72 protein-coding genes and 7 tRNA genes (2 of these 79 cut by a window edge) are annotated in these 115,343 nt (G+C 40.8%); 23 read left to right on the top strand and 56 right to left on the bottom strand.

The features are described 5' to 3' along the window. From ACFEL9_RS01675 to ACFEL9_RS01745, 15 genes are all read right to left on the bottom strand, one after another. Positions 1–244: the start of a beta-L-arabinofuranosidase domain-containing protein gene (locus tag ACFEL9_RS01675; RefSeq protein WP_385885555.1), read on the bottom strand. It extends 2,102 nt beyond the left edge of the window; the window shows 244 of its 2,346 coding nt (coding positions 1–244); it begins with the start codon at positions 242–244; its stop codon lies beyond the left edge, outside the window. A gap of 102 nt (positions 245–346) precedes the next feature. Then, the gene (locus ACFEL9_RS01680; protein WP_385885557.1) at positions 347–1,774 is read right to left on the bottom strand and encodes a family 43 glycosylhydrolase; all 1,428 of its coding nucleotides are present in this window, start codon (positions 1,772–1,774) and stop codon (positions 347–349) included. 73 nt (positions 1,775–1,847) lie between these two features. Beyond that, complete coding sequence (locus tag ACFEL9_RS01685; RefSeq protein ID WP_385885559.1) at positions 1,848–3,854, bottom strand: alginate lyase family protein; 2,007 nt, start codon at positions 3,852–3,854, stop codon at positions 1,848–1,850. After that, on the bottom strand, positions 3,838–4,776 hold the full coding sequence (locus ACFEL9_RS01690) for an ROK family protein (RefSeq protein WP_385885561.1): 939 nt from the start codon (positions 4,774–4,776) through the stop codon (positions 3,838–3,840). The genes ACFEL9_RS01685 and ACFEL9_RS01690 overlap by 17 nt, the downstream gene beginning before the upstream one ends. 89 nt (positions 4,777–4,865) lie before the next feature. Next, complete coding sequence (locus ACFEL9_RS01695; protein WP_385885563.1) at positions 4,866–6,527, bottom strand: alpha-L-fucosidase; 1,662 nt, start codon at positions 6,525–6,527, stop codon at positions 4,866–4,868. 225 nt (positions 6,528–6,752) lie between these two features. Continuing rightward, positions 6,753–11,951, bottom strand: coding sequence for a LamG-like jellyroll fold domain-containing protein (locus tag ACFEL9_RS01700; protein WP_385885565.1), 5,199 nt, complete (start codon positions 11,949–11,951; stop codon positions 6,753–6,755). 106 nt (positions 11,952–12,057) lie between these two features. Next, positions 12,058–13,989, bottom strand: coding sequence for an alginate lyase family protein (locus tag ACFEL9_RS01705; protein WP_385885567.1), 1,932 nt, complete (start codon positions 13,987–13,989; stop codon positions 12,058–12,060). A 171-nt stretch (positions 13,990–14,160) separates the two neighbouring features. Next, positions 14,161–15,603, bottom strand: a complete 1,443-nt coding sequence (locus ACFEL9_RS01710) for a glycosyl hydrolase family 28 protein (RefSeq protein ID WP_385885569.1) — start codon at positions 15,601–15,603, stop codon at positions 14,161–14,163. Positions 15,604–15,816: 213 nt separating this feature from the next. After that, on the bottom strand, positions 15,817–17,007 hold the full coding sequence (locus ACFEL9_RS01715) for a DUF4998 domain-containing protein (RefSeq protein ID WP_385885571.1): 1,191 nt from the start codon (positions 17,005–17,007) through the stop codon (positions 15,817–15,819). A gap of 48 nt (positions 17,008–17,055) precedes the next feature. Further along, on the bottom strand, positions 17,056–18,261 hold the full coding sequence (locus tag ACFEL9_RS01720) for a DUF5000 domain-containing lipoprotein (RefSeq protein WP_385885572.1): 1,206 nt from the start codon (positions 18,259–18,261) through the stop codon (positions 17,056–17,058). A gap of 29 nt (positions 18,262–18,290) precedes the next feature. Continuing rightward, positions 18,291–20,297 carry a RagB/SusD family nutrient uptake outer membrane protein gene (locus ACFEL9_RS01725; RefSeq protein WP_385885574.1) on the bottom strand — a complete coding sequence of 669 codons (2,007 nt, stop codon included), beginning with the start codon at positions 20,295–20,297 and terminating at the stop codon, positions 18,291–18,293. 38 nt (positions 20,298–20,335) lie between these two features. Continuing rightward, positions 20,336–23,566 carry a SusC/RagA family TonB-linked outer membrane protein gene (locus ACFEL9_RS01730; RefSeq protein ID WP_385885576.1) on the bottom strand — a complete coding sequence of 1,077 codons (3,231 nt, stop codon included), beginning with the start codon at positions 23,564–23,566 and terminating at the stop codon, positions 20,336–20,338. A gap of 249 nt (positions 23,567–23,815) precedes the next feature. Next, positions 23,816–24,892 (bottom strand): LacI family DNA-binding transcriptional regulator, encoded by a 1,077-nt coding sequence (locus ACFEL9_RS01735; protein WP_385885578.1) that lies wholly within the window; start codon positions 24,890–24,892, stop codon positions 23,816–23,818. 353 nt (positions 24,893–25,245) lie between these two features. After that, positions 25,246–29,463 (bottom strand): hybrid sensor histidine kinase/response regulator, encoded by a 4,218-nt coding sequence (locus ACFEL9_RS01740; RefSeq protein WP_385885580.1) that lies wholly within the window; start codon positions 29,461–29,463, stop codon positions 25,246–25,248. Positions 29,464–29,899: 436 nt separating this feature from the next. Then, positions 29,900–30,121, bottom strand: coding sequence for a hypothetical protein (locus ACFEL9_RS01745; RefSeq protein WP_385885581.1), 222 nt, complete (start codon positions 30,119–30,121; stop codon positions 29,900–29,902). Positions 30,122–31,166: 1,045 nt separating this feature from the next. Between ACFEL9_RS01745 and ACFEL9_RS01750 the strand changes: the two genes are divergently transcribed. Together ACFEL9_RS01750 and ACFEL9_RS01755 are read left to right on the top strand one after the other, a co-directional pair. After that, positions 31,167–32,474: a site-specific integrase gene (locus ACFEL9_RS01750; RefSeq protein ID WP_385885583.1), complete on the top strand. Its 1,308-nt coding sequence runs from the start codon at positions 31,167–31,169 to the stop codon at positions 32,472–32,474. 466 nt (positions 32,475–32,940) lie between these two features. Beyond that, positions 32,941–34,428 carry a Fic family protein gene (locus tag ACFEL9_RS01755; RefSeq protein ID WP_385885585.1) on the top strand — a complete coding sequence of 496 codons (1,488 nt, stop codon included), beginning with the start codon at positions 32,941–32,943 and terminating at the stop codon, positions 34,426–34,428. A gap of 77 nt (positions 34,429–34,505) precedes the next feature. On the opposite strand, the gene ACFEL9_RS01760 is transcribed toward ACFEL9_RS01755, so the two are convergent. Next, on the bottom strand, positions 34,506–37,865 hold the full coding sequence (locus ACFEL9_RS01760; protein ID WP_385885587.1) for a TOTE conflict system archaeo-eukaryotic primase domain-containing protein: 3,360 nt from the start codon (positions 37,863–37,865) through the stop codon (positions 34,506–34,508). Positions 37,866–38,088: 223 nt separating this feature from the next. Further along, positions 38,089–39,642, bottom strand: a complete 1,554-nt coding sequence (locus ACFEL9_RS01765; RefSeq protein ID WP_385885589.1) for an IS630 family transposase — start codon at positions 39,640–39,642, stop codon at positions 38,089–38,091. Between the two features lie 288 nt (positions 39,643–39,930). Between ACFEL9_RS01765 and ACFEL9_RS01770 the strand changes: the two genes are divergently transcribed. The 5 genes from ACFEL9_RS01770 (at position 39,931) to ACFEL9_RS01790 (ending at position 43,169) form a co-directional block, all read left to right on the top strand. Beyond that, positions 39,931–40,269 (top strand): helix-turn-helix domain-containing protein, encoded by a 339-nt coding sequence (locus ACFEL9_RS01770; RefSeq protein ID WP_385885591.1) that lies wholly within the window; start codon positions 39,931–39,933, stop codon positions 40,267–40,269. Positions 40,270–40,358: 89 nt separating this feature from the next. Continuing rightward, positions 40,359–41,306 carry a DUF8464 domain-containing protein gene (locus ACFEL9_RS01775; protein WP_385885593.1) on the top strand — a complete coding sequence of 316 codons (948 nt, stop codon included), beginning with the start codon at positions 40,359–40,361 and terminating at the stop codon, positions 41,304–41,306. A 108-nt stretch (positions 41,307–41,414) separates the two neighbouring features. Then, positions 41,415–41,795, top strand: a complete 381-nt coding sequence (locus ACFEL9_RS01780) for a plasmid mobilization protein (protein WP_385885595.1) — start codon at positions 41,415–41,417, stop codon at positions 41,793–41,795. Then, complete coding sequence (locus ACFEL9_RS01785) at positions 41,792–42,760, top strand: relaxase/mobilization nuclease domain-containing protein (RefSeq protein ID WP_385885597.1); 969 nt, start codon at positions 41,792–41,794, stop codon at positions 42,758–42,760. Before ACFEL9_RS01780 ends, ACFEL9_RS01785 begins: the two co-directional genes overlap by 4 nt. A 40-nt stretch (positions 42,761–42,800) precedes the next feature. Next, complete coding sequence (locus ACFEL9_RS01790) at positions 42,801–43,169, top strand: hypothetical protein (RefSeq protein WP_385885599.1); 369 nt, start codon at positions 42,801–42,803, stop codon at positions 43,167–43,169. Between the two features lie 77 nt (positions 43,170–43,246). Here ACFEL9_RS01790 and ACFEL9_RS01795 read toward each other — a convergent pair whose 3' ends face one another. From ACFEL9_RS01795 to ACFEL9_RS01805, 3 genes are all read right to left on the bottom strand, one after another. Next, positions 43,247–44,653 carry a cyclodeaminase/cyclohydrolase family protein gene (locus ACFEL9_RS01795; protein ID WP_385885601.1) on the bottom strand — a complete coding sequence of 469 codons (1,407 nt, stop codon included), beginning with the start codon at positions 44,651–44,653 and terminating at the stop codon, positions 43,247–43,249. Positions 44,654–44,801: 148 nt separating this feature from the next. Further along, positions 44,802–45,734, bottom strand: coding sequence for a hypothetical protein (locus tag ACFEL9_RS01800; RefSeq protein ID WP_385885603.1), 933 nt, complete (start codon positions 45,732–45,734; stop codon positions 44,802–44,804). A 140-nt stretch (positions 45,735–45,874) separates the two neighbouring features. Beyond that, positions 45,875–45,948: transfer RNA gene (locus tag ACFEL9_RS01805), tRNA-Asp, on the bottom strand. Between the two features lie 172 nt (positions 45,949–46,120). Here ACFEL9_RS01805 and ACFEL9_RS01810 point away from each other — a divergent pair. The 4 genes from ACFEL9_RS01810 to ACFEL9_RS01825 all read left to right on the top strand — a co-directional run bounded on the left by ACFEL9_RS01810 (position 46,121) and on the right by ACFEL9_RS01825 (position 52,504). Further along, positions 46,121–47,098: a Gfo/Idh/MocA family oxidoreductase gene (locus ACFEL9_RS01810; protein WP_385885605.1), complete on the top strand. Its 978-nt coding sequence runs from the start codon at positions 46,121–46,123 to the stop codon at positions 47,096–47,098. Next, a complete protein-coding gene (locus ACFEL9_RS01815) occupies positions 47,095–48,504 on the top strand; it encodes a sugar transferase (protein WP_385885607.1) in 1,410 nt (469 codons plus the stop codon). The genes ACFEL9_RS01810 and ACFEL9_RS01815 overlap by 4 nt, the downstream gene beginning before the upstream one ends. Positions 48,505–48,680: 176 nt before the next feature. After that, on the top strand, positions 48,681–51,581 hold the full coding sequence (locus ACFEL9_RS01820; protein ID WP_385885609.1) for a M1 family metallopeptidase: 2,901 nt from the start codon (positions 48,681–48,683) through the stop codon (positions 51,579–51,581). Further along, positions 51,581–52,504 carry a GNAT family N-acetyltransferase gene (locus ACFEL9_RS01825; protein WP_385885611.1) on the top strand — a complete coding sequence of 308 codons (924 nt, stop codon included), beginning with the start codon at positions 51,581–51,583 and terminating at the stop codon, positions 52,502–52,504. Before ACFEL9_RS01820 ends, ACFEL9_RS01825 begins: the two co-directional genes overlap by 1 nt. 74 nt (positions 52,505–52,578) lie before the next feature. Here the strand turns inward: ACFEL9_RS01825 and ACFEL9_RS01830 are convergent, their stop codons facing one another. Next, entirely contained in the window at positions 52,579–53,265 is a 687-nt protein-coding gene (locus ACFEL9_RS01830) for a 2-C-methyl-D-erythritol 4-phosphate cytidylyltransferase (RefSeq protein WP_385885613.1), read from the bottom strand. A gap of 85 nt (positions 53,266–53,350) precedes the next feature. Between ACFEL9_RS01830 and ACFEL9_RS01835 the strand changes: the two genes are divergently transcribed. Both ACFEL9_RS01835 and ACFEL9_RS01840 read left to right on the top strand, forming a co-directional pair. Continuing rightward, positions 53,351–53,977: a DUF4136 domain-containing protein gene (locus tag ACFEL9_RS01835; RefSeq protein ID WP_385885615.1), complete on the top strand. Its 627-nt coding sequence runs from the start codon at positions 53,351–53,353 to the stop codon at positions 53,975–53,977. 50 nt (positions 53,978–54,027) lie between these two features. Next, a complete protein-coding gene (locus ACFEL9_RS01840; RefSeq protein ID WP_385885617.1) occupies positions 54,028–54,648 on the top strand; it encodes an outer membrane beta-barrel protein in 621 nt (206 codons plus the stop codon). A 125-nt stretch (positions 54,649–54,773) separates the two neighbouring features. Here ACFEL9_RS01840 and ACFEL9_RS01845 read toward each other — a convergent pair whose 3' ends face one another. The 5 genes from ACFEL9_RS01845 to rpoB form a co-directional block, all read right to left on the bottom strand. Continuing rightward, complete coding sequence (locus ACFEL9_RS01845) at positions 54,774–55,721, bottom strand: isoaspartyl peptidase/L-asparaginase family protein (RefSeq protein ID WP_385885619.1); 948 nt, start codon at positions 55,719–55,721, stop codon at positions 54,774–54,776. Positions 55,722–55,901: 180 nt separating this feature from the next. Then, positions 55,902–57,350 (bottom strand): APC family permease, encoded by a 1,449-nt coding sequence (locus tag ACFEL9_RS01850; protein ID WP_385885621.1) that lies wholly within the window; start codon positions 57,348–57,350, stop codon positions 55,902–55,904. A gap of 111 nt (positions 57,351–57,461) precedes the next feature. Beyond that, on the bottom strand, positions 57,462–58,067 hold the full coding sequence (locus ACFEL9_RS01855) for an OmpH/Skp family outer membrane protein (protein ID WP_385885623.1): 606 nt from the start codon (positions 58,065–58,067) through the stop codon (positions 57,462–57,464). 189 nt (positions 58,068–58,256) lie between these two features. Continuing rightward, on the bottom strand, positions 58,257–62,549 hold the full coding sequence (gene rpoC, locus ACFEL9_RS01860) for a DNA-directed RNA polymerase subunit beta' (protein WP_385885625.1): 4,293 nt from the start codon (positions 62,547–62,549) through the stop codon (positions 58,257–58,259). Positions 62,550–62,742: 193 nt separating this feature from the next. Next, complete coding sequence (gene rpoB / locus ACFEL9_RS01865; protein ID WP_385885627.1) at positions 62,743–66,546, bottom strand: DNA-directed RNA polymerase subunit beta; 3,804 nt, start codon at positions 66,544–66,546, stop codon at positions 62,743–62,745. A 266-nt stretch (positions 66,547–66,812) separates the two neighbouring features. Between rpoB and ACFEL9_RS01870 the strand changes: the two genes are divergently transcribed. Beyond that, a complete protein-coding gene (locus tag ACFEL9_RS01870; protein ID WP_385885629.1) occupies positions 66,813–67,772 on the top strand; it encodes a ComEA family DNA-binding protein in 960 nt (319 codons plus the stop codon). Between the two features lie 57 nt (positions 67,773–67,829). Here ACFEL9_RS01870 and ACFEL9_RS01875 read toward each other — a convergent pair whose 3' ends face one another. The 18 genes from ACFEL9_RS01875 to rpsU form a co-directional block, all read right to left on the bottom strand. Further along, positions 67,830–69,389, bottom strand: a complete 1,560-nt coding sequence (locus ACFEL9_RS01875; RefSeq protein WP_385885631.1) for a RagB/SusD family nutrient uptake outer membrane protein — start codon at positions 69,387–69,389, stop codon at positions 67,830–67,832. Positions 69,390–69,417: 28 nt separating this feature from the next. Then, complete coding sequence (locus ACFEL9_RS01880; protein WP_385885633.1) at positions 69,418–72,564, bottom strand: SusC/RagA family TonB-linked outer membrane protein; 3,147 nt, start codon at positions 72,562–72,564, stop codon at positions 69,418–69,420. A gap of 342 nt (positions 72,565–72,906) precedes the next feature. Beyond that, positions 72,907–73,281 carry a 50S ribosomal protein L7/L12 gene (gene rplL, locus ACFEL9_RS01885; RefSeq protein WP_385885635.1) on the bottom strand — a complete coding sequence of 125 codons (375 nt, stop codon included), beginning with the start codon at positions 73,279–73,281 and terminating at the stop codon, positions 72,907–72,909. 116 nt (positions 73,282–73,397) lie between these two features. Next, the gene (rplJ, locus tag ACFEL9_RS01890; protein WP_385885637.1) at positions 73,398–73,919 is read right to left on the bottom strand and encodes a 50S ribosomal protein L10; all 522 of its coding nucleotides are present in this window, start codon (positions 73,917–73,919) and stop codon (positions 73,398–73,400) included. A 28-nt stretch (positions 73,920–73,947) separates the two neighbouring features. Further along, positions 73,948–74,643, bottom strand: a complete 696-nt coding sequence (gene rplA, locus ACFEL9_RS01895; protein WP_385885639.1) for a 50S ribosomal protein L1 — start codon at positions 74,641–74,643, stop codon at positions 73,948–73,950. Between the two features lie 25 nt (positions 74,644–74,668). Then, on the bottom strand, positions 74,669–75,112 hold the full coding sequence (rplK, locus tag ACFEL9_RS01900; RefSeq protein WP_385885641.1) for a 50S ribosomal protein L11: 444 nt from the start codon (positions 75,110–75,112) through the stop codon (positions 74,669–74,671). A gap of 229 nt (positions 75,113–75,341) precedes the next feature. Beyond that, positions 75,342–77,105 (bottom strand): LTA synthase family protein, encoded by a 1,764-nt coding sequence (locus ACFEL9_RS01905; RefSeq protein ID WP_385885643.1) that lies wholly within the window; start codon positions 77,103–77,105, stop codon positions 75,342–75,344. Positions 77,106–77,247: 142 nt separating this feature from the next. Then, a complete protein-coding gene (nusG, locus tag ACFEL9_RS01910) occupies positions 77,248–77,829 on the bottom strand; it encodes a transcription termination/antitermination protein NusG (protein ID WP_276500649.1) in 582 nt (193 codons plus the stop codon). Continuing rightward, a complete protein-coding gene (gene secE / locus ACFEL9_RS01915; RefSeq protein ID WP_385885645.1) occupies positions 77,829–78,026 on the bottom strand; it encodes a preprotein translocase subunit SecE in 198 nt (65 codons plus the stop codon). Before secE ends, nusG begins: the two co-directional genes overlap by 1 nt. A 99-nt stretch (positions 78,027–78,125) precedes the next feature. Beyond that, positions 78,126–78,196 (bottom strand) — tRNA-Trp (locus tag ACFEL9_RS01920). Between the two features lie 122 nt (positions 78,197–78,318). Beyond that, positions 78,319–79,506: an elongation factor Tu gene (gene tuf / locus ACFEL9_RS01925; RefSeq protein ID WP_385885647.1), complete on the bottom strand. Its 1,188-nt coding sequence runs from the start codon at positions 79,504–79,506 to the stop codon at positions 78,319–78,321. A 176-nt stretch (positions 79,507–79,682) separates the two neighbouring features. Next, positions 79,683–79,754: transfer RNA gene (locus ACFEL9_RS01930), tRNA-Thr, on the bottom strand. A 78-nt stretch (positions 79,755–79,832) separates the two neighbouring features. Then, a tRNA-Gly gene (locus ACFEL9_RS01935) sits at positions 79,833–79,905 on the bottom strand. A gap of 66 nt (positions 79,906–79,971) precedes the next feature. After that, positions 79,972–80,054 (bottom strand) — tRNA-Tyr (locus ACFEL9_RS01940). Between the two features lie 109 nt (positions 80,055–80,163). Continuing rightward, positions 80,164–80,236, bottom strand: a tRNA-Thr gene (locus tag ACFEL9_RS01945). A 319-nt stretch (positions 80,237–80,555) separates the two neighbouring features. Further along, a complete protein-coding gene (locus tag ACFEL9_RS01950; protein ID WP_276500646.1) occupies positions 80,556–80,855 on the bottom strand; it encodes an HPF/RaiA family ribosome-associated protein in 300 nt (99 codons plus the stop codon). 159 nt (positions 80,856–81,014) lie between these two features. Next, complete coding sequence (locus ACFEL9_RS01955) at positions 81,015–81,914, bottom strand: tyrosine-type recombinase/integrase (protein WP_385885649.1); 900 nt, start codon at positions 81,912–81,914, stop codon at positions 81,015–81,017. 88 nt (positions 81,915–82,002) lie between these two features. Next, entirely contained in the window at positions 82,003–82,200 is a 198-nt protein-coding gene (gene rpsU, locus ACFEL9_RS01960; protein ID WP_276500644.1) for a 30S ribosomal protein S21, read from the bottom strand. Between the two features lie 181 nt (positions 82,201–82,381). On the opposite strand from rpsU, the gene ACFEL9_RS01965 reads away from it, so the two are divergent. The 4 genes from ACFEL9_RS01965 (at position 82,382) to ACFEL9_RS01980 (ending at position 86,384) form a co-directional block, all read left to right on the top strand. After that, complete coding sequence (locus tag ACFEL9_RS01965) at positions 82,382–82,975, top strand: riboflavin synthase (RefSeq protein ID WP_385885651.1); 594 nt, start codon at positions 82,382–82,384, stop codon at positions 82,973–82,975. Positions 82,976–82,986: 11 nt separating this feature from the next. Continuing rightward, positions 82,987–84,141, top strand: a complete 1,155-nt coding sequence (locus ACFEL9_RS01970; protein ID WP_385885653.1) for a glycosyltransferase family 39 protein — start codon at positions 82,987–82,989, stop codon at positions 84,139–84,141. Continuing rightward, positions 84,128–84,640: a class I SAM-dependent methyltransferase gene (locus tag ACFEL9_RS01975; RefSeq protein ID WP_385885655.1), complete on the top strand. Its 513-nt coding sequence runs from the start codon at positions 84,128–84,130 to the stop codon at positions 84,638–84,640. Before ACFEL9_RS01970 ends, ACFEL9_RS01975 begins: the two co-directional genes overlap by 14 nt. Before the next feature lie 559 nt (positions 84,641–85,199). Next, a complete protein-coding gene (locus ACFEL9_RS01980) occupies positions 85,200–86,384 on the top strand; it encodes a sulfatase-like hydrolase/transferase (RefSeq protein ID WP_385885657.1) in 1,185 nt (394 codons plus the stop codon). A gap of 257 nt (positions 86,385–86,641) precedes the next feature. Here ACFEL9_RS01980 and porU2 read toward each other — a convergent pair whose 3' ends face one another. Together porU2 and ACFEL9_RS01990 are read right to left on the bottom strand one after the other, a co-directional pair. Next, the gene (gene porU2, locus ACFEL9_RS01985; protein ID WP_385885659.1) at positions 86,642–91,693 is read right to left on the bottom strand and encodes a putative type IX secretion system sortase PorU2; all 5,052 of its coding nucleotides are present in this window, start codon (positions 91,691–91,693) and stop codon (positions 86,642–86,644) included. Between the two features lie 31 nt (positions 91,694–91,724). Continuing rightward, positions 91,725–92,849 carry a putative type IX sorting system protein PorV2 gene (locus ACFEL9_RS01990; RefSeq protein WP_385885661.1) on the bottom strand — a complete coding sequence of 375 codons (1,125 nt, stop codon included), beginning with the start codon at positions 92,847–92,849 and terminating at the stop codon, positions 91,725–91,727. Between the two features lie 206 nt (positions 92,850–93,055). Here ACFEL9_RS01990 and tyrS point away from each other — a divergent pair, with 206 nt between their 5' ends. Both tyrS and ACFEL9_RS02000 read left to right on the top strand, forming a co-directional pair. Further along, positions 93,056–94,333 (top strand): tyrosine--tRNA ligase, encoded by a 1,278-nt coding sequence (gene tyrS, locus ACFEL9_RS01995; RefSeq protein WP_385885663.1) that lies wholly within the window; start codon positions 93,056–93,058, stop codon positions 94,331–94,333. Positions 94,334–94,346: 13 nt separating this feature from the next. After that, positions 94,347–94,988 carry an alpha/beta hydrolase gene (locus tag ACFEL9_RS02000; RefSeq protein WP_385885665.1) on the top strand — a complete coding sequence of 214 codons (642 nt, stop codon included), beginning with the start codon at positions 94,347–94,349 and terminating at the stop codon, positions 94,986–94,988. 6 nt (positions 94,989–94,994) lie between these two features. Here ACFEL9_RS02000 and ACFEL9_RS02005 read toward each other — a convergent pair whose 3' ends face one another. Together ACFEL9_RS02005 and ACFEL9_RS02010 are read right to left on the bottom strand one after the other, a co-directional pair. Next, positions 94,995–95,891, bottom strand: a complete 897-nt coding sequence (locus ACFEL9_RS02005; protein WP_385885667.1) for a cyanophycinase — start codon at positions 95,889–95,891, stop codon at positions 94,995–94,997. 134 nt (positions 95,892–96,025) lie between these two features. Continuing rightward, complete coding sequence (locus ACFEL9_RS02010; RefSeq protein WP_385885669.1) at positions 96,026–97,321, bottom strand: aminotransferase class V-fold PLP-dependent enzyme; 1,296 nt, start codon at positions 97,319–97,321, stop codon at positions 96,026–96,028. Between the two features lie 249 nt (positions 97,322–97,570). On the opposite strand from ACFEL9_RS02010, the gene cphA reads away from it, so the two are divergent. After that, positions 97,571–100,219: a cyanophycin synthetase gene (gene cphA, locus ACFEL9_RS02015; RefSeq protein ID WP_385885671.1), complete on the top strand. Its 2,649-nt coding sequence runs from the start codon at positions 97,571–97,573 to the stop codon at positions 100,217–100,219. Between the two features lie 96 nt (positions 100,220–100,315). Further along, positions 100,316–100,386 (top strand) — tRNA-Gln (locus ACFEL9_RS02020). A 104-nt stretch (positions 100,387–100,490) separates the two neighbouring features. Here ACFEL9_RS02020 and ACFEL9_RS02025 read toward each other — a convergent pair. The 7 genes from ACFEL9_RS02025 to ACFEL9_RS02055 all read right to left on the bottom strand — a co-directional run bounded on the left by ACFEL9_RS02025 (position 100,491) and on the right by ACFEL9_RS02055 (position 112,570). Continuing rightward, positions 100,491–101,879 (bottom strand): FGGY-family carbohydrate kinase, encoded by a 1,389-nt coding sequence (locus ACFEL9_RS02025; protein ID WP_385885673.1) that lies wholly within the window; start codon positions 101,877–101,879, stop codon positions 100,491–100,493. Then, positions 101,879–103,153 (bottom strand): sugar isomerase, encoded by a 1,275-nt coding sequence (locus ACFEL9_RS02030; RefSeq protein WP_385885675.1) that lies wholly within the window; start codon positions 103,151–103,153, stop codon positions 101,879–101,881. Before ACFEL9_RS02030 ends, ACFEL9_RS02025 begins: the two co-directional genes overlap by 1 nt. A 9-nt stretch (positions 103,154–103,162) precedes the next feature. Then, on the bottom strand, positions 103,163–103,477 hold the full coding sequence (gene rhaM / locus ACFEL9_RS02035) for an L-rhamnose mutarotase (RefSeq protein WP_385885677.1): 315 nt from the start codon (positions 103,475–103,477) through the stop codon (positions 103,163–103,165). A gap of 300 nt (positions 103,478–103,777) precedes the next feature. Further along, positions 103,778–105,898 (bottom strand): bifunctional aldolase/short-chain dehydrogenase, encoded by a 2,121-nt coding sequence (locus ACFEL9_RS02040; protein ID WP_385885679.1) that lies wholly within the window; start codon positions 105,896–105,898, stop codon positions 103,778–103,780. Further along, positions 105,873–107,015, bottom strand: coding sequence for an L-rhamnose/proton symporter RhaT (gene rhaT, locus ACFEL9_RS02045; RefSeq protein ID WP_385885681.1), 1,143 nt, complete (start codon positions 107,013–107,015; stop codon positions 105,873–105,875). The genes ACFEL9_RS02040 and rhaT overlap by 26 nt, the downstream gene beginning before the upstream one ends. Positions 107,016–107,125: 110 nt before the next feature. Then, positions 107,126–109,522, bottom strand: a complete 2,397-nt coding sequence (locus ACFEL9_RS02050; protein ID WP_385885683.1) for an alpha-L-rhamnosidase-related protein — start codon at positions 109,520–109,522, stop codon at positions 107,126–107,128. Between the two features lie 72 nt (positions 109,523–109,594). After that, the gene (locus ACFEL9_RS02055; RefSeq protein ID WP_385885685.1) at positions 109,595–112,570 is read right to left on the bottom strand and encodes a family 78 glycoside hydrolase catalytic domain; all 2,976 of its coding nucleotides are present in this window, start codon (positions 112,568–112,570) and stop codon (positions 109,595–109,597) included. A gap of 231 nt (positions 112,571–112,801) precedes the next feature. Between ACFEL9_RS02055 and ACFEL9_RS02060 the strand changes: the two genes are divergently transcribed. Next, positions 112,802–114,892: a TonB-dependent receptor gene (locus ACFEL9_RS02060; protein ID WP_385885687.1), complete on the top strand. Its 2,091-nt coding sequence runs from the start codon at positions 112,802–112,804 to the stop codon at positions 114,890–114,892. Between the two features lies 1 nt (position 114,893). Here the strand turns inward: ACFEL9_RS02060 and rfbD are convergent, their stop codons facing one another. Continuing rightward, positions 114,894–115,343: the 3' portion of a dTDP-4-dehydrorhamnose reductase gene (rfbD, locus tag ACFEL9_RS02065; RefSeq protein WP_385885689.1), read on the bottom strand. Its footprint extends 438 nt past the window's final position; the window shows 450 of its 888 coding nt (coding positions 439–888); the start codon falls outside the window, past its right edge; its stop codon occupies positions 114,894–114,896.

The following is a 115,343-nucleotide window of genomic DNA, read 5'->3' on the forward strand; positions in this document are numbered from 1 at the left end:
ATCCCGAGCTCTCCCAGTTGCCATATTTTTCTTTTTTTGGTTGTATACCGGCCTCTTTAAGAAATGGTGCAAGCAAACGGTCAGGATCGAGTTGCAGCATGTATTGCAGATCTGCATCCTGGGCTTTCCTGAACGGACTGTTTAAAAGTTGGACAGATGATAAAGGGAAGGCAGATAATTTGTTTTGAGAAAAGCATGTAATGGAAAGAAAAGATGAAACAACAAATGCAATAACGATTTTCATTTTGGTCGATTGTAAATATTTCCGGCAATTTATTTTATTTTAAGTAATCAAACACAAAAGCAATATGAAATGGATCATCTGAAAAACAATTCCATTTATCTTTTAATAAATATGCCACTCCCAAATTCCGTTGATACCGTTCAAAATTTTTACTCTTAAATAGCGGGCTTTTATATTCAACTTGTCTATATGTGGCGATTGAACAATAACCTCACTATGCCCGCCACACGGTTTCCATGTTTTGCCGTCGATGGAATACTCTAACACATAAGCATGTCCCGCAGTGGGGCGAACAAAATACACTACACTGCGTTTGATATTTTGTGACTTTCCCAAATCTGCAATGATCCACGATGTTGAATCTTCAGGAGCAGCCATCCATCTCGAGCCATTTGCATCATCAAAAGCAAACTGCGAAGAAAAGGATTCTGTTCTTTTAAACAAAGAATCCTGGTTTGGTTTAATGATCAAACCGGAGCGAACACTTGATGCTTTTGAGTTGACAACCTTGGTTGTTTTTTCTTTTGGTACAGCATGAAGAGCGCCTACTCCATTTAGTGTTAGATCAACAGGTCGAATGGTTCCATCTTCATTAAACTCGAGCTTATTCACATAAGTTTGCCGGTTAGTGCTTCTGCGGCCAAATTCCAAATAAGCAAAATAGTAATTATCAGTGCCGGGCACATTAAATACACAACCATGACCCGGACCAAAAATCTGCCGTTCATGATTGGTAGTGGTTATGATATCATCTTTAGGAAATTCGAATGGTCCCAGTGGTGATGTCTTACTCATTCCATAAGCATATTGGTATTTTTCATCACCACCCAATGTGTACAGGTAGTAATAAATTCCTTTTCGTTTAAAAAAGATGGGGCCTTCAGAATAACCTTCTCGTTTTGTTGAAATTTGAATGGTGGAGAAAGTATCTACAGAAACCATATCCCGGTTCAGTTTAGCTGCAAACCTGCGTTGCCAAAAAACATAAGCCTGCCCATCATCGTCAATAAAAACTTCTGCATCGATACCGTCAGGAGCTTTGCCATTTTTGGATTGTAATAGCGTTGCCGAAGTAAACCTTTTAGAAAACGTATCAACGCCTTTTGCCAGCTTAAAAGGTCCATTGGGAGAGTCTGCCACAGCCGGATACATAAAACCATTTACCGTTGGATAGATATAGTATTTGCCGTTGGCTGCAATAGCCTTGCTGGGAGCCCAGTATTTTTGTCCCACTGCAGAAGGAAAATAAAAACCTGAAAAACTCCAGTGAACAAAGTCTTTCGATTTCCATACTACCGGCGGGCCGGATGTTTTCAGTCCCTGATCGTATCCATCTGTGGTTGCATAACAATAAAACGTTCCATTGATTTCCTGGATGCTGGCATCAGCAATCATATCAGGAACCAGCGCATGGCCAAAAGGATTTTTATTTTGAGCTTTTACTGAAAAAAGAACAAACAATAGAAAGCAGCTCAATAATGCTTTTAGTATAACAGAAGAAAATTTAGGAGGAGGCAGTACATTAATCATTAGGTCATTTTTAATTTAACATTAATTCCTGCTGATGCTGGCCACAACAACACTAATACCTGTGTAGTCTTTATCATTTACTTTTTTGAATTAAAACATGATCAAAAAAAACTGTTGTTGAATTGGGCATGCCTGATGAGGCAAATAACCCCACAAAAACATTTTTATTGAGAGGAAGGACTTCGGTCTGCAATTGCTGCCACTTTTTTCCATCGTATGATAATGAACAAATAAAATTGTTTCCATTCCGTTGAAGCCGAAGCCAAACATAACCAGTCAGCCTTCCCCATGTAACGGCGGGTTCTGAAAGAGAAAGTGCATTAATACTTGTATCAACTTTTGCTGCCGTAACATTTCGTGCAATCATTTTCACACGCCAGTCAGGCAATTCAATATCTGCTTTTTTTGCCGGATAAATCATCAATGAAACAAAAGACGGATTATTTTCTGATTCTTCACGCATCATCAAACCCATTTGCGAAAACTGTGAACTTGGCTGCGGAACAAATCGTGCAATCATTTCTCCATTGCCTGATATTGGTTGATAAGTAAAATGCAATTCATCGTTTGTGTTATCTGAATTTTTTCCAAACGATTCTATTGTAAATATTTTTCCATCAAAAGAAGTTGTACCCCTCGCATTGCCAATATCTTTTTGTTTCCATGCAGAAGGCAATCCTGCTGCACTTGCAGTTTCATAAGAATTTGCACTTTCTCCTTTTTCATTTAATGCCGTGATCGTATAATAATAAGTTGCGCCCGGCTTCACCTGCTTATCAACATAAGTAGATTGCTTAACATTCCTTGCTATTATTGAATAAGATCCCCCGGCTTTTGTTGCCCTTTTAATGGTGTAAGCAGTTGCTCCAACCGATTCAATCCACTTTAATTTAATTTCTTTGCCAGAACCATCTGCAATAACAGCGCCTGGCGCAACAGGACGGGTATCGATAAAAGTTTTTTTCTTTGATGCAAAATATAATGTTCCATATCCCGGATGATCGGCGCCTGGTTTGCCCGGACCTTCGGGGCGAAGTTTTTCTGCTGCTTGTTGAACAAAAGGTGCAGTCAGTCCCATTTGAATAACGTAGTGATTATACACTTGTTCATACACAGCACGAAGTTCACCACGGGCTTTCTGTGATATTTGTGTGTGATGATATTTTCCTGTTCTGTCTAACCATTCTGTAAAAGGCACATCGTCGTTTCCTGAATTAAATTTTGCTGTGTATTCAAATCCTTTCAATAAACGGTTGTTGTCATAAGCATATAAATCTAACCCCTGGTTCCATGCAATGGCACAACATTCGGCAAGCATTCCAATTCCCAGTTGAGTATGCGCCTGGTCTCTTCCACTTTCCTGCACCTGTCCATCTTCATTAATGATGTAATGATTTAAACTTCCATTGCCGTGTCCCTTTGCATAATAATGCAAAGCTCTTTCGAACATTGATCTGTCATTGCAGAACACTGAAATTCCCATCATTGTTTTTATGGCTGCAGCGTCCCAATTTCCATTGGCAAACGGTGCAAAATCTTTAAGCACAGGATAGATAACTTTTTTGAAATGCTTTTCTGTTTGCCGGATGTCCGTTTCTTTCCATCCTGAACTGGTGTATCGAAGGATCTCTGCAGCATTGATCATTTTGAAAGGGCCAAGTCCCGCCATGAGTACAGCATCCTTTCCTGTTATTAATTTTAATGTTGAAGACCATGCATTCACAATTTCAATTGCTTTGTCGGCATAACGCTTATCGCCTGTAATGGCCCACATCACTGCATTTTGATGTGCAGCGTTGGCATCGTTATCATAGGCTGAAGCTCCAACAGTCGGATTTCTTCCCACCATTGCCAGCGGGCCTTGCATCTTATAAGTGTATTGTGATGCAGAATTTTGAATGAAGAGTTGATAGCCTGAATAAATTGGTTCCTGTTTATTGGCAACAGCCTTTTTCATTCGCTGCAGATCATCGTTGCTATGCAGGATGCCAGGGTGAACAAATGCCTGAGCACTGATAACTGTGTCAACAAAAAACAAGGCCACGCAAAAAAAGATGATGCCCTTAAACTGCTTTTGCATAAGAAAATTCATTGGGTTCGTTCCATAGCAACGCTGCTCCAAACACTCCGGCACTATCGCCTAAAACAGGTTTACAAATTGCTGTTGTCAACTTCCTGTTGTTGAACACATATTTTTTGATGCGTTCATAACCTTCAGTATAAAGCAGATCAATATTACCAACACCGCCACCGATAACAATTAAATTGGGGTCTATAACATTAATGAGAGTAGAAATTGCTTTGCCATAATACTCAAGCAAGCGTTCAATAGTTGCAGCAGCACATTTATCATTGCCTTCTTTATGTCTTGCCACAATCTCTTTCAGCTTCAAATTATTTTGGCTAAGTGCCGCATAATATTTTTCCAGTGCAGTTCCTGATATCACTTGTTCAACACATCCACTCTTTCCGCAATAACAATTGTATCCGTATTCGTCGAGAATGTTATGTCCCCACTCACCACCAAGACTATGATGACCATTGATTACTTTTCCATGTACCACCAATCCTCCACCCACTCCGGTACCCATGATCACCCCAAACACCACTTCAGCTGCCGGATAACTCTTTCCTGCGCCCATCAGCGCTTCTGCCAATGCAAAACTATTAGCATCATTGGCAATTTTCACTTCCGCCTGTAACAGTTTTTCAAGATCCGCTTTCATTGGTTGCCCATTCATACAAACGGTATTGCAATTCTTCATTAATTGCGTATCAGGCTCCAAAGCTCCGGGAGTAGCAAAACCAATTTTTACCGGGAGCAATCCTGTTTCACTTGTTACTTCATCAACCAATTTTTTTATTTGAGAGAGAATGTGATGATAGCCTTTCGGTGCTTCTGTGTCGATGCGCTTGCGAATGATCGGCTTGAAATTATTTTTTTTTTCGAGTACTGCACATTCAATTTTCGTACCTCCAAGATCAATTCCCCATAGTTTCATGTAAACGGTTTAATGTTAGGCGCATTCAATTTATTTTACCAATAAAACGATGCATGTTTTTTTACTTTATATAAGCGATAGCCAAATTCTCATGAAAGAACTTTTATCACATTTGCGTACGTCACTTCATCGGATTTTTTTTCAGGCAAAGAAACGATCAAACCAGTTTCATTTCTTTCAAAACTTAATGATTGCTTTGTGGGCAGCCATTCTATTTTTTGAATTTCTTTTGCAAAATGCTCACTGTTCTTTTTAAGACTTTTTATAACCAGTTTTCCATTTTCAGGCCAGCCCATAGCAGTGGCATACAGCACATCGCCTTTTGTAGCAAAGCGAATGTCTTCATGAGTGAATGGCTTTCCTTTTCCTTCATTAAAACCTTGAGCATTCAGTGCAGCAGCGGCTTGCTGTGCAGGCCCTTCACCAAATATCTTCCATGGCCGGGTGCCATAAATGCTTTCACTGTTTACTTTCATCCATGCTCCTATTTCTTCAACGATCTTCCTTTCTTTTTCATCAATGGTGCCATCCCCACGAACCGGAATGTTCAACATGAGATTACCATTCTTGCTTACAATATCAACTAAAGTCTGGATGACAGTCTTTGCTGTTTTATAACTATTTCGTTCGTATATCCCACGCTCATAGTGCCAACCTCCGATGCAGGTATCGGTTTGCCAGGGCAGCGGTTGTATCTCGTTGGCCTGTCCTCTTTCAATATCCCACACCATGGCTTTGCGTTGGTTCTCATCCAACACTTTTCCATTGATCACTGCACGAAGCTCTCCATGTTCTTTAATACTTTTATTATACATGTGAGCTGCAATACGCAAACCGGCGTCGTTAATGGGCCACAATGGAAATTGTGAGTCATCGAAATAAAGGACCTCAGGATTGTATTTGTTGATCAGATCTATAGTGCGGTTATAAAATTTTTCAATGTATGCTTTGTCTGGCGGATACACGCCGCTGCCCCAGTTCCATTGTTTGTGAACAGAGCCATTGTCTAAACTTTTTTCACTCAAAGGATGATTTTGTGCATACAGTTCCTGCGGGTCTAACCCTTCCCACCATTTACCTTTTCCATCTGCTTTTGTTAATTTTCCATCATAAGGAATACCTGCATACGCACCGGCTTTATCGGAACGTTGCGCCGATTCATACCAGCGCCATGCATGCGATGCATGCACACTTATACCAAATGGAAGAGCGTTATTTCTTGCTGCTTTCGCCCAACCAGCGATGATATCTTTTTTAGGGCCTATCTTAACAGAGTTCCAGTGCCTTTGATACTTGCTATTGTACAAATCAAAATTGTCGTGATGGTTGGCCATCGCCATAAAATATTGCGCACCTGCATTTCTGTATAAGCTCACCAATTCTTCAGGATCCCAGTTCTCTGCTTTCCATTCATTGATCACATCTTTAAATCCAAACTTAGAAGGATGCCCATACTTCTGAAGATGAATTTTATATTTAGCCGAACCTTCCTGGTACATTTCTCTTGCATACCAATCTCCTGATTCGGGCTGGCATTGCGGCCCCCAGTGTGCCCACATACCAAACTTGGCATCGCGAAACCAATCAGGCGTTTTATAATTCTGCAATGACTCCCACGTAGGTTTGAATGGACCTTTTGCAATGGGTTCACTTAAATATTCTGCTTGTAAAAAATCATTGCCCAATGTACGGGACAACCACAGTGAAGGCAAAGTGGCTGCCATTCCTTTGATCAGTGTTCTGCGTTTCATTTATAAAAAGTTCTGCGTTTAAGAGGTTAATAATATCAAGTTGTTTTTGATTAACAAAAGCAAAAACAGAAAAACTATAAAAGAATTTTCTGTTAGTTGCTTAGTAACCGGTGTTTCCCCATGCTTTCATGTTCTTGAAAATTTTCCAGGTACAAGGACAGTAGCAAGAATACTACTGTCTGTACTGGATTGCTTGACTGCTGCTTGAGAAAAAACCTTATTAACTTATTGTTTCATTACTTTTTTATTTACAAGTTGTGCTCCGTTTCTAACCTGTACATAGTAAAGGCCAGCGGCCAACCCTTTAAGAGAAATGCTTTGTGTATTATTAGTAAGGCGTTGACGGATTACCAGTGCACCATTTGCATTAAATATTTGCACAGTAGAACCAACTTCCAGCTTATCTAATTTTATATTTACTACTTCGCCAACCGGGTTGGGATACACCAATACAATGTTGCCTGGCAATTCTGCCACATCCGTAGTTATTCTCGCAGTTGTTCTCGCAGCAGTTACTGCGCAATCTCCTAAATAGTCTCCATGATTCAAATGATCCTGCACATCTTCAGAAGAAATACAGATCGTTTTGTTGTTATGACAGATCATTACTTTATTGCTGTTGTTGCCGCAGCGTACATCAGAAGTCTTGATTATAATGGATGCTGTAGCAGTGCAACCCTTATCATCTGTAATAGTTGCAGTATAAGTTCCTGCTTCATTTACACTGGTGGACTGAGTAATTTGACCACTGCTCCACTGATAAGAGTAAGGCTCGGAACCACCGGAAGCATTAGCAGTTATGGTAAGAGATGTTGGACCATAGCCAATGTAAATGGTATTCTTTGCATCCACTGCTGGATTCATGGCATATACATCAGGAATGGTTGCAGTCATCGCTGCATTCACTGTTACTATAGTTGTTGCTGTACTTACATTTCCATGAATGTCTGTTACTACCCAAGTGATTGTTGATTCACCTGCATTGAATGAACCACTTGCATTTGCTCCATTTCCATTTCTTGAAGTAGCTCCGCTTACACTGTAACTGATCGAAGCAATGCCACAATTGTCAGAGGCAGTCAATGAAGGAACGCTGTAAGAGCCTGATTGGTCGTAACAGAAGAACTGATTGGCGGGTGCGGAAACTATTGGTTTTTTATCATCAACAACAATTACCTGTGCTGTGCCACTACTTGATTGCCCATGCTCATCTGTTGCAGTGAGTGTTACAGTCACTGGCGAACCAACATCAGAGCAGGTGAAATCAGTTCTATCCAAACTCAATGTCAATGCACCCCAATAGCTCACCGAACCATTATCCACCTGTTGTGGAGTGATAGATGCGTTTCCATTTGTATCAACTGCAATTTCTATATTCTTTGTTTTTATAATTGGAGGCATAGCAATCTCCGCATCGCTTAATGCTCTCCTGTAAATTTTAAATTCGTCAATTGAACCGTTGAAGATCGGATCATTAAATTGAGATTTACCAATGTAGTTTAAGTTGGTGCCGGTAGTAGTGCCCGAAGGTGTAAGTTGCCAAGGCTTGATACTAATCGCTGTATTACTTGATTTCAAAACTCCGTTTATATACAGGCGGGCTGTATTTCCTGATTGGGTAACAGCCAGGTGCACCCATGTATTTAACGGGAAGGCATAAGGAGAACTTACATTCAACTCTGATCCTCCGTTTTTAATGGCATAACGAACTATAGATGACGATACGCCATTTACAATAGTAGTTCCTGCCTGAACGGTGAGGAACATATATTGTGTGGTATTGTTTCCAAAATCAAATACCCGCATCCAGTTTCCTATCGCATCCATTTTCACCCAGGCTGAAACAGTAAAATCTGATAAAGTATTTACTAGCCCGGCCGGCAGGGTAGCATAGGCATTAGCCGTACCATTCAGTTTCAGTGAATTTCCGAATTTACCTGCATTCCGTGTTGCTGCAACTGCTAATGTACCGTGAGTAGCTCCCCAACTGTCAATAGCCCGCGGCCCGCTTGTTTCATCAAATTTCAGGTAGGTCATTTGGCCAACATTCGGTGCTGCTGCCACCTCGGGACTGGAAGCAGCACTATCTGCCGAAACAACCATGTAGTAATAAGTCGTTCCATTACTCACTGTGCTGTCGATGTACTTAGTGGTACTTTGGTTTGCAATAGTAGTATAAGGTCCGCCCGGTATAGTGGAACGTTTAATGTTGTAAGTAAAATTCAGGATCGGGTCCCATTCCAAAATGTTTTTAGCATCGCCTGCTGCAACTTTCAGGTTTACCGGAACAATGCCCACAGGCACAAAACGGAAAGGAAAGTTGTATGGAATCGAATCATTATCACTCCCAACTACATGGTGTATTTGATTACCGTTTATAAACCAGTAACCGTTACCAGCATTTTGCGCTCGCTGAACCGCATACGAGGTGCCGTCAAAGTAAATATTCATTGAATTCCAAACATCCGTATAGGGAGTGACACTACGGCCAAATACTGCGCTCTCATTGATATAGTTGCTAAAGGATGGAGGTGCGCTGAGGCACATGATTTTATACCTGCCGTTCCCCTGCTTTGTAACATTCCAAACCTGGAGTAAGGGATCGGAATTCACTCCATCAAATAAAGGTGTGTTGGTAGTATTTCTGGTCCATAATGAATCGTTGGTAAGAGGCTTAATATAGTAATTGCCATCGGCCAGCGTATTCCTTCCATAATACATGGACGCTTTATAACGTTTGATGGCATTTTCCAGTATAGTAACATAACTACAAACCTCAATAACTGAAGATTCTGAATTATACAATGACTGGACATAAATGATGCTATCATTTAACTGAGCTTTTGCCTCTACCGGAAATTTACCCAGCTCATTTGTTGTACTCGTCTCTGTGGTATCGCGTAATTTGATAGCCTCAGCCAGCTTTTTCAGGTAAGCAGAGTCCATTTCTGGTGCTGTAACAAGTTCTATCCTGAAAATTTGATTTGGATTATCAAGCCACCTGTTAATGTTCATTGTCACGCCATCGGCGGTATTGGAACCCGGAACATCAAGCGCTTTCTGACTTTGTTTTCCTACAATATTGAAAGTTCCATTTTCCCTGTCTTTAATAAACCAAACCTGGTGCTGATCTGTATCGGAGTATGCACGTTGTTCAATTACTGCACCATTTGTTATTGCATTACCTACTACATCCATTGCCTTTCCGCTGCGCAGATTAATGATCTTATAATCCGTACCCGATAGCGGGCTTATGATCCAATGCTGATTGCTTGAAAAAGAATAAGTGTTTTGTGCCACTAATGCACCATCATCTGTTGAAGCATTTTTAACTTCAACTGCTTTATTGCTATGCGTTGCTATTATGCGGTACACACCATCAAGAGGTTTTGATACATACGGATCTCTGGGCATGCCTCCATCGGCAGGAGAATCAGCACTTGTGCCTACAGCATTTATAGCGCAAACTTTATAATAATAGGTCTGCCCATTCATCACATTATTATCGAGGAAGCTGTTACCGGTAAGGTTGGACGCAATGGTCGTGTAAGGTCCGCCTTCGGAGCTTGACCGTTTCAGTGTATAGCTCTCTGCCCCGAAAGAAGAAAGCCACCGAACCTGCACCTGGTTATCTCCGGCAAAAGCATATACAGAATGTGGAGCTTCGGGTGCGATAACCATTCCTCCTTCTCCTCCTGTAACACTTACATTGCTAAACGTAGAGGTCATTGGAGTGCCGTCAGCATTGGAGCAAACAGCTAAACCAATATAGGCCGTGCCGGTAAAACCCGCATACCGTCCCTGGCATTCTGCAGCCCAGCTTACGCCATCTGGCGAGTAGTATGTTGCGATCACATCTCCAACCCTGTCAATCTTAACCCAATAAGAATCCTCGGGGATTGTCCTTTCAGGTTTCTCCCAGTTGGAGCCGCCCCTCATCTCCGTCCATCCATGCATAAAACTTTGTGCCCTTCTACCGGATTTAATAGCGATCCATGCTCGTTGCGCTGATGTAGCTGTCAAATCTGAACGAATCATTAGTCCCGCTCTTGCATTAAGGGCAGTTCCGCCAACCGACTCCACTTTTGCGATGATAGAAAAGTTTCCGGTCACTTCCTTGTAAACGAAATGAAAACCATCGGCTGCATGTGTCAATATTTCGGTTCCGCCTCCGGTTACTGTCCATACATTATTGTTATAGGAACTGCTGCCCGCAGGTGATGTGGTTCCAACATCCAGATCAGTTAAGCCACCTGTACCCACTTTTCCGGGCTCAGGAAGAATTTGGGTTTGCGCCGGAACAACAGCTGTAGAATTGTCCTCGGACTTATAAAACCAGGTATATACTGGATCAAATCGTCTTGGTATCTCTGTTAGACGCCTGGATATGTAAGGGGTATTTAACTTTTGACGTACATTATAGGCCCCATGTACCAAGGTTAAGCCCCATCTTCCTCCATCCCAGGTTCCGGGCGGGTCGGTTAAATAATACCAATCAGTAGTACCATAAGGGATGAACCCAATGGATCCCTCTGAGTTTCTTCTGGCAAAATATTCTCCTAAGGCAAGAAGTCGATTATCCAGTTCAGAATACATGTCCAGGCCTTGCTTCCACAGCACTTCTGCGGCAAAAGCGATGGAGCTCCACATACCATGAGAATGGCCCTGGTCTCTACCACTTTCACCATGTTCACCACTGGGCAATGTATTTTTAAATCCGGTAGAACCTATGTATCTCATCAGCTCAATCACATGTGCCACTTTTGCCGGATCATCGGAAAATGCAGCGACTGCTGCTCCTCCTGCTATACTCAATGTGCCTTTATTAGCGGGCCCTAAAGCATAACCGGCGCAACCTGACGCCTTCCAGTAAACGTTATTAAAAAGTTTTTTTACGTCTGCGGTGTTGGCGGCTGTCCAACCACTCCATGTTCCCCGAAGAATGGAAGCAGCACCGCCCCAGGCATAGGCATAATCACCAAGGTCCAGGTTTGCTTCCTGCCCCCCAAATCCAGTCTGCTTATTTGCCCACGCCACTAAAATATCTCTTGACTTTACAGCGTAGGCTTCATTACCTGTAAAATACCACATCATAGACAGGTTGAATGAAGCGACCATATCGTTTCTCCACTGGTTAAGGTTATAATTGATATTACGGGCAACCGAGTCAAAAGGCCCTTGCATAGTGTAGGTCAATTGAGACTTACCATCTGCTGCCAGGATATCGTAAGCCTGTTTCCAGGGATAATCACCAGCCTGCACATGTGCCTTCAATGTACTCAGGTCCGAACCCGAAAGAGGAATACCCGGATGCGTAAAAGTTTGGGCTCCTGCATTTGCAGAAAGCAAAAACATAAAGATGATTGCCCAAAGGCAGTTGAGCATTCTGGTCTTTGGTAAAATACCATGCGTAAAAAGTTTCATCGTAGTGCTTATTTAATCAGGTTTGAAAAACTAGTACCGTCTGTTGGTTCTAAAAGATCTTTTATGCTTGCAAGCTTTTCATTCGTTTGCCCGCAGAAATGTTGATTTATTTTTTAGTGATTTTTTTGATTTTTGTAATTGGCCTACTCGTTACCGTTATATTATCGAATGTCGCTGTGTTCAAATTCCTGCTGTTTGATGAAACAGCCAATCCAACATAGTATGTGCTGGCCATTGATACCCTAACCGGAGCACCTACAGCAAACCATGTTTTACCGTCTGTTGACTGATAAGCAGTAACTGTATTACCTATTCTTTTTAAGCGAAACCAGGTAGGAGCACGTGTATAGGCATTACCTGTTTGAAAACTCATAGCGCTTCCTGCAGAAGTTCGGCTTCCATATCTTGCTTCACGAACACCACCATCTCCTGATGTCATACTAAAAGCAACGGCATTGGAAGAAAGCGATTCACGGATCATGATGCCTGTTTTTTGTGAACCACCACCATTCCATGTATTTGCTGTAACACGTACAGTGATCGTTGCATCACCAGTTACAGTTTTATACACATAACTCAAACCATCTGCAGTTCCACCAATGCCTGCACCGGATCCACTCACTACAAAAGTTCCACTGCTGACATTAGCATAACCTACGCTGCCTGCAGTCGCGACTGTTCCAATATCCTCTTGTTTCCAACCAGAAGGCAATGCACCGGTAGCCATTGGTGTGGCATTTACCTGTGATGAATTACTACTCGTTCCGGCCTGATTGATCGCAGAAACAACATAGTAATACTTAGTGCCATTGGTTACACTCGCATCTTCATATAAAGGATGCGTTCCTCTATACGTTGCGATTATTGTATAAGGTCCGCTGCTTGTTGTTGAACGCAGTACATTATAACCATTTGCCGTAGCAACAGGATTCCATCTTAACCACACTTTTCCTACGCTTGCTGTTGCTTTTAATCCCGCAGGTGTTGATGGTGCAGGCGAAGCTGGATAAGGTGATGCCGATGTATTGAGTGTATAACACAACGTACCGAAACCAAGGTTATCATCGTGCACAAATCCTTCGGGCCGGTTTATTTCTGCCATGGCTTTTACATAGGGAGCACTCAAACCTTTTTTTACCACATAGTGGTTATAAACCATCTCCCAGATAGGGCGTTGTAATCTTCCTCTGCCAAAAGCGTTGTGTTCAGAGGCCCAAAGATTATTAACGTTATCGCAGTTGTTATACGTAGTGTAAGGAACATTTTTCCATAGATTGTATTTAGCGGTGTACTCAGCTCCTTTTAGCAACCGATTATCATCATAGCCATACATATCCAGTCCCTGGTTCCATGCTATCTGGCAAAAGCTTGCAAACATTCCTACACCTAAAAGCGCATGCTCCTGGTCACGGCCTGTTTCCTGCCACTGGCCCAAACCTCCCGGATATAAAAAAGGAACTGCCCTTGTAATGTTGCCATTACCTGCCCCGGATTTAAAATAAGTGATCGCTTCGTTGAACTTAGCTGTATCATCACACAATACACCAATGCTTAAAATGGCGGTCATGTTACAGATATCCCAGTTAGCCCAATAGTGACTGATACAGGCATTGTTGTGGCGGGTTAAAAAATCATGGCAATTGGGATACAGGTAAGTGGTCATCATGCTTTTGAATTGATTGAAATCTGCTGATGACCAGTTCGGGTAAAGACGCAATATTTCTGCCGCTACTGCAAATTCATAAATCGCAATACCCATTAATCCCGAAACGTCCTGGCCACTCGGCACCTGGTTGACTGCATAAGCCCATGCGTTTAAAATTTTTCGTGAGCAGGCTGCATAAGAAGTATCACCGGAGACGTACCATCGCAATGCGTTGAGATAAGCGGCAACCGCATCGGCTGATGCTCTTTGACGACTGACGCCCATGTTGGCTTGTGCTGCTGCAGTGTAGGTGTTTTGTGCTTTGGGATGAACAATCAGTGCATTCCAGCTATCGATCCAGGGATGTGCACCTGCTGCCACTTGTGTTTTCATCCGGTCCAAATCGGTTTTTGTGTGCAAACCACCGGGATGAACGAAGGTTTGTGCAGTTGCTGTAATGCTATAAAAAAATAACAGAGCGAAGGCTAAGTGTTGCATTCTACACACAGCCCAATTGGTTTTTCTTATTGTTTGTATTCTATGGTTCATAATTTTTCTTCGCCTTTAGTTCGTTGCACTTGTTAATCCCTTTTTTGCTGGCTGTGAATTTTTGAACATTATATTTTTTGCAAACTCACCCACTTTAATATTTGCTTCTTCCACGCTGTTGATTAGTTTTCCGTTGATGCGAAGGTTTTCGAACGTCACATCCTTTACAAGATGATCTTTGTCTAAACCATCAATGAGGGACGGAGAATTATTAATGCCGTTATAGCTTATGTTTTTGAAATAAATATTTTCTATTCCCCTGCCTGGTGCAGCATTGTATTTTTGAAAGAACGCAACTTTTAATTGCAGCAACTTTCCTTCCTGGAAATTATCTATTCGTATATCTTCAAAGCGAACGTTGCGTACCAGGTTCATGTCGGCTGCCTGAATGGCCATGCATCCCTCGGCTGAAGGATCATCTTCATCCTGCTCCAGTATCTCGATGTTTTTGAACAGTAAGTTTTCAATTACCTCACCTGTTTTTTCTGTGTTTCCGTGAACACCGATGTTGATGGGATGTGCCACATCAGCCCAGAGAACAGAATTAGTAACTGAATAATTTTTTGCATCGCCGTAAAATTCCCAACGATGCGCATACACGGCAATACAATCATCGGAGTTACGCATGAATACATCATCAACCGTAACATCACTGCAACTCATAAAATCCAATCCATCACTCCAGGAGCTTGCACTGAATGATTTCAAATTGCGAATCGTAATATGATCTGATCCACCAGCAAAAACGGTATAGTGTTTTGGATTGACTACAATGATCCCGTCAACGGTAACATTGCTTGAGTGCCTTATCTCTATTCCTCTCTCCGGCTGGTCAATAATACCCCGCCCTATGATGCGTACATTTTCCACTTTATCGCATAATAGTTTTCCTCTCACTATAGCACCGCCGGCTATATAAACTGTTTTACCTGATGAAATGTTGAATGCATTACCCGGCAGATCTTTCGGCAGGTGAACGCCGGGACCGAAATACACAACATTGGGATCGTTGGGATCGGGACGAGAGGTTTCAATGGGATTGGCGAATAAATGCAGGTTATGCAATTTATCGCCATCAAACTCTATTGAAATTTTTTTGGGTTCTGTTAAAGTGAAAGTGATACTGTTACCATTTAAGACTGGTTTTATTTCATAAGAAGATGGACGGATTTTCACTGACTGCACATTGCCGTTATTTTTTTGAACAAATACTTCAATAGTTCCGGAAAAATCGAAATACACCATTGATGCATCCTGCGGTTTATCCAAATCCACTTTTACATTGTATTCATACAAGTCCTGCCACTCGCCACCGGGCTTGCGCACTTTCACGGTGTAATCATCGTTGTGCATAGCGTAAACAACAGCTTGCGGAGCAGGGTAAATGATCAGTTGTTGTGCCTTTGTTTTCGAACAATAAAAACAAAATAAAAAAAATAAAAGGAGAAACTTATGCATAATTTGCCTTGTGATCAACAATTGTGTTTTCATAATCATGTTCTCATTTTTTCCCAGTACAGGACAGTGGTAGTATAGCCACTGCCTGTATTGGAAACGATTGCTGCTTGCTTTAAGAAAGATAGTATTTTCAATAGTTCACTCAATTCATTAACTTCTTAGTGAATTCCCATAATTTGTTGCTTTTATTAACCGCCTGAGATGTTCCCTGAATTAATTGTTGATGTATAAATTGAATGCACGTATGTTACAATATCTTCCAGGAGTGGTACCAGCTTGTGTGGTTAAATAACCAACGCTTACGGTTGACTGTTGCGTTAGAGTAAACTTAACCCGCAGATCGCTCAATGGTGTTCCGGTGGCTACTTTGGCCGATGCAAGAGCAGTTGCAAGATTTGCAATATCTGGTATGTCTGTGCCCAAATTAGCAACCAGGTAAGTATTTTCAGAGGCGCCAATATTGGTATCTTTCAGATCAGAAACTTCAAACGTGTATGTACCGGGTTCAAGCAAAATAGTTTGCCAGATTTTTCCATTGGTAATTGCAGGAGATCCCCAACCTGATTCTATGTTGAAGATATTCCCATTCCACTCATCCCACCCACCATAGCCGCCATGATTTTTCACGGCATCGTTGGCATTCCACTCTGCAAGGTTTCCCCAACGACCAGATCTTGAAGAAGCAATAAAAGGGATTCTTGCGTTCTTGAGAGGGATCAGCACGGTGTCTTTATAAGGAACAGCGAAAGTGTCGATGCAGGTAGAATCGGGTTTAAATATTCCACGAAAACTAACCGGCGTATTGGTATTAAGGCCGTCTAATACGGTACTTTGAGCTGCCAGCGATGTCATAGTTTTCGTTACACCATCCACTAGGTATTGTACTTCCGTCATGTACGCTCCCGCATTTGGATCTGCTGCCTCCCAATTGATAGTTGTGTTAGCTGACATATAATAGATGTTGGAAATAATACGGTTACTGATTTTTTTTCGGTAGATATCTCCAAAAGATTTTCCTACAACATATACCGGGATAGACTTATTTCCTGATGCATCATACGTATACACTGTGAAGGTGGTAACGCTTTCAGGCATGGAAAATGTTTGGTCGAAAACATTACTATTAGTCCCCGGTTTTACGTCATACATCAGTGAATCACTGTTATTATTCCAAAAGATTTTCACTTTTGATATTTTAGGATCTGCATTAAACTTACCAGTGATCCTTACTCGATTTTTGCCGGAAAAGGCCTTAAGCGAATCCAACTTACCGGCATAAATAATTTCTTCATTGGCCGTGTATTTTTTATACTCATCCCACTTAGAGCAGGATAATAGAGTTGTGGTTGTGAGCAATGCGGCAGATAAAAACCTCATGCTTGTGCTTTCAAATATTTTTTTCATGTCTAATTATTGAAATGATAGTTCAGTTTGAATAAACAATTATCAGCCTTATCTCGGATCACCATACACAGTTAGTTCATTAATACTTTGCGCTGTTCCTCCAGCCCAGTTTTCCAGGCACCTGATGCGGAGGTATCGTACTTTGGGCGCATCCAGACGGACTTCAAAGTCAAAGCCTTTACTTGCTGTCTGCCTGTCCAGGTCTGTATCCTTTCCATATGCTGTACCAGAAGGTTTAACCACCTCATAAGTATTAATCAATTGCCAACTGGCGTCGAGATTGCCGTCAGAAGACGGATTGTTAGAGCCATACACTTCAAACCGTTTCAAAGTGGTTAAGAAATAAAACTGTTGCGGATTCAACTCAGGGTAAGGGCGAATCCAGATATAACTGAGCTTAGCCTCCACCCCCATATCTAACGTTATCATATGTGGATTGGGACCGCCTTTTGATTGATCGGTAAAGCTTGTATAAGGCCAACCTGTACGATTATCCCAGGCATACTCTAATCTTGCACCGTTGGTTACTTGTGGTGCATCGGTAGGCAACACATAAGGTTTGAATTTTGATTTATCAAGGGGCACCTCGTACATTGGCGTTATATCCTGGAAAAGAGTATCTGTGTTATTCCCCCATTTATCTTTTATATAAAATCCAAGGCGCCTTGTAACGGTATCCATGCCCCTGATCTTGGCCACAATGTTTTTTTCACCTGTGTACACGCTTTTGTAATTATCCTCTTCGTATTCTTTGAATTTGTTCAAAGAGAGAACTACTATACCAATATTATCACCTGAAGGATTTGCGGCAGTAATACGAAACCCACCAAAAAAGTTTTCAATCACCATGCTTCGGAAAACTTTAAATATTGGTGCTTCTAACGGTTTTATTTTTACCACAACCGGTGTTGATTTAACGCCGCAACGGGATACAGAATAGAGCTTTACTTCATGTTCCAGTGTGTCTGCAAAACCAGTTACCACCAATGAATCTTCATAATAAGAAGCTTTTGTTTCAGCTGGCTTGCCATTGGTACCTACATACTCAGCCTGCACATACATTAAACTTTTATCATGCGGTACTGTGTATGTAATTTTTGCATTGCCTTCTCTATTCAGTACCTGTACATTGCTAACTACAACCGGTGCTGTAGTATCATCACAAAGCGGAGCGTTTTCTATTTCTTTTCCGCAGGATGACAGCAGCGCTAAGCTTGCTATCATACCTGTTAAGTATTTTATTGTATTGTTCATATCAATTAGTTTAAAAAACAAAAGAGGAATTACCATCCCGGGTTTTCTACCAGCTTCGGATTTCGCCTGGTATCATAGATCCCAATAGGCCAGAGATACTCCCGTGGAGCGATAAACCGCTGGCTGAAAACCAATCTTTCTTTATAGTATGTGTCAGTTGTCTTACCCAGGATGGTCCAGCCGGTGATGTCTTTGTTCAGTTCATCAAAGGCTTTTTTCCACCTGCGTAAATCCCAGAAACGTTGCCCTTCAAACGCCAGCTCAATCAAACGTTCACGATGAATGATCTCTCTCAGGCCGGACTGGGTAGCGTACTTTCCAGGATTATTAGAGTAGTTGGTCCATGATTCCACTACACCTTTTAAGCCAGCCCTTTGTCTTACTTTATCTATATACTGAATAGCAGTGGCAGATCCTGCTTCTACTTCATTCAATGCTTCTGCATACATCAGGTATAGGTCGGCCAGGCGTATTTCAGGCCAGGGATATTGTTTCCACGTGGTGCGTTGATTGGTAACGGATTCCCAATGAACCAGTTTCTTAATGAAATAACCGGTTTCGTTCCAGTTGGTAAAATGTCCCAATCCAGCTCTCTCTCCATTCTTTGCTTTTACATAATAAGTGTTCCAATCCGTTCCGTTTGCAGTTGCATCGTACTGATACCACACGCCTCCGTCGAAGCCAAGCGATGCATAAAATCTTGGTTCACGATCAAAATTTAAGCGAGAGGTTACAAACCCGGGTTCAATGTAATTGCGCTCGGCAGAAACGGCTGTTCTCAATTCTTCAATGTTGTTGAAGTTTAACGTCTTGTCTTCATCAATGGGCACACCATTTTGCGTGTAAAACATCTTTGCGATTTTGATGGGGGCTGCCCATACTCCCTGCAGTTCAAAACGAATAGTAGAAACACCTCCTCTTTGAGAACGTTCAGTTGGAGGCATACACAGGGCTTCGTTTACAAAATAGCTTTGCGCATTGGCCCATATATGCTCCTTGTTCCAGCGACTTGCAACGGCATGGCGGATACTAAGCTGGCGTTTAATAGTATCCGTGAGAGGCACCTGGGTGGAAGTGTACTCATACAAGGTAGCTCCGTTCGCTTCCGCATCCTGTATGGCAGCCAGGGCGGCATCCCGCGCTTTCTCCCATTTTTTTATATCAACAGTTGGATTGAATAAGGCCTTACCTTCTGTGTCCTTAAAGCCTGCATAATCGGGATTACCATTAAAAAGCGGGCTCGCAGCAGTAATCAATAATTTTGCTTTTAGCGCCAGTACAATTGGCTGTGTAATCCTTCCGAGCTCATTGATCTCATCTGCAATCACAGTAGGCACTTTATTGTATGCCGAATCAAGCAGGGAAGAAATATAATTCACACAGGAATCTACAGGTGCCCGCTGTGTATAGGATGAAGCCACATCACCATCCACGCTTATGTTCTCCTGCATAATTGGTATGGGGCCATACATACGGAAGAGATAAAAATGGTAAAAAGCTTTCAGAAATTCTGCTTCGCCTATCCATCTTTCTCTTTCATACGGAGAAATATCGGGCACCCTAGTAAGGTCTTTCATGTTTTCCAAAAACGTATTACACTGGCGGATAGCTCTCCATATTTTGCGGTGGTCGTTGAAACCGTTATTTCCCTTGCGTGTGCCGGCCCATTCATCAAACCAGGGAGCATCTTTGTTTTGTTGCCCCCGGGCTATTCTGAATATGGGATGCCAGTGTGTTTCACTTTGTTCAGGCAGCCATATTTCATCACCACCCATAATACCTGCATTATACCAGCCATCGCCATTTCTTGGCAGGTAAGCATAAAGCGTAAATAAATATTTCTCTGCCTCGTTGCGTAGCTTAAAGGCATGTTCTACTGTAAGTACGTTGTCCGGTACCACATCCATAAATTTTTTACAGGACACAGCGCCAACCGCTAATGTTGTAATGACAACTATTGAAAACCCCCTGCCTCTTTTCAGGAAATTGGCAAAACTGTTTTTCACTTGTCTGTTAAATGTTTTTTTCCATTTCATGATGCAATAATGTTTATTCATGACTTTGAATAGCTGTATTAAAATTTAACTTCTACACCAAGGTTATACACGGATTGATTCGGGTAGCCAAGACCGTTTCCGCCCATTTCCACATCCCATAATTTGAAGCTGCTCAGGACAAACAGGTTTGTGGCAGATACGTACACACGGCCACCGGTTAAACCCAGCTTGCTTACTTTACCTATGTCATAGCCTAAGTCCACCTGTTTCAGGCGCAGGAAATTTCCATTACGCATCCACCAGGTGGATTGCACATTGTTCGATGGGATTCTTTCTGTACTTAGCCGGGGCCAAAACGCATAAGGGTTTCTGTTAGTTTCACTCCAATAATTTTCGCTGATCACATTTAGCAGGCCGTTTTGCAATCCACCCTGCTGAATAAAAGGCTGGATGGCAAAAGGATTAATAAAGAAGGAAGAGCGTGCCGATCCCTGGAATAAAAAGGAGAAGTCAATTTTTTTATACCGCAAAGAAGCGCCAAATCCATAGATAATCTCGGGCTGTCTGGGATAGCCAATAGGAACCATATCATCGTTTGTAATAAGGCCATCCCCATTAATATCCCTGTATTTAATATCGCCGCCTCGTACACTTGTTTGGCTGGCACCTAAACCGTTATCACCAAACTGTTGGGGTGAGTTGGCCACTTCTTTTTGATCCACAAACAATCGTTCTGCAATAAAGCCCCATTGCTGGCTAAGGGAATAACCAACCGTAGATAAATGACGAAGACTGCTATCATACCGTAATTCATCCACTACAATCCGTTTACTGGTGGCATAAGTAAATGTGCCCGTGATATTGGCATACCAATTCTTGTTGAATGCGCGGTCATATTTAAGAGAAAGATCAACACCTTGTGTTCTTGCCTGGCCATAATTAGCTTGTGGCGTGGCCATTAAGCCCAATGCAGATTCCAAAGTAGATTTCGGCAATAAGATGTCTGTTCTTTTTTGCCTCCAGGCATCTACTGTCAGCTCAAAACCTTTCAGCATCCGTAAATCCATACCCAGGTTGAGTTGCCTGGATTGCTCCCACGTGATATTAGGATTGCCGTAACGGAGGATAAAAACACCGGGGCGAACATACCTTGCGGCGCCATCATCACGACCAAATCCGGCTAAATAATCCCCGCTATTCATGATAATGTTAGAGAGATAAAGAAAGCGGTCGTTCTTATCTCCTATTTGATCATTACCCACAAGACCATAAGTGACTCTAAACTTGAGATCGTTTATTACCGAGGTAAGCGGCTCAAAGAATTTTTCATTCGAAATTCTGTACGCAACACCTCCTGATGGAAAGAAACCAAAACGATGCCTTTCATCAAAACGTTCAGAACCATTGTAACCGAAATTAAATTCGGCTAAATACCTGTCATCATAACCATAGGTAAACCTTCCGGATACGCCCACGTTTCTGCGGGGAAGAGAAGATTGGAAAAATCCACCTCCTGGATTGCCGCTTTCGTAGTTGGACAAATAGGAGATCAACGCACCGCCTACACTATGTACCTCTTTAAAAGTTCTTGCATAGTTTAACGTGCCCTCCAGCCAGATTCTGGAATCGACATCCTTTGCTCGTTCATTGTAATCAAGGTATTCTGTACCAGTAGACACTCCTGGTACGGCATTTGGCGAACCATCGTTGTAGGAAAGCAAATTATATGTTTTACCATCGGGCTGTACATCGGCATAATAATAAAATGGGTTATACTTTCTGTCCAGAGAATAAAAAGCATATCGCCTTACATAGGCCATGGTGCGGAAGTTGAGGCCTTTGGTAATGAAATCAAGCTTTTGCTTCAGTTCTAACTGAGGCTGCAGATCTGATTTTTTATACACTGAATATCCTCTCACCATTTCCGCATATGGATTGATTAACAAGGTAGAAGTAAGCTGTCCGTTTTGGGTGAGCCTGTAAGAACCAAAAAGCGGGTGTTCGAAATAAGGGATCATCGACTGAGGATAAACTGCGGGGAACAGAACAGGGTTTGCTCTCAACGCAAGACCAAAAAAATTACCGCCTCCGCCGATCGGACCTTTGTAATCATCAAACTGACCGCCCACTTTGATGATTACTTCTGTGCTGGGTGTGAGTTTGAGATTTATATTGGTACGTAAAGAATATTTGGAAAGTTTGATGTTATTGTTGAAATCATTGATCGGATCAACGTTTAACATACCATTATCCAGGCCATAAGAAGCTGACACATGATAAGTAGCTTTCTCGGTACCACCATTAACACTCATGTAATGATTCTGGTTAATTGTATATTTCCTGATCAACTGATCGATCCAGTTATTATTTGGATAGAGATAAGGATCATCGCCGGCTATCGTGTGATTGATTTTATTTTGGCTGTAAGGCAAAGCAACAGCGCCAGTAGCCCTGGTAGTTGTTGCCTCATTGGCCATGTTCATGTATGTGATATTATCAGCGTAGTCAAGATTCTTGGTGTTGGTGGAAATCCGTGCTTCACTTCTTACAAAAAACTTTGCAGCCCCTGTCTTGCCTATTTTTGTATTAATAAGCACCACCCCGTTTGCCCCTCTGGCTCCATAGATTGAAGATGCCGCTGCATCTTTCAGAATGGAAAAATCAGAGATATCATCCGGTTGTAAGCGGGCCATATCGGTGGGTGTAGATTCCACCCCATCAATCAGGATTAACGGCTCCTGTTTACCGGTACCAAACGTGGACAGGCCCCTGATGTAAAAAGTGGAGTTGTCAGTACCGAAGCCAGGCTCTCCGCTTTGTTGGAAAGCGATCATACCTGCAACCTTTCCTGCAATCGCATTAGTCATATTTCCGGTAGGCACCTGCAGGTCCTTGACGCTGACACTGGTGATAGAACTGACTAAACTGGCTTTCTTACGAGTGCCGCCAAATCCTATCACGGTCACATCGGCAAGGTCATTGCTCTTTACTTTCAGTTGTAGGTTGATCAATACCTGCCCATTAACCTTCACTTCCTGTGGTTCGTAACCGACCATAGAAAATACCAATACACCATTGGAGGGCACATTTATAGAATAAAAGCCACTGGCGTCGGTACGAGTAGCTTTTGCAGGATCGGACTTTAGAGAAATGTTGACGTTCTCAAGTGCAGAAGAATCAGAGCTGACTCTTCCCCGGACAGTAACCTGGCTTTGCTGTGAAAAACCGGGAGAAGAAGACCAGAGAAATAGTAGTGCAAACAAAGCAATTTGCCCTATTTTTCTTAATAGGTTAAATTTTCTAAGCATAGCAGTTTTACTTTTTGAAATGATTGTTTTTATCTGTGTGTAGTACTTCAGAAAGCCTGGCTGTCTGAAAGCTAATTACATGCAAGTTGAAAGGGCAGTGTCCAATCGAACCACAGTGCATTGGCGGCATTTTTTTGGCCGCAGTTAGTTTTTTTTTCATTTTGGCAATTTTTAGTGTGCAAAAGTTTTCCCTTTCGGGTTAAATCGATTTATTAACCCGTTCAGTTTTAAAATAATTATGGTGATTAATTAGTTTATTATTTTCTTTTCATGTTCAAAGCTTTTCATAACAGCCCTTGCTTTTGATTTGGGCATGGATGAATTTCTTTCGATCAGTTTCACAGGAAGGGTTATTGTTCTCCTTTTTTTACTTTCCTTTTCGTCGGATAATGCATCGAGTAACTGCTTTACTACTTCTTCAGATATTTCCTCAACAGGTTGCGCCACTGCAGTAATGGAAGGAGTAAACAAATAGAAATGGGTGTTATCATCAAAGCCTACAACGGCAACATCATCGGGTATGGATAAGCCAAGGTTGCGAATAGCTTTCAGTCCGTTTATGGCGAGATAGTTTGTTGCGAAGATGATCGCATCAGGCCTGTCATGTTTTGCAATAAAGTCTTCCACCATCTTTTCAGCACTCAGGTCATGACTTAATTTGTAGGGAAGTTTTTTAATGATCGGATCTTTCAGGCTTTCTTCCATTGCTCTTATATAGCCCTGCAAACGTGCCTGCATTTGCGTTTGATCGGATTCAAGGGTGATGAAGGCAATATTTGAAAAACCATTTTCTTCAAGGTGTCTTACTGCCTTGTAAGAACCTGAGAAATTGTCGATAATCACCGTGCTGGTAGTTAAAGAAGGCAGGTAGCGGTCGAAAAGAATCACCGGAACATTATCATCCATTAAAGCCTTTATTTCAGCTTCCACACCGGCAGGCGGTGCAATTATATATCCATCTACCTGGCGTTCTCTGAATACTTTTATTAATGCCTTGGTTTTTTCTGTATCGTTTTCTGTGCTTGCAAAAAATATCTTATAATGATGATTATAAGCAATGGCTTCAACACCGCGTGAAATGCTGGAGAAGAAGGGATCCGAAATATCCTCTACCAGCATTCCTATAATATTGGTTTTTCCTGTTCTGAGACTTTTAGCCACCATATTTGGACGGAAGCCCACCTGCTTCACATAATCCAGCACCTTCTTTTTTACATCTTCACTGATCCTTTTTTCCGCCGCCTTGCCATTTAATACAAATGATATGGTAGTAGCTGAAACCTTTAGCTCTTTTGCTATATCGTGTATGGAAGCTCTCTTTTTCATTAAGCAGGCACCGGGCTTTTTTATTAAATTTTCAGTTAATCGATTTAGTCAGAAGGGATAAAAAAAGAAGACCCGGAAGATCAGCATTCAACTTGAGCGTAGTGGCTCTATTCATATCCAATCGTTAAAAATCGAAGAAAAACTGTTTTTTGGCTGCGACGAAGTAAAGCTACCGGTGTAAAACAAATTTTTTCGGAAATTCAGAAGGGGGGTAAACGCCCAAAAAGGGGGGTGGAGACGCCAAACAGGGGTTGGAATAAAATTAAAAACTAATATGAGGTTGCTCAGGTTCAGCAGAAGCACCCGATAATGCTTCCAATTCAGGATTTTCCTTCACATTCAGGTAAATCAATTTAGTTATCGGGATCGATGGATTCCTTGTCAACTGTGAATTGCTTTCCATGAATCTTGCGATACTTCTTTACATAATCGGAAGGGTTCATCCCGAAAAGTTTATTGAATTGTTCCCGGAAGTATTTAATATCTCTTATGCCGACGGTGTAGGCTGTTTCCTTGATACTGTAGTCTGTAGTAATAAAAAGTTCAGCAGCTTTGCGAAGGCGGATGGACCGGATAAATATATTTACCGGCTGGCCGGAGACTGATTTTACTTTACGAAGAAGATTGGAATGGCTCATCCCCATTTCGTTTAGCAAAGTTTGAACACTAAAGTGCTTATCCTTTAAATGGCTTTCAACAACTGCAATGCATTTATCCAAAAACTCCTTGTATTCAGCAGAAACCTTAAAATCGTTTTTGTTGAGTGTTATCTCGTTGTAAAAATATTTTTGAAGCGTATTGCGATTTTTCAAAAGAGCGGTAACCCGTGCAACCAGTAGTTTGCTGTCAAACGGCTTTACAATATAGTCGTCGGCACCGCCTTCCACTCCCTGTAGCTTGAGTTCATCGGACGTAGCACCGGTGAGTAAGATAAAAGGGATATGGCTTAACTGCTCGTTTTCTTTAACAATCTTGCAAAGCTCAATCCCGTTCATCTCCTTCATGTGAATATCGGAAACGATTAAATCGGGTAAATACTTTTGAGCCATGGCCAAACCGGCTTCGCCGTTTTCTGCCTGGTATATTATATATGTGTCTTTAAACAAGCGGACAAGGTATTGCCTGATGGATTCATCATCATCTATAATTAAGATGGATTGTTTTTCGGAAACCAGTTCCGTTAAGGGTTCCCCGCCTGCATTATTTTCTTCAACCAGGTCTTCATCCTTCAGTACTTCGAGCAATTGGGGTGCGGCTTCCCTTTCTGAAATAATAACGTCCGCATCGAAATGATCTTTGCCTTTTTGAAGCTTTAATGTAAAAGTTGTCCCCTGCCCTTCTTCGCTTTGGTAAGAAATGGTACCCTGGTGTTGCTCGGTAAATTGTTTTACCAGGAAAAGCCCGATGCCAAAACCTGCCTTTGAACTTGTTTTTGCTCTTTCTGCCTTATAAAATTTATCAAAAAGCTTATCGCCTGTTTCGGAGGGGATGCCAGCACCGTCGTCTTCTACTTTGATTGCAACATCTTCGGTTCCTTCTGCAATTGAAAGCTTAATGCTGCCTTCAGCAAATGTATATTTTAATGCATTGGAAAGAAGGTTATATAAAATAATCTCCAGCTTTTCCCGGTCTGCATAGATTTCTAAATTCTTATTTGCACAATCAAAAACATAATTGATGCTCTGCGTTTTTGCCTGCTGAATAAAACATAGATACACTTCGTATGCCAGATCGTGAAGATTAAGTTTGGATGGTTTTATTTTATCCAAACCACTCTCCGTCTTTCTGAATAAAAGCAACTGATCGACAAGACTGAGCATTCGCCTTGCATTGCGGTAAACAATGCTCAACTCACCTTTGTCTTTCTGTTCACTGGAATTCTTCTCCAGCAGTTCTTTAACCGGATTAATAATTAAAGTAAGCGGAGTTCTGAACTCATGAGAGATATTGGTGAAGAAAGAAATTTTCTTTTCATTAATCTCTCTTTCTTTTTCATTCAGGATCCTTTCTTTTTCATGTTCTGCCTCGGTTTTTTCTCTTTCGGCCCTCTCCTTTTCCAATTCTGCTTTCTCTACCGCCAGTTCTGCAAGACTTTTTTCTTTTGCTGAACGTTCGTTTTCTTCATTAAGCTTTGCAATCTTTACTTCGTATTGAAGCCTGGTTTGTCTTGCACGGTATTGAAAATAAAAATAAATCGCTGCGCCAAACATCATGGCATAAATCAAATATGCCCACCAGCTTCTGTACCATGGCGGGAGCACAATGATGTTAATTTGCACCTCCTCTTTACTCCATTGTCCTTCGGCATTTGTGTTCTTCACTCTGAAGGTATAAGTGCCTTCTGAAAGACGGCTATAAATTACTTTCCTTGTATTACCGGAATAGTTCCAATCTCTATCCCAACCCTGCAGGTAATATGCATATTGAATTTTATCAGGTGCGGAATATTCTAACGCTGCAAACCCAAATGAAAGAACGGCTTTGTTGTAAGGAATTTTGATGAGTTCAATACGATTGGACTTGGCTTTTATTTCAAGCGAAGAATCTTCTTCAAGAGCAGTATTGGCAACGTTTACTTCTGTTAAAAAAATTTTAGGATTGCTGTTGGCTGCTACGATGTTTTCGGGGCGGAACAGAGAAAACCCCTTAATACCACCAAAAGCAAATTCGCCGGATCGTAATTTTAATGCAGCATGATAATTAAACTGGTTGCTTTGCAATCCATCGCCTTGATAATAGCTCTTGAATGTTTTGTTTTTAGGATTGAATTTGGCGATACCATTAAAAGTACTCATCCACAGATTACCTTCTGAATCTTCCAAAATGGTCAATACCGAATTGCTGCAAAGACCTTCATCTGTAGTATAACGGGCAATAATCTTTCCTTGCTTCCTGTCAAACAAAATCAATCCCCCTCCTTCCGTACCAACCCAAAAATTACCTGAGCGGTCTTCCATTAAAACACTAACCGGTTTACCGATAAAATAAGAAACATGTTTTTTGCCGGCTTTATCAATTCGAACCAGATGATTGATGCCACCTCCCCAAAAAACATTGTTTCTGTCTTCCCTCAATACATACAAATCCTTAAGCCTGTCATCAACCAATTCAAAAACCTTTTTCTGCCTGTTCAATTTGAACAGGCCGTATTGCTGGGTGCTTAGCCAGAAATTTTTTTCAGCATCTACAAGAAGAGTCGGGCCTATGGGATGTAAAGTGAGCCTAGTGTTATTAGGGTCAACACAGTTATAGTGTTCAAACTTCCCGTTGTTAAACCGATTTACTCCTCCACGATAAGTTGTAATCCAGATGTTGTTTTGAAAATCGGATTGGATATCGGTGACAAAATTGTCGCTTAATGAATAAGGGTCACCACTGTCGTGGCGGTAATTGGTAAACGAGTTCAGTCTTCTGTTCCAAATGCTCAAGCCGCCACCATCGGTGCCAATCCATAAATCATTGTTGGGTGCTTCGTAAAACGATAAAATATAATTGCTGATAAGAGTGTTAGTTGTGGCAGGATTGGAAACAATATTTTGAAAACGCTCCTTATTGGGATCAATAACATTGATGCCGCCTCTTAAAGTGCCAATCCATTTTCTTGATTGCTTGTCAATCCAAACAGAATAGACAGCATTGCTTGATAAAGAATTAGACTCTTTTGTATTCGATAAAAATTGTGCTTCCTCAGTTTGTGTATTTAAGATAACAACACCACCACCATTTGTTGCAATCCATAATTCGTTGTTTTTACTTACAGTGATTCCTGCAACAGTATTGTAGTTTAATTTTTTATTTCCTGCATTATAAACTTTGTCGAAGGAATTGGAAGCGATGTTGTACCGGAACAATCCATCATTCGTTCCTATCCATAAATAACCATTTGCCGCTTCAATACAATTGGCTGATTTGATGGCTGCATTCACAAGTCTGGCTTTATGGGTTTTATATTCATAGACATACAAGCCTTTATTAGAGACAAAGAACCAAATATTTTTGTCATTACCCGCTTTAACTGATCTAACATCATAAGGAGAAACAGCATCGTTCTCCAATGGTATTTTATAAGCAATGCTTTCACCTTTTGAAAAAAAGAGTAATCCCTCACCTGTCGCACCAACAAACATATTGCCTTGCCCATCTGCTTCAATATCGCTGATGACTGAATTAAGTTGCTCCTTTTTTGTAGCCGAAGTATAGAAATAAAGTGGAGAAAAACTATTGGACAAGCCTTGGTAAACACAGGCTCCCTGCCTTGTGCCTATCCACAAATTTCCTTTTGCATCTTCACTAACAGCATTGATCCAGTTGTTAATGAGCGATCGATTGTTTTTAAAATTATTTCTGAAGATTTTGAATTCATATCCGTCATAGCGGTTTAGCCCGTCATAGGTGCCAAACCACATAAAACCATTTTTGTCCTGGTAGATACATCTTACGAAATTATTCGATAAGCCCTGCTCAATCCCGAGATAAGCACTCACCGGATAGTCTGATGCAAGCGATGTGTACCAGGTAAATAAGTGAAACAGTACCACAAAGCAGATATGTTTTTCAACAGACAATTTCATATGACATAGCAATTAGCAAGCGATTCCTGCAATTTAACACCCTTTTGCTTCATCTTTAAATCGATGGTCCAAAAACTTCTTGAAGTTTGTTATACAATGTCTGTCTGCTTTTACCATCGGGTAAATATTCGGTTAAATTGTCCGACAAAATATCGTCCTTATAAGAACCCTCCTTAATTATTTTTCGCTTACATTGTATTCTGCAAATAGGCCATTTAAACGTACATTTTTCAAATTAGTTATAGAAAATAGTTCAACCGTAAATCGCCAGATATCCATGTTCCTTCTTTTAAACCAAACTGGTAGTTTCCGTTTTCTTTTAGATTGTTATTCGGATAAAAAACCCTAAAGTCACCATTTAAAAGCCGCCCATTAGGAAGATCAACCGGGTTCCTGCTCGAAGAAAAATCAGGATTCGCTCCTTCGTCACTGCTGGTCACAATCTTACAAACAATTGCCCCTGGTCAGGACAATTAGGAATGGTGCCCGGGTTTTTAATATAAAAGGTCTCGTTGGTTTGCTGGCTGTAAGAATCATCACCGGTATAATAATAAGTAGTCAGCACAGCTTTCTTATCCTTATTTCCGGTAGCAGGTGTAAAAGCAAAAACGACAACAACAGCGACGACGGCCACTAAGGCGATTAAGTACTTACGCATAATATGGTTTGCCTTTTGATTCAAAAAGCAAAAAACTTTAATTGGTTAAAGAATAATTGCAAGGATGATAGCGTTGGCAGCAACGCTAGTTTAAATGAATAGATCTTGCCTACTCTGTTGTAGGTTTTCAGCTTCCCTCCGTCAGACCGGTCCTTCACGATGTTTGCAAATGCAATTGCAATATACTTTCAGCAAAGGCCTCCGAACAAGGTGATTGATGCGGCATTTTTACCGTATCGTTACGGTATCTTTTAAAAGGAGCATGAATTATTGTGTGCAACTGTAAAGTCATATCCATATTAACCAGTCCGCACTCTAAAGTTTTTTCAGTACAAAAGAACAAGCGTTCAGCATGTATGGATACTGTATAGATGGTATATGGATACTGTATGGATAGTGTATGGGGAGTGCATGAAACAGCTGGAAACAGTAACGCCCGTTATTAAACACGTAAAATTCCGATACCGGCACCGGTACATTTGCTCTTGCCATAGTTGGCTTCGCTTTCTACATTTGAAGCAGAAGTTGATTCATCCAATATCATTGAAAAGACCGCTCTACATCCTTAAAAACCAACACTCAACTTCTGCCGTCCGGTAAATCGAATTAAAAGGCCATCGTTAGAAACGATAGCCTTTTTTTTATTTAATAGATATCGCGGCCCGATTTGATAAAACTGCGTTGCAGACTAGCAGGAGGTTAACGGGCAATTTTTTTTGGAATGCTATCTACCGTGGTAAGATGACACTTAATTTTTTATTGAATACCGGGGCTGGCTTTAGGGTAAGAATTGGGCTATTTGAATAGACTCAAAAACAAAAAAGCCCGCAATATCAAAGATTTGCGGGCTTTCGATTCGATTTTGACTCTTGCGGACCGGACGGCGGGCTGCCTCTATTTTACATCTTCCTATCATTTTACACATCCTTACATTACGAACTAATTTTCAAAGAATTAAATAATTTCTTTGGTTGTTCTGCATTTTATCTTCACATGACTTGATAGGCCCGACATAGAGGAAATGATAGAGTATAAACGTCAAGTTATGATATATGCACTCAAACCGGTCTGCAAGAAAGACTGGAAAAGAAAAGATGGAACCAGCCTGATTTTTATTCAGTACTGCAGAGGCGCTAATCAGCGTGTATTGGTTGATACTCAAATTGCGATTCCACCAGAATACTGGAATCGAAAACTTTTAAAAATCCGTAATGATCTGCCTTCGCAATTTGGTGATGCTGGCGAATTTAATGAACAATTACACCAGATGATTCGAATTGCCGAGGACATAATTACTTTCTGTTTGAAAAACACCCGGGAGAATCCATTGTTCTTTCTTAAGAAAATTTTTTCACCGGATTTAGATGTGTCAACCCTTGAGCAGCGAAAAGATGTCACGGGTAATCTGGATGTCTATGTTCAGTTCGATGATTATATCGAATCAAAGAAAAGGAGAATTGCGCCTTCCACGGTAGATATTTATAGAGAAGTAAAACGATACCTGCAGGCATTTGAAAAATTCAGAGGGAGGAAAATAACTTTTAAATCCTTCGATGTTGACTTTTATCACGATTTTGTGGAGTTCATGACCTTCGATTATGTTTCTTATCGCTATACGAAAACAGGATTAAAAGGTTTAAAAAGAAATACGATGGGCAAAGCTATAAAGCATCTACGATTATTTCTTAAAGATAGAATGCGGCGTAAAATTATTCTTCCAATTGACCTTACTGAATACAAAGTATTCGAGGAAGTGGCCGATGCCACTTATCTCACCGCGTATGAAATCGAAACGATTTATAAACTCGATCTTTCTTTAAATCCGAAACTTGAAATACCAAAAGATCTTTTGGTTTTAGGTTGTCTCACCGGATTGCGATTTTCAGATTTCAGCAATATTCAGCCGGAAGACATCAGGAACGATAAGTTATATATTAAGCAACAAAAATCAGATCACTGGGTAGTGATACCACTTCGTCCGATTGCCCGCGAAATACTTATAGCAAAATTTAAGGGACAGATACCCAGAACATCGAATCCTGAATTTAATGAGGACATTAAAAAGATCTGTCGGGTTGCGGGGATTGACGAATCAATCAAGTTTTCTTATAAAAAAGGTAACCGGGACATTGAGGAAGTAAAACCAAAATATAAATGGATCACTTCCCATTCCTGCCGTCGGTCTTTTTGCACCAACGAGTTTTTAGCTGGAACACCTGTTGAATTGATAATGAAAATAAGCGGCCATAGAAGCCTGAAGGATTTTTATAGGTATATTAAGGTTACACCTGACCAGGCGGCTTACCAGATTGAGAAAATATGGAAGGAGAGGGAATTGATGGCAACCATTTAATGGAAGTTATATTTTGTAGTAAGATAACCAGGTTAAACTTGGCGCAACCGATATGAAATATAAAAAGGGCCTTACCTGGATCTAATTATTGCTATTGGGCGATCTGGACTAATTGCCCTAATTCTGTGACATAAAATCGTCAAAATTGCCCATATTTTGTTACAAAAAATTGGAGGGAATGGCTCCATTTTACGACACAAATGAGACTTTTTCGATATAAGTAAATCATAATGACCGATTTAATTCATTGAATAACGATCGTCTTTAATCGGATAAATTTTGATCGCTGAACAAATTGGATGAAAATATTTCCATTTTTGCTATTTTTGGCGTAAATTATTTTATTTGATGATTTTTTGGAGCACGAAATTTCATACTTGGTTTAAAAAATTTCTAATTTTATTACTTATGGATTAAAATATTTCCATTTCTGTCTAACAAATCAAATTGGGAGGAAAATATTGCAATGAACAGGCTGCAGGAAATCATCATAGGAACCAAAGAAAGATCCAAAGAAATAGGGAAGCTTGAAAAACAGGGATTGGTGCGCAAAATAGCTCCAAGGGTTTATACTTCAAACTTAGAAGAAGCACCTGAAAAAATTGTGCGACGCAACTGGTACCGGTTGATCTCTGAACTTTTTTCCGAAGCTTTTCTAAGCCATAGAAGCGCTTTGGAACGTATGCCCACTCCCGGCGGACATCTTTACCTTACCCGAAACTATAAGGGTGTCGTGGAATTGCCTGGGCTGATCCTGCATTTCTCAAAAGGCCCAGACGCATTGGAAGAGGATACTTTGTTCTTTGGCAATCTGAAAGCCTCCGGGCTTGCACGGGCATATCTTGAAAATCTCCAACGAACAAAGGGGGCAGGTGAGGAATCTAAAACGCTAAGCCGGGAACAGCTTGAGGAAAAAATAGAAGCCTACCTACGGGTCAAAGGGGAAGACGCCTTAAACCTCGTACGTGACCGGGCAAAAACAATTGCACCACAACTGGGCATGGAAAAAGAATTTATCGAGCTTAATCAATTGATCACTGACCTTCTGGGCACCGGACTTTCTAAGAATCTGGTGAGTCCTGTTGCCAGGGCCCGGGTACTCGGTGAGCCGGTTGATCCCGACAGAATACAACTGTTTGAGTCGGTATATGAAGAATTGGCAAAAAACGATTACCCGGATTACCCGGATCAAAACAAGAGTGTTCAGTCTTACCAAAACTTCGCTTTTTTTGAAAGCTATTTTTCAAATTACATAGAGGGTACCGAATTTACTGTTGATGAGGCTAAGCAAATCATTACTACGGCAATGCCATTGCCTGCCAGAGATGAAGATTCGCATGATGTGTTGGGAACTTATCAGATAGTTTCCAATCGAACCGAAATGTCTATTTTACCCAATTCTCCAGATCACCTGTTAAAGTTGTTACGGGAACGGCATGCCATATTGCTAAGTGCAAGAAAAACAAAAAATCCCGGTGAGTTCAAGGATAAAAATAACCGGGCTGGTACTACTGAGTTTGTGGATATGGAACTGGTGCCGGGCACACTTAAAAAAGGGTTTGATTGGTATAGTCTGCTACAACACCCTTTTGCAAAAGCTGCGTATATGATGTTTATGATAAGTGAAGTGCATCCCTTCCTGGATGGAAATGGAAGAATGGCACGGGTAATGATGAATGCAGAGCTAAGTTCAAAAGGCTTGTCGAAGATTATTATACCAACAGTGTACCGCGAAGATTATATGGGTGCACTGAAAAAGCTGACTAAGCAGAGGGATGCCGAAGCATACATAAGAATGATGCTTCGTGCCTGGGAATTTAGCAGCCATGTACATCATGAAAGTCTCGATGCTATGGAAAAATATCTGATAGCATGTAATGCATTCCTGACTTATAAAGAAGGTTATTTAAAAATAATCCCTGATAATTCACAAATCAATACAAGCAGAGAATAAAGTGGATACTCATAAAGCTGACGTTTGGCAAAAGCGATATTGTTCGTTGAACTAGACCATATTATTATGACAGAAAATTAGATCAACTTTTCTTCCAACGCCCCCTTCCATAAAACAAATCCTTTCTTCGCATCCGCATAATCGTGAATGACCCTGCTAAAATTATTACTCTCTTTCTCCAAAAAAGTTTGTCTACCATTTTGTTTTATACCCCTGAGTATTGCTTCAATCTCTCCAAGAGCAATTCGTAAAGACTCCCTTGTTCTATCTGCATGCCATATATAGGTTGCCTCTTCGGTATCTAATGTTTCCCATATAATATGATATTTCTTTTCACCCGCTAATAAGAATAAAAAAGAAAATGGCTGTAAGACAAATCTTAATTTCAAAACCGAGGCTTCATGTTTAGAGGAAAGATATTTTAGCTGCAAATAATGCTTCGAGTTCTTAATGTTTAGAATGTCATCAAATAGGGCAGCTTCGGATGAAAATAATCTCTTCCCTTCGTCATATGGACTCAACAAATCCTCCATCGTATGGATAGATTGATCATCCGCAGCCCGGCCTTTTCCTTTAAAAATCTCCCGCTTTACAAACTCGAATCGAACACTATCAATCATGTGACAGTTTATGCTATCAATATCCTCTGAAATAGCCGTTGCTGATAGTATCTGGCTGGCGGTATATTTTATAGTAACATTTACGGAGAATAATTTCTTCTTCAAGGCTTTTATGAAATAGTCACGTATGGCTGCAAACTCTGGTCTTATATCTGGGTTAGCGATTTCGAATATGATTTCCTGGCTAAGTTCCTCAATGAAGATGGGAAATGAAATACTTCCAAATAAGAAATTAATTTTCCCAAAAGGCACTTTCATTGTTTTCAAAACAATATACCCGGTAGGAGCAAGCTCTTTTTTATCATCTTCAATTCTTTTAGTTTCAATAATAGGCTGATGTTTTAGTATAACGGATCTTAAGAAACTACTTGTGTCCAGGCTTCTAAACTTTATTCTTTCAATTCCATAAAAATAAAATGAACCCTGTCTGCCATCTGTAACCTTGCTAATTAGGAAATCATAGTCAGTAATTTCTGTAACTAATTCCCCTTCCTCTTCATTATAACTATTAACACGTAATCTCCAGGCTACACCATCTTTAAATTCTTCAACAGGCAATGGCAAATCAAGACATTCAACCGGGAGTAAATTACCAGTAGTATTGATATAAAAACCAGCCCCCTGAAAGACCAGCAATATTTCATTCAGGTTTGTTAGTTGTCCTGACTTCATCAATTTCCGATAATACTTATTGCGCTGCCTGAACAGGTTGTTAAGGTATTCAATTCTGCAATCCCTGTAATCATATATAACCGGGGCAACCGGGCTTCTCTGAACCCGTCCGATATATTGAATCAGTTTACCTTCAAAAGAAAAAGGATAAGCTAAAACCAGGCAATCTAAAACACCGATATCCGTCCCTTCTCCAATAAATTGACCGGTGGCGATCAGTACCTGGAAATCGCTACTATCAATTAATTGTAGTTTCGCTTTCTTAGATTGTTCGCTATCTTCTCCGGTCAATGCAATTGTTTCACAAGTGCCTTTCAGATATTGTTGTAATATATCAACATGGGCTTTCCGCTCGGTTAATACAAGTATTTTTCTGCCAGCCCTTACTTCCCTTATAATATCTTCTACGATCATTTCATTTCTTGCCGTATCATGAATAAGGATATTTAAAAGTGTTTCAGTTTTATCCGTTGAGGCATTAAACGGCGTAAATAATTCTGTGTTTTGAATGATTACCGATAATTGTCTATTCTGGTTTGCAGTTATAGGGATGACCACTTCATGAATTATATCGCCAATGTGAATAAATATCAGCTTTTCATCTTTGTTTTTTCTAATAGGAGTTGCTGTAAACCCATAGAGGTAATAAGAATGGAAATGCCGTATTACTTCCCGGAATGTTTTGGCGGGAATATGATGACATTCATCTACTATAATTGTTCCAAAGGCATGATGTAATTTGTCTTTGTCTGGCAGATCTGGATTTTGCAGGCTTTGTATCATCGCTACGGTAATTTCTTGCCCAATTTCATAGCTACTACCATTAATTTTTCCTATTTGGAATTTTGGAATACCCAGAAAAGACTGAATCCTATCCACCCACTGATCAAACAATTGCTTTCGATGAACGATGATTAAAGCAGGTTGCTGCTTTCTTGCTACAATTTCTAAACCCATTACCGTTTTTCCTGCCCCGGGAGGCGCAACGATAACGCCAAAGTCTTTTTTATTTGTGATTTCGACAGCCTCTTGTTGATAGTCATACAATGAAATGGAAGAAGTAAATTTAACCGGTTCAAGTTTCGTTCTTTTATCTTCAAGCTGATATGGTATTTTTTGTTCGTTACAATATCGGAGCAGCCTGCCAATAATACCCCTTGGCATAACAATGGTATTCTCTTTTTCCTCTACTGTTTCAAAATACATTTGCTTACCATAAGTACTTCGTCCCGACCTCTTTTTAATAAGATAATCTACATTCATAAAATTCAGATTATCCTTTAGGTATTTTGACAATAAAGGATCTAAGCCAAAGCGTGGCAATACGACCTGATTACTGAGAATGACTGTGAACTCGCCATTCAAAGAATTTGTAGCAACTGCTCCAATAGCAGAACTGGTAAGTTTATTATCAATAATGCCCTCATACAATTCATCCAGCGTTTTCATTTTTACCTTTTGGACGGTTTTCAAGAACGCCCATTGGTCAGGAAATTGGTTTAAATTTTCTGGATGAATAAAACAGGCATTACCATTCTCCATAGCCTTCTTCTGTAAAGGCAAAGCAATAAGGTTGCCCAAGCCTTTACCCGAATGTCCATCCTGATTGGGAAATAGCCTGTCAAAATTTGAATTCTTTTCCACTTCAGATATGATGCCCGAAGATTTGAGGAGTTGAATAAATAGCTGCCTGCTTTTAAATGCCGGATAGGGTTCTTCAAAAAACATCCAGACATGGCCACCTGTACCAGATCTCGAACGTTCCAGGTAAACAGGCAGATTATGCTTTTCACATTCCAGCATGAATGTCCGGCACTCGTCTATCCAGCTTTTGGTTTTGGCGGTGGACTGGTCAAAATCAGCCGCTATAAGCCAGGATGTATTATCCTGCAATAAAGGATAAACCCCTACGATTTCTTTTCCGGATAGATGGTTCAGCATTCTTTGATCCGTCAACGGTGCATACTCTTTATTTTTAAAATCCTTTAACGTGCCACCTTTTGTCTTGTGCATTTTAAATTGATCCCAGTCCAGGATATAGGCAGGCATATAACCGCTTTTGCCATCCCGTTCCCAGCGAATCGCAAAGGCATCCTCCCGGCCTTTAAAGAGTGATTTGAATATTTTCAGGTTCTGCACCATCATCTTTACTTAAAGGCAAAACTAAGAAAAGAGCAGCTTGGCAATATGCCATGCATCTTATGCGTTTAAAGTAAAGGTTGTATCAAAATTGAATAGATTTAAAGGCCGCTGTAAAGGGTCGTTCGCCAGTCAAATTAAGAACTTCCCGGATTTGATTTAGTAGTTAGAGAGCAGAATAAACACACTAGGAAAATACAGCATTCCATTAAGCAATTTTGTATACTTTTTATCGCCATTTTGGATCCTTATAAATCGTAGCCTCATTAAAAACGGATACTACCTGCTCCTTTCCCCATATCTTATTTCCTGCTCTCTTGGGATTTGCCATGAAATATTCATTCCTTTCTTTAAAATAGAGATCAATTGCCAATTTACACTCATTCACCGATTTGTAATTACTATTATGAATTATGGCTTTGGCCATACCACTGAAAATCGATTCTATTACATTCAGAAATTGTGCAGACGCCGGTAATGGGGCCAGTTCTATAGCAGACGTACCATGCGTTTCCCTGTATTCCACAGAATTAATTTCATCAATCCTGGTATAGAGTTTTTTTGATGCATGCCAAGATGCCGCATCCCATGAAAAAAATATCCGGCTTTGCCCTTTATATTTCTCAATAAGTAGTCCAACCAACTTAATCATCTCTTCTGTATTCTTTTTTACTGAGAAGAAATGTGTGACTTGATTTTGCGACAATTCTAATGCAGCAGTACAAATCAAACAGCCTTTAGTTTTTTGCCATTGGGGATAGGATTTTATTTCATTCCGTCGAACCAGTGCTCGCCCTCCTTTACGTTTTACAGCAAATGGCCCAAATTCATCAACTGAAAAGAATTTTTCATTTGCTTTAAGGTTTGATAGGATTGATGTGATTTTAGCAAGTTTTTCCCTATATAAAGGGTCAGGACTTGTTAATATTCTCTTGGCATGCTTAAATGCATAGCCTTCACTTCTTATGTATTCTGAAATTGTGCTTTTACTTACCTCTACCCCATAAGTTTTAAAATAAGCTTTGGAAAGGCTTTTTATCCCCCAGGACGCTCTATTGATTCCATGTAGTTTTGGTGTTTCATGAATCAATTTTATCAGGTTATCCTTTTTATGACGAATATTTTCCCTAATCTTTTCATTTACCATTCGGGGTCTTTTTGTTAGCCCTTCTATTCCAAATTGTTTATACGCCTGAATCCATCTCTTTATTTGCCGCGTTGATCTCTCAATTTTTTGTATCAATTTAATTTTAGAAACCCCTCTAAAACTTTCTAAAATAACGACTGCTTTTGTCCATTTAGATTTATCATTCGAGCGCCTCCATTCCATCAATATTTTTCTATCAGTTTCAGGAATTGTTTTTATTCCCCAATGTCGGTTACCGATTAACAATCTGTTTTCACCACACCACCTTGAAAAAAACGTAGCGAATTGGGAGTAACTATATCCATTAGGTATCGCTTTTTTATATTCTTGCCATTCAACTTTTCTGTTTGATCCATTATTAGATATTGCTTGGAAAATCGCTGGAAAAAGCTCAATAAGCCTGGGATCACTTCCAATTTGAGGCACAAAAGGATGAAATGAAGACAAATAAACTTTAAAGTTGTTGGCATCTTTGGGATACAGATTTCTAAATTTATTTACATCTGCCATGTACTTTCTAAAAGTAATTCTTGAAATTTTCAATGTTTTAGCAGCCGCTCGGATATTCATTGGATAGTGCTGAGAAATGCGGAATATTTCTGTAATTTTTCCTATCGAAATCTTATGTGCTGGCATATACAGATTTTTTGGGTGTAGAAAATCTCATTAAAACTCATATTAGGCCCTTTCCGGATTAGTTGACATTGCTTATATGAAGGTATTACGAAGTTGTTCAAAGTACTATTTGCTTAGAATTTTGCATTCCCTTTTTAGTGGTATTACAACCAAGTCTGTAAATACCCGTCAAACCCATTCAATCCCAACCACTTATTTTTCCAGGACGACCTGAAAATTTTCACCCCTCTTTACACTCTTACTTTGCTTCTGTAAACTTTTTTTGTGCAGAAAGTAAAATGAGGCGACATGGAACAAGAAGTAAATGCAAATGCAACTGCTCCTTTTTTGTTAATTCAAAAACCGCAGGAGCTGATCCGATTATTTGAAAGCCTGATTGACCAGAAGATCAGGGAAGTACTGACAACAAACACTCCGGTTAAAAACTACTATCCAGACGAGGATTCTCCCTTTCTATCTTCTAAAGACGTTGAGAAGATTTTTAAAGTAAGCCGGCAGACCATCAATGACTGGCGAAAGTCGGAATTACTGCAATCTTTCAAAATCAAATCCCGGCGTTTTTTCTTTAAAGAACAGGTAGAACAATTACGAACGCAGTTAGCAGAAAAAAAATCTATTCCGGGTTAGGGCTCTGATATCAATACGCGCTGAGAGCGTTGCTCATTTTTAACCATTCCAGCAACTCTTACTATTTATTATTTTTTAAACCCAATGATATGACAACCCGAAATATATCAATTACAGAAGCGAAACAAATAGATATGATTGATTTCCTGAAGAGCTTAGGACATACTCCTCAAAAAATCAGAAATAATGATCATTGGTATTTATCTCCTTTAAGGGAAGAAAAATCACCTTCTTTTAAAGTAAACCGTCAACTAAATGTATGGTACGATCATGGCACCGGCGAGGGTGGAAATTTAATAGACTTTGGAATACGATATTTTAAATGTTCAGTAACTGAATTATTGCAAAAATTATCCCTTCAACAAAGCCCCGGCTTTTCTTTTCACCCGCATAGCTACCAACCGGCTGGTGAAAAGAAAAAACCCTCACACGAAGCCGGTAAGATCCGAATAATCAACAGTTGGGAGATCAGCAATCCTGCATTACAAGAATACCTGGATGCCCGGCAAATTCCCCTGGCTATTGCCAACCAGTTTTGTGAAGAAGTAAGCTTTGAATTATACGGCAAGAAACACCTGGCTATCGGTTTTAAAAATGACAATGGTGGTTATGAGTTACGCAACCAATATTTCAAAGGAAGCAGCACTCCAAAAGAACCAAGATTGATCCCGCAAAACGGTAATAAAGACCTGGCTGTTTTTGAAGGATTTTTCAGCTTTCTTTCTTTTCAAACGATACAACAATCCGACATGAAAGTTTTGATTGACCTGCCAACAATTCAGGCCGATTCGTTGGTCTTAAACTCTGTTTCATTTTTTGAAAAGAGCCGGGAACGCATGGAGCAATATTCAAATATTCATTTGTTACTGGACCGTGACAGGATGGGTGTCAAGTGCACCCAGCAGGCTCTTCAATGGTCTTCAAAATACAAGGATCAAAGTAGACATTATCACCGTTTCAAAGACCTGAATGATTGTTTAATCAAATCAGTAAGCCCCGAACTAAAGCAAAGCCACAGGCGTGGAAGACATCTTTAAAGTTTAGGAGCCAGCTATGTTTCGGTTTTACCGAAACGCTGGCTTTTCTCATCCGCCGGCTGGCGGATTCTAAAAGACATTGCAGCAGACAGTGAAAAGTGAAGAGTGATGGAAGTAGTCAAACAAGACTGGAAAAATAAAGGAGGACGACCCAAAAAAGCGATAAAGCAAAATCATTTTATCGGGGTTAAATGCTCGCTGGTAGAAAAAACAATACTCCGGCAAAAAGCAAAAGCAGCCGGATTAACACTATCAGAATTTTTGCGGGAATCCGGATTGAAGGGACAAGCTGTCAGGAAAATAAAAGTGTTACCCAAAGAAGTATTACAGTTTGCCGGCACTCTCAATCACCTTGCCGCTAACCTTAACCAGGTAGCTAAAAAAAGTAACCGGATGGATGAATTAAATGCTCTTGAAAGAGCGGGCCTGCAGATGCTTTCCGGGCAGGTGAAACAGCTGGCCGTGGACATTAAAAACTATCTCCAATGATCGGGAAAATAATCATCGGAAAATCCTTCAGAGGCTGTCTTAATTATTGCCTGCATGATAAGCTTATGAAAAGTCAGGATCATGAAGCCATATTAAAAGACCGTGCAGAGGTTTTATGCTACAATCAGTGCTATGGCAATGACAAAGAACTGATACAGCAGTTTAATGAAGTGCGGCAGCTTAATCCCAGGCTTTCCAAACCTGTTTTACATATCACGCTCAGTCTGGCACCCGGAGAAAAATTACAGGCTCATGTATTGACAGAAATCGCTCAAGACTGTGCAAAGGATCTAGGATTTTCTAACAACCAGTTTGTTGCTGTGCTGCATAAAGATACCGGACATCAGCACCTGCATATTGTTGGCAATCGTATTGGCTTTGATAGAAAGACTTTGAGCGATAGTAATAATTACAAAAAGATCGCTGAGTTCTGTCGGAAGATGGAGCTGAAACATGAATTGCAACAAGTTCTCAATCCGAGACGCTACCTCTCTAAAGAATTTCGGAATATTCCACGCCTGGACCAGCGAAAGCAGCAGCTAAAAGAAGATATCAAAACCTGCCTTGTGATGGCAAAGGACTACCCGGAATTTGAACGTAAAATGAAAAACCTACGCTATGAAATAATCAAGGCAAGAGGTATTGCATTCCGTGATCCACAAAAGGTTTATACCAAGGGCAGCGAAGTTGGCTATTCGCTGGCCACTGTTGAAAAGATACTGGCACTGAAACCGGAATTACGGAAAGAGCTGCTAAAGGATATACAAACTTCCCCTGCAAGTGGCTCTGGCAAGCACTCAAGTAAGGAACAAAAAAATGAACAGCATAAAGAAAAAAACCTGGAGAAAAGCCATTCGATAAATATTCACTTAAAACCCTCTCACCCTTATACCGAGATGGTCAATCCTGCCCTACTGAAAGAAGCCAAAAAACGCAGTAAGCGGAAACGGCGAGGGCTATGCTGATCACGCAAAAAATTCAATAACAAGTAAAATATAGTATTATATGGAAAATGAACAAATACACTCAGTATTGACGGAAATGCTGGAGGAACAAAAAGAAAATACCAAACTCTTGTTGGAGATTAAAACATTGCTAAAAAAACAGGAGGAAAAAATAAACAATCCGGAAACAGAAACCGATACTATTAGCATTTCTGAAATGCAAAAACAACTATCTGATGACCTAAAGGGAATAAAGGTTTTTTTGACAACTTTGCCACGAAATATCCGGCAGGAAAAACGATTTTTGTTTTTTCCTGAACATAATGTCAGGGAATACTATTCGGTCGTACTTCGCTGGGTGCTTTATATTATTTTAGCTACTTATGGCTATTGGCTGATACGGTACGGTATCAATTGCTATATCAAATAAAAAAGCTAGTTCCAATCCATGGTTAATTTGTAACAAGCGTTTTCAGATCAGGACGGCTTTGTTTGATTGTATATCAACTAAAATTCGAAAAGGCCTAGTTCCTCCAAGCGAATGGCCATAGTTTCAATTGAAACGCCGAAAATTTTTGCGAGAGGATTAAAGGATTTACCTCCAAAATAATCCGTAGAAGCTAACACGCGAGCTAATCCCCGAGCATTTTGGCATTTTTTTCTTAATGCACTGACACTTCCAGCTCTAAGGGCAAGTACTGTACTTTCATTTATGACAAACTTTGACATGTCAAAAATTTCCACGAAAACATCTTCTACCAACGTCGCTGGCATTAAGAAATAGGTGGCAAATTTGTCTGCTTGCATTTCTTCCCGGCTCCTCGGGATAATTGAAGAGCCGTCTATTGATTTGTCACGGTGTAATACAGTTTGTCTGTGTAAAATGGCATGCCCAAGTTCATGGGCAGCTGTAAAAATCTGTGTTTCCGGAGAAAAGTTTTTAGAAACTTGAACTAGCTTTTTACTTTTATCGATTAAACCAGCAATCTCGAACAATTCTCCATCTATTTCATAAACTCCAAGCATGTTTGATTCAAGATAAGTATAGTCCATCACCTTCTTTAAGACTACATCTGGCCTTAACACCTGCATTGGATTTTCAAGCATATCATCCTTCCATATCTTATTACGCTGCAACCACAATGTATTTTGCAGTCGCCTTACGATTTCTTCGATTTCCGAATGTGAGCGGATTGAATCGGCTAGATTGCCACGTCGGAATTCAGCTATACTTTGGTGGAATGCCATGTTCTCCTCTGATTCTTTTTCAAGAACACCTAGCTTTTCAGCTCCTTTTGAGGATAGCCTATCAAAGTGCGATCTTATATTTGTTTTGTGTTGCCTTATTTTTTCCATCCATTCATCAAAAGGAATCGAAATTAGATTCAGTTCGACAATAGAGAGGCAACTAGCAACGCCTGAGATAGCGCTGTTTAAGGCAACGCCGGAATCGCCACGTGCAGATTTGAATCCATGGTCAAATACGTAAGCCGCAAAATCCCCTAGTTCCAGGCAGAATTCAGCGATCTTAAGTGGTATTTGAGTGGCAAGTTTAAGAGCCTCTCGAGCCTCTTCGGACCTCATTCTTTTTTTTAGGGGATCCAGTTCTCCGTCACGCTGCTCTCTAAGTTTTATTACCCTATCAAATTGTTCAGAATCCTCCTGAAACAACATTTCCAAGCCACTGTAAATTCGCGAATCGATCTCCTGTTTGATTCTTAGGAGCTCAGGTATATAGTCGGAATAAATTGCTCTCCGTTTTGGCTCATTGGTAAGATCAATTACGGTACGAAGCATTTGCGCTGACAACATACCGTGGAATGCTGAAGCACTTCCGGAACCCGGCTTATGGTTGCCCGCGCCAAACTTCTCTAAAAGCTTTCCCGTGGCTAAATCAGTCAGTGTTCCGTGCATTACCAAATTTACAAATAAACTGCCTTATTTGCAATGGACATCACTGTCGTCTTGTAGATGTTTGAGAGGAGATTTCTATTTAAAACGCCGCATAACGTTCGAGTATTGCTGGACGTGCAAATACCCGCTTCCTTCATTGAAAATTCAATTATTTTACTTCTAATTTTATAAGTTTCTTATCGGTTAAAGTTGCAATAGATCGAAATCCTGCTTTCCTAAAAGTCTCAGATAAATTGGTGAGTGTTACAATCAACTGTTTCCTTTCTCCTTCATTTTTGAATTCATACAATCCTTTATTTCGACCATCTTTCAATTGCTCAATCCAAGAATCTTTGCTCTTACCAGTAATGGCACATAAAAGTTCAGCAATAGAATCAAATTTATTAGGCTTGCTAAAGTCAATTTTCTCCATCTTTCCAATTTCTGCAAGGAGATCAAAAAGGATTAGGATTTGCTTTTTAGAAAATACTCCTTTCTCTTTACCTTTTATGCCATTAGCAGTATTAACTGTGGTGTAGTCATTGAAATAATGGGTATTGTTATGATAACTATTGAATTCATTCCGGGTTTGTAAAATAACAGCCGATTGTTTAACATGGAAAAGTGCATTCGCAGATTTCTTGCCAAATTCCGGTGATATGATTTGTCTAATTGCATTGGATAATGCTTCTTCAAAATTCTTATCTGCTTCGGTTAAGAATGCTTGCAGAATGTGAGCATATTCATTAACCAGTAACTTATTAATTCCTTCCGTTTGCAAAGGATAATAAGGCTTGCCAAACGATCCTATATAATACAAAATGCCCGTGATACGGGAGAGCAGGAATTTAAAGCCGTGGGAAACCCGGTAATTTACAATATAGACCAATGGCTGAGGTAAACTGTCAGCGGCCTTGCTTTCCTTTTTAAACAGTTGATAAAGCCTGTAATGACCTAACAGACGCTGATAAATATCCTGGTTATACCAACCTGTCCATTCGAGAAACCGGCAATCCAGGTGCCCGGTTAAACTATTCAATTTGTCTTTCCAGAAATAATCCCTGTCCGGCAGCGGATGCCGGTGCAACACACTCATATCCATACTCACGATTTTCTACTTAAATTTACGGAAAGTCATGTGAAGACCTGTAAGGAAATTCTGTTAAAATGATCGCAGATAGAGTAAAAAATAGAGTAAAAACAAGAAACCCGCGACTAGCGCGGGTTTGAGGTCGATTTCTGCGGACCGGACGGGACTCGAACCCGCGACCTCCGCCGTGACAGGGCGGCATTCTAACCAACTGAACTACCGATCCGTTCCTCAATCATACCTTCCGGTATCATTTTTTGGGATGGCAAAGATAGGGGATTTGATATCTCTAAAACAAAAGTTTTTATAAAATTTTCCCCAGCCATATACCCAATTAACTACTGACAGTCAGGTTGCTGCATCGCTTCACTATCTTTGACGCTCAAAAACAATTACAAATGCTAAAAATAGGCGTATTGGGCGTGGGGCATCTGGGAAAATTTCACCTGAACAACTGGAAAGAAATACCCGGAATTGAGCTGGTTGGCTTTTATGATCCTAACGACGATACCGCAAAGGAAGTATCTGAAAAATACCAGCTTCCCCGCTTCCTGGCTCCCGATACGCTGATCGATGCCTGTGACGCCATTGATGTGGTGGCACCCACGAATTATCATTTTGAACTGTGTGAAAGGGCCATCAAAAAAAGCAAACATGTATTTGTAGAGAAACCGTTGGCCAATACGATGGAAGAAGCCCGGCTGCTCGTAAAGCTGGCCCAGGAATCCGGTGTCAAGTTCCAGGTGGGACATGTAGAGAGGTTTAACCCCGCCTTTCTTGCCCTGAAAGATATGCAGCTAAGCCCGATGTTTATTGAAGTGCACCGGCTGGCACAATTCAATCCCCGGGGCACAGAAGTGAGTGTGATACTCGACCTGATGATCCACGATATCGATATTATCCTGAGCATTGTAAAAAGTGATGTAAAAAGCATTTCGGCCAGTGGTGTCGGGGTAATGACAGAAACACCCGACATAGCGAATGTCAGGATCGAATTTCACAATGGCTGTGTCGCCAACCTCACCAGTAGCCGCATCTCCATGAAAAAAATGAGAAAGATGCGCATCTTTCAAAAAGATGCCTACATCGGGGTTGACTTTTTAAACAAAAAAACAGAGATCATTAAATTAAAAGAACCGCAGGATTCCAATGTCTTTGCTTTTGATATTGAAACACCAGGCGGTAAAAAAACAATTGCTGTAGCCAATCCGGCGGTGCCTGAAGTTAACGCCATTAAAAAAGAACTGGAAGAATTTGTAAATGCCATTGTTCATAATACGAAAACCATTGTGTCAGAAATGGATGGCCTGATGGCGATGGATGTAGCACACAAAATACTCAACAAGATCGGGCACAATGTTATTACACACGGATGAGTGCGGGAAAAAAAATATCAGTTGGCTGGTATATAGCGATCGATTATTTCATGGCTGCTATTGCATGGCTCTTTCTTTATATGATAAGGAGTAACCTGCTTAGTGACAGGGCAGCATTTCCTATCAGCAAAATGTCGTGGCTTTATATCTTACTGATCGTGCCTGTTGGATGGCTCATCATTTATGCGCTGGCAGGTACCTATACATCCCTGTATAAAAAATCGAGATTGGAAGAATTTAACCTTACGATTATTTGCACGTTACTGGGAACCATTCTTTTTTTCTCCTTATTTGTATTAAATGATCCCAATATCAACAGCACGTACAATTATGTCGCGTTTGCCTTGCTTTTTGGAATTCATTTTATGCTGACTTTCCTGGGCAGGTGGCTTTTGCTCAATATTGTGAAAGATCAATTGCTGACGGGAAAAGTTTTTTTTAATACGCTCATGATTGGGAGTAAGGATAACGCACTTAAAATTTATGCGGAAACAGAAAGAAAATTGCGGGATGGTGGATACCGGTATATTGGTTTTATAAATCCGCAGAATAATACTCAAAATAGTATTGATGATGTTTTGCCGAAATTGGGTTCTATCAATGAACTCGAAAATATTATCGATCAGCATAACATTAGCCAGGTAGTGTTAGCTATTGAAAAATCCGATCACGTTTTACTGGAAAATACTATCAACCGGTTGAGTGAAAAAGACGTAGAAATAAAAATACAACCGGGTATATTAGATATTCTTTCAGGTTCTGTAAAAACGATCAATGTACTCGGGGCTCCGCTGATAGATCTGAAAACAAACCTGATGCCCGAATGGCAGCAGCATGTAAAACGACTGATCGATGTAGGGGCGGCAGTATCCGGACTGGTGTTATTATCACCGCTAATGCTTTATGTCGTGATAAGAATTTTATTGACCTCTAAAGGACCGATATTTTATAGCCAGCAACGAGTCGGCTATAAAGGAAAGGAGTTTCGCCTGTATAAGTTCAGATCCATGGTAGCCGATGCTGAAATAAATGGCCCCGCACTTTCCTCTGACAACGATCCCCGCATAACGCCCTGGGGCAAAGTGATGCGGAAATGGCGATTGGATGAGCTTCCACAATTATGGAATATTCTATTGGGAGATATGAGCCTGGTAGGACCAAGACCTGAGCGCCGCTTTTATATTGACCAGGTGATCATACAATTTCCGTATTACAAATATTTATTGAAAGTAAAGCCTGGCCTTACCAGCTGGGGAATGGTACAATTTGGCTATGCGGAGAATGTGGAAGAAATGATCGAAAGAAGCAAGTTTGATCTGCTGTACATAGAAAATATATCCCTGGCCCTCGATTTTAAAATCATGATACATACCGTACGGATTATCCTGAAAGGAAAAGGTAAATAAAAACGAAGTAAGAAGTATGAGGTATGAGGTATGAAGTCGGAAAGCGGCGACCAGAATTTAGAGTCATTTGCACATATCAGCATATCTTTCTACCGTCAGGCAGGTTTCCACATTAACACATTAGATAGTTTGTGATTGCAGATTTTAGATTCTATTTTTGAAAAAAACGAATCCTGGTGAAGAAACTTCTCATTGCTTTGTTTCTCTTTAACGGTCAGCTATTAACTGCCACACTTCGACAGGCTCAGTGCCAAACCCCCGGCTCCGCTCAGTACTGGCAACAACAGGTGAACTACCAGGTCAATGTTTCACTCAATGATAAAGAACATTCTTTAACCGGGTTTGAAAAAATTGAATATATCAACAATTCACCCGACACACTTACTTATATCTGGTTTCATACCTGGCCCAACGCTTATAAAACAGATAAGACAGCCTTTAGTGATCAACTCTTAAAAAACGGCAATACCAAATTTTACTTTTCTGATAAGGAGCAAAAAGGCTATATCAACCGGTTGGATTTTAAAGTAGATAATATTACTGCGAAAACAGAAGATCATCCGCAACATATTGATATCTTAAAATTAAATCTCCCCTCTCCTCTTTCACCTGGACAAAAAATAACGATCACCACCCCCTTTCATGTACAACTTCCTTATAATTTTTCGAGAAGCGGACATGATGGAGACAGCTACCAGGTGACACAATGGTATCCTAAACCGGCAGTATATGATAAAGATGGATGGCACCCGATGCCCTACCTGGACCAGGGAGAGTTTTATAGCGAATTTGGCAACTACGATGTAAGCATCACGTTGCCGGAAAATTATGTTGTCGCCGCTACAGGCCAACTGCAGAATGAAGAAGAGAAAGAATGGCTGAAAAACAGATCGTCGTTTAACTGGCAACCATTGCGAAAAAAAATAAAAAGAGGTGGAACTTATAAGACCATTGTTCAGAAATTTCCTGCTTCATCAGCAGAGCTAAAAACACTTCGGTATAAGCAGGAAAATGTCCATGATTTTGCATGGTTTGCGGACAAACGTTTTATTGTAAAGCATGACACCTGTATTTTACAATCAGGCAAAATAATAGATGTCTACTGTTACTACACTACCCCACAAGAGAAATATTGGGCCAATAGCCTTGACTTTGCAAAGAATGCTTTACAAACAAGAAGTGACTGGATCGGCAGTTATCCTTATTCAGTAGTCAGTGTTGTGCAGGGACCTGAAAGTTTTGGCGGTGGAATGGAGTATCCAACCATTACGGTCATTTCTCCAACACCGGATGAAAAAATATTAGATTATACTATTGCCCACGAAATAGGCCACAATTGGTTTTATGGCGCTTTGGGAAGCAATGAGCGAAAATACCCATGGCTTGATGAAGGTTTAAATTCGTTTTATGATAATCGCTATAGCGAATGGAAGTATGGCAACAAGGGTGAGATAAATGTTGGCAAATCTGGTGTAAGTATAAAAAGTACAGAGCGGATTTTATTTGAGACAAAGGCAGCTATAAAAAAAGATCAGCCCATCAACACGGCCAGCGAAGATTTTAATCATGTCAATTATGGATTAGTTGCTTATTATAAAACTGGCGCCTGGTTGGAATGGCTGGAAGAGAAACTGGGTAAGACCGCATTTGACAAGGCTATGCAGGAATATTATATAAAATGGCAAAATAAACATCCGCAGCCTGCTGATTTTAAAATGGTCTTTGAAGAAAGCAGCAAGCAAAACCTGGATACCTTTTTTATTTTATTGGATAAAAAAGGTGTGCTGCCTTCACAATTACGAAAAGGTACAAAATCCATTTTCATAGCCAGCCCTAAATCATTTGCTGATTATATTAATCACCCGTCTAAAAATATAATTGGATTCGGTCCCTTACCTGGCTTTAACAGCTATGACAAGCTAATGATTGGCGCCTTTATAACCAATTATAAACTTCCACCTTCACGCCTTCAGTTTTTTCTTTCGCCTATGTTTGCGACCGGCTCTAAGACTTTAACAGGAACAGGACTTATTAATTATTCATTTTATCCAACTGGTATTTTTGAGAAAATAAACCTCGGCATCAACGGATCAACGTTTAACATAAACCGGTTTACCGATTCAGCAGGAAACAAAACATTTTCTTCTTTTTATAAAATCGTCCCGTCTATAAAATTTGTACTGAAACAATCCAATCCCCGAAGCGATCTTACCCGTTTTTTCCAGTTTAAAACTTTTCTTATCAATGAGCAATCGTTGAACTTTTATCGTGATACAATGATAAGCCCATCAAATGATACTACCATTCAGACAAAGATCAGAAAGGTAAATGAGAACAGGACATTAAATCAGCTTCGTTTTGTTGTAGAAAATAACCGGGCCTTATACCCCTATAGCGGCGAACTGAAAATAGAACAGGGAAAGGATTTTGTAAGAACTGCTTTTACCGGGCATTATTTCTTTAATTATGCCAGGGAAGGCGGTCTGGAGACACGACTGTTTGCCGGAAAATTTTTCTATACGTCGCCAAAAACATTTACAAAGCAATTTGAAACCGATCGCTACCACTTAAACATGACCGGGCCAAATGGCTATGAGGATTATACCTACAGCGATTATTTTGTGGGCCGTAATGAATTTGAAGGGATAGCCAGTCAACAGATTATGATGCGGGATGGGGCCTTTAAAGTGAGAACAGATTTATTGGCAGATAAAATTGGAAGGACAGATGATTGGCTGGTGGCTCTTAATTTGGTTACCTCAATTCCATCTAATGTTAATCCGCTTAGTGTCCTGCCAGTCAAAATTCCGCTAAAGCTATTTGTTGACATAGGTACGCACAGCGATGCCTGGAAAAAAAATTCAACGGAGGACCGCTTTCTTTTTGACGCCGGTATCCAACTGCCTCTTTTTAAAGGGTTGATCAATGTGTATGCTCCGCTTGTTTACAGCAAAGTTTATAAAGACTATATCAAATCCACACTGGACAAGAAGAATCGGTTTCTGAAAACAATTTCTTTTTCCATCAACGTTTCCGGTTTCAGTTTGAAAAAATTAAATCGCAATTTTATTCTTTGATGGGTAACAATCTTTCAATACGATATATCCAACGGGATAAAATTGATATCGAAAAGTGGGACCATTGTATAACCCATTCGCCAAACGGTTTGATATATGCTTATACTTATTACCTCGATCACATGGCAAAACATTGGTTGGCTTTGGTTTTAAACGACTATGAGGTAGTAATGCCATTAGCCTGGAATCGTAAGTTTGGTATTAGCTATTTGTATCAGCCTTTTATTACAGCACAATTGGGCATTTTTGGTCCAAATATGTCTGCTCAATTAGTGGAAGCCTTCCTGTACGCCATTCCTAAAACATTTCGTTTTTGGGACATTTATCTTAACCACCAGAATGTTTTTCCGCTACAAAATTTCTCGCTTTACCAGCGAAAGAACTATGTGTTAGATCTTGATAAAACTTACCGGGAACTGTATAGAAACTATAGGGAAAATATTCAACGCAACATTAAAAAAGCCGAACAGTTGGGTTGTAAAGTCGTAAAAGGCTTTGATGTGAAGCAGGTAGTAACCTTGGCAAAAGAGCAAATGAGAACTTACTCAAAAGAATCGGCTGACAATATGGAACGGTTTTGCCGGTTGTATGATTACCTGGAAAAAAGAGGCCAGGCCACAACTTATGGTGTTCACTCAAACAACAATGAATTGATCGCATCTGCTGTCTTCTTTTTTTCGCACAACCGGGCTTATTATATACTAGTGGGTAATCATCCCAATGGCCGGACTATAGGCGCTTCTCACATGCTGGTCGATGCATTTATAAAAGATCATGCGGGAAAAAAAATGTTGCTGGATTTCGAAGGATCTGATATCAGAAACCTGGCCTTTTTCTATAGCAGCTTCGGCGCTGTTGAAGAAAATTATGCTGCAATAAAATTGAACGAGCTTCCTTTTTATCTAAAATGGCTGAAGAAATGATGTCAGCTGTATGAAGTCGGAAGTCAAAGACCAAGAGGCGGCAACATAACAAGAATATTCTAATAGCATCAACCTCAGACTTCAGATCTCCGACCTCTGCTCTCAATAATCCTCTCAGCTATCATCAGATCAAGCGGTCTTGTCATTTTGATATTCGTTTCCTCTCCTTCTACCAACGAAACCTTTAATCCGAAAGCTTCAACTACCGTTGCTTCATCGGTAAACTTGTCTTTATAATCGATCTGGTAGGCAGGCAAAAGAATTTTGCTATGAAAAGTTTGCGGCGTTTGAATCATCATTACTTTATTTCGGTCTATGGCATCATTGCCTTCGTTAGTCAATATGCGGACGCTATCCTTGCTGGCAATGGCCGGAATGGCACTACCTGTTTCTACAGCTTTTTCATAACAGGAATGAATTAGTTTTTCAGTCAACAGGCATCGAACCCCATCATGCACAAAAATAATCGACTCCTGCTCTACCAACTTCAATCCATTTTTTACAGATTGAAAGCGGGTATCGCCTCCTGCCGTGATACGAATCCGGTCTTTATCAAAATAGGCGTCAATGATCTCACGCCCCATATCCATATAATCCACCGGAAGCACCAGGACTACCTGCAAGTCTTCATAGCTTTCGAGAAAAGTTTTGATGGTATAATAAAGAACTGGCTTGTCTTTTAATAAGATAAACTGCTTGGGCAATTTTTCACCCATTCTGGTACCTGAGCCACCGGCCACTATGATCGCATATTTCAACATGGGCGCAAAGATAGAACGCTGATTTTATATTATGCCTGTGAAAAAAAGGCATTGTGTTTGTAATACTTTTATAAATACAACTACCATGGTGAGCAAAAATCTTCTTTATGTTTTAGCAGGGTTCATGGTTTTGCAATCCTGTACGAAAAATGTGGTGGATAACCTGGAGCCGGACGAAAAACCCCTATATATTACCAAGCAAGATGGCGCCGTCAATTTTTCGTCCTATGCCACTTTTAATTTGGCGGATTCTGCTGCCGTCATCGATAATAACCAATTGGTAGCCCGGGAAAGAACAGATTATGACGCTGCCTTTATCGACGCAATTGCCGCTGAAATGCAAAGCCGGGGATTTACAAGAGTCGGAAATAGTGAAAATCCTGACCTGGGAATAAACTTAAGCAGGATATATAATGACTACACGGGCATCATCGATTACTCCACCTATTGGGGTGGCTACGGAGGTTACTGGGATCCCTATTATTGGGGCTATCCGGGTTATGATTATTATTTTCCGCCGGTATACGGAACTTATACTGTAACTGAGGGTGGCGCGGCAGTGGATATGTTTGATCTGAAAAATGCTGCAAGCAATAATCAATTGCGCCAGGTATGGAGTGGATTGGTTCGCGGCAGCGGCACTTTTACGGTTGCAAGGGCGTCAAAACATGCCCAGGCTTTATTTCAACAATCCCCTTATATAGCAAAGTAAGCTTTGGTATCCGGGATAAAGAAGAACCTGACACAACTAAAAATATAACAATGAAAATATTTAAAATACTTCCTGTCTTAATAGCACCATTCTTAATAGTGATGAGTGTAGCTGCGCAGCAGGGAGAAGTGAGAATGACTGCGAGCATCGCCGGAGCTACTCCCATGGGTCAATTCAAGGACCTTGTAGACAAGACATCATTACGTGGAGTAGATATCTCTATTTTATATGGGGTCAATGACCAACTGGGCATAGGTTTAAACGTGGGCTTCCAGGACTTCTATCAAAAATTCCCAAGAGGGCTTTATAAACTATCTGACGGCAGTGATATTTCTGCAGTGATCACCAATTCTGTTCAAACTATTCCTTTCCTGGCAACTGCACGATATAATTTCATGCCCGGGGGAACTATACAACCTTATGTGAGTGCTGGAGCTGGTGGAGCCGCTGTTCTCAACAAACAATATGTGGGTGAATACCCCAACGAAACCAATAAAATTAGTTTTGCCGCAAGGCCTTCGGCAGGTGTTTATATTCCTTTTAAAAAGGGAGGAGAAGTCGGTTTGAATCTTGGTGTGAATTATACTTTTATCCCTTATAAACTGGATGATATTTCAAACCTTAGTTATATAGGATTTACTATTGGTGTTGGTTTCCCGATGCGGAACTAACTTATATTTTACTATACTATTTTTCTTTTTTCAACTATAGCAGAACCTATTGATTTAATAGGTTCGGGTTAATCCTTAAATACATTATCTCCTCTTAAACCCTTTTGAATCTTCCAATCGTGGTTCTACCTGTATATTGCCACTTCTTTCTCTCCAATACTGTTTATCATCGCTCTGTACATTCCTGCACTGTTAAATATCATAGCTGTATTGCCCAGTGCATCCACGCCGATCATTCCACCTTCACCTTCCAGTTTGATCAGTTTTTCATTCACTACTATGTTCATCGCTTCCTCAAGGCTCATTGCTTTATATTCCATCAGGCAGCTGACATCATATGCCGCAACGCCACGGATAAATGGTTCGCCATGGCCTGTGCAACTGATAGCACAGGTTTTATTATTGGCGTAAGTACCAGCACCGATTAAAGGGCTGTCACCGATACGGCCATATTTTTTATTAGTCATTCCACCTGTACTCGTTGCTGCTGCAATATTGCTTTCCATATCACAGGCAACAGCTCCAACCGTTCCAAACTTTTTATCCCGCATCAACTCTTCCAATTCCTGGTGTGTATGATCCAGCGAATAAGTATCAGAATCCCGGATCGCTTTCCATTGATCATAACGAAACTGGCTGAAGAAAAATTCATCGGGTTCCAACTTAATGCCCTGTTTGATCGCAAAATCATTGGCTCCTTTCCCACTCAGAAAAACATGATTGCTATGATTCATTACTTCGGTAGCCAACTCGATCGGATTACGTACATTCCTTACACCGGCAACAGCACCCGCATTTAACGTGCGGCCTTCCATGATGGCAGCATCCATTTCCTGCAATCCCTTCTTTGTAAACACAGAACCGCGGCCTGCATTGAAAAGTATATTATCTTCCAGCACAACAACCGCCGCCTTTACTGCATTCACCGCAGTCCCTCCTTTTTCCAATACGGCATAACCTGCTGATAAAGCTTCCTCCAATCCTGTTAGATATGCCGCTTCAAGATCGGAAGTCATATCTTCTTTTAAAATAGTGCCGGCGCCGCCATGTATGGCCAGTGAATATCTTGACATATTTGTTACTATCAGCTGTCGAAATTAGCTATTTTATACAGGAAGAATTTCCAAGTTTTTTTAACGATGCTTAGATAAAAGCCAATACAAGAAGGCTTTTATTTGACAACAGTAAACCGGCAACGGTCACAAATTCTGTCGTGATGAACTCAGAACATAAAAAGAAAGACCACCTTCATATCAGGAAGACAACTCTTCCTTTTTCTTTGAGAAAACAGCGATGTAATAAAGAGGAATACCTATTAATACGATGATCAACCCCGGCCAGGTGTATTGAGGTTTGTATTTTATCATCAACAAACAAAAGGCAATTCCCATAAGAATATAGATGGCAGGCAATACCGGATAACCAAATGCCTTATAAGGCCGCTCTGCATCCGGACGTTTTTTACGCAGTATAAAAATGCCGATGATTGTAAGCACATAAAATAATACTACAACAAAAGAAACCATGTCGAGCAGATCGCCATATTTTCCACTCAGGCAAAGTATGCAGGCTACCAGGCATTGTATCCACAATGCATATTCGGGAACCGCGTTTTTATTCAGCTCGCCGGTTTTTTGAAAAAACAATTTGTCTTTTGCCATTGTATAATATACCCTTGCCCCTGCCAGGATCAGTCCGTTATTACAACCAAACGTGGACACCATGATCAGCAAGGCCAGGATAATGGTACCATTGCTGCCAAATATCTCATTGGATACTGATAAGGCGATGCGGTTGTCTTTTGCAAAAGCCAGTTCATTCACTGGTAATACTGAAATATACATCAGGTTGGTAGTGACGTATATAATTGTAACGATCAATGTACCCAAAAACAGGCTAAGGCCAATATTCCGCTTAGGGTTCTTTACTTCTCCTGCAATAAAGGTCACATTATTCCATGCATCACTGCTGAAAATACTTCCCACCATTGCTGAAGCAATAGCACCGAGGGCAACGACACCTGTAAGCGGCAACCATGTATCCGTGACGCCGGGTGAATTGCTACGGCTTGCATGCTGCTTTATTTCCCAGGCATTGGTCCAGTTTTGATTCCATACATCCCAGTTGGCTGCTATAAAAAAACCAAAAGCAATAAGGCCAAACAAGGCAAGCAACTTTGCCGTGGTAAAACTCGTTTGAATGATCTTACCGGTTTTAATGCCCTTTGTATTGATATAGGTCAGCAGAATGATCAGCGCAATTCCTACCAACTGCGCAGCGGTTATTTTAAAACTACCTGAACTCTGCCATAAAACATTTCCATCTCCCAAGCCGGGTGCCAGGTAACCTAAGAATTTGGCAAAAGCCACGGCAACTGCAGCAATAGTTCCTGTTTGAATGACGGCGAAAAAACTCCAGCCATACAGAAACCCGATAAATGGATTATACGCTTCTTTTAAATACACATACTGGCCGCCTGCCTTTGGAAACATGGCACTTAATTCTCCATAACTAAGTGCCGCAGTTAGTGTCATAAAGCCAGTGATCAGCCATGCAGCAATAAGCCAGCCTGCCGATCCGAGATCCTTCAGCATATCAGCGCTGACGATAAAAATACCGGAGCCAATCATTGAACCCGCCACAATCATTGTTGCATCTACCAGGCCTAAGGACTGTTTAAAAGAAGTGGAATGCTCTGCCATGCAATTTTTTTATTTATCAAGATAAGTATTTCACTTCATTTCCGTTGCAAAAGAAAAGAACAAAAAAAATCCTTCCGGGAAGTGGAAGGATTATTACAGGAAAATTACTGCCTAATCTTTTTTGTCTTTATACTCTTCGTTGAGTCCCTTTATGACATCACTCGTGATATTGTAAGCAGAATCCTTATAATAAAATAAACCCTGCTCAAAAGCTACGATATAGGAATATCCCTGTGTTTTGTTATACTCTGTCAAAAAATCTTCGATCTTCTTTTTAACACCCAGGTTTTTCCGCATTACAAAATCCTGGTACTGCTGATCCAGCTCCTGCTTCATATTTTTTAACCTGTCCTCCAGTTGCCTGAGTTCAACCTGTGCCTTTTCATAATCGGCTTGCACCATGGTGCCGCTTTTTTCCTTCTGCTGGTATTCCTGGATCTTGTTTCTGTATGTAGCATCAAGTTTGCCCAGGCTATTGGTATACTCTTCATCTTTCTTTGCTATCTCTGCTTTAATGTCCTTCACCATGTTGAAATGGTTTTCTACTGAATCCATTTCAAAGTAGGCAATGCGAAAACCTGCATTAACAACATTTGAATCTCTGTTTACATTTTTATTGCCTGAAACAACAGTTCCTTTTTTGTTCAACTGAGCAAATAGCAGATAACCGACAAGCAGCGTCAATACTATATTCCAAACCAACAAACCATTTTTCATGTATGCAAATTAATGATGAATAGGTGGGCAAATATAAGGATTCAGGTTACTTTATGAAACAGTTAACAGCAAGGAAAAATAAGCAATTGGCAATAGTCAAATTGCAAAAAAGGGAGCAAGATTACCTCACTCCCTGATTTATTTATCAATTTGCAAAGTGCTATTGCCTATTGCATATTGTCGATTGACTTACTCTTCTTCATCAAAGGCCATTGCCTCACGTGTTGTTTGCAGCAATTCGTACTCCTCCTTGCTACCTACAATCATGTTCTCGAACTCACGCAGACCAGTACCAGCAGGGATCGGGTGACCTGTGATAACATTCTCTTTCAGGCCAAGCATATCATCTGTCTTACCATGGATGGCAGCTGATGACAATACTTTGGTTGTTTCCTGGAATGATGCTGCAGATATCCAGCTTTGAACACCCAGAGATGCTTTTGTGATACCTAACAATGTTGGAGAAGATGTCGCAGGTTGTGCGTCGCGATATTCAACCAGCTTCTTATCGTTTCTGCGGAGTACAGAGTTTTCTTCTCTTACTTCACGCAGTGTTACGATTTGGCCTGCACGAAGCTTAGTGGAATCTCCTATTTCGGTCACTACCTTCTTATCAAAGATGTAATCGTTCTCTTCTACGAATTCAAATTTATCTACAGAATCATCTTCAAGGAATCGTGTATCACCCGGATCAACAATGCTTACTTTACGCATCATCTGGCGAACAATCACCTCGATGTGTTTATCATTGATCTTCACACCCTGTAAACGATATACTTCCTGGATCTCATTTACCACATACTGTTGCACTGCAAATGGCCCCTGGATAGAAAGTATATCCTGTGGTGATGTCTGCCCATCGCTCAATGGTGAACCAGCTTTTACAAAGTCGCCATCTTGTGCCAGGATCTGTCTCGTCAACGGCACCAGGTATTTCTTTTGAACGCCATCTTTTGCTTCAATGATGATCTCACGGTTACCACGCTTGATAGCACCCATTGTTACCACGCCATCGATTTCAGAAACTACAGCAGGGTTGCTTGGATTTCTTGCTTCGAACAACTCTGTAACACGAGGCAGACCTCCGGTGATATCCCTCAATTTACCGAGTACGCGGGGTATTTTCACAATTACCTGTCCGGCTTTTACATCATCACCTTCGTCAGGAATGATATGGCTACCGGTAGGCAGGTTGTAAGATTTATTTTCTTTGCCTTCTACTACGATTGAAGGAATCTTCGTTTTATCACGGGTTTCGATAACCACTTTCTCACGGTGACCAGTCTGTTCGTCTGATTCTTCACGATAGGTAACGCCCTCGATAACGTTTTCAAATTTCAACACACCGTTTACTTCCGCAACGATAACATTGTTGAATGGATCCCATGTACAAATCACATCACCCTTACTTACCTTCTGACCGTCTTTTACCATCAGGGTAGAACCATAAGGAATGTTATTGGTGATCATCAGGCGGTCATTCTTGGTATCGATGATACGAACCTCTCCTGTACGACCAATTACGATCTGAACTTTTTCACCTTCATTATTTTCAGTTGTTACGGTACGCAAACCATCAAACTGGATAGTACCATCAAACTTAGCGGTCAATGTAGAGTCTACAGTAGCAGAACCAGCCACACCACCCACGTGGAAGGTACGAAGTGTAAGCTGTGTACCAGGCTCACCGATTGACTGCGCAGCGATGATACCTACTGCATCACCTTTTTGAGCAAGGATACCGCTAGCCAGGTTTTTACCATAGCATTTAACGCAACATCCACGTTTGCTTTCGCAAGTCAATACTGAACGTATTTCGATCGTCTCAATACCCGCATCTTCAATTCTCTTGGCAATAGCAGGAGTTATTTCATCACCACCAGCAACGATCAATACATCGTTCTGCAAATCGTAAACATCATGCAATGAAATACGGCCAGCAATTCTATCTGCCAATGGCTCGATGACATCTTCGTTATCTTTCAGTGCTGAAGTAGCGATACCACGGAGTGTGCCGCAATCTTCTTCGGTGATAACGACATCCTGTGCTACGTCAACCAAACGACGTGTCAGGTAACCGGCATCCGCTGTTTTAAGGGCTGTATCGGCCAGACCTTTACGGGCACCGTGGGTAGAGATAAAGTAATCCAATACATTCAATCCGCCCTTAAAGTTGGAAAGAATTGGATTTTCAATGATCTCAGAACCAGTAGAACCGGATTTTCTTGGCTTCGCCATCAATCCCCTGATACCTGCCAGCTGTTTGATCTGTTGTTTAGAACCACGGGCCCCGGAATCCAGCATCATGTAAACAGAGTTGAAACCTTGCTTATCGCTGCTCAATTCACGGATCAGTGTTTCAGTAATTCTTGTATCGACGCGGCTCCAGATATCTACAGTTTGGTTATATCTTTCATTGTTTGTGATAAGACCCATATTGTAGTTATCCCAAACCTCATCTACTTCACCTTTTGCATTTTCCAGCAACTCTTCTTTAATATCAGGAATGATGAGGTCATTGATGCTGAATGACAAACCACCCTGGAAGGCTGTACGGAATCCAAGCTGCTTGATATCATCAAGGAATTTCGCTGTCTTCGGAACATTGGTAGTTTCAATGATATCACCAATGATGTCACGAAGATTCTTCTTTGTCAGCAATGCATTTACAAAGCCAACTTCTGCAGGAACGTGTTGGTTAAAGATCACACGACCTACTGTTGTTTCAATTAATTTATGTTCAAGCAGGCCATCAGCATTGCGGATGTTTGCTTTTACTTTGATCCATGCGTGCAGATCAACAACACCTTCGTTGTAGGCAATGATCACTTCTTCATTTGAGTAGAAGGCTTTGCCCTCTCCTCTTACTTTTTCAGTTTCAGTTGATCTTTTACCTTTTGAAATATAGTACAGACCGAGTACCATGTCCTGTGAAGGAAGAGTAATAGGTGTACCATTTTGCGGGTTCAGGATGTTGTGTGATGCCAGCATCAATAATTGTGCTTCCAGAACAGCGGCATTGCTCAATGGAACGTGAACAGCCATTTGGTCACCGTCGAAGTCGGCGTTGAAGGCCGTAGTTACCAATGGGTGCAGCTGTATCGCTTTGCCTTCAATCAACTTAGGTTGAAAGGCCTGGATGGACAAACGGTGCAGCGTTGGGGCACGGTTTAACAAGATCGGATGTCCTTTCAAAATATTTTCGAGGATATCCCAAACGATCGCTTCTTTTTTATCAACGAGCTTTCTGGCAGATTTTACTGTTTTTACAATGCCTCTTTCAATCAGCTTACGGATGATAAATGGTTTGAAAAGTTCAGCTGCCATATCTTTTGGCAGACCGCACTCATGCAATTTCATTTCAGGACCTACCACGATAACCGAACGACCAGAGTAGTCAACACGTTTACCCAACAGGTTCTGACGGAAACGACCTTGCTTACCTTTCAATACATCTGACAGAGATTTCAAAGCACGGCCACCTTCAGCTTTTACCGCATTCGACTTACGGCTGTTATCAAACAAGCTATCGATAGCTTCCTGTAACATACGTTTTTCGTTACGAAGAATAACCTCCGGAGCTTTGATCTCTAACAATCTTTTCAAGCGGTTATTACGAATAATAACGCGACGATACAAATCATTCAGATCAGAAGATGCAAAACGACCACCATCCAGCGGCACTAACGGACGCAGTTCCGGCGGAATAACAGGGATATATTGCATTACCATCCATTCAGGACGGTTGGTAATTCTTGTATTCGCATCGCGGAAAGCTTCCACAACACTTAAGCGTTTTAATGCATCAGCTTTACGTTGCTGAGAAGTTTCGGTAGCAGCCGCATTACGCAGATCAAATGACAACTGATCCAGGTCGATACGTTGTAACATATCATGCACAGCCTCCGCACCCATCTTAGCGATGAACTTGTTTGGATCATCATCAGGCAAATACTGGTTATCTTTTGGCAAAGTTTCCAGGATGTCGAGGTACTCTTCTTCTGTAAGCAGATCACCAACATTTTGACCTTTATCAGCACGGATACCTGATTGGATTACCACAAATCGTTCGTAGTAAACTATAGTCTCTAATTTCTTAGAGCTTACACCCAACAGGTAACCAATTTTATTAGGCAGTGATTTGAAGTACCAGATGTGAACAACCGGTACAACCAACTTAATGTGACCCATTCTCTCACGACGAACTTTCTTCTCAGTCACTTCTACACCACAACGGTCGCACACGATACCCTTGTAACGGATACGCTTATACTTACCGCAGGCGCATTCATAGTCCTTAACGGGACCAAATATTCTTTCGCAAAACAAACCATCCCTTTCAGGTTTGTATGTACGATAGTTAATAGTTTCAGGCTTCAACACTTCACCGTAACTTCTTTCCAGGATCGTATCCGGGGAAGCCAGGCCGATGGTGATCTTTGAAAATGTTGCTCTGGGGCGATTTTCTTTTTTGAATGCCATGTTTATTTCTGATTTCTTGTTATTTGATTTTGTTACCAGTAGTGAGCGGAGCCGAACTGCATCAACACTACTCATCATCTGTTGCGTCGCACACTTCAGCGTTCGGTTCACTATTCAACTATCACTTTGCAGTTGACAATTTGCAGTCGACAGTTACTGCAAATTGCCAACTGCCGACTACAAACTTTTATAATTATTCAAACTTGAGGTCAAGACCTAAACCGCGAAGCTCATGCACCAATACATTGAATGATTCAGGAACACCTGGTCTTGGAATGTTGTCACCTTTTACAATGGCTTCATACGTTTTCGCACGACCAATGATGTCATCTGATTTCAATGTCAGCAACTCCTGCAGGATATTGGATGCACCATAAGCTTCCAGAGCCCACACTTCCATCTCACCGAAACGCTGACCACCGAATTGAGCTTTACCACCCAATGGTTGTTGAGTGATCAAGCTGTATGGTCCGATTGAACGGGCATGCATCTTATCATCAACCATGTGGTGCAGTTTGATCACATAGATGATACCAACTGTTGCTTTCTGGTGAAAACGTTCACCGGTTTCGCCATCATACAAGTAGGTATGTCCGAATTTAGGAAGCTCAGCCTTTTCGATGTAACTGGCAATTTCATCGGTGGTAGCACCATCAAAAATTGGCGTTGAGAATTTCATTCCCAGTTTTTCTCCAGCCCAACCCAATACCGTTTCATAGATCTGCCCCAGGTTCATACGGCTAGGTACACCCAAGGGGTTCAATACTACGTCAACAGGCGTTCCATCTTCAAGGAATGGCATATCTTCTGCACGAACGATTTTCGCCACAATACCTTTGTTACCGTGACGACCAGCCATTTTATCTCCCACTTTCAACTTACGTTTGACAGCGAGATAAACTTTAGCAAGCTTCAATACACCGGCAGGTAGTTCATCACCGATTGATATGTTGAATTTTTCTCTCTTGTAACGACCGAGCTCTTCGTTGTACTTGATGTTATAGTTGTGTAGCAGGATGTTGATCTGGTCGTCCACTTTCTTGTCGCCTGTCCAACCCAATGGATTGATATTGGCATAATCCAAACCAGTCAGGTTTTTAGCAGTGAACTTAGCTCCTTTTCCAATCTGTATTTCGCCAAAGTTATTGCTCACACCGGCTGAAACATGATCTTTCAATAATGTAGTCAGCTTTTCCAATAGCACTTCCATCAGGTCAGCTTCGTTCTTTTCATGGATTTTTTCCAACTTATCCATGGCTGCTCTTTCTCTTACTTTAGCGTTTTTATCTTTCTTCGCTCTCTGGAACAGTTTCTTACCGATCACCACACCTTCTACTCCATTCGGTGCTTTCAAAGAAGCATCTTTTGCATCACCGGCTTTGTCACCAAAGATGGCACGCAAGAGTTTTTCTTCCGGGGTAGGGTCACTTTCACCCTTAGGTGTTATCTTACCGATCAGGATATCACCTTCATTGATGGTGGCACCGATGCGAATAATACCATTTTCGTCCAGATCCTTAGTCGCTTCTTCAGAAACGTTAGGAATATCTGGTGTCAGTTCTTCTTCACCCAATTTAGTATCACGCACCTCCAACTCATACTCTGAAATATGAACGGAAGTAAACATATCTTCCCGCACCACTCTTTCACTGATAACAATGGCATCCTCAAAGTTGTAACCCTTCCATGGCATAAATGCCACTTTCAGGTTTTTACCCAATGCCAGCTCACCATTTTGTGTGGCATATCCTTCGGTCAGGAAGTCGCCTCTTTTCACCTTCTGCCCTTTCTTCACAGCAGGGTTCAGGTTAATGCAAGTTTCCTGGTTGGTCTTAATGAACTTGGTTAATTTATATACCCGCAGATCTTCTTCAAAACTTACCAGTTTTTCTTCTGCATCACGATCGTAGCGAACATGAATTTCATTGGCATCGACGAACTCTACTATACCATCACCTTCTGCGTGGATCTGGATCCTTGCATCGCGGGCAGCTTTTGCTTCCAAACCTGTACCTACGATAGGCACATCAGCACGGATAAGCGGTACGGCCTGGCGTTGCATGTTTGATCCCATCAGGGCACGGTTGGCATCATCATGTTCAAGGAAAGGAATCAATGAAGCACTCAAACCAACAATTTGGTTCGGAGCTACGTCCATGTATTCCACGTCCTTTTTGTCCAGAATAGGGAAGTCACCCGTTTCGCGGCTTACGATCTTATCCTCGACAAAGTTTCCTTTCTCGTCCAACTGTGTATTTGCCTGTGCAATTTTAGCAAGGTCTTCCTCTTCGGCACTCAGGAATTGTAATTCCTTCATGTTTACCTTGCCTTCGCTTACTCTACGATAAGGCGTTTCAATGAAGCCCATATCATTGATCTTGGCATGTACACAAAGTGTAGAGATCAAACCAATGTTTGGTCCTTCCGGTGTTTCAATCGTACACAAACGACCATAGTGTGAGTAGTGAACATCACGCACCTCGAAACCGGCTCTTTCACGGCTCAAACCACCTGGTCCGAGTGCTGAAATACGACGTTTGTGAGTGATCTCTGATAATGGATTTGTTTGATCCAGGAACTGCGACAGCTGTGATGTTCCAAAAAAGGAATTGATCACAGAAGAAAGCGTTCTGGCATTGATAAGGTCAACCGGGGTAAATACCTCATTATCCCGTACGTTCATTCTTTCACGAATGGTTCTGGCCATACGGGCCAAACCAACACCGAATTGAGCGTATAATTGCTCACCCACTGTACGTACACGACGATTGCTCAGGTGATCGATATCATCAATCTCTGCCTTACCATTTGTCAGGCGCACCAGGTATTTAATGATTAAAATAATATCTTCCTTTGTTAATACCTTTTTATCAAGTGGCTGGTTTATGTTCAACTTGCGGTTGATCTTGTAGCGGCCTACTTCACCCAAATCATAACGCTTGTCGCTAAAGAACAATTTATCGATAATACCACGGGCTGTTTCATTATCGGGGGCATCAGCACCACGTAATTGGCGATAGATAAACTGAACCGCTTCCAGCTCACTGTTAGATGTATCCTTATTTAATGTATTGTAGATAATTGCATAATCACCACCTACATCTTCCCGCTGAATAAATACACCAGTCAAATCCATGTCAGAAATGATATCAATGGCTTCTTCATCAAGAACGGTATCACGTTCCATCACGATTTCATTTCTTTCGATTGACACAACCTCGCCGGTGTCCTCATCTACGAAATCTTCAACCCATGTTCTTAACACACGGGCAGCAAGGCGTTTACCTATATATTTTTCTAAGGTCTTTTTATCGGTTTTTACTTCATCGGCCATACCAAACAGTTCAAGAATATCCTTGTCTGTCTCGTAACCGATAGAACGCAACAATGTAGTTACGGGGAATTTTTTCTTCCGGTCGATGTAAGCATACATCACATTATTGATGTCAGTTGCAAACTCCATCCAGGCTCCCTTGAAAGGAATTACCCTGGCGGAATAAATTTTGGTTCCGTTGGGATGAATGGATTGACCAAAGAACACACCAGGAGAGCGGTGCAACTGGCTTACCACCACACGTTCCGCACCGTTGATAACGAAAGTACCACGGGGAGTCATGTAAGGAATATTACCCAGGAACACATCCTGAACGATTGTCTGGAAATCAACGTGCTCTTCATCATTACAGCTCAAACGCAGTTTAGCTTTCAGGGGAACGGCGTAAGTCAATCCGCGTTCCATACACTCTTCAATTGTGTAACGGGGCGGATCGATAAAGTAGTCAAGAAATTCCAGCACGAAAATGTTACGGGTATCCGTAATCGGGAAATTGTCCTTAAACACCCTGAACAAACCTTCGATATTACGTTTGTCCGGCGTTGTTTCTAGCTGGAAAAACTCTTTGAATGACTGGATTTGCACCTCAAGAAGGTCTGGAGTTTCGGCCAGGTGTTTAATCTTACCAAAATCCACCCTTTGATTCAATTTAGTTGAAGACATATGCGAAAAACCGGTTTTAAAGAATTCAGGACGTACAAATCACTCACAACCTCTTATTTTTTGCAAAACAAAAGCCAGTGAAAATCAATTAATTGAGTGTAATCTGGAACGTCAAAATATTTTTGGCCAAAATAAAGGACTGCAAAGGTAAGGATTTATACTTCTCTGCCAAGAAAAAATTGCCGTCAAAAACCCCGCCAAAAACTCCGTTAAAAAACGCTTTTCCCGCTTTTTGACAAGTTCTAATTTGTTTAAAAATTGGCATGATGAGATGGAAAGAAATAGTCAGGGACTATCTTACTTTCTCCAGGAAAGAAAGCATAGCAGTCGTTGTAATGCTGGTAGTTCTGTCTCTAATAATGATTTCCCCCATCTTCTTCAGCTCAAAAAATAGAAATAATTCTACTCCCCCTGATAATTCGTGGATAGTTGCAGTAAAACAATTAGAAGAAACTAATAAGTCTTCCAAAGACAGTGATCAAACCCATCATACTTACGGATATGAATACGACCGGCGGGAAAACAATTACCAGCCTTCTTCAAACATCCTGTTCTTTTTTGATCCAAATAAGATCTCAGCTGAAGAATGGAAGAAATTAGGGCTTCGTGACAAAACAATCCATACTATTCAGAATTTTTTAAGCAAAGGCGGTCAATTTAAAAGAAAGGGAGACTTGCAAAAGATTTATGGCTTGCGCCAAAATGAATATAAAAGATTGGAGCCTTATATTCAGATTCCGGCGGAATCGGCAGAAAAGAGAAACGAAGTTTCCGACAAAAGCAATTTTCCTGTTACCAACAAATCTTTTGCAAAAACTGGTCACTCTCCTATTGAAATAAACATCGCTGATACATCCGCATTTATAAGCTTGCCGGGTATAGGTAGTAAACTGGCTGCGAGAATTGTCAACTTCAGGGAAAAGCTTGGTGGGTTCTACTCAATTGAGCAAATCCGGGAAATATATGGTTTGCCGGATTCCACCTATCAAAAAATAAAACCGTATTTGAAGTTGGATAATAGTGGTATAAAAAAAATCAGCCTCAATACAGCTTCACCAGATGAGTTGAAATCACATCCGTATATCAGGTACAACATCGCCAATGCTATCATTGCTTACCGAAATGAGCATGGAAGCTTTTCTACCATCGCAGATCTTAAAAAAATAATGCTTATAACTGATGACGTGTATACCAAAATCTCTCCTTACCTATCCATCACAAATTAAAGCCGCCTGCAATTGGTGATTGAGGCGGCTTTGATAAACTTATAAATCTTATCCGGATTAATTGTATCCTGGATTTTGCGGCTTTAAGTTGGGATTGTTCAACATTTCTTGCACACCAAGAGGCATCAGCAAATGTTTTTCCTGCAATGCTTGATTAGAACTTTTATTGACATGGCCCACAAAATCATCGAAGCCCTTAGTTGTTTCATTAAACACTTTTCTCAGGCGTACCATATCAAACCAGGTAATTCCCTCATAACACAGCTCATGCCAGCGTTCTTTCCAAACAGCTTCGCGGAAAGTAGCCTGGTTATAAGATCCAAGAGTCGGAGTTGTAAGCTGCGCTCTATCCCTGATTCTTTTAAAGGCATCGTATGCCGTTTGATCTGGACCTCCACCTTCATTCTTAGCTTCAGCATACATCAAAAGAACTTCTGCATAACGGATCATCGGTACATTCAGGTCATTTCTTTTCGTTCCGTCTACACCCGGGCTGCCAAATGCCACTACATTGAAATGTTTAAAAATATAAGGCGCTCCCAGATCATAAGGCACCCCTTTACCATCTTTATAATAACTGGTATAGAAATAGCCTTCCTGGTTTTTTGCCCGTAAATCACCGGCTTCGTATGATTGATAGAATGATAGTGTGGGAACCGAACTTCCGGTACCACTTGCCCCATATGCGGTCACTGGTTTAAAGTTTGGCAACATGTTTTCCATCGGATTACCTGCAACATCTGCCAAATACTGGAGTTCAAAAATATGTTCCAGTTTATTTTCTGTTGTTACACTATGCACCTCTGCATAGGTATTAAACAAATTAATGGAACCAGGATTTGCATTGGCATAAGAAATTACTTCGTAGGCTTTATCAGCTGCCAACTTGTAATGAGCGGCGCCTTTATTAAGTGGATAACCAGCCATGGTCAGGTACACCTTAGCCAATTGTGATTTTACAGCCGCTAATGATACACGACCAGTGGCATCCATCCATTGAAATCCGGCAGCCTCTGCCGCTAAAAGGTCTTCGACAATTAAATTATAAATTTCTTCCTGTGGAGCACGGGCAGGAAAAAAATTTTCATCTTCGACGGTTTTAGGTACTGTTGTCATTAAAGGTATGTCGCCCCATAAACGAACTGCATAAAAATAAGCCCAGGCGCGAAGAAACTTTGCCTCACCCAGGATCTTTTTCTTCTGTGCTTCGTCCATAGGCGTGATCGGGGGAACTTTCTCAAGAACAAGATTGGCATTTGCAATCACTTTATACAATCCGTTCCACCAGTTGACAATATGCCCAACATTCCCATCGTACGAAAGAGCGTACAGATTGTTTAGATCCGCATTTTGTGCTGTTTCTGTCGTTGAAGTACCGGTCACCGCTTCCAGCATTTGCCAGTTGGAAGAGAAAATACCCGCACCGCCACCATAGAATCGCATATCGGCATAAACGGCAGCGATAGCCGCTTCTGCGTGTTCCGGTATTGTATAAAAACTTTCGGGAGTTAAGTTGGATGGATCCTGTTCGTCCAGGAATTTTTTACAACCTGATGAAAGCAAGAGTACCCCCGACAACATTACGACACATATATATTTTATTACATTAAATTTCATAAATAAAAACTTTAAAATTTATACTTGATTATAATCCTACGTTAATCCCCAACATATAAAGAGTCGGTTTGGGGTAGCTATGCCAAAACATGCCTTGCGAGAAGACATTCCTTCCGTCATCTGCATAACCGCCGGTAGGAGTTGCTTCAGGATCTCCATTCAGGTCATCATAAGTGATGATGAAAAGATTTTGAACAGATGCATAGATCCTAATTCTTTCAAGACTTAATTTATTGACGAGGTTTAAGGGTAAGTTATAACTCAATAAAATGTTTTTGCCGCGAATGAAAGAACCGTCTTTGATCCAACGTGTGTCTACATTAGTAACATATCCCGCTCTTGTATCCCGTAATTGGGCAATTGGCGTATTTTGATTTTTCGGTGTCCATGCGTTCAGGACTGTTTTATAACTGTTAGCAAGGGAGACCCTGTCTTCACTTGAGTGCGATGTCATATCGAGTATATCATTTCCAAAGGAATATTGCAATTCAAACAATAACCCAAAATTCCGATAACGAAAATTATTATTAAACGCACCAAAGGCCTTTGGACTTCCATTTCCGATAATCATCCTGTCTGCATCAGTGATCTTGTAATCCCCATTTACATCCAGGTATTTTATATCACCGGGCAGAATTGTTAAATTATTCCGATAGCTTGTAAATTTTGCTGCTTCAGCTGCTTCGGCTTCACTCCATGTCCCTAGCCGTACAAGACCCCAAAAAGAACCAGCAGCCTCTCCGATTCGAATGATATTTGTAGGATTGGTAAAATTCGCACCCCCTACATTGAAAATGTCGGCAGGTGTTGCGAGCGAAAGGACCTTATTCCTGTTCATCGACATATTGAGGGTAGAAGACCAACTGAAATCTTTCTTGTCAATGACAACCCCGGTTAATGCAAGTTCGAGGCCCTTGTTTTCCATAGACCCTACGTTCTTCCTGATCACAGCATAACCGCTTGTGCGTGGGACTGGCGCATCGAGCAGCATGTCTGTAGTTTTTCTATAGTATAGGTCTGCTTCAAGAGTGATTCGATTTTTCAACAATCCTAACTCTACGCCAAAATCCGTTTGAGCAGTTTTTTCCCATTTTAAATTCGGGTTGGCTAACCTGTTCACACCTGTTCCTCCCACCCGCGCATTGTTAATAACCGCGGCGTAGTTTGAACTTAAAAGGGATAGCGAAGAATAAGGCGGTATTTCTGAGTTACCAGTTAAGCCATAACTTGTACGTACTTTCAAACTTGAGATCACGGGATGTCCTTTCAGGAAATCTTCTTCGGAAACTCTCCAGGCCAATGCTGCAGAAGGGAAGAACGCATATTTATGATTTTCTCCAAATTTGGATGAGCCATCCATACGACCTGTAAAAGTCACTAAATACTTTTCTTTTAAAGTGTAGTTGATCCTTCCGAAATAAGAATTGAACGCAAACTCTGAAGCGTTGGAAGAAGCGCTGGGATTAGTACTTCCTGCTCCCAGGTTATTATAAGAAAAGTAATCAGTTGAAAAATTTTCTATCCTCGCACCACTGCTGAAAAAGTTTGTATGTTGCCAGGAAAGTCCCAACAATGCATTGATCGAATGAATTTCGTTAATGTGTTTGTTATAAGTAAAGTAGTTTTCAAGCGACCAAAATGTTTCTTTCCGGTTGTTCGAAAGAGCAATTCCCCTTTGGTTTCTTGCCAACGTGCGGCTCTCGGATCCATTATTTTCCTGGCTTATGATATTAGCTCCTAAAACCGTTCGCATTTCCAGGCCCTTAGCGAGATTAATATTCGAATAAAAGCTACCCAATGTTGTTTGTGTATTCAAGATAAACCTTGTATCTGTTACGCGGTGCACTACGTTATCACGTCCTTCCGCATTGGGATAGTTTCTATTATCAGCCCAGGTACCGTCTGGATACTTTACAGGAAGAAAAGGAAAATCTTCTACGATGCTACGGTTTACCTGGTCACTTTGATCGATTATATTTTCAGACTGATTCGTATAGCTAAGGGTTCCTCCTATTTTTAACCATGCCTTGATTTGATCATCAAAAGAAAACCTGGCTGAATATCTTTTTAGATAAGAAGTAAGAATAAGTCCCTGGTCATTACGATATCCGAGAGAAACAGAGTAATTACTATGGTCATTGCCCCCGGAGAAACCTAACTGCTGGTTATTGGAAAGTTTGTTCTGGGTAGCTTCCTTCAGCCAGTCGGTATCATAGTAAGGATTGCCGTTTGCATCGAAAAGCCTTGGGTCTGTCCTGGCAAGTGCAGGGTTTCTTCCAACATACTTACCTGCCGCCCAACCTGCCGGATCAAACTTTTCCATATTCCTGTAAGCTTCGTCTTCAACAGCTAAAAATTCTTTTGCATTTAAGACTTTTGCTCTAATGGGTCCGATTGTTGGTACACTAAAATCTGCATCATAGGTGACCTTTCCGCCACCAGCTTTACCTCTTTTGGTGGTCACGAGAATCACCCCATTCGCACCCCTGGCGCCATATATCGCGGTAGATGAAGCATCTTTCAAAACTTCAACAGATATGATATCATTTGGATTAATATAGTCGATTGCCTGGCTCGCCTGTGCCTGGTTACCCATAGGTATCATCACCCCATCGATAACATATAATGGATTATTGGAAGAGTTGATCGAACTAAATCCACGAATCCGGACATTCGTTCTTCCTCCAGGCCGGCCTGAGTTTGAATTGACCTGTACACCAGTAACCCTCCCGGCCAAAGCCTGGCTCAAGGACGATGCAGGACGTTCATGCAATTGTGAAGCTTTAACTGTACTCACCGAACCAGTAAGATCTGACTTACGGCGTGTACCGTAACCAATCACTACCACATCTTGCAAGGATTCAGATCCGGCGACCAGATTGACATTCAAAATGGTTGAAGAACCAATCTCAACTTCTTTGTCATTATACCCAACAAAAGAAACAATGAGCGCCGAAACTGATGCAGGTACCTGAATGCTAAAACTTCCATCGTCTTTTGTTTGAGTGCTAATGGTTGATCCTTTAGCATTGACCGTGGCACCCTCTAATGGTGAATTGTCCTTGCCCGTTACCTTGCCGCTAATTGTTTTAGACTGAGAATAACCCGAATAAACAAAACAAAGTGAGAGTAAACCGCATAGGAGCAGCTTGAAAAGAGAGAGATCTTTTTTCATACGCAAGTTTTTTTTAGTTGTGTTATAAAAACGTCAATCGCTTAGTCAACAAAACAGGTGCTACAGTATTTGCTGACTCTTTGCACTCATGATGATGGTTGAGAAGGGTATCCCGGATATACCTGGATAGGCTTGTAATACTAGCTAGAATCTGGAGTCAAATTATAGAACAAAAACGATTTAGCAAAAAATAACTTAACACTTCTCTATTATTTTTTTGTTTGCAAGAATGTGCAGGTTTTTTTCTTACATGAGGTGCTAACTGAGTTCTGAACTATATCGTGAAATAAAAAAACCCTTAGCAATCGCTAAGGGTTTCCCTGTTTTATGCTTTAAAATAATTTAAGCAATTTCAACTTCAGCACCTGCTTCTTTTAGCTTAGCTGCGATATCATCAGCTTCTGCTTTAGAAACACCTTCTTTTAATGCTTTTGGTGCACCATCAACCAGGTCTTTCGCTTCTTTCAAACCTAAACCAGTCAAATCTTTTACGATTTTAACTACGTTCAGTTTAGAAGCACCTGCGCTTTTCAGGATCACATTGAATGCAGTTTTTTCTTCAACTGCTGCTGCGCCACCTTCACCACCTGCTGCAACTACAACTGCTGCTGCTGCCGGTTCGATGCCGTATTCTGATTTTAAGAAATCAGCTAATTCCTGAACTTCTTTTACTGTTAAGCCTACGAGGCTTTCTGCTAATGCTTTTACGTCTGCCATTTTGTTTAAATTTTTACCGTCTTCACTGCTTAGGATTAGCTCCGACGGAGTTATTAAAAAAATTTGTTGCTGCCTTTACTTTTTTACCATCCGGCCGGGTAGAGTATTGAATAAAATTATTCTGCTGTAGCTTCAGCTCCGCCGGTTTTCTGCTCGTGATGGTGCAATAAAGCAGCCAATACACGTTTAGCAGGAGATTGCAACAAGCCGATAACTTCACCAATAAGCTCATTCTTCGTTTTAATCTGGGTAAGAGCTTTCAGGCTAGTATCACCAGTGTATATATCACCATTGATGAAAGCCGCTTTCAGTTCTGGTTTCTCGCCATTGTTTGCCTTACGGAAAGAACTAAGAATGAGCGCAGGCTCCTTAGGATTTTCAGAAAATAACAAAGCTGTTACTTTATGCAGAGAGTCATACACACCTGAATACTTCTCGCTGTCCAAAGATTCAAGAGCTTTTTTGATTAAAGTGTTTTTAGCCACTTTCATTTCCACCTTCTTGTCGAAACAAGCATGGCGCAATTTGCCCACTTGCGCAACAGTCAGTGATTCTGTATCTGTAACATAGAAGTTGTTATATTGAGAGAACTTGCCTTTCAGCAGTTCAATCACTTCATTTTTTTGATCTTTTGTCATGATAGTAATTTTTTAATCACTTATTGATTTAGTGAACAAATGCTTTTGTGTCAATAGCAATACCAGGGCTCATTGAACTGGCCATGCTGATTCCTCTCATGTAAATACCTTTCGCTGTAGAAGGTTTTGCTTTGATAATTGCGTTCAGCAATTCCTGGCTGTTTTCAGCGATCTTTTCAGGGCTGAAACTTACACGACCGATTGAAGCATGAATGATACCGACTTTATCAACCTTAAAAGCAATCTTACCACCTTTTACTTCATTTACAGCATTAGCTACGTCATTAGTAACCGTACCTGTCTTCGGGTTTGGCATCAGGTTACGTGGACCTAATACTTTACCCAGCTTACCGATCTTAGGCATTACTGATGGAGTAGCGATGATAACATCTACATCTACCCAACCGCCTTCGATCTTTGTTACAAATTCATCCAGGCCAACGAAGTCAGCGCCGGCTGATTTTGCTTCAGCTTCTTTATCAGGAGTGCAAAGCACTAATACTTTTTTTGTCTTACCAGTTCCGTGAGGAAGAGTAACTGTTCCGCGGATAGCCTGGTCAGCCTTTTTAGGATCAACACCCAAACGCACATGCAGATCTACCGATGCATCAAATTTGCAGGTAGAAATTTCTTTTACGAGAGTAGACGCTTCTTTTAATGAATAAGCTTTGTTTTTATCCACCTTTGCGTTTACAACTTTTCTTTTTTTACTGATGAATGCCATTGTAATTCGTTTTTAATTCTTTGAATTAGTTTTCCCAGGGAGCTTTACCTTCTACATTCAGTCCCATGCTGCGGGCTGTACCAGCTACCATTTTCATGGCACTCTCTACAGTAAAGCAGTTAAGGTCAGGCATCTTATCTTTTGCGATTGCCTCTACCTGGGTCCAGGTTACTTTACCTACTTTGTTGCGGTTGCTCTCTTTGGAACCTTTTTGAATTTTTGCGGCTTCCATCAGCTGAATAGCTGCAGGAGGTGTTTTGATTACAAAATCAAAACTTTTGTCAGTATAAACTGTGAGTAATACGGGAAGCACTTTTCCCATTTTGTCCTGAGTTCTTGCGTTGAACTGCTTGCAAAATTCCATGATGTTAACACCTTTGGAACCTAATGCAGGACCGATCGGAGGTGCAGGATTGGCCTGGCCACCCTTGCACTGTAGCTTTACATAGCCAGAGATTTCTTTTGCCATTTTTCTTTGATTTATTGGTTCAAGCGTTCCGACTGTAAACGTCGGAACTCCCAAATTCCTCATTCCGCCAATTGGCGGATGTCTAAAGAACTAATTGGGGCGGCGAAGGTAGGCGTAAAAAATGGTTTAGAAAAGGCTTTTTAAGAAAAAGATATTCCATATATAAAGCCTGATTCACGATCATATCAAGATCCCCTTGTTAATCAACAATATGTATTACTAAAAGCATCTATTTTTTTAAAAAATCATCATAAACAAACTGCATCATCGCCTGCCCGGCCTTTGTTCCATTTTCAGAAATTCTGCCTTCGGATAAAATAGGACGTTTGCCGACATTGTCATACACCAGTCTTCCTGTTGAATCTACAAAACCAAAACCGTCATTGAAAGAAAAAAAGGCCCAGGCCTTTGCGGATGTGTCCAGCACATTTTTGCTAAACGGAAAAGCCACTGTATCCAATCCAGTCTGTGAGGATAGGGTCGCTGCTATGTCGAGTTGGGACATTACCTTATCAATGATAACACCGGTTTTGTTCAAAGCCCCTCCTATCCAAAGCATGGGTGTTCTAAAATCCTGTGCTTTGTTCTTGCTTTCCGGAAGGGGATGCCCGTGATCACCTGTAATGATAATAATAGTATTGCTCCACCAGGGTTGCACTTTACATTTTGCAATAAAATCATTTATAACCTGGTCGGTATAATGTATTGCGTTTAGAAACTTTGTTGTGTTGCCACTTCCTGCAAAAACAGGGGGCACCGGTGTCTCAAAAGGTTCATGACTTGTTAGTGTGAGCCAGGTCGCAAAAAAAGGTTGTTTCGTTTTATTCAAATCCGCAAAGACGCGGCTCATTACCACACCGTCATGAGCTCCCCATTTGGAATTCATGTCCTTTTCGCCGAAATCATCCTTTCCAACGATTGGATCAAACCCGGCTGTAAGTAAGTAAGATTTAATATTGGCAAACTCTGGCTCTCCGCCATAAAAGAATGGTGTGCTATATCCTTTTTCCTTAAACAATTTTGACAGCACTTCTAATTTTTGAGATTTACCCGGCGAATGAATGACGGTAGTATTGGGCATGGCGGGATAGCCACTCAATATGGCAGGAATACCTTTATTCGTTCTATCACCGCTTGCATATAAATTGCTAAAGTAAATCCCTTCCTTTTTAAGCCGGTTAAATTGCGGCGTAACTTCCTTATTATCGATTGAAATATGCAAAGCCTTTTCAGTAAAGCTTTCCCAAATAATGACGATAATATTTAATGGGTCCCCAGGAGAAACATTGACGACTTTTTCTGTCTTAGAGCTATGATTATATAAGCTGTCGGTGATCCGCTTTACTTCCTGCGCTGACAAGTATTGATAAGGATTTTTTCCGGAAGAGCCTTTGCTGGTAAGACTATGTAAAAAATTCCACGATGCATTAATAGCAGAATGGTTGGCAAAATTGTTAGTGGAAAAATAGACGCTGCTTTGATTGATAGGCGCCAGTTGCAGACCACCTCTCATCGGAATGATCAGGCAGCCCATCAATAACAACACCAATCCCGCAGTAACAAACTTGAATTTATTTTGTTGCTGAAAGAATGTGCTCTTTAGTATATACCTGAAACAGAAATAAAATAATCCATAGCAAATAAGAAATATAACCGTAAGAAAGAAAAGCGGCAGGTGACTAATTGAAGCAAAGGCTTCCTTCGGATTTGCCACGAATTTCAAAGGTGTTGTATCCATTCTGAATCCCCATTGCTTATATACTTCAAGATCAAAAAAAGATATCAAAGCCACCAGTAGCAGCATAATGAAGGTATATACCCGGTAGATCAAAAGCCGCCTGAAAAAATGAATAAAAAGACTAAGCAATACAAACAGGCAAACGGGGGCGAGAATATAAGCTGCCACTGCCAAATCCATTCTAGCTCCAAACCATAGTGATGAAAGTATTGTCGGAAAAGAAAGAAGGCTGGCTTTATCAAAATGATAAAGCATGAATACAATTCGTAGCAGCTCAAAAAAAATGACCCAGCTAAGAAAGTAAATAAGCAGAAATTTAAATTTTGCCCTCATGCTTGTATAATCATAAAAGCCACCCACAAATGCGGATGGCTTTCGTAAGAAAATTATTATTAGTTTAAGAAAGTTTCTCGACTTGCATATAATTCAGTTCAACAGGAGTAGAGCGGCCAAATATTTTCACTGTTACCTTCAATTTCTTCTTTTCATCGTTCACATCTTCGATCACACCGTTAAAGTCATTGAATGGCCCCTCGATGATCTTAATTGTTTCGCCTACGATGAAAGGCTCACTCATGCTGATACCACCGGCTTCTGCCATCTCGTCCATCTTACCCAGCATTTTGTTTACCTCAGCCTTGCGGAGGGCAATTGGATTTTCCTTTCCTAAAAAATGAATAACGCTATTGGTGTTTTTAATGGTATCTCTCAAATCATCACTCAACTTTCCTTCTAACACTTCAATCATTACATAACCCGGATAATAGTTCCGCTCACGCATTACCTTCTTACCATTCACCACTTTGTAGACCTTCTCCACCGGCAGGAAAACTTGCTTTACCACCTCGCTCCAGCCACCTCTTGAAATTTCTTTATCAAGATATTCCTTGACCTTGCGCTCCTTGCCACTCACCACCCGAAGCACAAACCACTTCGATTCCTGCTGCTTATTTTCCGTATTATTGGTAGTTGCTTCCATTAGTTAAAAAATTGGTTGTAAATAAACTTCAAAGCACCACCCGCTACAAAGTCCATCAGCGAAACAAGAGCAGTAATCACCAATGTCGATACCAATACGATCATGGTTGATTGCTGAAGTTGGTCCCAGTTTGGCCAGGTCACTTTTTCAGTCAGCTCTTTGTACGACTCTTTAAAATAAGTTGTTATTTTATTCATTTTTCAAAGTTGAAAATCCTCGCCATGGGCGGGATTGTTTCGAAACTGCGCAGCTTGAAAATCAGGCTTTAAAGTTAAGCTCATTTTCAAATTATCCTGCACGGGCACTAGGATTCGAACCCAGATCAAAGGTTTTGGAGACCCGTATGCTACCGTTGCACCATGCCCGTAGAAAGCTAAAAGCTATTCCGTGTTACCGAAACAGCTTTTAGCATATATGTCGCAAAGATATAAAAATCTTTTGCAAAGCCTAACGGCTCGTAGCTAAAAGCTCGGAGCTCGCAGCTTTCTCTTATTTAATGATCTCAGTTACCTGACCTGCACCTACTGTACGACCACCTTCACGGATAGCGAATTTCAAACCTTTCTCCATCGCGATTGGCTGGATCAGTTTTACAGTAAGAGAAGTGTTATCACCAGGCATTACCATCTCAGTACCAGGATTCAGTTCAACTTCACCGGTTACGTCAGTTGTACGGAAGTAAAACTGGGGGCGGTATTTTTGGAAGAATGGAGTGTGACGACCACCCTCATCTTTGCTCAATACGTAAACTTCGCATTTGAACTCAGTATGAGGAGTGATAGAACCTGGCTTACAGATAACCATACCACGACGGATTTGAGTTTTCTCAATACCACGTAATAACAGACCTGCGTTGTCACCAGCTTCCCCTTCATCCAACAATTTGCGGAACATTTCCACACCTGTTACAGTTGAAGTAAGTGGTGTTTCCTGTAAACCTACAATTTCAACACCCTCACCCACTTTGATACGACCTCTTTCGATACGACCAGTAGCAACTGTACCACGACCTGTAATTGAGAATACATCCTCAACAGACATCAGGAACGGAAGATCAACCGGACGAGGAGGCAATGGAATGTAAGTATCAACTGCATCCATCAACTCAGTAATAGCACCCACCCATTTTTCTTCACCAGCTAATGCGCCGGTTGCAGAACCTTTGATGATTGGAGTATTGTCACCATCAAAACCACGTTTTGTCAACTCATCACGGATTTCCATTTCAACAAGATCCAGCAGTTCAGGATCATCAACCAGGTCAACTTTATTCATAAACACAACCATACGGGGTACACCTACCTGGCGAGCCAGCAGGATGTGTTCTTTTGTTTGAGGCATAGGACCATCAGTAGCAGCCACAACCAGGATAGCGCCGTCCATTTGAGCAGCACCAGTAATCATGTTCTTAACATAGTCAGCGTGACCAGGACAATCAACGTGAGCATAGTGACGAGAGTCTGTTTGATACTCAACGTGAGCAGTATTGATCGTGATACCCCTTTCTTTTTCTTCAGGAGCTCCATCAATTTCATCATATTTTTTTGCTGTCGCCAAGCCTTTTTTAGAAAGGATCTCTGTAATAGCGGCAGTCAAAGTGGTCTTACCATGGTCAACGTGACCAATCGTACCAATGTTTACGTGGGGTTTGTCCCTCTTAAAGGTCTCTTTTGACATTGTTATCGGTTTTTAGTTGTGTTTCTAATTTTTGTTTCTATTTATGTAGTCAGCGACAGCAAACCTATCATCTCCTGTTGCGTCGCACACTTCATCTTTCAGTCCTCTATTCATCATTTTTGTAAGCTCTTTTCATCCCTGGCTTACCGAAGCCTGCCTGTCGGCAGACAGGGATGAGCCGTTGATGAGAATTGAACTCACGACCTCTTCCTTACCAAGGAAGTGCTCTACCACTGAGCTACAACGGCTGGTTAAGTCATTGAAGTCAGCGAGTCAAATAAGCCGGATCCAATGACCTTTTGACCAATTTGACTGCTCTTCCTGAGAGCGGGAGACGAGGCTCGAACTCGCCACCTATAGCTTGGAAGGCTATCGCTCTACCAAATGAGCTACTCCCGCTTAACCGGCATTGATACCGGTGAAAAACTTAAACCGGAACCAGGGTTCCGGGTCTGCAAAGAACTGTGGGCAGAGAAGGATTCGAACCTCCGTACTCCGAAGAGAACAGATTTACAGTCTGTCGCCTTTAGCCACTCGGCCATCTGCCCATGAGTAAGGAATTTCGTCCAAAACTCCGAGCCACTTGTCGGAATCGGACCAATGACCTTCCCGATTTCATATCGGGATGCTCTACTGTCAATTCCTAAATTGGCTGCGAGCCACTTGTCGGAATCGAACCAACGACCTACTGATTACAAATCAGTTGCTCTACCAGCTGAGCTAAAGTGGCGTTATTTAATGTTATGGAAACTGATTCGATGCCATAACGATATATTTACAAAGAACTACCCCTAAAATTTTAGGAAGGCAAAGGTAAGGGAATTTGATAATTGCAAAAATTTTGCACACGGAATTTTTTATTTGTTTTCAGCAAGTTGCATGCCCTTCGAAATTGACTTGAAGTAATTGACCTCACCAACATTCATCAATGCATTTACCGATGATAAGATTATAGATTAAAATGAGCCAATGATTTTTCCGATAAAAGGTTACCTGCTTTTCAGAGAGGGTGCAAATAAAAAAGACCTCCGGGGAGGTCTTCTAATTTTTTAGGCGGCTTGCTTTTCTTTTTTTCGTTTTATTTGGTTGACGATAGAATCAAAGGCATCGTCAAAAGATTCTTCAAATGATTTGCTGGTTGATTTAACAAAGAACTCGTGGCGTGGTACATGGATTCTAATTTCAGCTATCTTGTCTTTAATGTTATGAACTACATTGTCCAACTTCAGAAACACATTTACCTTGATGATGCGGTCATGGAAGGTGTTTAATTTTTCCAGTTTTCGGTTTACATAATCAATCAACCTTATGTCCGCATCAAATCGAACAGTTTGAATGTTTACATTCATAGTCGTCACATTTTAACGGTGAAATAATAAATAAAGAGCTTATAATAAGATTGGAAATTTATTGCATATTTTATTGCTTTTGTGGTTAATATGAAGTTACGCCAAAATGAAAAAAAACCAAACTATTCCTTATGAAATTTATTGTTTGATTCCGATATTTTAAGATTTGGGATGAGCCTTCTTATGAACGTCCTTTAGCTTCTCAATCGTGTTGTGAGTATATACCTGTGTCGCAGCGAGACTGGCATGACCAAGCAGTTCTTTAACCGCATTCAGATCTGCTCCATTATTCATGAGGTGGGTAGCAAAACTGTGACGTAGCACATGGGGACTTTTTTTATCGAGTGTGCTGGCCTGTGAAAGGTATTTATTAACCAACAGCCAGGCGTATTTGGGATATAATTTCTTGCCATTTTCTGTTACCAGTAAAAATTCATCAGAATTTTCAAACGTCTTTTTTTTGAGAGCTTTATACTCGTCAATATCCTGCAATAATTCCCTGGCAACCGGGATTATTCGCTCCTTATTTCCCTTTCCAAGCACCCTTACCTGAGATCGTGAAAAATCGAGTTGTTTTTCCTTCAGGTTTATCAATTCACTAAGTCGCATCCCGGTGGCATAAAAAAGACTGATCAGCATTTTGGCATTCAACGTCTTCCAGTCTTCGGTAGCCACACTTAAAGTTTCTAACAATAGTGTCGTCTCTGATTCCTTTGCAAAAACCGGCAACCTTTTCCCAATTTTGGGTGAAATAATATTGGCGGTCGGCACGGTACTGATATTTCCTCTTTTAAGGTGATATTTAAAGAAAGACCGCAGCGTGGAGATTTTTCGGTTGATTGATTTTGGAGTCAGTTTGTCCTCCTTAAGTGAAGCCAGCCAACTGCGTATAATACTGTGAGTTATTGCCGTCAGTCCTGTGTCTCCAAAATTTTTCGCTAGGTATTCAAAAAAAGATTTGATATCAGTCTCGTAAGATATGATGGTATGGGAGGAATATCTTTTCTCGTATTTGAGATAATCAATAAACGACTGAATTTCGGGGGATTCATTTGCCATCATGCTGGTATTGCGATAAAAAAATAGCTACAAAGCAAAAGCTTTGTAGCTATTCAAATTTATCAAAAAATAAACTACTTATTTCTCCTTATTTCTCAATCTTTCCGCTAACAATATTCTGCCTGTAGATTGCTTTAAGCACTTCCCCCCTGCGCTTCACCGAAGGCTTCGTAAAGCTTTGGCGTTCACGGAGTTTCAACAAGGTCTTAGATTTCTCAAACTTTTTCTTGTACTTTTTAAGCGCCTTGTCGATATTTTCGCAATCTTTCGAATCAATAATTAACATAGTATATACCTCCCTGGTATGTTTTTAGGACGGCAAAGATAAGGGAATGTAGATAAGTATAAAATTTTCTGTTCAAAACATTTTAATCAACTCACGGCAAAAAATCTTCATTTCCACAGATTATTGGTTTACAGTTGCTTTCTTTATCCCTCAGTCGATTTCCCTTTCTTAAATTTGCGGAATGTTTACAGGTATCGTCGAATCAACCGCAATTGTCCGGGATGTTATTTCCAACGGTTCCAATAAAACGTTTTGGCTCGAATCGCCATTGGCCAGTGAATTTAAAGTTGACCAGAGTGTCAGCCATAGCGGTGTCTGTCTTACTGTCGAGGAAGTGAACGGCCCATTGTACCATGTAACGGCCATTGATGAAACATTACAAAAAACCAACTTAGCAAACTGGCAGGCAGGTACATTGGTCAACCTGGAGAGGTGTCTTGCTATGAACGGGCGGCTGGATGGACATTTTGTGCAGGGACATGTAGATACGGTTGGTACCTGTGTTAACAGAATTGAAAAAGAAGGCAGTTGGGAGTTTGAAATTCAGTTTCCCGAAAAGTTCGCGGAATTGGTGATCGAAAAGGGGTCTATTTGTATGAATGGCACCAGCCTGACTATCTTTAATGTGGGTGTTAACAGATTTACAGTGGCAATTATTCCATTCACTTTTGAACATACTAATATCAGCCAGTTACTGCCAGGTGATATTGTTAATTTGGAATTTGATATGGTTGGGAAGTATATAAACCGGAAATTATCTCTGTCGACAATTTAAAATCCGCCTCAATGAATGGCTTTTTAAAAAAACTTCATCACTCAGTTAAATCTCGTCCCCTCTTTTACATTTTCCTGATTTTTTTTACAGTCCAATTGATCCTCTACTACAAAATTGGAATCTTTTCAGATCTTGAAGCAAAAAAGTATATTATCCAAGGCAACCTATTATTCGAAACTGGCAAATTAGGTGAAACTAAATACATCTTTTACCTACCTGTGATCTTACTCGTATTTTTATGCCGACTGCTAAACACATCGTTTCATCTGATCATAATTGTTCAGGTGCTTTTATCTGGGGTATCGCTTTGGAGCTTTTATAAATTGGGTAAATATATCTTTAATGAGAGCGTCGCATTTTATGCTTGTATCCTTTTGGCGTTTTTCTTTCCTCTACAAAGCTGGAATTTCTATCTGTATTCGGATTCAATTTTTATTAGCCTCACCTTAATTTATACTTATATTGTATACAAAAACAGTTCTAAGGGAATAAGGGGTACTGCTATCATTTTATCATTTTTGATATTGTTGTTTTTTTGCAGACCACATGGTTTGCTATTTATACCTCCAACCATTTTGTACTTATTATTAAGAAATCAGTCGAGGATTTTATTTTTTTTCAGCCTTATGTTTTGTTTGTGCTTATTAGGCGGTATGTACTTACTTTTAAACACTGCATTTACAGGAGGTGAAGACATGAATGCTATGAAGCCTTTTTTAGAGGAACATGTGATCTGTTTTGTACCATTGAAACCTGAAGGAGCTATCTTGGATTTCGTAAAGACGAATAATCCGGTAAATGATATTTTTTATTACATATTTCACAATCCGCTTCATTTTCTCAGGTTAATGTTTCTGAAACTTGCGTCATTTTTTAATATGACCAGGAGTTATTACTCACCTTCCCATAATTTATTTTTAAGCCTGTACATATTCCCCATATATATCTTAGGATTAACTGGATTATATTACTTTATCAAACCTTTGAAAAATTTTAAAATATTTCTATTCGCCCTGTTATTATTGTATCCATTAGGGGCGACATTTCAATGTGACGACTGGCACAGCAGATTTACAATGGTAATATTTCCTTATGTTATACATTTGGCAGTATTTGGACTTTATAAGATAATCACCTTACGAACGAAAAAACATGAGCTATTTTAAAAATATTTTTACAACAGGTGCGCTAGCTAAAACTCCTTCGAGAGTTTTAAAAAAAATTGCCAAGGCTGCGGACCTACCTAATCTAAAAATGGTCGTTGAACTAGGCGCTGGCAAAGGAGAAATTACAAAAAACTTGGTTAAGAGGCTAGAAAGCGATTGCCGATATGCCGCTTTTGAAATAAACAATGACTTTGCTGCTGAATTAAAAAGAAAATTTCCTCAAATTGACGTGTACGAGGAAGACGCCTTGAATTTTACTCAATGGGTAAATCAAAACGCCGATTTAGTTATCTGTTCGCTTCCTTTATCATTTTTTGAAAAAAATGAAAGGAGCACTTTACTGGAAAAAATAAAGCAAAATACTGCGCCAGGAGGAAAAGTAGTTATTCTCTTTCATGCATTTTGGATTATCCCGGAACTAAAAGAGGTTTTTCCCCGATATGAATTGATTAGATTATTTCATTTACCCCCTTACTACATTATTACTTATACAAAGTGATCAAATGAAGCTGTTCTCTACTGCTGTTTTTACCCTTGGATGCCTGGTCGTCTTTGTTTTGTGCCACTCTTTTAAATATTCCTATCAACTAGGGTTTTATCATCTCATCTCTTTAACCTTCTTAACACTCATCATTATTTTATTGATACACATATTTAAGTATTGCATAAAAAATATCAATCTTTCCTTTACTCTTTCCAACATCATAGCGGCGGTCTTTTGGGTTTTTCTAGGACTTTTTTACGCCGTTGTAATCGGCAGCAATCATTTCTGGGGCAATACAATCACATTCCAAATATTGAAAAATTATCTCACTTCATTCGATTCCATCCTATCAATACTACCTGTAGAAAAGTGGCTGCTGTTAACAGTCTTAATCCTTTACGTAATTGTTGTTTTCATAAGTTTTTATTTTATCAGGATAAAAAAATCTTTCTTTCAGCGGGCAAGCAATACCCCTTTTAATACTTTTCGAATTAAAAAAATCTTGCTGCTTTCTTTATTGACCATTACAGCCGTTTTTATTATTAGACGGCCAATACTAAAACTGAAAAGAACTATGCACTTTAACCAGGAGCCCCTTTTATATTTCGCCTTGGGTCCGATGTGGGAAACGTATTCTGACCAACTTCTGACATCTACCCATAAAAACTCGGGCGCCGATTTGCAATGCATCAATTCAATAATAAAAAACTCCGCTAAAGACAAGATCGCAATAATTATTTTATTAGATGCGCTTAGAAGTGATCACCTGCCTATGTACGGCTATAACAGGAATACTACTCCATTTCTCGACAGCCTTTATAAAAAGAAGCAACTTATTAAAATCAAAAATTCGTTTTCAACATCTACCAATACGATTGGAGGAATATCAGGCTTGTTTTATTCAAAAGCCTGGGACGATTTCAATTATTCACAGTTGAACATGATGCAATATTTCCAGTTATCTGGATATTCAACTTCCGCATTTTTAACAGGGTATCATTCAGGATGGTACGGCTTGTCCGCAATGTACAGAGGAAATTGTGATAATTTTTACGAAAGCACAAGTGCATATCATACCGCTATTGACGATGATCTTGTAACATTGAGAAAAATTGAAAGCACTCCACTTAAGCCTGGTTCGTTTATCTTCATACACCTTTTATCAACTCATCCTGTTGGAAAAAGAGACCCTGAATTCCGGATTTACAAGCCGGACAAAATTGGTCTTAATACTAATAATAAAGAAGTATTGATCAATAATTATGATAATGGAATTTTGCAGGGTGATTACGTTATCAGGCAAGTCTTCAAGAAATTACAAAAAGAAAATCTTTTGGATAAGGTTACCCTTTTTATAGTTGGAGACCATGGTGATCTCATCGGAGAAGACGGGCTTTATGGCCATAGCACGGGCTTGCATGAAAAGTTGCTGGAAGTGCCGATTTTAATTTATGATAAGGATACTGCCTGGTATAAAGAAAATAGGATTGCATCATTAATTGATATCGCCCCGACCTTGAGTGACAAATTTTTTGGTCATAGCCCATTATGTTGGCAGGGAAAATCCTTGCATACCCAATTTGACATACCTTTTTCCACAAAAGTTTCTGCATCAACCATCAAAACCAATTTGGCAAATGGCTCTATATATTTTACAAGCGACAGCTTAAAACTGGAAATATTTGACAAAACAGGAGAGCTTCAAAAGGTGGCGTTAAAAGTTGATTCGATAAATTGGGAAACGATTTATAAGAAATAAACTTGCAGTTTTAGGTTTTCAAAAATTTCTGTTCAAATAATATTCTTTGTGAGCAAAAAGAAAGTTTTATGACATCTTCTTATACTTCCATTTTCTTTGATATATTAATAAGTCTTTAGTTCCAGGTTTATTCCGGGAATATGTTACAGCAAAATCTTCACAAACTAAAGCTAGACGTAATTACATACTTTCAGAGACTCGAACTAATTGAGCTAGAAAAATAAAATTGCGTCATCTATAACATATTAAAAAACTTATTACCGCATTAAATACATCTTGCCATAGCCCTTATTGAAGAATTTATCCGTGTTATCATCTTTAGCCTTGTACTTATCCAGGGATTTACCGTTTAAATTGGTGATTACCCGGTACAAATATATACCGTTGGCTAACTTTTGCCCATATTGGTCGGTGCCATCCCACTTAAACTCGGTTATATTACGACCCACATGCAGTGGACCTAACTCATCCTTAGTTATCTCCCTTACAATCTTTCCAGTGATGGTCAATACCTGTATTCGTATATTTTGCGGCACTTCAGCTCCGGTAAGGGTGAATACAAATGCTGTGGACGTTGTAAAAGGATTGGGATAATTGAGCATATTTGAGATCATCGGCTTATTGATGATCGTAAACGCAACTTTATATTGCTGGCCGGCAAAATTACCACTATGGTCTTTGCCTGATACTATTAATTCATACTCACCATCTTCAGGGAAATATGGCCTGAAATTGACGCTTGCCGCATTCTCTGTACCTGATCCTTGCGTAGCTGGAATAAATTGCAGAGTATCATTACCATTAAAGAAAAAGCGCTTAATTTCTCCATTTGGGTATCTTATGTTCACAGTTACCAAGCTTGTATCATCCAGTGCCATCGAACTCATTTCATCAGTAAGCTTAATTAGTATCCCCGGTTTTGAAGAAACTATATCCCTGTTCAGAATGTGCGTACCATCGAAAGTTACATCCAATATCGGGTTTAGACTGTCGGGGATAACATATAAATTTCTAATGGCATAGTTGTTAAACAGATATTGTTCAGGCTGATCATTGTCAGGATTAAAGTTTACGAAAAGAGTATTTTGACCAGCCAAAGAGTCGACTGTTATGGGGACATTTAATTTGATCGTATCTCCGGCGATAAGGGGCTTTTGTTTGGAATTGAAAATGATTTTTTCAAAGTTATTCTTATCCGTAATTGTTACTTTTACCTTAACGCTGTCAAAATTTTCTTTACTCACGTTCTTAAATCCTATGCCAAAGTTGAACTGCTCATCTAATCCAACTGTATCTTTTAAACTTAAATAAATATTTGGCGCAATAACCCCTTCCGGAACCGGCTTGTAGGTGAGCATCCAATAACGCAACTGGTAAGGCGTAAAATGGTTATTATCCAAATTATGCATTCTCAGTTTTACGTAAGGATAATCAACCGCGTTTATAGAAGAGATGTCATAATCTTGTTCAGTGATGCCAAGGTTATTTATCAATAGTGTTTCAGTCCCATCTGTTTTTACCCCAAATATTTCAACTGTAGGACTGTCCCCGCCTGCAACATCAGACTTACCTCTCCAATGAAATTGGGTCCAGCTTTTTGCAGGTCCGATTTTCGGCGAAATAATGAAACCCAAAGAGTCGTTGGTGATACAGTTGACCGATAAACTAATTGGATCCAGAATACCATCACTAAGAACAAATTGGGTTGCCTGTTCTTGCTGTGCGTTTTTCTTATATACTAAACTAAATGCCCTCGGACGGTTTATGGAATCAATAGCTGTAAACCCTTGATTCCTTAACTCGGTATAGATACTATTTCCGACACCATATTTCACTTCGTCGTTCAACCAGTCAATTGCGTATTGATTCTGGTTTTGAGCCGATCTGAACTGATTACGCAATACTACAAAATTGCCATCAGGTATTAGTCTTAAAAACTGTAACGCACGATTTCGTCCGACGCTATCGTTTGAAAATTCGAAATTATATATCCTGCTGGGCGCACAGCCTGGATATAAACTACCATAAAGTCCACTTGTTGGCGTCACCACCTGATTCTTCCATGATTTGAAGGTATTCTTATCAAATACATTAAAAATTAAGCCATAATTGCAGGTATTTCGTATATATGATGAATCATTTACATTGACAACGAGCTGAGCCTCTTGAGTGATAGCGGTACCCCATATGCCATTTCTTATATGCAAGTTATTGGTGATCGGTATATAGCTCCATTGCCTGGAATCATCCAATTCGATCCGCGATTTTTCGGATTTGTCATGTTGGAAATAATGTGATTGCGAAAAACCAGGATTTCCGTTTTGTATATATTGAAAAGACGAGGTATTCCAAACTATATTTCCAGAAGTTACTGCCGAACCGACTCGCCAATAATAAACAGTGCTATCTGTAAAAGTAATACCTGGGGCAAATTCAAAAACGCCTCCAATTGATGTTAGTGTCCGGGAAACCTTGAATGGTGAATCAAACAGCTCAGTAGTATCTATCTCCATCACATAATCCCTACTCCTTGCAAAAGGATTGGCTGAAGATGCAACTAATTTTATATTTGGATCATTAATAATGGCAAAGCTATATGGATAGACTGGCTTTATATCATCTTCAATGATGTAAACATCTTTAGTAACAGTATTATTAGTTTCATAAAGCTCGTCCACGTTGTTTTCTGCATCAATGGTCACAGTTATTTTATTTAATCCTCTGTCCCTTAGAGCATCAATCGGAATCGTATAAGAAAGAGAATCAGAGAATTTTGTAAACCGGATCGTATCCCTTCTGATTACTTCTACGGTTTGATCAGGGTGTGTCCGTTTTAACTCTACAACGATATCTTTATTAATCGCCCTGCCAATATTCATAAAACTGGCATTCACTTTAAAAATGGAATCTGAAACAGAAATAAATGAAGGAGATACTTTAACCAGTGGCTCCTCAATTACATAATCTGGTTTTTCAAAATTGTAGAGTCGTATAGCTGGGTCACCGTGTAACGTAAATTGTTCACATTGAAATCTTGCATAAAAGTCATTTTCAGTGGTAAGGCCAAACACCTCCCTGATTGCTTCATCCATAATTTCTCCCAAAGTGGCGCCATATTTTGCAACGGAAATGGCATTGTAATTTCTGCTATTATAAATGTCGAGGTAGTGAACAATGCCTAAATGAGTGCTGGCCAGAAAGGCGATAGCCCCCCTTTCCTTTGCCAATACAAATCTTTCGGAAATAGTCTCCTTGGTCGAGAACCTCGCTACATTATAGTTATAGAAACTTCCGGCATTACATCCCATTACGATAAAGACAGGATATTTACCCTGGTTATTGTATGCCTGGGGATTATCGAGGTTAAACTCCAGCGTACTGGCTGAAGAATGTCCGAAATAGGTAAGAATTCCTATCCCTTCTTTAAAAAGATTTTCCAAACGAAGGCTGCTTACCTGCTGTACTGCATCGGCAGAGCTTTTTGTAAAGGTGGTAACATTACCCGCGTACGAGGTATCTTCAATAATCTTTTTATGCCCATTCAAGGCTTCTAATAATATATCAGATGTATTATTGTCACTAGCCCCTGTTACATGAACGATATTTTTCATCCATGCTTTATCCGCAATTCCCGGGGAGGTAAATGTTTGAACCTGCTCATATTGTTTCACCTTTTCAAGGTAATCAACGAGTTCCTGTTTATTAATGACAGATATACGGCCGATTGGGGTTAGAGGAACAGAACTACTTCCTACAGCACTTAACAGGTTATCGGATGCAGGATTTCCAAAAGTTGGCACCAGGCCTAATTTATCCATATCAGGATTACTTTCCTGCGCCCTAAACTGTGTATAGACAACACCCTTACCTATCAATAAGACACTTTTCAGCGGAGAAGAATAGTTAGCTCTGGCCCATTTCAAAAAATTGCGGATCGATAGCGGATGTTTTTTTATACCGAAAGCGAATTGGTCAACCAACTGATCGATGTTAAACACTTTTGCATTATACCCCCCACCCTGTGGTGAACTTCTATAAGTCCGGTAGTCCTCAACAGGATCAGTTCCTCCACTTGCAGCTGTTAATACCGGATGAGTAATTATCAAATAGTTACCCTGATTAGCCGTGATTTTATAATCTATAAAATTGCGTTGCTCAAATGATATAACACTTTTAATATTAGTTGCCGCCTGGCTTACTAAAACCAATTTCCTATCGACTGAAGATGGCTGCAAAACAATTTTTAATTGAGACGCCGTACTCGTATTTGCTTCATATCGTTTACCGTTCGTTAAATCATAAAGTATGGGAGCCCCGCCGCTATAATTAAACCCTGTAATGACAAGATTATTCCCCGCGGTATTTGCGGGCAATTCAAAATAAAAATTAGCAGTTCCTGTAAAATTATAAAGACGCGGATAGGTTAGTTCAATTTGGGCAACCACCATTCGATCAGATGGTTTGGTGCATAAATTTGTAACCTGGAAACTGGCACTGCCACTGCTTAATAAAGTATTGGGTACCGTTCCCGAAACCTTCACATAGTCATAGTAATCCATTGCGGCTCCCAAAATAGAGTCACCATTTAACCTTAACCTGAAATTTCTCGCATTTGTTGCATTTCCTGCCGCATTTATTTTAACTACCGGGTCTGGTGCCCCGGCGCCTGTATATGGTCTTAAATTAGCAATATTAGACGTGATTGACGCACCATTGGCAATATCGCCGCTAGTATAGCCTTCTCCCATGTCGTACGAGGAAGAATATGTGTATGAACTTCCCACCAATTCCTGCCGGCCAATATTTATTTTATTTTTATAATATACTCCTGTTGTATACATGAAATAAGGATCTGCAGGAAGTGTGCTGCCTGCTACGTCATTGATGGTTGGAATAAGACGTAAATTGTTTCCGTTAGGATTAACAGTAAGAAAAAAAGCTGCGGTATCTGTTTGTAAACTCCATTTATCATTCATTTGATAATCTGGCTGGCGATATAATGGCAAATCGGCTTTCCCATCATTCATTTCACCCCAAAACTCTATATAGCCATTTGCACCTAATGGCCCGTTTTGAACTGATGTATATAATGGTATTTCTTTTCCATTTCTCCAGAGTTGAAAATGGTCGGCGTTCGTGTTGTCCAGCCCTATCGATGCGAGAGAGGTCTGATTAATGCGATACAGGCCCGTTGAACCAACTTTAAACTTATAATAGGTTTTATTGTAATCAATCCATTCATTATTGTAAACTTGTGCCCCTGCATGCAACGAGGCAATTGTCAACAATAAAAGCAAAATTCGTTTCATTCAACTTGGTTTATTGGTGGTACAGATGGTATTATTTTTTCTTCTTCTTTTTTTTAGTTTTTTGATCAACCATATCAAACCGCAGTGAAAATACGTGAGTGAACAGGGGATTAGATTGGTTGGCCAGGTTGGCAAACGCATAATCAATCGTCACACTTTGTACTTTAAATCCAGCCCCGGCACTTGGTTGATATATCCAAACTTTTTTCTGGTTGAGGGTATCTTCGTCAGCAAGAGCTCGTTGGAAATTATTGATCCCGGCTCTTAGAAAAAACACATTATTTACGTTCAGCTCCAATCCAAGTTTTGGATCGGCACTAACCGGATCGGCGCTGATCAGTGTATTTCGCTGTCCGTCAAATGTGAGGTCCAAATTAGCTTCGGCCAGCAGGCTTGTTTTTTTGCTTAACTGAAATTCCCGGGCTGCGCCTAATACTAAACGGGGCGCTGTCATTTCCGTCGACTTAACGGGTATTTCATTGTTGGTAAGATATAGGGCTTCTTTTTCTCTTTCAGTAAAAGTGAACGACCAGGCGTTGAACGTAGTTGTAATATCACGGCCAACTACACCAAATCGCCATTTCCCCTGTTGGACCTGAAGTCCGGCGTCAATTCCAAAACCCCAGGCTTTAGCAAACTTTCCTACGTTTCGGTGTATGATTTTTGCATTGACACCAAACTGAACTTTTTTCTTTTCAGTATCTTTTAATCGTTGAGCAAAAGATAGAAGGAAGGCATAATCCGCAGACGAAAAAGCTTGAATATTGTTGTAATTAATAGATCCATCTGGCTCTACCAGGAACAAGGTATTCATGATATCATCCACGGCAAATCTTAATCCTGTGATCGCAAATGTCCTTTTGTTATTGACAGAAGGGAACGCAATACTGGCAAAATCATATTTGCCGATACCGGCAAAATATTCGGCATGCATCAGGTTTACCTGTGTGTTTTCTTTTACTCCCACCAGGCCAGCAGGGTTCCAATAACCAGCGGTACCATCGTTGACAGAAGAAACTTGAGCACTACCCATTGAAAGCCCCCTGGCTCCTGCCCCAATATTTAAAAACTCGTTGGAATATTTACGAAACTGTGCGGATGCAGCAATAGAGATAAGGGTTGCTAATAGGGTCACGCAAAATCGAGGCGACTTCATTCGGGCTAATTTTCTTATAAGCAATTAATAAGGACGGTTTTACAGGGCTAAGCCGCCTGTAAAACTAATCTTTCAATTTGTAAATCCTATGGGTTTCAAAATGAAAAAACATAACAACTGAAAACGAATGCGTTAGAAAAATATTGTATTTACCGGCTGCTTTAATCTTCTGCCTTACTTTTGTCGCAAAATTTGAATTTATACCAATGAACCTGATCGAAGAATTACGCTGGCGAGGGATGATCCGTGATATTATGCCCGGTACAGAAGAGCAGTTAGATAAAGAAATGACAACGGCCTATATCGGCTTTGACCCTACCGCTGAAAGCTTACATATCGGCAGCCTCGTACCCATACTTTTATTGGTTCACCTTCAAAAAGCAGGTCATAAACCGATTGCACTGGTGGGTGGAGCCACCGGTATGGTAGGTGATCCAAGCGGAAAAAGCGAAGAAAGAAATTTGCTGGACGAGGCTACCCTGACCCGGAATATTGCCGGCGTAAAAAGCCAGTTGGAAAAATTCCTGGACTTTGATCCGGCAAAACCCAATGCTGCTGAAATGGCTAATAACTATGATTGGTTTAAAAATATTTCCTTCATCGATTTTTTGCGGGATACAGGCAAGCATATTACCGTCAACTATATGATGGCAAAGGACAGTGTTAAAAAAAGGATTGAAGGGGAAGTGGGTATGAGTTATACAGAATTTGCATATCAGTTAATGCAGGGCTACGATTTTTACTGGCTGTATAAAAATAAAAACTGCAAACTACAGATGGGTGGTAGCGACCAATGGGGCAATATCACTACCGGCACTGAACTGGTGCGCCGAAAAGCAGGTGGCGAGGCCTTTGCTTTTACCTGCCCCCTGATTACAAAAGCAGATGGCACCAAATTTGGAAAAACCGAAAGTGGAAATGTATGGCTGGATCCGAATCGTACTTCACCGTACCAATTCTACCAATTTTGGTTAAATGCAAGTGATGAAGATGCCACTAACTGGATTAAGATCTTTACTTTTTTATCTCAAAGCGAAATTGAGGCTATTTTAGAAGAACATCAATTAGATGCCGCCAAACGTATTTTGCAAAAACGCCTGGCTGAGGAGGTAACTATTTTCGTGCATGGCAAAGAGGAATATGAAAAGGCAGTAGAAACAACACAAAAATTATTTGCGGGTCAATCGGCACCGGTTGAAAGTTTAAGTGTCGAAGATTTGGAAGGAATGGAGGGAGTTGTTAAATCAGATTTTACCAAACAAAAATTAGAAACCGGCATCGATATTGTTTCACTTTTAGCTGAAACAGGCATTTTTCCAAGTAAAGGTGAAGCAAGAAAAATGGTGCAAAGTGGCGGCATTAGTATCAACCGAAAAAAAGTTGAAGATGTGCAAATGGTCATTAGCCAATCGTTGTTGCTTCACGACAAATATTTATTGGTTCAAAAGGGAAAGAAAAATTACTACCTGGTAAAGGCTGTTTAATAACAGTTACTTTATGCAAAAAGTATATTTCATAAGTGGCCTGGGGGCGGATAGCAGAGCATTTTCTTTATTAGACCTGTCCTTTTGTGAGGCAGTATTCGTTGATTGGATAAAGCCAGTACCTAACGAATCATTAGAAGGTTATGCCCTAAGACTTCGAAAGCTAATTCCGGATGATCATCCAAGCATTATCGGCGTTTCATTTGGCGGTATGCTTGCAACCGAAATGGCCAAAGCTGATGATAGGGTAAATGCGATTATTATCGCCAGCAATAAGTCGGCAGATGAATTTCCCTTTTACCTTCGTATAGGAAAATATTTGCCCCTGTATAAATGGCTACCGACGGTTTTGATAAGAATTAGTTACCGGTTCAAATGGCTATTTGGCGTCAACGATAAAAAACATACTCAACTACTGGCCGCTATTCTGGCTGACGTAAATCCCGCCTTTCTCAAATGGGCGATTGGCGCCATTCTGAGCTGGAAGGGCAAAACTATCCCTCCAAACGTAAAACATATTCATGGCACGGCTGATAAGTTGCTGCCGTTTCGCTATGTGAAAGCTGATTTTATGATTGAAGGCGGCACACATTTAATGTCGATCAACAATCCCCGGGAAATTTCTTCTTTACTGAAACGCTTAATTCAACATTAATGGGTATCATTCCACGTTCACCTGTTTCTTGATCACCGCACCTTCACTTGCTTCCGGTAAGAATTTTCGTTCATTGATCAGGTAGCCATTCCCTTTTTCACAAAAATGTACCTTGATATTTTCAATGCTGACGGGATTACCATCCGGTATATCTGCGAAATTGGAATGCATAATTTCATGACCGTCGATGATGACAACCAATCCGCTACCAATGGCTTCCATTTTATTACCCCCTTCTGTGATGAGCATTCCGGTATCCTCACCCAATCCGATACCAATACAGCCCGGGTTACCCGCTACAGCCTGGGCTAATCGCCCGAAACGCCCCCGCTTTTCAAAATGTGAATCGATGATTAAGGTAGAAATAAACCCAAGCCCTGTTGTAATCTTCACTTCTCCTTTCAAATGAGCCCTGGTTGCGTTGCCTTCATAAATCATGGTATTGCTCATCGCCATGGCACCGGCACTGGTACCCGCTACTACGAAATTTTCTTCCTGGTAACGTCTCTTTATAATTCGCAAGAACTCGGTACCGCCATTATTGGCACTTAAGCGTAACTGATTTCCGCCACTAAACATTACCGCATCGCAACTACGAATCCGGTCAAGATATTCAGCTTTCATCGTATCCTGGCGGTTACGAATATGCATTACGTCCACGTTAGTACAACCTATTTTACCGAAAGCATTGAGGTAATTTTCACCCACTTCATAGGGTATCATCGAGGCTGTGGTGACCACTTCAATGCGGGATGAGGGACCTCCGGCTTCCTCTACGATTCGACGAAGAATGCCTAATTCAAAAAAATTTAAATTACTGCGATGAATTTCTCCTGTTTCCAGGTCTGTTCCTTTGTCTTCAGCACCGCCAACAGCGATTAGTTTTCCTTTAGGATGGCCCATTCAAGCTCATTTGGTAAGCAACAAATGTAAAAGAAAATCGATTTAATGAAAAGATAATAAACGCAGACATGTGGAAAAGTGAATTTGTTGCGCCTGTTTGATTGAAGAAGTTTGATACCGACTATTGATTGTAGTTAGCTTTTCGAAAAAGCAATAATACCTTCTACCAATTCATCAAGATTTTTTGTAGTAGTATAAACATTGGGAGTGATCCTCACTCCCTTTATATTTTCCCATTCAATACTTACTGTATGGATCTTATATTTTTCAAATAGAAATTTTTCCAGGTCCACCGGCTTCTTTCCTTCCACCATAATGTTGCCAATAGCGCAACCAAATTTCGGTTGTAATGATGTGTTTAATTTTATTGTCGGCATGCCTTTCAATTTTTCCATCCAATAATTTTTCAGGTAGTGAAGGCGTTTCTCTTTTCTCTCACTACCTATCATATCGTGAAAGACAATCGCCTCTCCTATTGCCTGCTCAATAAAAAAGGGTCTTGTTCCAAGCGTTTCAAATTTGCGGATATCATCACGCAATGGGTCTTCACCACTGGCAAATAACGGGTATACCTTTTTGATGTTTTCTTTTTTTACATATAGCATACCTGTGCCGATGGGCGCATATAACCATTTGTGCAAGCTTGTCGCAAAATAATCAGCTCCGAGATCAGGAATTTTAAAATCAAACTGCGCAAAACTGTGCGCCCCATCCACAATCACATCGATACCTTTTTTATGCGCTTCATCGGCGATTTTCCGGACAGGCAATATTTGCCCATTCCAGTTGATGACATGTGTAATATGTACCACTTTCGTTTTAGAAGTAAAAGCATTGACGTACTGTTGCACCAAATAATTTTCATCTTCTGATGGCAATTCGAGATTTATCCATTTGATTTTTATTCCATCTCTTTTCTCCCGCTGCTTGTATGCGTTAATCATATTGGGATAATCCTGTTTAGAAGCCACAACTTCATCCCCGGCTTTTAATTGCAAGCCAAATATGATTGTTTCCAGGCCCTCAGATGAATTACGGTTGATCGCAATCTCTTCTGCCCAGCAACCAGCAAGCCTTGCCAGGTTTTTCCTCAATGGTTCACGTCCCAGATCCAATACACGCCACATAAAATAACTGGGTGCTTCATTGGTCATGTCATAGTAACGCTTCATGGCGTCCTGCACTGTTTTAGGAGCAGGCGACACACCACCATTGTTCAAATTGATAAGACCACTCGCCGGGGTGAAAGATTGCTGAATATAATACCAGAAATCTTCTTCAGTAGATAGTTTATCAGCTGGCACAGCTTTGGCATTTTGAATTGCCTGGTCCAGATCTTTTGCCCACAAAGGCTGTGTAACAGAAGTAAGAAATGCACTGGTGGTTATTGCTCCCGCTTTTTGCAGAAAATTCCGGCGGCTGTTCGGCATGGCGACTTGTTTTGACTAAATGTAATTAAAAACTCTCTTGAAGAACAATATAACAACACACAAATTATCTTTTTGACCGGCTTTCATTACACTGGCTACTTAACAGAAAAAAAACTAACTTACCATAAAAGCAATCACAGATGAAACCGGGCATGATTTTGTTCGCACACAGGGGAATGATTATTTGCAAGGTACTCCCGACAATAATCGGGACAGGCATCAGCCCAAAAAATAATAAAAAATAAACTGATGAAAATACTGGAGATAAAAGTATTGAGGGGCCCTAACTATTGGAGTGTTCGCCGGCCCAAACTGATTCAGATGAAACTTGACCTGGAAGAACTGGAGCAGAGACCCACCAATATCATAGGAGGCTTCAGGCAAAGACTTGAAAATTTAATACCCTCTTTATACGAGCATCGCTGTAGTGAAGGTGCACCCGGAGGTTTTTTTAGCCGGGTGGAAGAAGGCACCTGGATGGGCCATGTTATTGAACACATCGCCCTGGAAATTCAAACACTGGCAGGCATGGATTGTGGTTTTGGCCGCACAAGAAGCACCGGCGAAAAAGAAGGCGTGTACTATGTCATCTTTGACTATATGGAAGAAGATGCCGGGGTGTATGCGGCAAAGGCTGCGGTAAGGATTGCACAGGCATTGATTGATGGAACTGATTACAGTCTCGATGAAGATGTACAGACCATGCGGGAGATCAGGGAAGACACACGTCTGGGCCCTTCTACCGGCTGTATTGTTGAAGAAGCAGCCAAACGGGGCATTCCTTACATACGTCTCAATAAACAAAGTCTTGTTCAGTTGGGTTATGGTGTTCACCAAAAAAGAATAAGAGCTACCATTGCTTCAACTACTTCTAATATTGGGGTGGATATTGCCTGCGATAAAGAAGAAACAAAAAATTTGCTCGAAGCTGCGGAGGTGCCCGTACCGAAGGGTGTTGTGATAAGAACGGAAACAGGATTGGATGACGCCATAGAAAGATTAGGATATCCGCTGGTCATAAAACCCATCGACGGTAATCATGGAAAAGGGAACACCACTAATATTGTTAACCGCGAACAAGCACAAAAGGCATTTGAAGCAGCCAAAGAATATGGCAGGAATGTTATTGTTGAAAAATTTATCACCGGCTTTGATTTCAGGGCGTTAGTTGTCAACTACAAATTTATTTGTGCGGCCCTTCGCACTCCTGCCGCTGTTACCGGTGATGGTATCAACACCATACAATACCTGATTAATGAAATAAATAAGGATCCGCGGCGTGGATACGGACATGAAAAAGTGTTGACCCAAATCACCATCGATCAGTTTACCCAAAAGATGCTGGACGATGCCGGTTACACCCTGGAAACAGTGCCCAAACACGGCGAATTGGTTTTATTAAAACCTACAGCAAATCTCTCGACCGGAGGCACATCGACTGATGTAACAGATGAAGTGCATCCGGCTAACATATTTATGTTTGAACGTATAGCCCGTATCATAGGCCTGGATATCTGCGGTATTGATATTATGGCGAAAGATTTGCGTACTCCTGTTGTAGAGTCGGGTGGAGCAATATTGGAAGTGAATGCAGCTCCCGGTTTCCGGATGCATATCGACCCATCGGAAGGATTGCCAAGAAACGCTGCTGAGCCAGTAGTGGACATGCTTTTTCCCAAGGGAAGCATTGGCCGGATACCCATTATTGCTATAACAGGTACAAATGGGAAAACCACCACCACCCGACTCTCAGCGCATATTGCCAAAAGCGCTGGCAAAAAAGTGGGATACACCACATCAGATGGCGTATATATCCAAAACCAGATGATGATGAAAGGCGACTGTACCGGCCCGGTGAGTTCGTCATTTGTTTTAAAGGATCCCACAGTTGATTTTGCGGTATTGGAATGTGCCAGGGGTGGCATTTTAAAAGCAGGATTGGCCTTTCAGCATTGCGATGTAGCCATTGTCACAAACGTAGCGGCAGATCATATTGGACTGGGCGGCATCAATACGGTTGAACAAATGGCAAAGGTAAAAGCAGTGGTGCCTGAAACTGTTTTTCCGCATGGCTATGCCGTATTGAATGCTGATGACGACCTTGTCTATAAAATGAAAGATGGATTGAAATGTAATATTGCATTGTTCAGCATGGATGAAAAAAATCCACGCATTAAAAAACATTGTGCCACGGGTGGGCTTGCGGCCGTATATGAGAACGGTTATGTCAGTATCATGAAAGGCACCTGGAAAATTAGGGTCTCGAATGTAAAAGACATTCCCATCACTTTTGAGGGTAAGGCTATTCACAATATTGCAAACGTCTTGCCGGCAGTGCTGGCCACTTATTTGTATCGTGACATTACCATTGAGGATATCAGGCAAGGGTTATTAACTTTTGTTCCTTCTTCATTGCAAACCCCGGGAAGGTTAAACTTTTTCCAATTTAAAAACTTTACATTCCTCGCTGACTTCGCTCATAATCCACATGGCCTTCGGCTCCTGTGCGACTTCATCAGTAAGCTGGACTATAGAAGCCGCGTGGGAATAATAAGCGGTACCGGTGACAGACGGGATGAAGATATCCGTGAACTGGGAGAAATATCAGCGCAGTATTTTGATGAAATAATTATCCGCTGCGACAAAAACTTAAGGGGTCGTACTGCAGATGATATTATTAATTTATTAAAACAAGGACTCGATAAAGTAAATCCTGAAATCCCCACCATAGTCATTCCGAATGAGAACGAGGCGTTGGAATATGCGTATGCCAATGCGAGACCGGGAACCCTGGTAACCATCATGTGCGACGTGGTGGCAGGAGCTTTGGATAAAATTCGGGAGCTTAAAGAAAAAGAAGACACAGAGGAGAAAATAGCTTCAGCCAACCAGGTGTAAAACAGACAAAAAGCTCATTTTTTCATCAAAAAACCATTTGGCAGGAATCCAGTCAACCCTTATTTTTGCACTCCCAAAATAAATTTGGTATCGGATTGACCCATGGTGTAATGGTAGCACTACAGATTTTGGTTCTGTCTGTTAAGGTTCGAATCCTTATGGGTCAACAAAATAATCAAATAGCCGCTCGTAATAGCGGCTTTATTTTTTCCAGGATCAACATATAATAAAAATCTGTTTGCTATTCCAGGCGTCCACTTCTCGCCTGCTTTTATCCTGACACTTTAGCTTGATTGACGGAAAACAATTTCAACCGGATAATGTCCGCAGGCAGAGGCTTTTTGTTCCAGTGAGGATGAATGGCCAACGCTGCACCCAGGGCACTGGCCTGAGCTACCGAGGCCGCATAAACTTCTATCGCCGGAAAAGCTTTTGCGAGTAAATACATATAAATGGGGTTTTTGCTGAACCCGCCATCTACAAATATTCGTTTTACCGTTGTTCCCTTCAACACAAGGCTCGTACTTTTTACCTGCTGCTGGATAATATCAGCGATCAGTTGATGATATGCTTCCTCGTAGTTCGAAAATTTGGCAAGATCTCTTCCCGCAAATGCTGATTGTCCAACCATGACCTTGTCACTCAATCCTTGTACTTTTTGAGTCAATGGTTTTAATTTTTTCAACAGTTCTGTATCGCATTTAACGCCTGAATAAAAATCGGAAGCTACATTAAAATGCGCCGCTAACCTTTTTACCTGTTGTTCATGCTCATAGCCTGCGAATAGCCGGGACGCTTTTACCGGCTTCCTCTCATACGATAAATAGCAAAGACAATCGTGGTTTAATTCGTTGTTGGTTAGCTGTGCATGGTTAAACGGATTTAAACTAATACACCAGGTTCCTGTTGACAATAAAATAAAGGGTTCGTTAAAGGAAGCCAGGTAAGGTATCAATGCTGCGGAACTGTCGTGTAATCCTGACCCGGACGGAATTCGTTGTTCTGCATATCCGGCAATCTCTGTGCAATCTAAAATTGGCGCAAACTTATCTTCGATACCCTCCGCCTTTACCCACCGGTGATACCTTTTATATTGAAAGTTCCAAAGAGCGGTGTGACAACCGACGCTTGTAATGTCAGTGTGTATACCGGATGTAAGAATATGGCTCAGGTATTGAGGTAAATGCAAAGCCCATCTGATCTGTGCAAAGAAAGCGGGCTTTTCATGTTTCAGGCGATATAGTTGCATCCCCGAGTTCAAATTACCTAATACAGGCGAAGCAGTTTGTCGTGCAATAGCGCTTTCCGTTCCGTAAGTATTGTAAAATTGTTTTTGAAGTTCAGCGGAATATGGCTTGAGGTAATTATACAATGGACCAATAACTTCCAGATCATTATTTAAATACACAAAGCTTGCACCGTAAGCAGAAAAATTTACGGCCCTGATGTCAAATCTTTTATCGCCTAACAATGCAATAAAAGAATCTTTCACCCATTTGGTTAATACAGCCACATCTTCACAGGCAAATCCATCTTCATCTTTTATTTCTTCAAATTGCCTGCTCTCTTCATATATCAGTTTGTACTGTTCGTCAAACAAAACCAGTTTCTTATTGGTTTTGCCAACATCAAATATGGCTATAGCTGGAGTTCTTTTCATCACAATCCGGTTGCAACTGTTTTAGTACCTCTTTCTTTTATCAGCTGCTCTCTTATTTTTAAATCACGGAAGAACTGCAATGGCTGAAGGGCGGCACCGCTTCTCAGTCTTGCTTCGGCTACCAGCGGCCGCAAATCTGTCCGAAATGTATTTTGTAATATTTCCTGCGCTACTACCACGTCATTACTCTCCTGTGCCGCAGTTAAACTTTTTCTATCCACCGTCAAGGCCTGTGCATAGGCCAGCATGATGGCTTCAACGGACTGCAACAAATCTTCCAGCGGATCTTTCACATTATGGCTGGCATCGATCATCCATCCAAGATCCTTCGCATGATCCATGCCCTTTGCATCCATACCTTCTACCAATTCATTAAAAATTAAAAAGAGCTGGTATGGTTTTATGCTTCCTACCGTCAGATCATCATCGCCATATTTACTGTCATTAAAGTGAAAGCCTGCCAACTTGCCTTCCATTAATAATAAAGAAACGATTTGCTCAATATTGGCATTGGGTAAATGATGACCGAGATCGACTAATGTATAAGCTTTTGGTCCCAGTTTGTTTGCATACAATAATGACTGCCCCCAATCCCCTACCGTCATGGAATAAAAGTTTGGTTCAAACGCTTTATACTCTACAAACACCTTCCAATTATGCGGCAGCGCAGCATATATTTCCTGCAAGCTCTCCAGCGTATTTTGAAAGGCCTTCCTGAAATTTAATTGACCGGGAAAACAACTGCCGTCACTGAGCCAAACCGTCAATGATTCTGAACCCAACTCGACACCATGCCTGATCACTTCGATATTGTGTTCGATAGCTTGTTTACGAACAGATTTGTCAACGTGTTGCAATGAACCAAATTTGTAACTACGTTCCTGGTCCTTCTGGTCCTGGAATGTATTGGAGTTAACAGCATCGAACCGCAATCCTAATTGCGCCGCTAACGCCTTGATGGACGCATAATTTTCGGGGATATCCCAGGGAATATGCAGCGAAATAGCTCCGCTTGATTGATTCAAAGCATGCAACAATCCCACATCTTCCATCTTCTCTTCCAGGTTGCCGGGTTCACCGGAGCCGGAGAATCTTCCGAAGCGGGTGCCACCAGTACCGAGGGCCCAACTGGGAATCGCCACATTAAAGTCCATCAATTTTTGGAGTACTGCATCTATATTCTTTATATCTGCAGCCAGGAATTCAAACTTTCTTTTATGATCTGCCAGCAATGGCTGGTTAAACTCCTGTATTTTATACTTTTCAATTTGCATAGCAATCTTTTATGGTAAATAAAACACTTCTTTCAATGGGATATTGACGGGTGAGTTATCATCGTTTGTTTCCATGAGATCCTTCATATAGGCCCACCATTTCTGCATCACCGGGTGTTTGGGCAACTCTTCCAGTTGACCCGCATCTTTTATTGTAAGATAACCAAACAAATCATTGGTTTCATCATCGAGAAATATCGAATAATCGCTGATGCCGGCTTGCTTTAACAAGGCCGCCAACTCCGGCCATAAAGCATCGTGTCTTTTTTTGTATTCTGCTTCATAGCCTTTGAAAAGTTTCATTTTAAACGCAACCCGACGCATAATTGATTTTTGACTTTTGATACCAACTTTAGTAACTCCGATTGAGTCCCGATACCTATCTGGATTGCAACGCTCCCTTCTCCCGATTTTATCGGGACTATTCGCTACTGAGGGAGATCGAAGTAGCGGCAACCCACCCCAATTTGCTACAGCATTTAGTCTCCTAATTTCGCCCCTCCGAGGAAGGGAAGTGTCCGTTGTGCTCATCTCAGTTCAAACTACATTACAACTATAAGACTCTTGAAAAGCGAGGGCTGTGGGTTGGTGGCCTCACCCTTAGGGGAGGTCGGGTGGGGTTTCCTACCTCACAAATGCCGCTGCCACGCCGCCGTCTACATTGAGCACATTCCCGGTTGACTTATTCAACAGTCCGCCAACAAATGCAAAGCAGGCATTGGCAATATCCTCGGGTAAAATAATTTCATTGAGCAAAGTACGTCCTGCATAGTATTGAGGCAGCTCCTCCACTTTAATACCATACGCCTTTGCACGCCCTTCGGCCCAGCCACCACTCCAGATATTGCTGCCAGCAATTACAGCATCAGGGTTCACTACATTCACTCTTATCTTATCCTTACCTAACTCCGCTGCGTTCAATCTTGACAAATGCAGTTGCGCTGATTTAGCTGATCCATAGCCTGCATTGTTAGGACCACTAACCAATGCATTTTTACTTACAATATTCAACACATCACCACCGAATCCCTGCTTACGCATGATCTCTACTCCCTTCTGTGTTACCAGGAATTGTCCTTTGACTAAAACGTCGTATAGCAGATCCCAATCTTTCTCTGTATGATCTTCGATGGATTTGGATATGGAAAGACCCGCGTTATTTACAATGATATCAACACCGCCAAAAGCCAATGTCGCTGTTTGAAGAGTTTGTTCGATTGTTTCTGTTTTTGTCACATCCAATACATCAGCTGCAAATGCATCTTTACCAAAAATTGTTCTAAATTCTTCTTTTGCTTCTTCCAGTCTTTCAGCATTCATATCATTTAATACTACACAAGCACCTTCTTCCGCCATCTTTTTAGCAATAGCCTTACCAATGCCACCCGCACTGCCCGTTATCAATGCTATTCTGCCACTCAATGGTTTTGGTTTCGACATCCGCTGCAACTTGGCTTCTTCCAACAACCAATACTCGATATTAAATGCTTCCTGCCGCGGCAGCGAAGTATATTCCGAGATTGCCTCGGCCCCTTTCATTACATTAATCGCATTAATATAAAATTCAGCGGCTACTCTTGCCGTTTGTTTGTCTTTTGCAAAAGTGAACATGCCTACACCGGGATATAAAATCACAACGGGGTTGGGATCACGCATAGCAGGACTATTGGGATGCTTGCAGGTATTATAGTATTCTGCATACATTTTTCTATACGCATCAAATGCAGGAGAAAGTCTTTCTTTCAGTACAGTGGTATCGGATATATTCTCATTTGGCGCCAATTCCAACACTAACGGAGAAATTTTCGTGCGAAGGAAATGGTCCGGGCAGCTTGTACCTAACGGCGCTAATCTTTCCAGGTCATTCGAATTAATAAACTGTAATACCCTGTCATCATCAGTGAAATGACCGATCATTTTGGTTTGTGAAGAACAAAAACCTCTTAATACAGACGCCAATGCAGCAGCTTTTTTTAATCTTTCTTCTTTCACAAGAGATTCAATTTTTGCCCCACCAAAGACCGGTCCCTTCTTGCCATAATTGTCTTCCAGGTATTGCGCACAACGTTCGATGACCTCCAATGTATTCATATAACTTTCGTAAGCCGTGTCCCCCCAGGTGAATAAGCCATGAGAGCCTAACATAATTCCGCGGATGCCCGGATTTTCATCCAGGCATTGTTTTAACTGCAATCCTAAATCAAAGCCTGGTTTCTGCCATTTTACCCAGCCGATCGTTCCGCCAAATAGTTCTTTGGTAATACGTTCCCCATCCTTTGCAGCAGCAATAGCAATAGCTGCATCCGGATGTAAGTGATCTATGTGTTTAAAGGGTAAAAATCCATGCAAGGGCGTATCGATTGACGGAGCCTTAGATGACAGATCATAAATACAATGATTGAAAAGCTCAACCATTTCATCTTCGAATTGAATACCGCGGTAAATATTTTTTAATGCTCTTAACCGGTCTACATACAATGCAGCCAGGCCATTTCGTTTCATCGTGCCCAGGTCGCCGCCCGAACCTTTCACCCACATCACTTCAATTTCTTTACCCGTAAGCGGATCTTTGGCCATTGCCTTACAGGATGTATTACCGCCACCATAGTTAGTGAGCCTAAGATCAGCACCCAATAAATTGGAACGATACACCAATAAGGCTACTTCATCTCCCTGCATCGATGCAGCTTTTTCCTTATCCCACAGGTAACTTACATGTTTAAATTTTGTTGTCGCCACTGACATATGTTGTAGTTTTTTCTTGTTTTGATTTTTCATGCAGATTATTACCACGACCGACCAATAACACAGATAGTATGATAATGATAATACCTATAATAATTGTTGTAATGGTTTTCTTATTTACACCTTTCCATTCTTTTAAAACTAACCCCCACATATTCGCCACCAGGATGATAAATGCCATGTGCAATATCCACGAACTCGGGCCATTGCCCAATTTACTTTCACCCATGCCATAAAAGAAAAATTGCAGGAACCAGGTAGTGCCGGCTAAGGCAGCAAACAGGTAGTTCGAAAGTAACGGTGTCTTTTTATTGGTATAATCACCAAATGTTTTGTTGCGGGCATTGAGTATCATACACCAGATAAAATTGGTAGTAAGGCCTCCCCACAACAATACAACGTATATAACATTGTTGCGGTATAAAAATTCTCCCTCACCGGGATTAGCGGCTTTCCATGCATCATTGGCCACCATTGCCAGCGATTGACCTGCTTCCAGGCCAAAATTGAAACAGGCACTCAATACGCCTGATATAATCGACACCAGCATACCCAGCCCAAACTTATACTCCGTTTTCATCGCCACCCCATGCGGATCTGTACCGGTGGCATTCAACTGCTTTTCTTTCATCATGCCTGCTTTTCCGCAAATAATGATTCCAATGATACAAACAAGAAGCCCTGCCAGGACAGTCAGCCCCCAACTGGAACTTACCATCATACTGAAGGTATCTTTTCCTTGTACCGGTGAAAAATCATAATAAATAGATGGTATCAGTGCACCGAACACCATACAAAGTCCAAGGATAATACTACTGCCCAGTGAAACGCCGAGATAGCGAACCCCCAGTCCGTAAGTCAGGCCACCAATTCCCCAAAGCACACCAAACAAATAAGTAATGCAAAGCGTAGAAAACTCTTCACCCCTGATGATATCTGCAAATCCGGGTACGGTTAACCATGCAGCAATTGGAGGAACGATAAGCCATGAAAATAATCCGCCTACTATCCAATAACTCTCCCAATGCCAGCCTTTGACTTTCTTATACGGAATATAAAAACTGCCAGAGGCAAAACCGCCGATAAAATGAAAGATGACTCCTAGTATGACCTGCATTCGTTAATAATTTTTATTCATTATGGCAATGCGACAAAACTAAAGTACAGTCAAGTTGTAACTGTCATGGTCTGTCTTTAGAAACTACGCCTATCGGCCTGCCCAATTTCCTATAACATTGTAAAGGAATTTTTTCCGCTTTTTAACCGGAAAGTTTTGCCCTTCCAAACGAAAATGCCGGTAGTTTGGGGAGGCAGATTGATTTCGATATCCCATTTTTTGTTATACACATAACTTACGGATAACGGTCCATTTGGATGGGGTATCTCACCGTTGATATTTTTTAATGACCCGGGGTGCGGTTCAATTCTCACTTGTGAAAAACCGGGTGCATGACTATCAATCCCCAATACTGTTCTGAAAAATTCGATATTCGGACTGGATCCCCAGGCGTGGCAATCAGAACGGGCATTGTCAATTTCTGATATTTCGGCCCAGGTCGTTAGTCCCAATTCAATATTTTCTTTCCATTTATCCAGCCATTTTAAATAATCATTGCCTAACCCTGCTTTGACACCTGCCCTATGCAAATAATATTTGAAATAAATAGAAGCAGGCGAAAGTGTACGATCGCTGAATAACTTTTTGGCAAGTTCTGTGGCGTCAGTACCTGTGACAGTTTCGGTAAGAATGGCCAGCGTATTGGCATGCTGGGAATAGCGATCTTTATCACGGGTGTCGGCAAATAGTTTTTTCTCTGCATTCCAATAACTGCGCCGTATCGTTTGCTGAAGCTGCATAGCTTTTTGTTTATACATATCAGCCATTGCCTTTATACCTAATTGTGACTCCAGTTGCACTGCCAATTGCAATGCCCATAACAATTGAAAATCCAATAAAGAAGAACTGCCATCAGAACCAAGGGGACCTACACCTCCCGGCCATCCTGTTTTTCCTTCTACCCAATCGGTAAATATCCAGTAGGGCACTTTTCGCAATGAACCATCAGCCTGTTGGTATTTGCCAAAAAACCAAAGCACATCTCTTATGCCTTGCATCTTATCTTTTATAAATATACTATCACCACGATACATCCAGTAGTCATGCACCATACCAATATACCATAAAGAAAAAGTAGGAATTTGCTGTGGCGAAAAAGAAGGATGACGGCTTAACGTGATACCTTCAGCCATTCTTGAATGATCCATTTGAGTAATGGCATTGCGCACCAACCGGTCATCACCGCTGTTATACAATGAAACCAGTGCCTGTATTCTTGCATCGCCAATGTATTGCAACTGCTCATAGTAAGGACAATCCATATAAGTTTCCCATGCACAAAGCCTTGCTGTACGCCAGCCTGTTTCAAATATCTTATCCAGTATTTTATCATTGGCATCAAACCTTGCATTAAGCCTAAATGGATACCCGGTAAACACACTATAAATATCCTCCATGATCAGCGGTTCATCTTTTGTTGTCACTCTCACCAGTATATACCGAAACGTTCGCCAGTTCAATGTGCTGAAACGCTGGTTGACTTTTCCGTTTGAAATGATACTATCTTTTCTTCCCGCTATAATCTTTCCTTCCGCTTCATTGCGGTTGCCTTTGCGAATTGTTTTACCAGGTCCGTCAGGCTTTTCAATAAACAATGCTTCTGCATAAGTAAAGGAGATACCTGCATTGTTTCCGTTGCTGAAAATCATTTCAGGATAAGCATTGGTAAGAACTGACTGATCGAGTAAAAAAGAGGCTTGTGTATTGGCCGGAATAGTAAGTGAAGTTTTTACAGATGGAAAACCACTGGGAATACTAACACCTTCAGCCTTTCTTACAGCGGAAAAACGTTGCGCTGTTAATTCCATTTGCGGTAAGAGAGACGGCACCAGCATCCAGTCGGCAATATCAACTGTTCCTTTCGGTGTGGCGCTGCGCCATCCCACTTTAGTTGCATTAAGCCAGCCATTGTCATCAAAATCACTTTTCATCCAGCCATCGGGCATGGCATGCATATCAATCAACTCACCAGGCCCGGCAACATAATAAGTATTATATCCGATGCCACCGGCCAATGCTGAGTAAGCAGTATTCTTTAAACACTTCCAGCCATTGTTTGTATTAACTATTTCTTCTTTGCTTGTATTACCCTGCAACATGAAACCTGTTCGGTTGGATATCTGTGCTTCGGGACGGTACTCACCTTCATTCCAAACAACAGCAGCTATTACGTTATCACCTTGCGCAAGTAAAGGCGCCAGGTCAACTGTTTCATAGTTCCAGTGATTCAGATCGTTTCTTGCAGGGCCATGCGAAACCAGTTTTTCATTTATTATTAATGCATATCGGTTATCACCCGAAACATGAACGATAAAACTTTGCGGTTTTTCCGGCAATGAAATTTTTTTTCTGAAATAATAAACACCGTAAGTTTTGGCAGGAGCATCTGGAACAGTTATCCAAAAGGCATCCCATTTTTCAGGATGTACCGGCAGCTTAGTTTGTGCGGTCATTGATACAGCAAATAGCAAACAAAACCAGAGAATGGTCAATTTTAACGATCGCATGTTGGAATAATGAAATGAATGAAGTTTTATTATTTAACAAAAAGATACGTTTTCGTTCCTTCGCAAAATTTATCATTGTCTCACTCCCTCGAACATCGTCCATCCTCCTTCCAATTTTAACTTTACCACTTTCCCTTTATCGTCGCGGATAAAACTAATCGTCGAACCATCTGTTCCTGTGAATTGATCTTTGGTATCTCTTATAGGCTCCAGTTCGCCGCTGTTATTCATCACAACAGCCACCAGTTTATCATTCTGCGTCTTTATTTCGATATTGCTGATTGTGCTGCCTTCCACTTTGTAATTACCAACATAATCAGCCGGATTGAATTTCACTCTCGCCTCTGCCGGCCTGGATGCTTCAAAATGATATATGCCTGATCCCAATTTTACCACAACATATCCCTCTTCCTTTCCCGCAATTGATATCTCTTTTAAGGAAGAAATGCTTTTGCCAGCTTCCATGGTGGTTGCAACATCCGCAGCAGGAATATAAATACTGGCTGTTGTATTGGCAGGTATTTCCACATCCATTGTTATTTTATCTGCTTCCACCTTCCATCCGCTGCTAAGGGTGCCATAATAAGTTTTTAATGATGCAGAAGCATTGGTAAATCCACCGCCGATATGCGGTTTTATTTTTATCTGCTTATATCCGACGCCCTCTTCATGTGTATCCAAACCTACCATTACTCTGTACATCCAGTCGCCAATAGCACCATAGGCGTAGTGATTATATGAATTCATCGTCGGAGTTTGAAAAGTACCGTCGGGTTTGATTCCATCCCAGCGTTCCCAAATAGTGGTAGCGCCCATTTTTACAGGATATAACCATGAAGGATAATCTTCCTGCAGTAATAATTTATAAGCAATATCGGTGTAACCAAAACGGCTAAGCACATGACACAAATAAGGTGTACCCAAAAAACCGGTGGTAAGATGATTATTATAGTTTCTTACATTATCGGCCAGCCGTTGCGCTGCCTGCTGCCGCAGGTTTTCGGGCAGCACATCAAAATTCAAAGCGAGTACGTAAGCTGTTTGTGTACTGGATACGAGGCGGCCGTTACCGGTTACATATTCTTTCAGAAAAGCATCTTTGACCTTTTGCAATAAGTTGGAGTAAGTTGAAACATCTTCGCTCTTGCCCAACACTTTTGCTGCATTAACGAGTAATTGAGCAGAGTGGGCAAAAAAACATTGTGCAATAAGATATTTATCCGTTACAGCAGATCGTCCGTCATTGTCATCAAAAGGACGATAAAAAAGCCAATCGCCAAAATGAAACCCTCTATTCCATAAAAAATTCGTGCTGTTCTTCTCCATAAAACCTACCCAGGCCTTCATGCTTTCATATTGATCTTCCAATATCTTTTTATCTCCATAAGCGAGGTACATGTTCCAGGGAATGATGGTGGCCGCATCAGCCCAACCAGCCGATCCTGCTGAACCACTTCCCAAAACATTTGGCACAACAAACGGAACGCTTCCATTAATTTGATCAGCCGCTACATCTTTCAACCATTTGGCAAAAAAATTATTGACCCCAAAATTGAAAGCTGCAGTTCTTGAAAAGGCCTGTGCATCTCCTGTCCAGCCCAGTCGTTCATCCCGCTGCGGACAGTCTGTAGGAACGTCGAGAAAATTACCCCGTTGTCCCCATTGAATATTATGCTGTAGTTGGTTGATTAATGGATGCGAAGAAGTAAAGCTGCCCGTTGGTTTCATATCGGAATAAAGGGCAACCGCGGTGAAGTCTTCAGGCTTAAACTCACCCGGATAGTCGACAACTTTGACATACCGAAAACCGTAAAAAGTAAAATGAGGTTCAAAATTTTCTTCTCCATTACCACTTAAAATATACCGGGCGGTCGCTTTTGCAACCCGAAGATTTTCGATATAAAAATTTCCTGCTTTATCTAAAACTTCAGCATGTTGCAAGGTGATCTTGTCACCTGTTTTGCCGCGGCCTTTCACCATGACCCAACCCACCAGGTTTTGTCCAAAGTCGATGACCCGCTCTCCCTTTGGAGTTGTAAAAATTTTTAGCGCTTTAAAAGTCTCATGCTTTTTTACAGGTTCATTATAGGTGGCGACAAGATTATCATGTGAGCTTGCCTGTTCCTTTACACCTGACCATTCAGCATCATTAAAGGTTGCGGTTGACCAGCCTTTCTTTTCCTCCCGGGCATCATAGGTTTCTCCATGATAAATTTCAGCATAACGAATACCCCCGGTAGAAGATTTCCAACTATTGTCCGTGCTGATTATTTCTTCGGAGCCATCAGCATAACGGATATGCAATTGAGCCAACACGCCAAGCCTTTTACCATAGATATCTTTACTATTTTCCCAGGCGAGAAACCCCCGGTACCATCCGTTGCCAACCACTATGCCAATAGCATTTTTTCCCCTTTCCAGTAAAGGAGTGATATCATACACCTGGTATTGCAACCGTTTATTATAACTTGTCCAACCGGGAGTAAGATAATAATCGCCAACCCTTTTCCCGTTGATTGAAGCTTCATACATACCATGGGCAGTGATGAAAGCTATAGCGGATGTTATCTTTTTATTGGCCGAAAATTGCTTGCGAAAATATTGCGCCGGCCTGTTGATGGAATCTTCGGCATATCCAACTTCTATCCATTTAGCTTTCCAATCTGCTTTATCCAACAATGCCATCTGAAAAAAAGCTGGGTTACTCCAACCGGATACTCTTCCTTTATTATCCCACACTCTTACCTGCCATTGATATTTTTTGGCGGACTGTAATGAACTTCCCTTGTACGGTACCTGTACAGATTGATCCGATGATACTTTCCCGCTTGACCATACAGCGTTTTTATCGACACTTACCTTTATTTCATAAGCCGTTTGAAGTGTATTTCTTTTATCACTTATCAATTGCCAGCTAAACCTTGGCTGTTTTGAATCGATACCAACTGGATTACTTAGGTTTTCAGTTAACAAATTCTGAACCTTCAATTGGGCCGGGCAAATAGAAACAAAAAAAAGACTGGAGAATAAAAAAAAGAGATTTCGCATGGCAAGTTTTAGTTTTTGAAGTTGAAATTTAACCGCGTTAAGATAACTCTGCATCATTATTCTTCCATCCTGCACTGTCTCTGATCTGGGTTACTGTCAACTTAAATATAAAAAAGATTCTACCGCCAATCTAAAAATACAGCCTCATTAATCTCCGATAAAAATCGGCGACAATTAAATGACTTTAATTCTTTGCTATTTTTTGCAATGTTTAAGTAGTTTTGATGCAATATGAAACACCAACTCTGCTTTTTCTTGCTACTGTTGCAGCTAACAAGTTTTGCCCAAACAGAAAATCCTGTAATAGAGAAAGACTCTATCAAAGAATTATCCCCTGTTTTATTAAAAGGTTATGAATCGAACCGCTCATTAGCAGAAACGCCGGTTGCAGTCGGTTATATCACTGCCCGTGACATCGAAAGACTTTCTAATACAACATTACTTCCGTCCGTTAATACTATTCCGGGTGTAAAAATGGAAGAGCGATCCCCGGGAAGCTATCGGCTGAATATTCGGGGTAGCTTACTTCGTTCACCATTTGGAGTAAGAAACATAAAAGTTTATTGGAACGATATGCCGTTTACAGATGCCGGTGGCAATACTTATTTAAACCTGGTGGACCCGGTTACTATTGGCGCCATCGAAATTTTGAAAGGCCCCGGAGGTAGTTTGTATGGAGCTAACACCGGAGGTGTTGTGGTGCTGCATACAGATGAACTACCAATCGTTGATGATAAGGGTAAGACAAAATCAAATCGTTTTCGACTGCAGCTGAATGGAGGTTCATACGGAGCCATGGGAGAGCAGGCACAATGGAAATACCGGAAAAATGGATTTAGTTCATCCTTTAATCAAAGTCATCAACAAGCCGACGGTTATAGGAACAACAGCAAACTGCGGCGGGATGTTTTTCAATGGAATGGCCAAAACAAATTTTCAGAAAAAGATAAAACAGAATGGCTGTTATTATATGCCGATTTATATTATCAAACACCCGGCGGATTGACGCTGGCACAAATGGAGCAAAATCCCAGGCAATCAAGACCGGCTACGGCTACCCTACCCAGCGCCGCAGATCAAAAGGCTGCTATTTACAACAAGACTTTTTTTGGTGGCTTAAGCCATACACATACGTTCAATCACCAATGGACAAATGTCAGCTCTGTTTCGTTTTCGAATACCAACTTTAAAAATCCTTTTATTACCAATTATGAAAAGCGAAATGAAACCAACATGGCGGCACGCACAAAATTTATCTATAATGCAAATTTCAGCAGCCATAGCTTACAAGTAATTGGTGGCATGGAGTGGTTGTATGGCTATGCTGGTATTAATAATTATGGGAATAGAAGGGGAGTACCTGATACCATTCAATATAAAGACAAGATATGGGTGAGCCAATGGTTTCCTTTTGCGCAACTGGAATGGCAGATAAAAAAGAAATTATTGATACAGGCGGGTGCAAGCACTAATAAATATGCGTTCCAGTACCGGCGCCTGACGGGAAGTGATAATGCAAAAAGAAAGAAAACATTTGATGAGCAATTTTTACCGCGGATGGCAGTCTTATATCCTTTCAAACAACACTTATCAGTGTATGCTTCGGCAAGCAAAGGATTTTCCCCGGCTACATTGGCTGAGATCAGGCCATCGGAAGGAAACTTTTATACTGCCCTTCAGCCTGAGTTTGGCTGGAATTATGAATTGGGTTTTCGCGGAAGCACTGTTAATAACCGTTTACAATACGATGCTGCCATTTATTATTTTAAATTAAAGCAGGCTATTGTGAGAAGAACAAATGCAGCAGGTGCGGAGTATTTTGTTAATGCCGGAGGCACTAAGCAAAAGGGAGCGGAATTGTACGCAGGTTATGCAATTGTCAATAACACTTCTGGTCTTTTTAACCTGGTAAAGTTATGGTCCGGCTTTACGTACAATGATTATAATTTCACCAACTATTTTAATGCATCAGCAGATTATTCCGGTAATGCTTTGACAGGCGTTCCAAAATACAACTCAATAACCGGGTTGGATATTTCTACATCTCCGGGATTTTATTTACATGCAAATCTTAACTATACGTCTAAATTACCGCTGAATGATGCCAACGATGCTTATGCTAAAGAATATTACTTATTGCAAGCCAAACTGGGGTGGAAAGGGAAGCTAACTTCTTCAATTGCGATAGAGTTGTTTGCAGGGGCTGACAATATTTTAGACGAGCATTATAGCCTGGGAAATGACATTAATGCAGTGGGCAAAAGATATTATAACCCTTCGCCATTACGCAACTATTTCGGAGGAGTGATAGTGCAGTTTTAGCTCAACGCTTCTGTTTGATTCTATCGATGCATATTGTAAGGCTTTGCTTCCAATCTTTGATCTCAATGCCAAAACGATTTTGGATCTTTGTCTTGTCCAACACGGAATAGAAAGGCCTCTTAGCCGGCGTTGGAAATTGTGAAGTAGGAATTGGATTGACTATACAGTTGCTTCCTGTCAATTCTTTTATTGCCACTGCGAAATCATACCAGCTAATATTGCCTTCATTGCTGAAATGATAGATGCCGCCATAACCCGGTGTTTGATGACCGCTAATTTCCACCTTCGAAATGATGTTCATAATGGCTTCTGCCAAATCAGCCGCATAGGTCGGAGCACCTCTTTGATCACTGACAACATTCACCTGGTCTTTCTCAGCCATCAATCGCAGCATTGTTTTGACAAAATTCTTTCCAAACTCTGAATAAACCCAGGCGGTGCGAATGATTAT

Origin of the sequence: Terrimonas alba (assembly GCF_042434975.1) — a bacterium.
Taxonomy (GTDB): domain Bacteria; phylum Bacteroidota; class Bacteroidia; order Chitinophagales; family Chitinophagaceae; genus Terrimonas_B; species Terrimonas_B alba.

Coding starts and splice junctions, on each gene's coding strand:
- ACFEL9_RS01855 (WP_385885623.1), bottom strand. CDS start 58,067: ATGAAAAATGGTTTGTTGGTTTGGAATATAGTATTGACGCTGCTTGTC.
- rhaT (WP_385885681.1), bottom strand. CDS start 107,015: ATGCAGGTCATACTAGGAGTCATCTTTCATTTTATCGGCGGTTTTGCC.
- ACFEL9_RS01980 (WP_385885657.1), top strand. CDS start 85,200: ATGCACTTTAACCAGGAGCCCCTTTTATATTTCGCCTTGGGTCCGATG.
- ACFEL9_RS01875 (WP_385885631.1), bottom strand. CDS start 69,389: ATGAAATTTAATGTAATAAAATATATATGTGTCGTAATGTTGTCGGGG.
- rhaM (WP_385885677.1), bottom strand. CDS start 103,477: ATGCGTCGGGTTGCGTTTAAAATGAAACTTTTCAAAGGCTATGAAGCA.
- ACFEL9_RS01695 (WP_385885563.1), bottom strand. CDS start 6,527: ATGAAACGCAGAACACTGATCAAAGGAATGGCAGCCACTTTGCCTTCA.
- ACFEL9_RS01710 (WP_385885569.1), bottom strand. CDS start 15,603: ATGCATAAGTTTCTCCTTTTATTTTTTTTATTTTGTTTTTATTGTTCG.
- ACFEL9_RS01740 (WP_385885580.1), bottom strand. CDS start 29,463: ATGAAATTGTCTGTTGAAAAACATATCTGCTTTGTGGTACTGTTTCAC.
- rplL (WP_385885635.1), bottom strand. CDS start 73,281: ATGGCAGACGTAAAAGCATTAGCAGAAAGCCTCGTAGGCTTAACAGTA.
- ACFEL9_RS01810 (WP_385885605.1), top strand. CDS start 46,121: ATGCTAAAAATAGGCGTATTGGGCGTGGGGCATCTGGGAAAATTTCAC.
- ACFEL9_RS02000 (WP_385885665.1), top strand. CDS start 94,347: ATGCAAAAAGTATATTTCATAAGTGGCCTGGGGGCGGATAGCAGAGCA.
- ACFEL9_RS02005 (WP_385885667.1), bottom strand. CDS start 95,891: ATGGGCCATCCTAAAGGAAAACTAATCGCTGTTGGCGGTGCTGAAGAC.
- ACFEL9_RS01970 (WP_385885653.1), top strand. CDS start 82,987: ATGAATGGCTTTTTAAAAAAACTTCATCACTCAGTTAAATCTCGTCCC.
- ACFEL9_RS01785 (WP_385885597.1), top strand. CDS start 41,792: ATGATCGGGAAAATAATCATCGGAAAATCCTTCAGAGGCTGTCTTAAT.
- ACFEL9_RS01760 (WP_385885587.1), bottom strand. CDS start 37,865: ATGATGGTGCAGAACCTGAAAATATTCAAATCACTCTTTAAAGGCCGG.
- ACFEL9_RS01990 (WP_385885661.1), bottom strand. CDS start 92,849: ATGAAGTCGCCTCGATTTTGCGTGACCCTATTAGCAACCCTTATCTCT.
- secE (WP_385885645.1), bottom strand. CDS start 78,026: ATGAATAAAATAACAACTTATTTTAAAGAGTCGTACAAAGAGCTGACT.
- ACFEL9_RS02040 (WP_385885679.1), bottom strand. CDS start 105,898: ATGTCAGTGGCGACAACAAAATTTAAACATGTAAGTTACCTGTGGGAT.
- ACFEL9_RS01755 (WP_385885585.1), top strand. CDS start 32,941: ATGAACAGGCTGCAGGAAATCATCATAGGAACCAAAGAAAGATCCAAA.
- ACFEL9_RS01835 (WP_385885615.1), top strand. CDS start 53,351: ATGGTGAGCAAAAATCTTCTTTATGTTTTAGCAGGGTTCATGGTTTTG.
- ACFEL9_RS01800 (WP_385885603.1), bottom strand. CDS start 45,734: ATGGATATGAGTGTGTTGCACCGGCATCCGCTGCCGGACAGGGATTAT.
- ACFEL9_RS01775 (WP_385885593.1), top strand. CDS start 40,359: ATGACAACCCGAAATATATCAATTACAGAAGCGAAACAAATAGATATG.
- rpoC (WP_385885625.1), bottom strand. CDS start 62,549: ATGGCATTCAAAAAAGAAAATCGCCCCAGAGCAACATTTTCAAAGATC.
- ACFEL9_RS02050 (WP_385885683.1), bottom strand. CDS start 109,522: ATGCGATCGTTAAAATTGACCATTCTCTGGTTTTGTTTGCTATTTGCT.
- ACFEL9_RS01905 (WP_385885643.1), bottom strand. CDS start 77,105: ATGCTTTATCATTTTGATAAAGCCAGCCTTCTTTCTTTTCCGACAATA.
- ACFEL9_RS01770 (WP_385885591.1), top strand. CDS start 39,931: ATGGAACAAGAAGTAAATGCAAATGCAACTGCTCCTTTTTTGTTAATT.
- ACFEL9_RS02060 (WP_385885687.1), top strand. CDS start 112,802: ATGAAACACCAACTCTGCTTTTTCTTGCTACTGTTGCAGCTAACAAGT.
- ACFEL9_RS02010 (WP_385885669.1), bottom strand. CDS start 97,321: ATGCCGAACAGCCGCCGGAATTTTCTGCAAAAAGCGGGAGCAATAACC.
- ACFEL9_RS01720 (WP_385885572.1), bottom strand. CDS start 18,261: ATGAACAATACAATAAAATACTTAACAGGTATGATAGCAAGCTTAGCG.
- ACFEL9_RS01955 (WP_385885649.1), bottom strand. CDS start 81,914: ATGGCAAATGAATCCCCCGAAATTCAGTCGTTTATTGATTATCTCAAA.
- rpoB (WP_385885627.1), bottom strand. CDS start 66,546: ATGTCTTCAACTAAATTGAATCAAAGGGTGGATTTTGGTAAGATTAAA.
- ACFEL9_RS01950 (WP_276500646.1), bottom strand. CDS start 80,855: ATGAATGTAAACATTCAAACTGTTCGATTTGATGCGGACATAAGGTTG.
- ACFEL9_RS01690 (WP_385885561.1), bottom strand. CDS start 4,776: ATGAAACTATGGGGAATTGATCTTGGAGGTACGAAAATTGAATGTGCA.
- ACFEL9_RS02055 (WP_385885685.1), bottom strand. CDS start 112,570: ATGCGAAATCTCTTTTTTTTATTCTCCAGTCTTTTTTTTGTTTCTATT.
- ACFEL9_RS01725 (WP_385885574.1), bottom strand. CDS start 20,297: ATGAAATGGAAAAAAACATTTAACAGACAAGTGAAAAACAGTTTTGCC.
- ACFEL9_RS01705 (WP_385885567.1), bottom strand. CDS start 13,989: ATGAAAACACAAGTGGCAGCAGGTGCACATCCCTGGATCGATAGCTGG.
- ACFEL9_RS01825 (WP_385885611.1), top strand. CDS start 51,581: ATGGGTAACAATCTTTCAATACGATATATCCAACGGGATAAAATTGAT.
- ACFEL9_RS01685 (WP_385885559.1), bottom strand. CDS start 3,854: ATGCAAAAGCAGTTTAAGGGCATCATCTTTTTTTGCGTGGCCTTGTTT.
- ACFEL9_RS01765 (WP_385885589.1), bottom strand. CDS start 39,642: ATGCCAGCACATAAGATTTCGATAGGAAAAATTACAGAAATATTCCGC.
- ACFEL9_RS01750 (WP_385885583.1), top strand. CDS start 31,167: ATGATATATGCACTCAAACCGGTCTGCAAGAAAGACTGGAAAAGAAAA.
- rpsU (WP_276500644.1), bottom strand. CDS start 82,200: ATGTTAATTATTGATTCGAAAGATTGCGAAAATATCGACAAGGCGCTT.
- tyrS (WP_385885663.1), top strand. CDS start 93,056: ATGAACCTGATCGAAGAATTACGCTGGCGAGGGATGATCCGTGATATT.
- ACFEL9_RS01735 (WP_385885578.1), bottom strand. CDS start 24,892: ATGAAAAAGAGAGCTTCCATACACGATATAGCAAAAGAGCTAAAGGTT.
- ACFEL9_RS01840 (WP_385885617.1), top strand. CDS start 54,028: ATGAAAATATTTAAAATACTTCCTGTCTTAATAGCACCATTCTTAATA.
- ACFEL9_RS01815 (WP_385885607.1), top strand. CDS start 47,095: ATGAGTGCGGGAAAAAAAATATCAGTTGGCTGGTATATAGCGATCGAT.
- ACFEL9_RS02025 (WP_385885673.1), bottom strand. CDS start 101,879: ATGAAAAGAACTCCAGCTATAGCCATATTTGATGTTGGCAAAACCAAT.
- ACFEL9_RS02030 (WP_385885675.1), bottom strand. CDS start 103,153: ATGCAAATTGAAAAGTATAAAATACAGGAGTTTAACCAGCCATTGCTG.
- ACFEL9_RS01730 (WP_385885576.1), bottom strand. CDS start 23,566: ATGCTTAGAAAATTTAACCTATTAAGAAAAATAGGGCAAATTGCTTTG.
- ACFEL9_RS01880 (WP_385885633.1), bottom strand. CDS start 72,564: ATGAAAAAAGATCTCTCTCTTTTCAAGCTGCTCCTATGCGGTTTACTC.
- ACFEL9_RS01965 (WP_385885651.1), top strand. CDS start 82,382: ATGTTTACAGGTATCGTCGAATCAACCGCAATTGTCCGGGATGTTATT.
- cphA (WP_385885671.1), top strand. CDS start 97,571: ATGAAAATACTGGAGATAAAAGTATTGAGGGGCCCTAACTATTGGAGT.
- ACFEL9_RS01700 (WP_385885565.1), bottom strand. CDS start 11,951: ATGAAACTTTTTACGCATGGTATTTTACCAAAGACCAGAATGCTCAAC.
- tuf (WP_385885647.1), bottom strand. CDS start 79,506: ATGTCAAAAGAGACCTTTAAGAGGGACAAACCCCACGTAAACATTGGT.
- ACFEL9_RS01870 (WP_385885629.1), top strand. CDS start 66,813: ATGAGATGGAAAGAAATAGTCAGGGACTATCTTACTTTCTCCAGGAAA.
- ACFEL9_RS01975 (WP_385885655.1), top strand. CDS start 84,128: ATGAGCTATTTTAAAAATATTTTTACAACAGGTGCGCTAGCTAAAACT.
- rplA (WP_385885639.1), bottom strand. CDS start 74,643: ATGGCATTCATCAGTAAAAAAAGAAAAGTTGTAAACGCAAAGGTGGAT.
- ACFEL9_RS01845 (WP_385885619.1), bottom strand. CDS start 55,721: ATGTCAAGATATTCACTGGCCATACATGGCGGCGCCGGCACTATTTTA.
- ACFEL9_RS01830 (WP_385885613.1), bottom strand. CDS start 53,265: ATGTTGAAATATGCGATCATAGTGGCCGGTGGCTCAGGTACCAGAATG.
- ACFEL9_RS01780 (WP_385885595.1), top strand. CDS start 41,415: ATGGAAGTAGTCAAACAAGACTGGAAAAATAAAGGAGGACGACCCAAA.
- ACFEL9_RS01715 (WP_385885571.1), bottom strand. CDS start 17,007: ATGAAAAAAATATTTGAAAGCACAAGCATGAGGTTTTTATCTGCCGCA.
- nusG (WP_276500649.1), bottom strand. CDS start 77,829: ATGGAAGCAACTACCAATAATACGGAAAATAAGCAGCAGGAATCGAAG.
- ACFEL9_RS01850 (WP_385885621.1), bottom strand. CDS start 57,350: ATGGCAGAGCATTCCACTTCTTTTAAACAGTCCTTAGGCCTGGTAGAT.
- rplJ (WP_385885637.1), bottom strand. CDS start 73,919: ATGACAAAAGATCAAAAAAATGAAGTGATTGAACTGCTGAAAGGCAAG.
- ACFEL9_RS01745 (WP_385885581.1), bottom strand. CDS start 30,121: ATGCGTAAGTACTTAATCGCCTTAGTGGCCGTCGTCGCTGTTGTTGTC.
- rplK (WP_385885641.1), bottom strand. CDS start 75,112: ATGGCAAAAGAAATCTCTGGCTATGTAAAGCTACAGTGCAAGGGTGGC.
- ACFEL9_RS01680 (WP_385885557.1), bottom strand. CDS start 1,774: ATGATTAATGTACTGCCTCCTCCTAAATTTTCTTCTGTTATACTAAAA.
- ACFEL9_RS01790 (WP_385885599.1), top strand. CDS start 42,801: ATGGAAAATGAACAAATACACTCAGTATTGACGGAAATGCTGGAGGAA.
- ACFEL9_RS01795 (WP_385885601.1), bottom strand. CDS start 44,653: ATGCACGGAACACTGACTGATTTAGCCACGGGAAAGCTTTTAGAGAAG.
- porU2 (WP_385885659.1), bottom strand. CDS start 91,693: ATGAAACGAATTTTGCTTTTATTGTTGACAATTGCCTCGTTGCATGCA.